This is a genomic window from Mycoplana sp. 10N416 (assembly GCF_056394765.1).
The window spans coordinates 1-111,807 of sequence record NZ_JBFTIM010000009.1 but is presented as its reverse complement, the minus strand read 5'-3'; the positions used below and the strand labels follow the sequence as shown (position 1 = coordinate 111,807).

General features: G+C 62.1%; 113 protein-coding genes, 1 tRNA gene and 1 pseudogene (1 of these 115 only partly in view). 87 read left to right on the top strand and 28 right to left on the bottom strand.

Annotated features, from left to right (window positions below):
- The 7 genes from cheB to visR form a co-directional block, all read left to right on the top strand.
- Positions 1-501: the 3' portion of a protein-glutamate O-methylesterase CheB gene (gene cheB, locus AC1DDS_RS18755; RefSeq protein ID WP_477480259.1), read on the top strand. Its footprint begins 552 nt before the window's first position; 501 of the gene's 1,053 nt are visible here — the last part of the coding sequence; its start codon lies beyond the left edge, outside the window; it ends in the stop codon at positions 499-501.
- A complete protein-coding gene (locus tag AC1DDS_RS18750; protein ID WP_310411129.1) occupies positions 501-890 on the top strand; it encodes a response regulator in 390 nt (129 codons plus the stop codon). The genes cheB and AC1DDS_RS18750 overlap by 1 nt, the downstream gene beginning before the upstream one ends.
- Complete coding sequence (cheD, locus tag AC1DDS_RS18745) at positions 887-1,441, top strand: chemoreceptor glutamine deamidase CheD (RefSeq protein WP_310411127.1); 555 nt, start codon at positions 887-889, stop codon at positions 1,439-1,441. The genes AC1DDS_RS18750 and cheD overlap by 4 nt, the downstream gene beginning before the upstream one ends.
- Positions 1,442-1,524: 83 nt before the next feature.
- Entirely contained in the window at positions 1,525-1,917 is a 393-nt protein-coding gene (locus tag AC1DDS_RS18740) for a hypothetical protein (protein WP_477480258.1), read from the top strand.
- Positions 1,918-2,258: 341 nt separating this feature from the next.
- Entirely contained in the window at positions 2,259-3,944 is a 1,686-nt protein-coding gene (gene fliF, locus AC1DDS_RS18735) for a flagellar basal-body MS-ring/collar protein FliF (RefSeq protein WP_310411121.1), read from the top strand.
- A gap of 618 nt (positions 3,945-4,562) precedes the next feature.
- Positions 4,563-5,303 (top strand): transcriptional regulator VisN, encoded by a 741-nt coding sequence (gene visN / locus AC1DDS_RS18730; RefSeq protein WP_477480257.1) that lies wholly within the window; start codon positions 4,563-4,565, stop codon positions 5,301-5,303.
- A gap of 11 nt (positions 5,304-5,314) precedes the next feature.
- Positions 5,315-6,049 (top strand): transcriptional regulator VisR, encoded by a 735-nt coding sequence (gene visR, locus AC1DDS_RS18725; protein WP_477480256.1) that lies wholly within the window; start codon positions 5,315-5,317, stop codon positions 6,047-6,049.
- Positions 6,050-6,073: 24 nt separating this feature from the next.
- On the opposite strand, the gene AC1DDS_RS18720 is transcribed toward visR, so the two are convergent.
- From AC1DDS_RS18720 to motA, 6 genes are all read right to left on the bottom strand, one after another.
- Entirely contained in the window at positions 6,074-6,529 is a 456-nt protein-coding gene (locus tag AC1DDS_RS18720; protein ID WP_477480255.1) for a hypothetical protein, read from the bottom strand.
- An 18-nt stretch (positions 6,530-6,547) separates the two neighbouring features.
- Complete coding sequence (gene flhB, locus AC1DDS_RS18715) at positions 6,548-7,615, bottom strand: flagellar biosynthesis protein FlhB (RefSeq protein WP_310411109.1); 1,068 nt, start codon at positions 7,613-7,615, stop codon at positions 6,548-6,550.
- Between the two features lie 145 nt (positions 7,616-7,760).
- Positions 7,761-8,798, bottom strand: a complete 1,038-nt coding sequence (gene fliG / locus AC1DDS_RS18710) for a flagellar motor switch protein FliG (protein WP_477480254.1) — start codon at positions 8,796-8,798, stop codon at positions 7,761-7,763.
- Between the two features lie 27 nt (positions 8,799-8,825).
- Positions 8,826-9,458, bottom strand: coding sequence for a flagellar motor switch protein FliN (gene fliN, locus AC1DDS_RS18705; protein WP_477480253.1), 633 nt, complete (start codon positions 9,456-9,458; stop codon positions 8,826-8,828).
- A gap of 52 nt (positions 9,459-9,510) precedes the next feature.
- Positions 9,511-10,461, bottom strand: a complete 951-nt coding sequence (locus AC1DDS_RS18700) for a FliM/FliN family flagellar motor switch protein (protein WP_310411101.1) — start codon at positions 10,459-10,461, stop codon at positions 9,511-9,513.
- Entirely contained in the window at positions 10,462-11,334 is an 873-nt protein-coding gene (gene motA, locus AC1DDS_RS18695; RefSeq protein ID WP_310411098.1) for a flagellar motor stator protein MotA, read from the bottom strand.
- Between the two features lie 185 nt (positions 11,335-11,519).
- On the opposite strand from motA, the gene AC1DDS_RS18690 reads away from it, so the two are divergent.
- The 37 genes from AC1DDS_RS18690 (at position 11,520) to AC1DDS_RS18510 (ending at position 44,557) form a co-directional block, all read left to right on the top strand.
- Positions 11,520-12,299 carry a DUF1217 domain-containing protein gene (locus AC1DDS_RS18690; RefSeq protein WP_477480252.1) on the top strand — a complete coding sequence of 260 codons (780 nt, stop codon included), beginning with the start codon at positions 11,520-11,522 and terminating at the stop codon, positions 12,297-12,299.
- Positions 12,299-13,024: a flagellar basal-body rod protein FlgF gene (flgF, locus tag AC1DDS_RS18685; RefSeq protein ID WP_477480251.1), complete on the top strand. Its 726-nt coding sequence runs from the start codon at positions 12,299-12,301 to the stop codon at positions 13,022-13,024. Before AC1DDS_RS18690 ends, flgF begins: the two co-directional genes overlap by 1 nt.
- Positions 13,025-13,030: 6 nt before the next feature.
- Complete coding sequence (gene fliI, locus AC1DDS_RS18680) at positions 13,031-14,452, top strand: flagellar protein export ATPase FliI (RefSeq protein WP_477480250.1); 1,422 nt, start codon at positions 13,031-13,033, stop codon at positions 14,450-14,452.
- A gap of 2 nt (positions 14,453-14,454) precedes the next feature.
- Entirely contained in the window at positions 14,455-15,009 is a 555-nt protein-coding gene (locus tag AC1DDS_RS18675; protein ID WP_477480249.1) for a flagellar protein, read from the top strand.
- Between the two features lie 175 nt (positions 15,010-15,184).
- The gene (flgB, locus tag AC1DDS_RS18670; RefSeq protein WP_310411086.1) at positions 15,185-15,565 is read left to right on the top strand and encodes a flagellar basal body rod protein FlgB; all 381 of its coding nucleotides are present in this window, start codon (positions 15,185-15,187) and stop codon (positions 15,563-15,565) included.
- Positions 15,566-15,567: 2 nt separating this feature from the next.
- A complete protein-coding gene (gene flgC, locus AC1DDS_RS18665) occupies positions 15,568-15,987 on the top strand; it encodes a flagellar basal body rod protein FlgC (protein WP_310411083.1) in 420 nt (139 codons plus the stop codon).
- A complete protein-coding gene (gene fliE / locus AC1DDS_RS18660) occupies positions 15,984-16,322 on the top strand; it encodes a flagellar hook-basal body complex protein FliE (protein WP_477480248.1) in 339 nt (112 codons plus the stop codon). Before flgC ends, fliE begins: the two co-directional genes overlap by 4 nt.
- A gap of 11 nt (positions 16,323-16,333) precedes the next feature.
- On the top strand, positions 16,334-17,116 hold the full coding sequence (gene flgG, locus AC1DDS_RS18655; RefSeq protein WP_477480247.1) for a flagellar basal-body rod protein FlgG: 783 nt from the start codon (positions 16,334-16,336) through the stop codon (positions 17,114-17,116).
- A gap of 20 nt (positions 17,117-17,136) precedes the next feature.
- Positions 17,137-17,655, top strand: coding sequence for a flagellar basal body P-ring formation chaperone FlgA (flgA, locus tag AC1DDS_RS18650; RefSeq protein ID WP_405030139.1), 519 nt, complete (start codon positions 17,137-17,139; stop codon positions 17,653-17,655).
- Positions 17,652-18,767, top strand: coding sequence for a flagellar basal body P-ring protein FlgI (locus tag AC1DDS_RS18645; RefSeq protein ID WP_477480246.1), 1,116 nt, complete (start codon positions 17,652-17,654; stop codon positions 18,765-18,767). Before flgA ends, AC1DDS_RS18645 begins: the two co-directional genes overlap by 4 nt.
- On the top strand, positions 18,764-19,306 hold the full coding sequence (locus AC1DDS_RS18640) for a MotE family protein (RefSeq protein WP_310411068.1): 543 nt from the start codon (positions 18,764-18,766) through the stop codon (positions 19,304-19,306). The genes AC1DDS_RS18645 and AC1DDS_RS18640 overlap by 4 nt, the downstream gene beginning before the upstream one ends.
- Entirely contained in the window at positions 19,303-20,013 is a 711-nt protein-coding gene (gene flgH / locus AC1DDS_RS18635; protein ID WP_310411065.1) for a flagellar basal body L-ring protein FlgH, read from the top strand. Before AC1DDS_RS18640 ends, flgH begins: the two co-directional genes overlap by 4 nt.
- 35 nt (positions 20,014-20,048) lie before the next feature.
- Positions 20,049-20,555: a flagellar basal body-associated FliL family protein gene (locus AC1DDS_RS18630; RefSeq protein WP_477480405.1), complete on the top strand. Its 507-nt coding sequence runs from the start codon at positions 20,049-20,051 to the stop codon at positions 20,553-20,555.
- Positions 20,552-21,292 carry a flagellar type III secretion system pore protein FliP gene (fliP, locus tag AC1DDS_RS18625; RefSeq protein WP_477480245.1) on the top strand — a complete coding sequence of 247 codons (741 nt, stop codon included), beginning with the start codon at positions 20,552-20,554 and terminating at the stop codon, positions 21,290-21,292. The genes AC1DDS_RS18630 and fliP overlap by 4 nt, the downstream gene beginning before the upstream one ends.
- Positions 21,293-21,645: 353 nt before the next feature.
- The gene (locus AC1DDS_RS18620; RefSeq protein ID WP_477480244.1) at positions 21,646-22,836 is read left to right on the top strand and encodes a flagellin N-terminal helical domain-containing protein; all 1,191 of its coding nucleotides are present in this window, start codon (positions 21,646-21,648) and stop codon (positions 22,834-22,836) included.
- A gap of 308 nt (positions 22,837-23,144) precedes the next feature.
- On the top strand, positions 23,145-24,335 hold the full coding sequence (locus tag AC1DDS_RS18615; RefSeq protein ID WP_477480243.1) for a flagellin N-terminal helical domain-containing protein: 1,191 nt from the start codon (positions 23,145-23,147) through the stop codon (positions 24,333-24,335).
- A 227-nt stretch (positions 24,336-24,562) separates the two neighbouring features.
- Positions 24,563-25,807 carry a flagellin N-terminal helical domain-containing protein gene (locus tag AC1DDS_RS18610; protein ID WP_477480242.1) on the top strand — a complete coding sequence of 415 codons (1,245 nt, stop codon included), beginning with the start codon at positions 24,563-24,565 and terminating at the stop codon, positions 25,805-25,807.
- Positions 25,808-26,160: 353 nt separating this feature from the next.
- On the top strand, positions 26,161-27,441 hold the full coding sequence (locus tag AC1DDS_RS18605; RefSeq protein ID WP_477480241.1) for a flagellin N-terminal helical domain-containing protein: 1,281 nt from the start codon (positions 26,161-26,163) through the stop codon (positions 27,439-27,441).
- Between the two features lie 351 nt (positions 27,442-27,792).
- Positions 27,793-28,446 (top strand): hypothetical protein, encoded by a 654-nt coding sequence (locus tag AC1DDS_RS18600; protein WP_477480240.1) that lies wholly within the window; start codon positions 27,793-27,795, stop codon positions 28,444-28,446.
- Positions 28,443-29,603: a flagellar motor protein MotB gene (locus AC1DDS_RS18595; protein ID WP_477480239.1), complete on the top strand. Its 1,161-nt coding sequence runs from the start codon at positions 28,443-28,445 to the stop codon at positions 29,601-29,603. Before AC1DDS_RS18600 ends, AC1DDS_RS18595 begins: the two co-directional genes overlap by 4 nt.
- Positions 29,604-29,607: 4 nt before the next feature.
- Complete coding sequence (gene motC, locus AC1DDS_RS18590) at positions 29,608-30,963, top strand: chemotaxis protein MotC (protein ID WP_477480238.1); 1,356 nt, start codon at positions 29,608-29,610, stop codon at positions 30,961-30,963.
- Positions 30,960-32,348, top strand: coding sequence for a flagellar hook-length control protein FliK (fliK, locus tag AC1DDS_RS18585; protein ID WP_477480237.1), 1,389 nt, complete (start codon positions 30,960-30,962; stop codon positions 32,346-32,348). Before motC ends, fliK begins: the two co-directional genes overlap by 4 nt.
- Positions 32,281-32,850 (top strand): transglycosylase SLT domain-containing protein, encoded by a 570-nt coding sequence (locus AC1DDS_RS18580; protein WP_477480236.1) that lies wholly within the window; start codon positions 32,281-32,283, stop codon positions 32,848-32,850. The genes fliK and AC1DDS_RS18580 overlap by 68 nt, the downstream gene beginning before the upstream one ends.
- 269 nt (positions 32,851-33,119) lie before the next feature.
- Complete coding sequence (gene rem / locus AC1DDS_RS18575) at positions 33,120-33,791, top strand: transcriptional activator Rem (protein ID WP_477480235.1); 672 nt, start codon at positions 33,120-33,122, stop codon at positions 33,789-33,791.
- A gap of 115 nt (positions 33,792-33,906) precedes the next feature.
- The gene (locus AC1DDS_RS18570) at positions 33,907-35,463 is read left to right on the top strand and encodes a flagellar hook protein FlgE (protein ID WP_477480234.1); all 1,557 of its coding nucleotides are present in this window, start codon (positions 33,907-33,909) and stop codon (positions 35,461-35,463) included.
- A gap of 38 nt (positions 35,464-35,501) precedes the next feature.
- On the top strand, positions 35,502-36,932 hold the full coding sequence (gene flgK / locus AC1DDS_RS18565) for a flagellar hook-associated protein FlgK (protein ID WP_477480233.1): 1,431 nt from the start codon (positions 35,502-35,504) through the stop codon (positions 36,930-36,932).
- A gap of 4 nt (positions 36,933-36,936) precedes the next feature.
- Positions 36,937-37,998: a flagellar hook-associated family protein gene (locus tag AC1DDS_RS18560; RefSeq protein WP_477480232.1), complete on the top strand. Its 1,062-nt coding sequence runs from the start codon at positions 36,937-36,939 to the stop codon at positions 37,996-37,998.
- A 38-nt stretch (positions 37,999-38,036) separates the two neighbouring features.
- Positions 38,037-38,384: a flagellar biosynthesis regulator FlaF gene (gene flaF / locus AC1DDS_RS18555; RefSeq protein WP_310411020.1), complete on the top strand. Its 348-nt coding sequence runs from the start codon at positions 38,037-38,039 to the stop codon at positions 38,382-38,384.
- Positions 38,381-38,827, top strand: coding sequence for a flagellar biosynthesis repressor FlbT (gene flbT, locus AC1DDS_RS18550; RefSeq protein ID WP_310411017.1), 447 nt, complete (start codon positions 38,381-38,383; stop codon positions 38,825-38,827). The genes flaF and flbT overlap by 4 nt, the downstream gene beginning before the upstream one ends.
- Entirely contained in the window at positions 38,821-39,234 is a 414-nt protein-coding gene (gene flgD / locus AC1DDS_RS18545; protein WP_477480231.1) for a flagellar hook assembly protein FlgD, read from the top strand. The genes flbT and flgD overlap by 7 nt, the downstream gene beginning before the upstream one ends.
- Positions 39,235-39,239: 5 nt before the next feature.
- Positions 39,240-39,506, top strand: a complete 267-nt coding sequence (gene fliQ / locus AC1DDS_RS18540; RefSeq protein WP_310411014.1) for a flagellar biosynthesis protein FliQ — start codon at positions 39,240-39,242, stop codon at positions 39,504-39,506.
- Between the two features lie 112 nt (positions 39,507-39,618).
- Positions 39,619-41,706, top strand: coding sequence for a flagellar biosynthesis protein FlhA (gene flhA, locus AC1DDS_RS18535; RefSeq protein WP_477480230.1), 2,088 nt, complete (start codon positions 39,619-39,621; stop codon positions 41,704-41,706).
- Positions 41,703-42,452, top strand: a complete 750-nt coding sequence (gene fliR, locus AC1DDS_RS18530) for a flagellar biosynthetic protein FliR (RefSeq protein ID WP_477480229.1) — start codon at positions 41,703-41,705, stop codon at positions 42,450-42,452. The genes flhA and fliR overlap by 4 nt, the downstream gene beginning before the upstream one ends.
- A 10-nt stretch (positions 42,453-42,462) precedes the next feature.
- On the top strand, positions 42,463-42,861 hold the full coding sequence (locus AC1DDS_RS18525; RefSeq protein ID WP_310411004.1) for a hypothetical protein: 399 nt from the start codon (positions 42,463-42,465) through the stop codon (positions 42,859-42,861).
- Positions 42,862-43,085: 224 nt separating this feature from the next.
- Positions 43,086-43,649: a rod-binding protein gene (locus tag AC1DDS_RS18520; protein ID WP_477480228.1), complete on the top strand. Its 564-nt coding sequence runs from the start codon at positions 43,086-43,088 to the stop codon at positions 43,647-43,649.
- A gap of 15 nt (positions 43,650-43,664) precedes the next feature.
- The gene (locus AC1DDS_RS18515; protein ID WP_310410999.1) at positions 43,665-44,033 is read left to right on the top strand and encodes a hypothetical protein; all 369 of its coding nucleotides are present in this window, start codon (positions 43,665-43,667) and stop codon (positions 44,031-44,033) included.
- Positions 44,030-44,557, top strand: coding sequence for a hypothetical protein (locus AC1DDS_RS18510; RefSeq protein ID WP_477480227.1), 528 nt, complete (start codon positions 44,030-44,032; stop codon positions 44,555-44,557). The genes AC1DDS_RS18515 and AC1DDS_RS18510 overlap by 4 nt, the downstream gene beginning before the upstream one ends.
- Before the next feature lie 122 nt (positions 44,558-44,679).
- On the opposite strand, the gene AC1DDS_RS18505 is transcribed toward AC1DDS_RS18510, so the two are convergent.
- Positions 44,680-45,573, bottom strand: coding sequence for a WecB/TagA/CpsF family glycosyltransferase (locus tag AC1DDS_RS18505; protein WP_477480226.1), 894 nt, complete (start codon positions 45,571-45,573; stop codon positions 44,680-44,682).
- Positions 45,574-45,869: 296 nt separating this feature from the next.
- Between AC1DDS_RS18505 and folD the strand changes: the two genes are divergently transcribed.
- Positions 45,870-46,769, top strand: a complete 900-nt coding sequence (gene folD, locus AC1DDS_RS18500; protein ID WP_477480225.1) for a bifunctional methylenetetrahydrofolate dehydrogenase/methenyltetrahydrofolate cyclohydrolase FolD — start codon at positions 45,870-45,872, stop codon at positions 46,767-46,769.
- 108 nt (positions 46,770-46,877) lie between these two features.
- On the opposite strand, the pseudogene AC1DDS_RS18495 reads toward folD, so the two are convergent.
- A pseudogene (locus AC1DDS_RS18495) lies at positions 46,878-47,021 on the bottom strand (transcriptional regulator); the annotation flags it as partial.
- Positions 47,022-47,149: 128 nt separating this feature from the next.
- On the opposite strand from AC1DDS_RS18495, the gene AC1DDS_RS18490 reads away from it, so the two are divergent.
- Positions 47,150-47,563, top strand: coding sequence for a hypothetical protein (locus AC1DDS_RS18490; RefSeq protein ID WP_310410985.1), 414 nt, complete (start codon positions 47,150-47,152; stop codon positions 47,561-47,563).
- A gap of 15 nt (positions 47,564-47,578) precedes the next feature.
- Here the strand turns inward: AC1DDS_RS18490 and edd are convergent, their stop codons facing one another.
- The 3 genes from edd to zwf form a co-directional block, all read right to left on the bottom strand.
- Complete coding sequence (edd, locus tag AC1DDS_RS18485) at positions 47,579-49,399, bottom strand: phosphogluconate dehydratase (protein WP_477480224.1); 1,821 nt, start codon at positions 49,397-49,399, stop codon at positions 47,579-47,581.
- Positions 49,400-49,553: 154 nt separating this feature from the next.
- A complete protein-coding gene (gene pgl, locus AC1DDS_RS18480) occupies positions 49,554-50,252 on the bottom strand; it encodes a 6-phosphogluconolactonase (RefSeq protein WP_477480223.1) in 699 nt (232 codons plus the stop codon).
- Positions 50,253-50,260: 8 nt separating this feature from the next.
- A complete protein-coding gene (gene zwf / locus AC1DDS_RS18475) occupies positions 50,261-51,733 on the bottom strand; it encodes a glucose-6-phosphate dehydrogenase (RefSeq protein WP_477480222.1) in 1,473 nt (490 codons plus the stop codon).
- 431 nt (positions 51,734-52,164) lie between these two features.
- On the opposite strand from zwf, the gene AC1DDS_RS18470 reads away from it, so the two are divergent.
- Entirely contained in the window at positions 52,165-53,127 is a 963-nt protein-coding gene (locus AC1DDS_RS18470; RefSeq protein ID WP_477480221.1) for a sterol desaturase family protein, read from the top strand.
- A gap of 265 nt (positions 53,128-53,392) precedes the next feature.
- Here AC1DDS_RS18470 and AC1DDS_RS18465 read toward each other — a convergent pair whose 3' ends face one another.
- Positions 53,393-54,679, bottom strand: coding sequence for an NAD(P)/FAD-dependent oxidoreductase (locus tag AC1DDS_RS18465; RefSeq protein ID WP_477480220.1), 1,287 nt, complete (start codon positions 54,677-54,679; stop codon positions 53,393-53,395).
- Between the two features lie 111 nt (positions 54,680-54,790).
- The gene (locus AC1DDS_RS18460) at positions 54,791-56,227 is read right to left on the bottom strand and encodes a glutamine synthetase family protein (protein ID WP_477480219.1); all 1,437 of its coding nucleotides are present in this window, start codon (positions 56,225-56,227) and stop codon (positions 54,791-54,793) included.
- A gap of 185 nt (positions 56,228-56,412) precedes the next feature.
- Here AC1DDS_RS18460 and AC1DDS_RS18455 point away from each other — a divergent pair, with 185 nt between their 5' ends.
- Both AC1DDS_RS18455 and AC1DDS_RS18450 read left to right on the top strand, forming a co-directional pair.
- Positions 56,413-57,594 carry a BaiN/RdsA family NAD(P)/FAD-dependent oxidoreductase gene (locus AC1DDS_RS18455; protein WP_477480218.1) on the top strand — a complete coding sequence of 394 codons (1,182 nt, stop codon included), beginning with the start codon at positions 56,413-56,415 and terminating at the stop codon, positions 57,592-57,594.
- A 226-nt stretch (positions 57,595-57,820) separates the two neighbouring features.
- On the top strand, positions 57,821-57,973 hold the full coding sequence (locus AC1DDS_RS18450) for a hypothetical protein (RefSeq protein ID WP_477480217.1): 153 nt from the start codon (positions 57,821-57,823) through the stop codon (positions 57,971-57,973).
- Positions 57,974-58,022: 49 nt separating this feature from the next.
- Here the strand turns inward: AC1DDS_RS18450 and AC1DDS_RS18445 are convergent, their stop codons facing one another.
- The 3 genes from AC1DDS_RS18445 to aceA form a co-directional block, all read right to left on the bottom strand.
- Positions 58,023-59,105, bottom strand: coding sequence for a helix-turn-helix transcriptional regulator (locus AC1DDS_RS18445; protein ID WP_477480216.1), 1,083 nt, complete (start codon positions 59,103-59,105; stop codon positions 58,023-58,025).
- 159 nt (positions 59,106-59,264) lie between these two features.
- Positions 59,265-59,504 carry an SMc00767 family acetate metabolism repressor gene (locus tag AC1DDS_RS18440; protein WP_310410953.1) on the bottom strand — a complete coding sequence of 80 codons (240 nt, stop codon included), beginning with the start codon at positions 59,502-59,504 and terminating at the stop codon, positions 59,265-59,267.
- Between the two features lie 159 nt (positions 59,505-59,663).
- A complete protein-coding gene (gene aceA, locus AC1DDS_RS18435; RefSeq protein WP_310410948.1) occupies positions 59,664-60,953 on the bottom strand; it encodes an isocitrate lyase in 1,290 nt (429 codons plus the stop codon).
- A 241-nt stretch (positions 60,954-61,194) separates the two neighbouring features.
- Between aceA and AC1DDS_RS18430 the strand changes: the two genes are divergently transcribed.
- The 5 genes from AC1DDS_RS18430 to AC1DDS_RS18410 all read left to right on the top strand — a co-directional run bounded on the left by AC1DDS_RS18430 (position 61,195) and on the right by AC1DDS_RS18410 (position 66,864).
- Positions 61,195-62,610, top strand: coding sequence for a helix-turn-helix domain-containing protein (locus AC1DDS_RS18430; RefSeq protein WP_477480215.1), 1,416 nt, complete (start codon positions 61,195-61,197; stop codon positions 62,608-62,610).
- Between the two features lie 177 nt (positions 62,611-62,787).
- Positions 62,788-63,894, top strand: a complete 1,107-nt coding sequence (locus AC1DDS_RS18425) for a polyamine ABC transporter substrate-binding protein (RefSeq protein WP_477480214.1) — start codon at positions 62,788-62,790, stop codon at positions 63,892-63,894.
- Positions 63,895-63,989: 95 nt separating this feature from the next.
- On the top strand, positions 63,990-65,129 hold the full coding sequence (locus AC1DDS_RS18420; RefSeq protein WP_477480213.1) for an ABC transporter ATP-binding protein: 1,140 nt from the start codon (positions 63,990-63,992) through the stop codon (positions 65,127-65,129).
- 2 nt (positions 65,130-65,131) lie between these two features.
- Positions 65,132-66,043, top strand: a complete 912-nt coding sequence (locus AC1DDS_RS18415; protein ID WP_477480212.1) for an ABC transporter permease subunit — start codon at positions 65,132-65,134, stop codon at positions 66,041-66,043.
- Between the two features lie 2 nt (positions 66,044-66,045).
- Positions 66,046-66,864, top strand: coding sequence for an ABC transporter permease (locus AC1DDS_RS18410; RefSeq protein ID WP_310410935.1), 819 nt, complete (start codon positions 66,046-66,048; stop codon positions 66,862-66,864).
- Positions 66,865-67,006: 142 nt separating this feature from the next.
- On the opposite strand, the gene AC1DDS_RS18405 is transcribed toward AC1DDS_RS18410, so the two are convergent.
- Complete coding sequence (locus AC1DDS_RS18405; protein WP_477480211.1) at positions 67,007-68,779, bottom strand: AsmA family protein; 1,773 nt, start codon at positions 68,777-68,779, stop codon at positions 67,007-67,009.
- Between the two features lie 232 nt (positions 68,780-69,011).
- Between AC1DDS_RS18405 and AC1DDS_RS18400 the strand changes: the two genes are divergently transcribed.
- A complete protein-coding gene (locus tag AC1DDS_RS18400; RefSeq protein ID WP_477480210.1) occupies positions 69,012-70,964 on the top strand; it encodes an acetoacetate--CoA ligase in 1,953 nt (650 codons plus the stop codon).
- A gap of 276 nt (positions 70,965-71,240) precedes the next feature.
- Here AC1DDS_RS18400 and AC1DDS_RS18395 read toward each other — a convergent pair whose 3' ends face one another.
- Positions 71,241-72,818, bottom strand: a complete 1,578-nt coding sequence (locus tag AC1DDS_RS18395; protein ID WP_477480404.1) for an ABC transporter permease — start codon at positions 72,816-72,818, stop codon at positions 71,241-71,243.
- Between the two features lie 266 nt (positions 72,819-73,084).
- On the bottom strand, positions 73,085-76,657 hold the full coding sequence (locus AC1DDS_RS18390; protein WP_477480209.1) for a PAS domain S-box protein: 3,573 nt from the start codon (positions 76,655-76,657) through the stop codon (positions 73,085-73,087).
- A gap of 234 nt (positions 76,658-76,891) precedes the next feature.
- On the opposite strand from AC1DDS_RS18390, the gene AC1DDS_RS18385 reads away from it, so the two are divergent.
- The 5 genes from AC1DDS_RS18385 (at position 76,892) to AC1DDS_RS18365 (ending at position 80,388) form a co-directional block, all read left to right on the top strand.
- Positions 76,892-77,341 carry a phasin gene (locus AC1DDS_RS18385; RefSeq protein WP_477480208.1) on the top strand — a complete coding sequence of 150 codons (450 nt, stop codon included), beginning with the start codon at positions 76,892-76,894 and terminating at the stop codon, positions 77,339-77,341.
- Positions 77,342-77,504: 163 nt separating this feature from the next.
- Positions 77,505-77,581: transfer RNA gene (locus tag AC1DDS_RS18380), tRNA-His, on the top strand.
- Between the two features lie 240 nt (positions 77,582-77,821).
- The gene (locus tag AC1DDS_RS18375) at positions 77,822-79,177 is read left to right on the top strand and encodes an FAD-containing oxidoreductase (RefSeq protein WP_477480207.1); all 1,356 of its coding nucleotides are present in this window, start codon (positions 77,822-77,824) and stop codon (positions 79,175-79,177) included.
- Positions 79,178-79,312: 135 nt separating this feature from the next.
- Positions 79,313-79,969, top strand: a complete 657-nt coding sequence (locus tag AC1DDS_RS18370) for a VOC family protein (protein WP_477480206.1) — start codon at positions 79,313-79,315, stop codon at positions 79,967-79,969.
- Positions 79,970-80,064: 95 nt separating this feature from the next.
- On the top strand, positions 80,065-80,388 hold the full coding sequence (locus tag AC1DDS_RS18365) for an ATPase inhibitor subunit zeta (protein WP_477480205.1): 324 nt from the start codon (positions 80,065-80,067) through the stop codon (positions 80,386-80,388).
- A gap of 597 nt (positions 80,389-80,985) precedes the next feature.
- On the opposite strand, the gene AC1DDS_RS18360 is transcribed toward AC1DDS_RS18365, so the two are convergent.
- Positions 80,986-81,867, bottom strand: a complete 882-nt coding sequence (locus tag AC1DDS_RS18360) for a LysR family transcriptional regulator (protein WP_477480204.1) — start codon at positions 81,865-81,867, stop codon at positions 80,986-80,988.
- 120 nt (positions 81,868-81,987) lie between these two features.
- Here AC1DDS_RS18360 and AC1DDS_RS18355 point away from each other — a divergent pair, with 120 nt between their 5' ends.
- Positions 81,988-83,484 (top strand): CoA-acylating methylmalonate-semialdehyde dehydrogenase, encoded by a 1,497-nt coding sequence (locus tag AC1DDS_RS18355; RefSeq protein WP_477480203.1) that lies wholly within the window; start codon positions 81,988-81,990, stop codon positions 83,482-83,484.
- A gap of 170 nt (positions 83,485-83,654) precedes the next feature.
- Here the strand turns inward: AC1DDS_RS18355 and AC1DDS_RS18350 are convergent, their stop codons facing one another.
- Positions 83,655-84,674 (bottom strand): DUF1254 domain-containing protein, encoded by a 1,020-nt coding sequence (locus AC1DDS_RS18350; RefSeq protein WP_477480202.1) that lies wholly within the window; start codon positions 84,672-84,674, stop codon positions 83,655-83,657.
- 247 nt (positions 84,675-84,921) lie between these two features.
- Positions 84,922-85,992: a Fe(3+) ABC transporter substrate-binding protein gene (locus AC1DDS_RS18345; RefSeq protein ID WP_477480201.1), complete on the bottom strand. Its 1,071-nt coding sequence runs from the start codon at positions 85,990-85,992 to the stop codon at positions 84,922-84,924.
- Between the two features lie 134 nt (positions 85,993-86,126).
- Between AC1DDS_RS18345 and rirA the strand changes: the two genes are divergently transcribed.
- Positions 86,127-86,591, top strand: coding sequence for an iron-responsive transcriptional regulator RirA (gene rirA, locus AC1DDS_RS18340; RefSeq protein ID WP_310410899.1), 465 nt, complete (start codon positions 86,127-86,129; stop codon positions 86,589-86,591).
- Positions 86,592-86,706: 115 nt separating this feature from the next.
- Here the strand turns inward: rirA and AC1DDS_RS18335 are convergent, their stop codons facing one another.
- A complete protein-coding gene (locus tag AC1DDS_RS18335) occupies positions 86,707-87,114 on the bottom strand; it encodes a response regulator (RefSeq protein WP_477480200.1) in 408 nt (135 codons plus the stop codon).
- A 192-nt stretch (positions 87,115-87,306) separates the two neighbouring features.
- Positions 87,307-88,020 carry a helix-turn-helix transcriptional regulator gene (locus AC1DDS_RS18330; protein ID WP_477480199.1) on the bottom strand — a complete coding sequence of 238 codons (714 nt, stop codon included), beginning with the start codon at positions 88,018-88,020 and terminating at the stop codon, positions 87,307-87,309.
- Positions 88,021-88,532: 512 nt separating this feature from the next.
- Here AC1DDS_RS18330 and AC1DDS_RS18325 point away from each other — a divergent pair.
- The 7 genes from AC1DDS_RS18325 (at position 88,533) to AC1DDS_RS18295 (ending at position 95,208) form a co-directional block, all read left to right on the top strand.
- Positions 88,533-90,128, top strand: a complete 1,596-nt coding sequence (locus AC1DDS_RS18325; RefSeq protein ID WP_477480198.1) for an ABC transporter substrate-binding protein — start codon at positions 88,533-88,535, stop codon at positions 90,126-90,128.
- A 94-nt stretch (positions 90,129-90,222) separates the two neighbouring features.
- Complete coding sequence (locus AC1DDS_RS18320; RefSeq protein ID WP_477480197.1) at positions 90,223-91,227, top strand: ABC transporter permease subunit; 1,005 nt, start codon at positions 90,223-90,225, stop codon at positions 91,225-91,227.
- Positions 91,228-91,238: 11 nt separating this feature from the next.
- Positions 91,239-92,162, top strand: coding sequence for an ABC transporter permease subunit (locus AC1DDS_RS18315; protein WP_477480196.1), 924 nt, complete (start codon positions 91,239-91,241; stop codon positions 92,160-92,162).
- 5 nt (positions 92,163-92,167) lie between these two features.
- Positions 92,168-93,181, top strand: coding sequence for an ABC transporter ATP-binding protein (locus tag AC1DDS_RS18310; protein WP_477480195.1), 1,014 nt, complete (start codon positions 92,168-92,170; stop codon positions 93,179-93,181).
- Positions 93,181-94,131, top strand: coding sequence for a peptide ABC transporter ATP-binding protein (locus tag AC1DDS_RS18305; protein WP_477480194.1), 951 nt, complete (start codon positions 93,181-93,183; stop codon positions 94,129-94,131). Before AC1DDS_RS18310 ends, AC1DDS_RS18305 begins: the two co-directional genes overlap by 1 nt.
- A gap of 3 nt (positions 94,132-94,134) precedes the next feature.
- Positions 94,135-94,695 (top strand): gluconokinase, encoded by a 561-nt coding sequence (locus tag AC1DDS_RS18300; protein WP_477480193.1) that lies wholly within the window; start codon positions 94,135-94,137, stop codon positions 94,693-94,695.
- 165 nt (positions 94,696-94,860) lie between these two features.
- Complete coding sequence (locus AC1DDS_RS18295; protein WP_310410876.1) at positions 94,861-95,208, top strand: RidA family protein; 348 nt, start codon at positions 94,861-94,863, stop codon at positions 95,206-95,208.
- 60 nt (positions 95,209-95,268) lie between these two features.
- Here AC1DDS_RS18295 and AC1DDS_RS18290 read toward each other — a convergent pair whose 3' ends face one another.
- Positions 95,269-96,072, bottom strand: a complete 804-nt coding sequence (locus tag AC1DDS_RS18290) for a response regulator (protein ID WP_477480192.1) — start codon at positions 96,070-96,072, stop codon at positions 95,269-95,271.
- Between the two features lie 149 nt (positions 96,073-96,221).
- Between AC1DDS_RS18290 and AC1DDS_RS18285 the strand changes: the two genes are divergently transcribed.
- A complete protein-coding gene (locus AC1DDS_RS18285) occupies positions 96,222-96,410 on the top strand; it encodes a NepR family anti-sigma factor (RefSeq protein ID WP_477480191.1) in 189 nt (62 codons plus the stop codon).
- A gap of 85 nt (positions 96,411-96,495) precedes the next feature.
- Here AC1DDS_RS18285 and AC1DDS_RS18280 read toward each other — a convergent pair whose 3' ends face one another.
- Positions 96,496-96,756, bottom strand: a complete 261-nt coding sequence (locus AC1DDS_RS18280; RefSeq protein WP_310410867.1) for a glycine zipper domain-containing protein — start codon at positions 96,754-96,756, stop codon at positions 96,496-96,498.
- 32 nt (positions 96,757-96,788) lie between these two features.
- Positions 96,789-96,944: a DUF3309 family protein gene (locus AC1DDS_RS18275; protein WP_310410864.1), complete on the bottom strand. Its 156-nt coding sequence runs from the start codon at positions 96,942-96,944 to the stop codon at positions 96,789-96,791.
- A 162-nt stretch (positions 96,945-97,106) separates the two neighbouring features.
- Here AC1DDS_RS18275 and AC1DDS_RS18270 point away from each other — a divergent pair, with 162 nt between their 5' ends.
- Both AC1DDS_RS18270 and AC1DDS_RS18265 read left to right on the top strand, forming a co-directional pair.
- Positions 97,107-97,304: a CsbD family protein gene (locus AC1DDS_RS18270; protein WP_477480190.1), complete on the top strand. Its 198-nt coding sequence runs from the start codon at positions 97,107-97,109 to the stop codon at positions 97,302-97,304.
- A 140-nt stretch (positions 97,305-97,444) separates the two neighbouring features.
- Positions 97,445-97,609, top strand: a complete 165-nt coding sequence (locus tag AC1DDS_RS18265; RefSeq protein WP_310410858.1) for a DUF1328 domain-containing protein — start codon at positions 97,445-97,447, stop codon at positions 97,607-97,609.
- A gap of 39 nt (positions 97,610-97,648) precedes the next feature.
- On the opposite strand, the gene phnF is transcribed toward AC1DDS_RS18265, so the two are convergent.
- Positions 97,649-98,380: a phosphonate metabolism transcriptional regulator PhnF gene (gene phnF / locus AC1DDS_RS18260; RefSeq protein WP_477480189.1), complete on the bottom strand. Its 732-nt coding sequence runs from the start codon at positions 98,378-98,380 to the stop codon at positions 97,649-97,651.
- 94 nt (positions 98,381-98,474) lie between these two features.
- Between phnF and phnG the strand changes: the two genes are divergently transcribed.
- The 15 genes from phnG (at position 98,475) to AC1DDS_RS18185 (ending at position 111,431) form a co-directional block, all read left to right on the top strand.
- Positions 98,475-98,948 (top strand): phosphonate C-P lyase system protein PhnG, encoded by a 474-nt coding sequence (gene phnG, locus AC1DDS_RS18255; RefSeq protein ID WP_477480188.1) that lies wholly within the window; start codon positions 98,475-98,477, stop codon positions 98,946-98,948.
- Positions 98,945-99,553, top strand: coding sequence for a phosphonate C-P lyase system protein PhnH (phnH, locus tag AC1DDS_RS18250; protein WP_477480403.1), 609 nt, complete (start codon positions 98,945-98,947; stop codon positions 99,551-99,553). Before phnG ends, phnH begins: the two co-directional genes overlap by 4 nt.
- Before the next feature lie 3 nt (positions 99,554-99,556).
- Complete coding sequence (locus tag AC1DDS_RS18245) at positions 99,557-100,663, top strand: carbon-phosphorus lyase complex subunit (protein ID WP_477480187.1); 1,107 nt, start codon at positions 99,557-99,559, stop codon at positions 100,661-100,663.
- Entirely contained in the window at positions 100,660-101,547 is an 888-nt protein-coding gene (locus tag AC1DDS_RS18240; RefSeq protein WP_477480186.1) for an alpha-D-ribose 1-methylphosphonate 5-phosphate C-P-lyase PhnJ, read from the top strand. Before AC1DDS_RS18245 ends, AC1DDS_RS18240 begins: the two co-directional genes overlap by 4 nt.
- A complete protein-coding gene (phnK, locus tag AC1DDS_RS18235) occupies positions 101,544-102,320 on the top strand; it encodes a phosphonate C-P lyase system protein PhnK (protein WP_477480185.1) in 777 nt (258 codons plus the stop codon). The genes AC1DDS_RS18240 and phnK overlap by 4 nt, the downstream gene beginning before the upstream one ends.
- A gap of 61 nt (positions 102,321-102,381) precedes the next feature.
- A complete protein-coding gene (gene phnL, locus AC1DDS_RS18230) occupies positions 102,382-103,089 on the top strand; it encodes a phosphonate C-P lyase system protein PhnL (RefSeq protein WP_477480184.1) in 708 nt (235 codons plus the stop codon).
- Positions 103,086-103,700, top strand: a complete 615-nt coding sequence (locus tag AC1DDS_RS18225) for a DapH/DapD/GlmU-related protein (protein WP_477480183.1) — start codon at positions 103,086-103,088, stop codon at positions 103,698-103,700. The genes phnL and AC1DDS_RS18225 overlap by 4 nt, the downstream gene beginning before the upstream one ends.
- A gap of 132 nt (positions 103,701-103,832) precedes the next feature.
- Positions 103,833-104,690 (top strand): phosphonate ABC transporter ATP-binding protein, encoded by an 858-nt coding sequence (gene phnC, locus AC1DDS_RS18220; protein ID WP_477480182.1) that lies wholly within the window; start codon positions 103,833-103,835, stop codon positions 104,688-104,690.
- 82 nt (positions 104,691-104,772) lie between these two features.
- On the top strand, positions 104,773-105,678 hold the full coding sequence (gene phnD, locus AC1DDS_RS18215) for a phosphonate ABC transporter substrate-binding protein (protein ID WP_477480181.1): 906 nt from the start codon (positions 104,773-104,775) through the stop codon (positions 105,676-105,678).
- Between the two features lie 102 nt (positions 105,679-105,780).
- Positions 105,781-106,743 (top strand): phosphonate ABC transporter, permease protein PhnE, encoded by a 963-nt coding sequence (gene phnE, locus AC1DDS_RS18210; RefSeq protein WP_477480180.1) that lies wholly within the window; start codon positions 105,781-105,783, stop codon positions 106,741-106,743.
- Positions 106,744-106,753: 10 nt separating this feature from the next.
- Positions 106,754-108,268, top strand: a complete 1,515-nt coding sequence (gene phnE, locus AC1DDS_RS18205) for a phosphonate ABC transporter, permease protein PhnE (RefSeq protein ID WP_477480179.1) — start codon at positions 106,754-106,756, stop codon at positions 108,266-108,268.
- A 119-nt stretch (positions 108,269-108,387) separates the two neighbouring features.
- Positions 108,388-109,095, top strand: a complete 708-nt coding sequence (locus tag AC1DDS_RS18200) for a DUF1045 domain-containing protein (RefSeq protein ID WP_477480178.1) — start codon at positions 108,388-108,390, stop codon at positions 109,093-109,095.
- 1 nt (position 109,096) lies between these two features.
- Positions 109,097-110,236, top strand: a complete 1,140-nt coding sequence (locus tag AC1DDS_RS18195; RefSeq protein WP_477480177.1) for an alpha-D-ribose 1-methylphosphonate 5-triphosphate diphosphatase — start codon at positions 109,097-109,099, stop codon at positions 110,234-110,236.
- Entirely contained in the window at positions 110,233-110,838 is a 606-nt protein-coding gene (gene phnN / locus AC1DDS_RS18190; protein ID WP_477480176.1) for a phosphonate metabolism protein/1,5-bisphosphokinase (PRPP-forming) PhnN, read from the top strand. The genes AC1DDS_RS18195 and phnN overlap by 4 nt, the downstream gene beginning before the upstream one ends.
- Before the next feature lie 86 nt (positions 110,839-110,924).
- A complete protein-coding gene (locus AC1DDS_RS18185; RefSeq protein ID WP_310410814.1) occupies positions 110,925-111,431 on the top strand; it encodes a TIGR00645 family protein in 507 nt (168 codons plus the stop codon).
- The last annotated feature ends 376 nt before the right edge of the window (positions 111,432-111,807 follow it).

The following is a 111,807-nucleotide window of genomic DNA, read 5'->3' as shown; positions in this document are numbered from 1 at the left end:
CCGACCGTCATTACCCAGCACATGCCGCCCTCCTTCACCAAGAGCTTTGCGGAGCGCCTCAACCGTCTGTGCGCGCCAAGGGTCGAGGAAGCGACGGATGGTGCTCGGCTGGAAATCGGCAAGATCTACCTGGCGCCGGGCGGCGACCGTCATCTTCAAGTCGTGAATGCGACGGCGCCCTGCTGCCGTCTTCTGGATCGCGATCCGGTCAATGGTCACCGACCTTCGGTCGATGTGCTGTTTGACTCGGTCGCCGAGCTTGCCGGCCGCAATGCCGTGGGCGTCATCCTGACCGGGATGGGGCGCGACGGGGCGGCGGGTCTACTGAAAATGCGTCATGCCGGTGCGCGAACCATCGGCCAGAACGAAAGAACATGCGTCGTATACGGGATGCCCAGAGTGGCATTCGAGCTGGGCGCAGTCGAACACCAGTTTCCGCTCACGTCCATCGGGGAGGAAATTCTGAAGATCACTGCGGCCCGTAGAGAAGGGAGCGAATAATGTCTATCGCTGAAAAAATTAAGGTCCTCATCGTCGACGATCAGGTGACCAGCCGCCTGCTGCTGGGAGACGCGCTCCAGCAGCTCGGCTTCAAGCAGATCACCGCGGCAGGGGATGGCGAGCAGGGCCTGAAGATCATGACCCAGCAGCCGCATCACCTGGTGATCTCCGACTTCAACATGCCGAAGATGGACGGTCTGGTTTTCCTACAGCACGTCCGCGCCAATCCGGCGACGAAGAAGGCGGCGTTCATCATCCTGACGGCCCAGGGCGATCGCGCACTGGTGCAGAAAGCTGCGGCCCTTGGCGCCAACAACGTGCTCGCCAAGCCCTTCACGATCGAGAAGATGAAGGCGGCCATCGAAGCCGTGTTCGGGGCACTAAAATGAGCACCGATGCCGGGACGCGCCGCGTCCACGTGATACAGGGCGAATACAAGGTGGTGAGCGAGCCGGACGTCGTGCTGACGACGATCCTGGGATCCTGCGTCGCCGCCTGCCTGCGCGACCCGGTGACCGGTGTCGGTGGCATGAACCATTTCCTCCTCCCCGGATCGGCGGAGGCGATGGCGTCCGGTGGCGATGCGACCCGTTACGGTGTGCACTTGATGGAACTGCTGATCAACGGTCTTCTGAAGCAAGGCGCCCGGCGCGACCGGCTGGAGGCGAAGATTTTTGGCGGGGCCAGGACGATGGCTCGCTTCTCCAACGTCGGCGAGCAGAACGCGCTCTTCGCCCGGCAGTTCTTGACGGACGAAGGCATCAGGATCGTTGGCGAAAGCACCGGTGGCGAGCATGGGCGAAAGCTCGAGTTCTGGCCGTCGACCGGGCGTGCCCGCCAGCACGCGCTCACCGGCGTCGAGACACAACGTGCCGTCGCTCTGGAACAGCGACCGGTAATGGTGCCGAAACCGGTCGAGAGCTCGATCGAATTCTTCTGAGGCCGCAAGCCGACCTTACGACGCAATGTACAGCCGCAAGATGCGCGCCACGGGCGCTGCCGCTGCGGGAAAGTGGAGACGCCATGAGCCAGTATACGAGCGAAGCACCCGTCATGGAGGAATCCCTCCCCGCGGTACTGATGCGCGTCGTATCCGAGTTGAATGAAGTTGCCGATCTGGTCGAGAGAATTGAACCACTGATCGGCGAGTTGCATCCGGAAGCGGGGCAGGACGACGTCGCGGAACGCATGATGGTGTTGCAGGGGATCGATCTGGCCGTGCAGAAAACGCGAGGCCTGGCCGAGTTCATAAGCCAGGTCACCGCCGGCATGCCCGGCGGGTGGGTGGTCGATGTGACGACTGCGCTTAATCTCGTCAAGCTTGCGGACATGCAGAAGGCGCTGGGCAGCGGTGCCGGGCGCCCTGCGCATGCGCAGCCACTCGCCAAGGCCTCCGGAGATTTCGAGGCCTTCTGATTCGCCCGCCCCGCATCAGGCTTGTGGCACCGCACGTTCCACGATGGCGTGCGGTGTCTTGCGTTTTGAAGCAAGATTCCCAGAAGCATCTGATTTCTAATAAAGATTTTGACTGCTGCTGATGTCGGTATTCCTGTCCGGACGCCGAAAACGGCCCTTTGCCGCGAAACGTTCGCGCAAGTTTCGCCATCTAGGTTGCGAAGCGGGTCCCTTTGGATCTGCGTAATTCTTGGGGCTGAAGGCGCCGTTGGCTAAGGCGCCTTACCGAGGGTGGGCAATTCAACTGAGCAGGTCTGCCTTCATGGCCGATGGCAACCTGGCAAAGTTCGTGCGGGAACAGAATGAATCTGTTGGAACAGCTTAAGAGTATTGGCAAGAATCTCGCGTCACTCGGGCAAACGAAGCTGGCGCTTCTGGCCGGCGCAGGCGTCGTTACCGTAGGGTTGGTGCTTGCAGCCGCATTCTTCGTCAACAAACCCGCCTTCGAGACCTTGTATGTCGGGCTGGAAAACTCGGACATCAATCAGATCAGCATCGCGCTGGCGGAAGCAAACATCAACTTCAAGGCAGGCACCGAAGCCGGGAGCCTCCAGGTGCCTGTCGGCGAGACGGGGAAGGCGCGGCTTTATCTCGCCGAGCGCGGCCTGCCGAACAGCTCGAACTCCGGCTACGAACTCTTCGACAATGTCGGCTCGCTGGGCCTGACCTCGTTCATGCAGGAAGTCACCCGCGTTCGTGCGCTTGAAGGCGAGATCGCCCGCACGATCCAGCAGATCAACGGGATCGCCGCCGCCCGCGTTCACATCGTCATGCCGGACCGCGGCAACTTCCGCAAGGCGGAGCAGGCGCCAACGGCCTCGGTCATGATCCGCGCCAGCGGCACCGCCGGCCGTAAGTCCGCCGCGTCCATCCGCCATCTCGTCGCTGCATCCGTTCCGGGGCTGGAAGCCGAGCATGTGACGATCCTCGACTCCGCCGGCCAGTTGCTCGCCTCCGGCGATGACGCGGAGGGTAACACGCTCAACCGCTCGCTCAACATCGTGCAGTCGGTGCAGGAAGACGTCGAGCGCAACATCGAGAAGGCGCTCGCCCCCTTCCTCGGCATGGACAATTTCCGTGCCAGCGTCATGGCGGCGCTCAATACCGATTCCCAGCAGACGCAAGAAACGGTCTATGACCCGGAGTCCCGCGTCGAGCGTTCCGTGCGCGTCACCCGGGAAAGCCAGAAATCCAACCAGAGCCAGTTGCAGAAGCCGGCGACGGTCGAGCAGAACATTCCCCAGGGCGGCCCCGACGAGGGCATTGGCCCGCAGTCGAGCGATCAGGCCGACAAGAAGGAAGAGCAGACCAACTACGAAATCAACAGCAAGACCGTTGCGACCGTTCGCAACAGCTTCCAGATCGAGCGGCTCTCCGTTGCCGTCGTCGTCAACCAGGGCCGCATCGCCGCGCTCGTCGGCGAGCCCGCCGACCAGGCGAAGGTGGATGCCTACCTGGCGGAGATGCAAAAGATCGTTTCGTCGGCGGCCGGCCTGAACGCCGATCGCGGCGACGTCGTCACGCTGACCGCCATGACCTTCCTGGACAACCAGCTTCTCGATGAGGCCGTGCCCGGCCCGGGCGTCATGGAAACGCTGGCGCGCAACCTGTCGACGATCATCAACGCGCTTGCCTTCGTCGCCGTCGCCTTCCTGGTCGTCTGGTTCGGCTTCCGTCCGGTCGTGCGCTCGGTCACGGGCGGCGCCGGTGCCACGGCGCTGGAAGCCGATTCGGCCGGCCTGGAACTGCCCGACTTCTCTCCGGCCGTCGGCGTCGGAGCGGGCGGCGGTGCGCTGATGGACGGCTTCGGTGCGGACTTCGGCTTCGACAGCACCGACGATCTCCTCAGCGCCGGAGACGATGGCGAGGGTGTCTTCAACCGGCGCGTCAAGGAAGGGCCGGAACGGCGGCTGGCCCGCATGGTCGAGATCAGCGAGGAACGCGCGGCCAAGATCCTGCGCAAATGGGCCGAGAACCAGGCCGCCTGATTCACCGCACAGACGAAACAACGAAAGTCCCGCCGCAAGGCGGGATCCTTTTTTCGGGCATGCCACGCGCCATCAAGGATTAGGCCTGGCCGGGTCGCGTCCACGAGCAACGGTGCAGAGAAGCCCGGCCTGCGTTCGGAACTTTTTGCGCAGGGTGTGACTCGAAAGTAACGATTTCCCGAAGCTGAGACCGAACTTCCCCTGCGTCAGTTCCGGCTGTCCCCGATTTTTCTCGCGCTCAAGAAAAAATGTTCCGCTCAAGCATGACGAACGTCAGGCCGAATTTGAGCACCGCAAGGTTGATAGCATCGGGTGCGAAAATGCGGTTGGAATGACGCCCGGTCCAAAAGTCTGATTGTTAACAAAAGTTTAAATCCAGAAATGGGGCCTGCGGCAACATGCCCCGCGCGGTCGACGCGAATCGATTCACGGCGCGGCGCAAAAGTAAACCCCGACCTGGGGGCTGTGGCTTTTGATTCGCGTCCCTGTACACTTTAGTCACTGATTCGTTTGGTGAATCCCGCCCCATGCGGCTTGATCGGGCGGCGCCGGGGGCTCTTGGCGCCGACACGAGGGGAAGGCGGGATGATCCGGCCGAATTCGGCAACGGGGGCTATTATGGAATCGATCAGAGCGGATGTAGCGCTCCGGGAACCCTATGGGTTTCCTGCGATCGCCGGTGAGCGTAAGAGTGCGCGTGAACTTCTGGTTCAGCAACTGAGGCGCTGTGCGGATCGCGCCAGCCTCCCGGCGGGATTGCGGGTGCTCACGCAGTATGTCAGCGCTTCCCATTATCTCCTCGTCCGCCATGACCTGTCGTTGAACGCCGACATCGATTTCGTTGTCGCTTCGGACTGGCCTTTCGATATGGTGCGCGGCCTTGCGAGCTCGATCGGAGCGAACCATGTTCGCATGAGCGAGTTCGAGCGATGCTGCAACCTGATGCAGCCAAGCTTTTCGCACCTTGCCGACGATGTCGCCGTGCCTGACGGCGTCGGCCGCGAGTATTGCGCCATCGCCTTCAATGTCGGGCGGGTGCGGATGGCGTTTCTCCTTCTTTTCCCCGAACACATCATCCTATCGCAGAGCAAGCTTCGCGATGTTGGACTTCTAGCCGGCTATCTCGCCAGCGTCTGTTGCCGACCGGCGATGCGGCTGGAGCGCGAATCCGACCTTACCGATCGCGAAATCGAGTGCCTCTATTGGATTGCCGAGGGCAAGACGAGTGATGAGATTGCGGTGATTCTCGGTATCTCGCGCAACACGATCAACAACTACATCGCCAGCGTGATGCGAAAGACCGCGACCAAGACGCGCTCCGAAGCGATCGCCTGGGCGGTGCGAAGCAATCTCGTCTGAAGGCAAGTACGATGGACATTCAGCTTCCCCCGGTCGCTGCGGAAATCCAGATCGGTAAACTTTCAAAGCCGCAACGCACCGGCGATGCTGTGGCCACGCTTCAGCATCTGCAGAAGGTGATCGGGGCGAGGAACTTCGCCGTCTTGCGCAGCCTCGGCCAGGGACTGCCTTCGGCCCGGCGTTTGACTTGCGCGCTCAGCAACTGGGCCGATCAAGCGGAGTACCGGACGCGCCTGCTGCTGGAGGCCTATGGCGAAGAGTTGATGGCCCACCTTGAGGTCTCCACTTTGCCGGTCGTTTGGGAAGGTGAGGAGGCCGACCGGATCACTGCGATGGAAATCGCTCCCTTTACCGAGCGCCTCACGTCGGGACGCCTCGCGTCCTCCGGGATCGCCTTGCCGGTTCGCCTCGGCTCGAACGGCAACGGTTTTGTCATCTTCACCGGTGAGGACCTCGACTTCGACAGCGAGATCGTGCTCGACATGCACATGCGCGCCAATCAGATCATGATCGATCTGTTGGGGGCAAACGAGAAGCGGATGCAGTCGGTCGAAACGCTGAATGACCGTGAGATTGTTTGCCTGCAAATGGCGGGTGACGGCTGCATCAGCGAAGCCATTGCTGAGAAGTTGGGCCTCTCGGTCCACACCGTCAACGCCTACCTCGGTACGGCCACGGGCAAGCTGGACGCCGTCAATCGCATTCAGGCCATCGCAAAGGCGATCCGCTTCGGCTACATCAGGTGAGCCGAAGCGGCGAGGCCGGAAGTCTTATGCCGCAGCGTCCATAGCGTCCAGAGGAGGCGACCCCATGCGCTTGAACTGCGCGTCCTTGAGGCTGGCGACCAGCAGTGCTGTGTTGTCGTCGGGATCGGCCGCGGGGTTGTCGAAGGCGACGTGGGTGATTTCCAGGCCGGCGCGCTCGTTGCCCAGTTGCAGCCGGGCATAGACGGTGACGCCTTGCGGGCGCAGTTCGAGGTCGAGCGTGACTTCGGGTTCGTCACCCCACTCGAGCTTGTAGTCCCCGCCGGCGCCGAAAACGACGGTGCCGGGCAGGAAGTAGAGCTCAGCAGCCGAAGCCACGAGATCGGCCAGATTTCCGTAGCACTCGAAGCGCAACAAGGACACGAGATCGGCTGCGTCGAGCAGCCGTAGTTCCGTAGCAACCGGGCCGATCGCCTCGGCCACAATCCTCTCGCGCTGGGCAGAATAGGAACATTTTCTCATCGGATCTCGCTTACCGTCTTATTTGGGCGAAGCTTGGTAGACCCGGTGAATCAGCTCCGCCACGGCTTTGTAAAACACCGGCGGAATGACACTATCGACCGAGACTTGCGCAAACATGGAGCGTGCGAGCGGCGGGTCCTCAAAAACCGGAATGCCGTTCTGCTCGGCCAATTCGCGGATCTTGAGGGCGACCAGATCCTGGCCCTTGGCAACCACGATGGGGGCCTCCTGCTCCTCGCGCACATAGCGCAGCGCCACGGCAAAGTGGGTCGGGTTGGCGATGACGAGGGTGGCGCGCGGCACGTCGGCGATCATCCGCTTGCGGGCGCGATCGCGCTGGATCGAGCGCAGGCGGCTCTTGACGATCGGGTCGCCCTGCGCCTGCTTGTGCTCCTCCTTGACCTCCTGCTTGGTCATGCGCAATTCGGAGTACCAATGGTGGCGCGTCCAGGCGAAGTCGAGCGCGGCGATCGCAGCCGTGGCAAACAGGATGATCACGAGGATCTTGTGGGCTTCCTTCGCCAGGATGGCGAACACCGCCGAAGGATCGGCGAACATGGCGTTCAGGGCGGCAAAGTAGTCATCCCAGAGCACGAAGACGACCACGACCGAAACAACCCCGACCTTGATGAAGGATTTGCCGAATTCGACGAGGCCCTGCTTGCCGAACATCCGGCCAAAGCCCTTGATGGGCGAGAGCCGCGACAACTGCGGGCGCACGCGCTCCAGCACCGGGCTCGGCAGGTTCTGCAGGATCGAAGCGGCGAGCCCGAAAGTCATCATCATGATGAGTGCCGGCAGCAGCAACGCGCCGGCCTCCCAAACGAGGTGGCGGAATAACGCAATGATGTCGCCGCTGGTCTCGAGATCCCAGGCCTCAGGTTGTTCGAAGAGGTCGCGCAGCGTTTCGGTGATTCGCGATATGCCACCCGGCAGGAAGAAGACCAGGAAGAGATAGATCGCGATCGAGGAGGCAAAGACGGGGATTTCGCGTGCAAACGGCGTGTTGCCCTTTTCCGCCGCGTCGCGGATTTTCTTCTCTGACGGGGCCTCTGTTTTGCTATCCTTGTCCTCGCCGTCGGCCATGGACAACTCTCCCGCAGCTCGCGTGACCGATCAGTTGTGATACGGCCGCGCTGCGCCGGCGCCGGCGCACAAAAAAGGACCCGATTCTCGTCGAGGATCGGGTCCGGGGAACGGTCAAGCCTGGAGCAAGGAGAGTCAAGCCGGATCAGGCCGCGGCTTGGGTCTCGTCCCGCTCTTTCAACTGAATCTGACCCGCTGCGGCCAGTCGGATTGCCTCCTGGGTGATCGAGCGGCGGGCGATCGCCACGTCGCGGGGGCGAACGCCCTGGTCGCCGGCGGCGAGGTCGGACTCGATCATGCGGCGCTGGCGCGCGCCGATCGAGGACAGGACGGCTTCGCGCAGGTCCATCGGCGTCCCCCGCAGCGCGGCCGTGATGATATCGCCGGCAACGTCGTTGAAGAGCGACACCCGGCTCGCCTGCGGCATGGAGAGCAGATCCTCGAACAGGAAGATCTTCGGCCGGACCTTCTTGACGGAAGCGGTGCTGATCGTCCCCAGCGAGGCGAGCAGTTCGTCGACCTGGTTCTTCTCCAATTCGTTCATCATCTCGGCAACCTTGTTCGAGCCGGGCGAGTTGCGCTCGGCCTCGAAGGCATCCATCATTTCAAGAACGCGGTTTTCGATAATGGCGGCGGCCTTGGGGCTGGCCTCCTTGAGGTTGACGGCGCGATTGATGATGTCGGCACGGCTTTCCTCCGGGACTTCGAGGAGAATCTTCGCGCCGAAGGCCGACGGCATCATCGAGAGGATATAGGCGATGGTTTGCGGATGTTCCTTCAGCAGATAACGGCTGATGAAGGCTGCGTCCGCATCCTGCAGGCGATCCCAGATGGTCGTCTCGTAGGCCTGGAAGGCGGTGCGGCGCCCGAGCAGGCCGTCGACCTCGTCCGGTGTCAGGCCTTCCTCGAGGATGCCTTCCATCATCTTGGCGTTGTCCATCAGACCCGCGCCTTCGGTGAACAGATCCTCGAACTCGTTGACCAGCTCGAGCAATTCCTGCGGCGGGATCGGGCGGAGGTTCTGCGCCGCGGCGATGATGCCCTGGAGCTCACCTTGTGTGAAGAACTTCAGAAGCTTGCCGGCGACCGGTTTGCCCATCGCCAGAAGAACCGCCGCTGCCTTGTCCACCGGTGAAAGCGGTGCGCCGACCGCGGTGCTGCCGAAATTGTCGAAATCCATCATGGATGCCTCCTGAAACCTTCACCGGTATCAGATCTTTGAAGTGCTCTTGACCTCGATGAGTTTCACCCCGAAACGGGTGTCATCGTTTTCGAGGACGGTGATTTCGCCGCGACCGATCGTCCGGCCGTTGACCATGATCTCGACGGGTTCGCCGATGCGGCGGTCCAGCGCGATCGTGGCACCTTCGGTGAGGTTCATAAGGCCGGAGACCGGCATCTGCGACGAGCCGAGGACAATCTGCAGGTCGATCGGGATGTCCATGATGAGGCCGAGATTAGCCTCCATGGCGCTTCCCAGCGGTTGGGTCGCCGACTCTCCGAGTTCAGGAATGCCAAAATCGCCGGGGAGCCCCGTATCGCTGAACGGCATTGTTTCGGCGGCCCCGAAGCCGTCGCCGAAGCCGGTGGCGGCCGTGTCGGCACCGAAGTCGCCGCCAAAACTGGTGTCGGTCGCACCGGAGCCGAAATCGCCACCAAAGGCGGCCAGTGGATCGCTTTCCGCAGCTTCCGGGAAGTCCATGCCGAAGTCGGTGACGGATGGGCCGGTTGCATCCTGTTTCAAGACGCCGCGCAGATCATCGATCGCCTGTTCGAGTTCGGCGTCGTTGGCGCTGATGGTTGACGCAAGGTCGTCCGCAAGGGGTGATTTTTTAGGTGCCATGTGATCACTGTTCCATCTTGAGCTTGCCCGAAGCGTGCTGCCTGGACTGGTGCTATCCCATAATGTGTTGCAGCAGCTCGTCCTCCGAGCCGTAGGTATCCTTTACGCGGACCGTATAGCGCGCACCGGAACGACCAAACTCGCAAACATAGAGCTTGTTGCCGTTGGCGCTGACGTCGACGCGGACGTCGGTCGTATCGTGGAACGGGATGATATCGCCTGCTTGCAGGCGGCTGATCGTGTCCAGGGTCTGGCTCTCCAGCCGGATCCGGGCCTGCAGCGTTACTTTCGAGCGGCGCACCTGCTCGCTGAGTTGCTCGCTCCACTCCCTGGGCGTCTTGATCTCATTGGCCGCCTTGGGGGCGGCGATCGCCGATTTCAACAGTGCGCGTTGCGGAACGACGAGATAGAAGTTCGACAACACTGGACCGATGCCGACGGACATCTGCACCATAGCGGCGAATGCTTCCTCCGAACCGTTCTCCGGCGTCTTGCGGCCCTCGACGTTGTAGGGGGGGCCGACGAGCGGCTCGTAGCTGTTGGTACGGCCGACGGCAATCTTGAGCACACCGGAGATCCGGTCGACGATCATCGCAGCGACATCGAGTTCGATGCGCGACAGCGGCCTGGGCTCCGGCTCCTCGATCGAGTCGCTGACGGCGCCAAGCATGTTCTCCACCAGGGTGACGATGAAGGGGCTGTCGCAAACGACGGCATACTGGCCGCTCCAGTCGCGAAGTTCGCAATCGGCCAGCGCCATGGCGCCGCCGAGCCCGGAAATCAGCTGCCCGTAGCGACCGACTTCATAGCCGGCGTAGGAAACGGCGATCTCGAAGCCGAATTCTCCGGCCAGCACGTCGGGCAGCAACTCGGCGAACACGTCGCCAAGGGCGGCGCAACGCTTCGAGATGGTTTCCCGATCGCCGAGCTGCCCGACAAGGCGGGCAAGCACGATCGGATCATGTTTGGGCTTTGGGGACGCGGTCATGTCGTTCCTGCTCATTTAGGCCGCCTTCGAGTCGCCGCGCGGGTTCATCATTTCCTGCTCGACGGCATCGATGGATGGCCGCTCATAGGAGGAAATGGTCTTGCGACCGTACTCGAGCGCGACTTGCGGAACCGACCCGTTCATGTAGGCAAGCAGTGTCTGCTTGACGATGATGTAGAGCCGGTTCTGTTTGGCGCGGACGGACTTGATGTTGGTCGCGATCGGCGAGACCACCGAATAGGAAAGGAACACGCCAAGCAGGGTTCCGACCAGGGCGGCTGCGATCTTGCCGCCCAGGATTTCCGGAGATTCGTTGATGGCGCCCATGGCCTTGACCACGCCCAGGACGGCCGCGACGATGCCGATCGCCGGCAACGCGTCGGCGACGGTGCTCATCGCCGTGTAGGGCTTCATCTTGTCGTTGCTGATGGTCTGGATTTCCTCGTCCATCAGCGCCTCGATCTCGTGCGAGCGAGCATTGCCGATGATGATCAGGCGGACGTAGTCGCAGATGAACGTGGTCAGTTCCTTGTTCTGCAGGACGGTCGGGGACGACTGGAAGATCGATGATTCTTCCGGATTGTCGATGTGGCTCTCGATCTCGTTGCGCGATTTCGTGCGCAGGTCCCGCATCAGGCTGTAGAGCACGCCGAGCGTGTCGAGATAGTGCCGTTCCTTCGGAACTGTATGCTTGAACGCCTCAAGGAGCGCCTTGCCTGTATCCTTCACCACCTTCATCGTGTTGGCGATGATGAAGCCACCGAGACCCGCGCCGCCGATGATCAGGAGTTCGTAGGGCTGGTTGAGCACCTCGAGATGCCCGCCCATGGCCATGTAGCCGCCAATGACGCAACCGAAGGTGACGATCAGACCGATGATGATGTTCATTGTAAGCCCACAAGCCCCGACATAATTCCGACCGTACCTGAATAGGATTCCAGCCTTGTGTGAGGCTGTACCTACGGGCCCCTTTTCAAGAAAGAACCGGTTACAGGTTCGCGCAAGCAAGGAAGGTCAGGTTGGCGCCGCGGGCGGCACTGTGCCCTGATGAACGGAAAAGGGCGGAAGCCATCGTGACGACCACCTACACGAGCTACAGACTGATCAGCGCCGATCTCGCAACCTCGCTCAAGCGGGTCGCCGAGCAGCCGGACGTGAAACGCGAGAGCGAATACTATCTGGCCAAGATCGGCTCGATCAAATCCATCGACGCGTTCTTCGCCGACAGCCGCCTTTACAACTATGCGATGAAGGCACACGGCCTGGAAGACATGGCCTATGCCAAAGCCTTCATGCGCAAGGTCCTGACCGAGGGTATCGACAGCAACGACGCATTCGCCAACAAGCTCTCGGACAGCCGCTACAAGGAATTGGCGGAATCGCTGAATTTTGCCCGGCACGGCGAGGCAGCCACCAGTTTCGATCGCGCCCAGAAGGGCGTCGTCGACAAGTACAGCCGCCAGACGCTCGAGGTGGATGCCGGCAACGAGAATACCGGTGTCCGGCTTGCGCTGTATTTCGAGCGGATGGCTTCCTCGATTTCCAGCGGCTATTCGATCATCGCCGATGACGCGATCTCGCAGGTCGTTCGGACCGCGCTTCAGCTTCCCATGGAGTTCGTCGGTACCGACGTCGACCGCCAGGCGGCCTACTACGAAGACGTTCTCGATCTTGCCGACTTCCAGGATCCGATGAAGGTCGGCAAGTTCCTCGAGCGCTTCACGGCGATGTGGGAGCTCGACAATCCGTCCGGTTCCTACGACCCGCTGATGGTGTTCCAGCCGACGAGCCTGACCGGGATCTCCACCGATCTTCTCATTTCCATCAACAACCTGAAACTCGGAGGCCGCTAATGGAGACCGGGCTTTATGTCTCGCTTTCGTCCCAGATCGCGCTCGATCGTCGCCTGACGACGCTTGCCGACAACGTCGCCAACGCCAACACGGTCGGCTTCCGTGCAACCGAGATCAAGTTCAACGACGTCGTCGCCAACAACGGCAAGGCCAGGATCGCCTTCGTGGACCAAGGCAACGAGTACCTGTCGACGCGCAATGGCGGCATGACCGAGACCAACGGCCCGCTGGATTTCGCGATCAAGGGTGAAGCCTGGTTTGCCGTCCAGACGCCGCTCGGCCAGACGCTGACACGCGACGGGCGCTTCACGCTGACGGAAAACGGCGATCTGGTGACGCTGAACGGTTATCCCGTGCTCGATGCCGGTGGCGCGCCGATCCAGATCGACGCCAATGCCGGCCCGATCAAACTGAGTGCCGATGGCCAGCTGAACCAGAACGGGCAACCCGTCGCAGCGCTCGGCCTGTTCGAGGCGGATCTTTCAGCCGGCTTCGCGCGCGCCGGCAACAGCGGCATCATTCCGACGCTGGCTCCCGAGCCGGTCGTCGACCGTATCGACGTCGGCGTGGCGCAGGGCTTCGTCGAGGAATCGAACGTCAATCCGATCTCCGAGATGACCCAACTCATCACCGTCACGCGTGCGTTCGAGAGCATCAACTCGCTGCTGCAGCAGAGCGAGTCTTCCATCGACAATGCGATCAAGACGCTCGGCGGCAGCCGGTAACACCCGATGAGCATTGTGACGGACAATCAACCAGGCAAGCCGGCGATCAGCGGCGGCGCCCGCAAGCTTAGTGCGCTTGCGGGGCTCGTGCGGCGCTATTCCAATCCGGAATTCTCCGTCGCGCATGGCGGTCACGTGCAGACCATCGCGGCGGGAAACTATACGGTCAGCGGCCTGTCGCGGCATGTGCGGCTGGGGGAGTTCGTTGCGCATCGCAGCCCCACCGGCATTCATCTCGGCGAAGTGGTTCGGGTCGAGCCGGATAGCGTGGTCGTCTGCCCGATTGAGCCGGGCGAACCGATCGGCATCCACGACACGGTCATCCGCAAGGGCGCGTTCCGCATTGCGCCAACGGCGGCATGGTGCGGCCGCACCATCAACGCGCTCGGAGAGCCGATCGATGGCCGCGGACCGATGACGCAGGGCGATGTTCGCCGATCGATCGCCAACACGGCGCCACCTTCGATGACGCGTCGCCGCGTCGAGCAGGGTTTTTCCACGGGTGTTCGTGCCGTTGATATCTTCGCGCCGCTTTGCCTCGGCCAGCGCCTGGGGATTTTCGCCGGATCAGGGGTCGGCAAGTCGACGCTGCTTTCGATGCTGGCCCGTGCCGATGCCTTCGACAAGGTCGTGATCGCCCTTGTCGGCGAGCGCGGCCGCGAGGTGCGCGAATTCATCGAAGACACGCTTGGCGACAATCTGTCGAAGTCGGTGGCGGTGGTTGCGACCAGCGACGAGAGCCCGATGCTCCGCAAGATGGCGCCGCTGACGGCGGTAACGATCGCCGAACACTTTCGCGACCAGGGCGACAACGTGCTGCTGATCGTCGACAGCGTCACGCGCTTCGCGCATGCGATCCGTGAAGTGGCGACCGCATCCGGCGAGCCGCCGATCGCGCGTGGCTATCCGGCGTCGGTGTTCACCGAACTGCCGCGGCTGCTGGAACGGGCCGGTCCCGGCGCGGAAGGGACGGGGACGATCACCGCGATCATCTCGATCCTGGTGGATGGCGACAACCACAACGACCCGATCGCCGATTCGACGCGCGGCATCCTCGATGGTCACATCGTGTTGGAACGCAGCCTGGCCGACGAGGGGCGCTACCCGCCGATCAATCCGCTCTCCTCGATCTCGCGCCTGGCCCGCAAGGCCTGGACCGCTGATCAGGAAAAGCTGGTGGCGCGGCTGAAAGCGTTGATCCACCGCTACGAGGAAACGCGTGACCTGCGCCTGATCGGCGGCTATCGCCCCGGCAGCGATGCCGACCTCGACATGGCGATCAGGCAGGTTCCGATCATCTATGACGTGCTGCGTCAGACACCAGGCGACAAGCCGGCCTCCGATTCCTTTGCCGATCTGGCGACAGCGTTGCGCAACGCGCCGGCAAATCAGCCGAACGGGGCCGGCAATGCGAGGGCAAGGGGGTGAACATGACGGACTATGAAGCGGACAAGACGATCCCCCCGATGAAGCGACCGGAGACGGGCGGCAGCTTCGGTGATCGGCTGCTCGTCACCGCGGGCGTGACGCTGGCTGCCCTGGCTGCCTTCTTCCCCTGGTATGTCTTCCTCAACCCGCAGGAATTCTCTGTTCCGCCGCTGTGGCAAGGCAACACCCGCGATCTGCCGGAAACGCCGGCTCGCGAAGTGATGAGCGTCTCGCCAGCGGCAATGGTTGATGACGACGATGCGGATAAGGCGGGCGACGTCGACCCGGTCAAAACCGCCACGGTGCCAAATCTCGGACTTGAGAAGAAAACGGGTGCCACGCCGGAGAAGTCGCTGGATCAGCCGCTTCCCGCGCCGACCGGCTTCCGGCTGATGCATGTCGCAAACGGTCGCGCCCTGATCGAGGATGCTTCGGGACTTTACATCGTGCGGGTCGGTTCGATTCTGCCCGACAGCAGCCGGCTTGCGACGCTGGAACAGCGTGACGGAGAATGGGTGATCGTCACCTCCAACGGCGATATCTACAAGCGCAACTGATTCACTGGTCCACAGGAACAGCCTGACACCGACCGCCGGCCGCCCCGCCGGCGATTGCTGCTTTTTTAGTCCCACCCCCACGGCTTCAGGCTCAAACGGAAGCACAAACTCCCGGCAAGTCCCACGCAAGTTTAACGCCGTAGGTTCCGTGGCACCAACGATGGAGTTTGCCGTCATGCAACCAATTCAATTCTTCGAGCTGGCTTCCAGGCAGGCCGAGTGGCTTTCCGTTCGCCAGTCCGTGGTCGCAGGCAACATCGCCAACGCCAATACCCCCGGTTACCGGGCCAAGGATGTGAGCGCCTTCCAGTCGGTGCTCGAAAACACCGGCATCCGCATGGCGGCCACCAATCCGATGCATTTCGCCGAGGCGAGCCTGAGCAGCGAGATTACCGAGATCGAGCCGAACAAGGATGTCGGCGAGCAGATTTCGGGCAACACCGTCGGTCTTGCCGAGGAACTGATGAAGCAAGGTCAGGTCAAGCGTGAGTTCGAGCTCAATGCCGGCCTCGTCAAGGCGTATCATCGCATGATGCTGATGACTGTCAGGAAATAATGATGGATCCCCTACTCGCCTCAATGAAAGTCGCCGCCTCCGGTCTGGAAGCGCAGTCCACCCGTATTCGCATCGTTTCGGAAAACCTGGCGAACGCCCGCTCGACCGGCGACACGCCTGGAGCGGACCCGTATCGACGCAAGACCATCACCTTCGTGTCCGAGCTCGACCGCGTAAGCGGTGCTTCGCTCGTCGAGGTCGACCGTCTGGCGGAGGATGAAAGCGACTTTGCGGCGGAGTTCGATCCGGGCAATCCGGCCGCCGACGAGAAGGGCATGGTGAAGATCCCGAACGTCAATGTGCTGGTCGAAATGGCGGACATGCGCGAGGCCAACCGCTCGTATGAAGCCAATCTGCAAAGCATCAAGCAGTCGCGCGATCTCATCAGCGCGACCATCGACCTCCTGAGGGCATCGCAATGATCGAATCAATCCAGAGCGTCCGGTCGTTCTCCACCTCCGCCCTGACCGGAACGGCGACGGAAAACACTGTCGCCGGCAGTGCGGTCCAGTCGCCGCTGGCTCCGAGTGTGCCGCAGCCGATGAGCTTCTCCCAGGTGCTGGGCGACATGGCAACCGACGCGGTCAACTCGTTGAAGCTCAGCGAAACGAAGTCCTTCGAGGCGGTTCAAGGCAAGGCGAGCACCCGCGAGGTCGTTGACGCCGTGATGAACGCCGAGCAGGCGCTGCAGACGGCGATCTCGATCCGCGACAAGGTCGTCACCGCCTACCTCGAAGTCGCCCGCATGCAGATCTGAAGGACAGTGCCATGAAAGCTCTCGCCATCGCCGCAACCGGCATGAACGCGCAACAGACCAATCTCGAGGTCATCGCGAACAACATCGCCAACATCAACACAACGGGTTACAAGCGCGCGCGCGCCGAGTTCTCCGACCTGCTCTACCAGACCGAGCGCGCCCAGGGCGTACCAAACCGCGCCAATGCGGCCATCGTCCCGGAAGGTGCGATCATCGGTCTCGGCGTCAAGACAGCGGCCGTCCGCAACCTGCATCTGCAGGGTGGTCTGACTCAGACCGGCAACTCCTTCGACATCGCGCTTGTCGGCCGTGGCTGGTTCCAGATCGAAGCGCCGGACGGAACGACGCTCTACACGCGCTCGGGTGCCTTCAACACCAACGCCGACGGACAGCTCGTCACGCTCGACGGCTACACCGTTTCGCCGGGCATCACCGTGCCGCAGGAGGCAACCGCAGTCACGGTCAACCGCTCCGGCCAGGTCTTTGCGACCGTCAACGGCGAGGAACAGGATCTCGGTCAGATCACCCTCGCGAACTTCATCAACGAGGCCGGTCTCGAGCCGCTCGGCGAAAACCTGTTCCGCGAGACCGATGCATCGGGCGATGCGATCGTCGGCACACCGGACGAGAACGGCTTTGCCTACATGCAGCAGAACTATCTCGAGGCGTCGAACGTCGATCCGGTCAAGGAAATCACCGACCTGATTTCGGCCCAGCGCGCCTATGAAATGAACTCCAAGATCATCCAGGCGGCAGACGAAATGGCGGCCGTCGTGAGCAAGAACCTCCGGTAACCGCAACAGACGAGGGGAACATGATGTTTCGCCTGTTACAATCGCGTCAAAAGAAGGCTCGAGCAGATCGGGCGAGAGGGCTGTTCGTTGTCCTCGTCCTGGCGCTCGCGGGCCTCACGGGCGGGCTGGGCACGGCACAAGCCTCCGGCGAAGCGCGTTTCGCGGTTGTTCCCAAGCGAACCATCTATCCCGGCGAACAGCTCGACGCGGCGCAGCTCGAGGAGGTCGAGGTCACCAATCCCAACATCGCGCCCGGTTACGCCGAAGAGATCGCAGCCGTCAACGGGTTGATCACCAAGAAGACGCTCCTTGCCGGCCGGATCATTCCCGTCTCCTCGCTGCGCGAGCCCTTCGCGGTCTCGCGGGGCAAGACCGTCCGGCTCGTCTTCCAGAACGGCCCGCTCATCATCTCGGCGTCCGGCACGCCATTGGAAGATGCCTCGGTCGGCGACCTCATCAAGGTCCGCAACATGGATTCCGGCGTCATCGTCTCCGGGACCGTCATGGGCGACCATTCAGTGCACGTGGTGGCAAAATGATCAGACCGTTCCTGTCCCGCCTTTTGAGTGTCCTTGTGGGGCTTGCGCTTTCGGTCGCGCCGGCCCACTCGGCCGCGCGCGTCAAGGACGTAGCGTCGCTGCAGGCGGGGCGAGACAACCAGTTGATCGGCTACGGCCTTGTCGTCGGCCTGCAGGGCACCGGCGACAGCCTGCGCTCGTCTCCGTTCACGGAACAGGCGCTGCAGTCGATGCTGCAGAACCTCGGCATCAACACGCAGGGCGAGCGCTCGCGGGCAAAGAACGTCGCGGCGGTACTGGTCACGGCCACGCTTCCGCCGTTCGCAAGCCCCGGCAGCCGCATCGACGTGACCGTCGGGTCGCTCGGCGACGCCACGTCGCTGCGCGGCGGCTCGCTGGTGATGACCTCGCTCACCGGCGCGGACGGTCTGATCTATGCCGTGGCGCAGGGCTCCGTCGTCGTCACCGGCTTCAATGCGCAAGGCGATGCCGCCTCGATCCAGCAGGGCGTTACGACCGCGGGCCGCGTGCCGAACGGCGCGATCATCGAGCGGGAGCTTCCGGCCCGGTTCAAGGACAGCTCCGACCTGGTGCTGCAGCTCCGCAACCCGGACTTTTCGACCGCGGTCGGCATGGCCGATGCCATCAACCGCTACGCCACGGCGCAGTACGGCGGCAAGATTGCCGAAGCGCGTGATTCGCAGTCCGTCTACGTCGCCAAGCCGAAGCGCGCCGATCTCGCCCGCCTGATGGCCGAAGTCGAAAATCTCGTGATCGAGACGGACGTGCCTGCCCGCGTCGTCATCAACGAGCGCACCGGCACGATCGTGATCGGCCAGGACGTGCGCATTTCGGAGGTGGCCGTGAGCTACGGCACGCTGACAGTGCAGGTGACCGAAATGCCGCAGGTCGTGCAGCCCGAGCCCTTTTCCAGAGGTGTTACCGCGGTCGAGCCGAACACCGACATCGTCGCCCAACAGGATGGCGGCACCGTTGCCATCCTTCACGGTCCGAACCTTCGCACGCTCGTCTCCGGGCTCAACAGCATCGGCGTGAAGCCCGACGGGATCATTTCGATCCTGCAGGGCATCAAGTCCGCCGGCGCGCTTCAGGCAGAATTGGTGCTGCAATGACGGACGGGCCACACGACACATCCCTTCTCGGTGGCCTTCGCGGCCTGCTGCTGCCCGCCCTCGGCGCGCTCATGCTGGTGGTACCCGGAGCGCTCGCCGAGGAGCGTCCGGTGATTGTCACCAGCAAGGCGACGGCGGACGAGATCCGGGAATTCTGCACCAACATCGCCGACAAGGCGCGCGACCAGCGCTACCTGCTGCAGAAGCAGGAACTCGAAGCCCTGCAGAAGGACGTCGACAGCCGCATCGCCACACTGGAAGCGCGGCGGGCGGAATACGAAGACTGGCTGCGGAGGCGCAATGAATTCCTGCAGGTGGCAGAAGCCGGTCTCATCGAGATCTACAAGAAGATGAAGCCGGACGCCGCCGCCGCGCAGCTTCAGGAGATCGACCCGGAGATCGCTTCGGCGATCGTCATGAAGCTCAATCCGCGCATGTCGAGCCTGATCATGAGCGAGATGGAGGCCGGTAAGGCTGCCGTGCTCGCCCGCATCATCGCCAGCGCCTCTGACCCGAATACCTCGAAGGACCCGTCATGAAGAAGCTCGCACTCGCCATGATGGCCACAGCGCTTTTGTCAGGCTGCGCAAACCAGGCGATCAGGGAGATCGGCCAGGCGCCGTCGATGAGCCCGATCGGCAGCGGCCTGCAATATGCGCAGACGCCGCAAATGGCGCTCTATCCCAAGCAGCCGCAAACCAGGATGGCCGGCTACTCCACCTGGAGCGATCAGCAGTCGAACCTGTTCAAGGATTCGCGGGCGATCAACGTCGGCGACCTGCTGACGGTGAAGATCCGCCTGAACGACGAGGCGACCTTCGACAACAAGACCGACCGCAGCCGCGTCAACAAGAGCGGCATGAACTTCGGCATTGGCGGAGAGGGTGAAAACTTCAGCCTCGACACGAAAGCTGACCTCAACTACGGCTCGTCGACGAGCACCAAGGGCAACGGCAAGACCGAGCGCTCAGAACGGCTCAGCCTGTTGGTTGCCGCCGTCGTCACCGGCGTGCTTGAAAACGGCAACCTGCTGATCAGCGGCTCGCAGGAAGTGCGCGTGAACCAGGAACTGCGCATCCTCAACGTTGCCGGCATCGTCCGACCGCAGGATGTCGATTCGGATAACCGCATCTCCTACGAGAAGATTGCCGAGGCACGCATCTCCTACGGCGGCCGCGGCCGCCTGATGGAAGTGCAGCAGCCGCCATGGGGACAGCAGGCCGTCGATCTCTTGTCGCCGATCTGATCGCACGCGCACGGAATCAGCTAATGAAAATGGACATGTCGGACGAAGACCAGGGCGACGAAGGCAAGAAGAAGACTTCGCCTGTCGTGACGATCGCGATCATCGCGGGACTCAGCGTCCTCGCAGGTGGCGGCGGCTGGCTCGTCGGCAATCTTCTGGCGCCGGCGGCGCCGGTCGAGCCGGTCGCGGCCGAGGCGGCCGGGGAACAGGGCGCGAAGCAAGACAAGGACGGCGAACTTCCGCGTCTTGCAACGGAAGCCAACGGCATCGTTGCCCTGGAGGCCTTCACCAGCAATCTGGCCTATCCTGCCGACAATCTCGTGCGGATGGAAGTGGCGCTCGCTTTCAAGGACACGCCCGACCCGGTGCTCGCCGAGGCGATTCATCAGGACATCATGGCCTATATGCGCACGGTGTCGCTGCAGCAGATCCAGGGGCCGCGCGGGTTTCAATATCTGCGGGACGACCTGAAGGAGCGGGTTGACCTGCGCTCCGAAGGGCGCGTAACGAACATCATGTTCCGGACCTTTGTGATCGAATGATTCGATTTTTCACGACGACCTTTATTGCCATGATGGCAATGACCACCATGGCGTTTGCCCAGCAGACGCCCGCGCAGATTCTCAACACGCCCATCGACGGATCAGTCGCGTCCTGGATCATCCGGACGTTCGGTCTTTTGACCGTGCTTTCGGTCGCGCCGGGCATCCTGATCATGGTGACGAGCTTTCCGCGCTTCGTCATCGCGTTCGCGATCCTGCGATCCGGGATGGGACTTGCGACGACGCCGTCGAACATGATCCTGGTCAGCCTGGCGCTGTTCATGACCTTCTATGTGATGATACCGACCTTCGACCGCGCCTGGGAGACCGGCGTCGAACCGCTGCTCGCCAACCAGATCGACGAGACGGAGGCGGCCAAACGCGTCGCCGAGCCCTTCCGCGAGTTCATGACCGCCAATACCCGTGAAAAAGACATGAACCTTTTCATCTCGCTCGCCGAGGAGCGGGGGCAGACGGTGGTCGAGGACGGCAAGGTCGATCTGCGCGCCGTCGTTCCCGCCTTCATGATCTCGGAAATCCGGCGCGGCTTCGAGATCGGCTTCCTCGTCGTGCTGCCCTTCCTTGTCATCGACCTGGTCGTCGCCACCATCACCATGGCGATGGGCATGATGATGCTGCCGCCGACCTCGATCTCGTTGCCGTTCAAGATCCTCTTCTTCGTGCTGATCGACGGCTGGAACCTGCTGGTCGGCAGTCTGGTCAGATCTTTCCACTGATTTTTCGGCTATCCGATCGCCCGCTGCCCTCGCGGGATTTGTTCACCTGCGGATCGAGGTCGCGGCGTGCTGCTCGACCATGTCCGGGACGCTCCTCGCTCCGTGGTTAATTTGCCTGTTTCAGAATTTGACACAGGTTTGGTTTCGTTAACCACGGTCTCTGCTTCGCTCGAAAGCCACCGCCGCAATTAAGAACCTGGCAAGACTCGGCGCCTAGTTTCATCCGCACACGACAGGTTTGGTTTTCACGGTAAGTGAACCAAGTGGCATGATGCCTATCTGTAGTAACCGGTAATAATTCATAAGTCCGGTATGTCCCAATCGGTAGTATTCAGTAAAAAGGGACAACTCCTATGACCAGCATTCTGACCAATGGCAACGCCATGGCAGCGCTTTCGACGCTGCGCTCCATCTCCTCGAACATGGAAGACACCCAGAACCGGATTTCGTCCGGTCTGCGCGTCGGTTCCGCTTCGGACAACGCCGCCTACTGGTCGATCGCCACCACCATGCGTTCGGACAACATGGCTCTTTCCGCCGTGCAGGACGCCCTGGGCCTCGGCGCCGCGAAGGTCGACACCGCCTATGCCGGTATGGAATCGGCGATCGAAGTCGTCAAGGAAATCAAGGCCAAGCTCGTCGCCGCCACCGAAGACGGTGTCGACAAGGGTAAGATCCAGGAAGAGATCAACCAGCTGAAGGACCAGCTGACCTCGATCGCTTCCGCCGCTTCGTTCTCCGGCGAAAACTGGCTGCAGGCAAATGCCAACGGCTCCGTCACCAAGTCCGTCGTCGCCTCCTTCGTTCGCGACGACAAGGGCAATGTCTCCGTCAAGAAGGTCGACTACGCCCTGAACGGCGGCAACGTCCTGTTCGACACGTCGGGCGGCAACCTGGGTATCCTCGACAAGACCTACAACGTGTCGCAGAAGAGCGTCACCGTATCGGTCAACACCGACGGCGTCGCCTCCGAGCACACCGTTGCTGCTTACTCGGTCGATGACCTGATTGCGCAGAACGCCACCTTCACGACCAACACGGTCGCGGGCAAGACGACGCAGCTCGCTGATGTCGGCGGTACCTTCTACGTCAAGATCGACGAGAACAACTGGGTCGAAGCGATGGACGTAACGGGCTCCGGCCAGGAAGCGGTCCACGACGAGGGCGGCACCTACTACGGTGTCGACACCGGCGCTGGCCCGGCCACCGCCGTTGCCGCTCCGAGCTCGATCGCCAACATCAATATCGTTGGCATGTCGAGCACTGCCCTCGACGCCCTGATCTCCGGCGTTGACGCGGCCCTCACCGACATGACGAGTGCTGCCGCCGACCTCGGTTCGATCGGCATGCGCATCGACATGCAGGAAGAGTTCGTCAAGAAGCTCAGCGAATCGATCGACAAGGGTATCGGACGTCTCGTCGACGCCGACATGAACGAGGAATCGACCCGCCTGAAGGCTCTGCAGACGCAGCAGCAGCTGGCCATCCAGGCTCTGTCGATCGCCAACTCCGACTCGCAGAACGTTCTGTCGCTGTTCCGTTAATCGGATCTCGCGTCCACAACTCGATAGTTCGAGGAGGCCGCACCTGGAAACGGGTGCGGCTTCAACCATTTCTTAAGCATGCACTGCTACGCGCGCGCACACGTCAGAGCTGCAAAATAAAATCTGCGGCTGTATCGCTTTACCTGTTTCATTTAGCTCTTCGTTAACCAAACAAGCGTTAGCTAGCCTCATTGAGACGGCGAGTTAACCTGAATTGTTAACGGGTTAGCAAGCATGACGCTGTGCGCCGGCTCCCGGTAGTCCGGAATGTCCCTTCACACATCAGCCATTCAAGGGGCACCCATCATATGACCAGCATCTTGACTAACGTCGCAGCCATGGCTGCGCTCTCGACCCTGCGCGGAATCGCCTCCGGCATGGAAGAGACCCAGGCTCGCGTATCGTCCGGTCTGCGCGTCGGCACTGCTTCGGACAACGCCGCCTATTGGTCGATCGCGACCACCATGCGTTCGGACAACATGGCGCTTTCCGCCGTGCAGGACGCCCTCGGCCTCGGCGCCGCGAAGGTCGACACCGCCTATGCCGGTATGGAATCGGCGATCGAAGTCGTCAAGGAAATCAAGGCCAAGCTCGTTGCCGCCACCGAAGACGGTGTCGACAAGGCCAAGATCCAGGAAGAAATCGACCAGCTCAAGGATCAGCTGACCTCGATCGCTTCTGCCGCTTCGTTCTCCGGCGAAAACTGGTTGCAGTCCGACCTGAGCGTTGCAACCACCAAGTCCGTCGTCGCCTCCTTCGTTCGCGATGACAAGGGCAATGTCTCCGTCAAGAAGGTCGACTACCCCCTTACGGGCAGCAACGTCCTGTTCGACACTAAGAACAACACCGGTATCCTCGACAAGATCTACAACGTGTCGCAGAAGAGCGTCACCGTGTCGGTCAACACCGATGGCGTTGCCTCCGAGCACACCGTTGCCGCGTACTCGGTCGATGAACTGATTGCGATGAACGCCACCTTCACGACCAACACGGTCAGTGGCAAGACGACCCAGCTCGCTGACGCCGGTGGTGGCAACTTCTACGTCAAGATCGACGACACCAACTGGGTCGCAGCTGTCGACGTGACGGGCCAAGGCCAGGAAGCGGTCCACGACGAGGGCGGCACCTACTATGGTATCGACACCACCGCTGTTCCGGCCACCAACATTGCCGCTCCTCAGTCGATCGCCGACATTGACATCAAAGGTATGTTGAACCCTGCGCTCGACGCTCTGATCTCCGGCGTTGACGCGGCCCTCACCGACATGACGAGTGCAGCCGCCGACCTCGGTTCGATCGGCATGCGCATCGACATGCAGGAAGAGTTCGTCAAGAAGCTGAGCGAATCCATCGACTCCGGCATCGGCCGCCTGGTCGACGCCGACATGAACGAGGAGTCGACTCGTCTCAAGGCTCTGCAGACGCAGCAGCAGCTCGGCATCCAGGCGCTGTCGATCGCCAACTCCGCTTCGGAAAGCATTCTGACGCTCTTCCGTTAATCCTGAGATATTTCAGCAGCTTAAAGGCCGTCCCCTGGGGCGGCCTTTTCGCTTGGGTGAACTTCGTGAATTCTGTTTAAGATTTGTTAACCATGGCCGGCTTAACTGCGCTCATCGTAACGATGGGTTAACCAAGACGAAGAAGCGGTTAACGGCATCAGGCCACACCATCGTTCCCGGCGCTTCCGGGATGTCCCTCATCTAGCCAATCCAGGGGCAAAATCATCATGACCAGCATTCTCACCAACGTCGCAGCGATGGCTGCACTACAGACCCTCCGCTCCCTCGACGCGAAAATGGAGGAAACCCAGTCGCGGGTCTCCACCGGTCATCGGGTCGGCACCGCCTCCGACAACGCTGCCTACTGGTCGATCGCGACCACCATGCGCTCTGACAACATGGCCTTGTCCGCCGTTCAGGACGCACTCGGGCTGGGCGCCGCCAAGGTCGACACCGCCTATGCCGCCATGGAAACAGCTGTCGAAGTTGTCAAGGAAATCAAAGCCAAACTGGTCGCCGCGACGGAAGAAGGTGTCGATCGCTCCAAGATCCAGGAAGAAATCGAACAGTTGCAGGAACAACTGCGGACGGTCGCCTCAGCGGCAAGTTTCTCCGGGGAAAATTGGCTTCAGGCTGACATAACCACGCCTACGACAGTCGTGACGAAAAACGTCGTCGGTTCTTTCGTGCGCGCCGAAGATGGCAGCGTTTCTGTCAAGAAGATCAACTACAATCTCGGTAGGGACACCGTTCTCTTCGACACGTCCGGAAATAAAAACGGCATCGTCGACAGGGTTTTCAATGTTTCGCAGAATGCTGTCACGCTAACCGTAAATACAAGCGGTGTCGGAGCAGAGCACACCGTAGCGGCATATACGATCGACCAACTGATCGCAGCGGGAGCAACCTTCACTACCAACTCGGTTGGAACGACGACGACGCAACTTGCTGAGGCGACAGCGGACCTGATCGTGGGCGGGGTTACCGTCATCGCGAACGGAGACTTCTTTGTTCAGGTGAGCGCCAACACCTGGGCCCTGGCGTCCGACGTGACCGGCACGGGGCAGGAAGCGCTCCATTACGACGGCGTGGGCACCTACTACGGCGTTGACACGACCAATGGCCCCGACACCAACATTCCGGCACCAGAGTCGATTGACACCGTAGACATCACCCTTCTGACCAATGATGAACTCGACGTCATGGTCAGCGCCGTTGACAAGGCTCTCGAGGCACTCATCAGCGCCAGCGCCGATCTTGGCTCGCTCGCCATGCGCATCGAGATGCAGGAAAACTTCGTGGCAAGCCTCACGGACTCCATCGATTCCGGCATCGGCCGCCTCGTTGATGCGGACATGAACGAAGAGTCGACGCGTCTCAAGGCGCTGCAGACGCAGCAGCAACTGGCCATCCAGTCGCTGTCGATCGCCAACACCAGTTCGGAGAATATTCTCCAACTCTTCCGTCAGTAAGCGGCGCCCGGCTAGGGGCGACTTCGTCCCGCTCTGAAGGAAAAACCGCGGCTCCGCAAGGAGCCGCGGTTTTCGCGTGTTTGGCCCTTACGAACGGTACCACCTCGCCTCTGGCGCGGCGCTGCAGAGCTTGCGCCAGGCTTGCCGGATTGTCGAATGTTTACGAAATCTTCATAATTCCTAACGGCTTCCGGGTGGCGTTAACCATTTGTTAACCTATTTTTCATTAACTTTTCGTTAAGAATGACGGACTGTCGCCCAGGGCAAACGGTTGGCGACAGCGCGCATGACGCGGTCCGCCGTTACCGGTGTTCACTCCGGCCTGCCTCACTTTTTCAGACAAGGCAACAACGATGGCCAGCATCCTGACCAACGCCGCCGCCATGGCGGCCCTCCAGACCCTGCGCTCGATTGATCGGGATCTCGAAACCACGCAGGCGCGTGTTTCCTCCGGTATGCGCGTCGAGACCGCCGCGGACAACGCGGCATACTGGTCGATTGCAACCACCATGCGCTCGGACAACCGTGCGCTTTCCACCGTGCAGGATGCGCTTGGACTTGGTGCGGCAAAGGTCGACACCGCCTACGCCGCCATGGAAAGCGCCATCGAGGTGGTCAAGGAAATCAAGGCGAAGCTGGTTGCCGCCTATGCCGTCGGCACCGACCGCGCCAAGATCCAGGAGGAAATCGCCCAGTTGCAGGAGCAACTGCGCAGTATTGCCGAATCGGCCTCCTTCTCAGGCGAGAACTGGCTGCAGGGTGTCATCAGCGATGGCGGCACGCCTGCCGTCGAGAAGCCTATTCTGAAGCAGGTTGTCGCTTCCTTCATCCGCAGTTCCTCCGGCCAGGTTGCGGTGACGACGGTGGACTACCCGATGAATTCCACTTCCGTGCTCTTCGACCAGGGCGGCGGCAAGCTCGGCATCCTCGACCGGGAAGTCGATTTTCTGAAAAAGAACGAGACCACCGTCAGCGTCGAGGTCGACGATGGGGTGGACAAAATCACCACGAGTTACGCTGTCCGAAACTACACCGACGCCGAACTGACTGCGCTCGGCCCCAATGCCAGCAGCGATCCACGGATCTATGAAGTGGGCGCCGGCCCGACCCTCTATCTGAAGGTCGCCGAAGGGAGCTGGGTGGAGGTCACAACAGCCGATCCGGCCGCCCCAGACACCACGACGCCGGCTTACAACGACGGCACCAACGATTATTACGTGGTTCTTAGCGGCGCCAGCGACATGGCCACCCGCAATCTCGGCCTTTCCGTCGCCACACTCGACATCAACAAGCTGCTCGACCTCGCCACCACGATGAACGGCATGACCGGCGGCGGCTATACGGAAGTCGACGTGCTCGACGTCATGACGCAGTTTGTCGACCAGCAACTGCTTGCCATGACCAGCGCGGCCTCCGGCCTCGGATCGATCCAGAGCCGCATTCAGATGCAGGAGAGCTTTGTCGCTAGTCTGGTCGACGTGATCGACAAGGGCGTCGGCCGTCTCGTCGATGCCGATATGAACGAGGAGTCGACACGCCTCAAGGCCCTGCAGACCCAGCAGCAACTCGGGATCCAGTCGCTGTCCATCGCCAACACCAACTCGGAAAACATCCTGCAGCTCTTCCGGCAGTAGTCCGTCCTGAGCGCCGCCCCTGTCGAAGGACGGTTTGGCCGATGGGGGCGTGCGTAAGAAAACCGGTGTGTCGTGGCCATCGCCACACCGGCATGCTTGGGCCGCGCGGTTTGCCCTGGCGCGGCCCAAGACCTTCATCTTCGCACAAGTTTGAACTTCTAGTCTTGCAAGCTGCAGTCAAGCAGATTGGGCGTCGTGCCGGCCAGATCCGGCGAGGCGATACGTCCGAGGAGACGGGACAACAGTGTCGAAGTGTAAGAAGGTATCGATGCACGAACCACGGTGGGGTGACTTGCGATGCGTTTGCGCGGCCTGGGAGCAGGCGGCCGGCCATGCGACTGGAGCAACGTCATGAGCGTGCATCTTGCCAGATACCTGAAGGATTTCAGCGCGCCGCGGCAGTCGCCATCGGCTTTCCCGCGTGACGGTGCGTCCGAACAGGCAGGCAGCGCGATCGAGCAGGTCGTCTTCGAGATCCCCGCGCCGGAGCCGCAGGTCGACATCGAGGCAGAGCGCGCCCAGGCGTTTGCCGCCGGTCGTGCCGAGGCGACAGCTGAACTTGAACGCCGCCACCAGGCCGAAGTCGAGGCGTTGCGCAGCGCACATACGGAAGAACTTGAGGCGTTGCGCGCCAAATACGAGCAGCAGGCCGCGGTCATGGTCGCCGAACGCTTTACGCAAATGGCCGAAACGGTCGCCGACCTTATCGCCGACCAGGCGGCCACTGTCCTGGCGCCGGTGCTCGATGAAACATTGTCTCGCAAGGCGCTCGCCGACATGGCCTCTATGATCCGGGCCGGCCTTTCCGACGGCGAGGGAGTTACCGTGACGGTCAAGGGATCGTCACATCTGTTTGAACAGTTGAAGTCGCATTTCGAGGGCGAGATTCCGGTGTTCCGGCATCAGCAAGCCGACGATCTCGATCTTGCGGTGGAATTTGGGGAAACGGTCCTGGTCACCCGCATGACGGCCTGGGCTGATACGGTCCGCAAGGTGCTGGCATGAGCGACGGCGACAACAATCATCACGGCAAGAACGAAGTCATCATCATCAAGCGTCAATCCGGCCAGGAGGGCGAGCATCACGGATCGGCGTGGAAGATCGCCTATGCCGACTTCATGACGGCGATGATGGCGTTCTTCCTCGTCATGTGGCTGGTAAACGCAGCCAACGAGGAGACGAAGGCTTCCGTCGCGTCCTACTTCAATCCGATCAAGCTCACCGACGACAAGCCGGCCGACAAATCGCTGAAGAAGCCCGGAAAGCAGGCCGAGGGCGAGGATACCCAGGAAAAATCGAGGAGCGAGGGCGATAAGCCGTCGCAATCGAACGGCGCCGAAAAGGGCAAGGACCAGAGCACGACCGCCGGCGATGAAGCCCAGTACTCGCAGGCCGACTTTTTCGAAAACCCCTATTCCGTGCTGTCGGAGATCGCCCAGGAAGTCGGCCAGCAGGCCAATGTCAGCGCCAAGGGCGACGGCGGCGCGGCCGACTCGGGTCCGGCGACGGGCGCCGCTGGCGGCGAGGCCTATCGCGACCCGTTCGATCCCGATTTCTGGACCCAGCAGGTCGAAATCAGCCAGGCCACCAGTGCCGGCACCGAGAACGTATCCAAACCTGGCCTGAACAAGGAAGCCGACATCGCCGCCGAAAAGCCCGAAGACGGAGCGAAGAAGGACGATGCGGATGCCGCGGCAAAGGCAGCCGGCGAGGCGGAGAAGTTGCAGAAGGAGATTGCTGAGAACATCGGCACGCTTGGTAAGCTCGCGGACGGCCTGACCGTTACTCCGGCAGAAGGCGGCCTGCTCGTCAGCCTGACGGACCAGATGAACTCGGCGATGTTCAATGTCGGTTCGGCTCTTCCGAAGAAGGATCTCGTGGTTGCCATGGAGAAGATCGGCAAGATCCTTGCCGAACGGAAGGGGGCGATCACCATTCGTGGCCACACCGATGCGCGCCCCTTCAAGGGCAACGGCGACAACTGGCAATTGTCGACGGCGCGCGCGCAGAGTGCCTACTATATGCTGGTGCGCGGCGGATTGGACGAGAACCGCGTCAACCAGGTCAGCGGCTTTGCCGATCGGCGGCCGAAGGTGCCCGAAGATCCACTGGCAGACGTCAATCGCCGCATCGAAATCCTGATCCAGGCGACCGAGGGCTAGCACTATGCCGGCAAGGCTGCGGGTGGCATCGATGGGAATGGCGCTTGCTGCGGGCCTCGGGCTCGCAGCCTCTGCGCACGCGCAGGGCCAGGACAACCTTGCGCCCTACAAGATGATCCGCTCCCTGCAATACGTGCAGGACACGGTCGTTCTGGGCGATCATTCCGCCATGGAGATGCAACGCTTCCTGCTGTCGACGATCGACGAGCGGTTGCGCACGGCCGATCCCTCTCTATTCAGAGACCCGCGCAATGTCGACGCGGCGCTCATCTATGCCATGAGTGGGGGTAACCCGGAGACGCTCGAGTTTTTGACCAAGCAGGACGTGGCCGGTCACTTTGATCCGCGCATCACGGATGCGGTGCGCAATTATCTCGACGGTCGCGGCTCGGCCAATACGAAGACGTTGGCCGAGATATTTCCCGAATACAAAGGCCTTCAGATCGGACCGTACCTGGCGCTCGTTTCCGCCAACTCCGTTCTGCGCAAGGATCCGAAGCTCGCGCTCGGCTATTTCGATTGGGCGCGGTTGACCGCGCCGGGCACGATCGTGGAGGAGGCGGCGCTACGGCGGTCGATCTACGTCGCCGAACAGAACGGCATGGTTGACAGGGGAGTTGCCTATTCGAGCCGCTATGCCCGACGCTTTCTGCATTCGCCCTACGCCAGCCAGTTCGCCGACCTGTTCGTCAAGCTGGCTACGGACAATTTCGAGAACGTCGGCGAGGATAACATCCAGGAAATCCTGTCCTTCATGGATATACCGCGTCAGCGCGAGGTCTATCTGCGCATGGCGCGTCTTGCCGCGATCTCCGGTAAGGAACGGCTGGCGACAATGGCCGCGGACCGGGCGCAGGCGCTGTCGGGCGACGGCGAGCAGGTACCCAAGACCCTTGCCGACCTGTACTCCGGACTTGCGTCGATCTCGTCTGCCGATGTCAGTCAGGCAGCAGAGAAGCTGATCGCCATTCCCGATTCAGATCTTTCGGCAAAGGATCGTGCACTCAAAGAGGCCGCGCGCGTCCTGGCGGAGGAGGTGCTGCGCCCGCCGATGATGACAGACATGCCGGACCTGGCCGCATCGCCGGACTTGCCAGGGGCGATGCCATCGGCCGCGACCGATACGCCGACCGCAGGAGCTAGCGACCTCGACGGCACGAGCCCGAAAGTCGTGACGGAAGTCGACGGGGCGCAAGGCTCTCCGGCCGCCGCAGGGGGACCGGGCGCAGCGACCGAGTCGGCGGAGAAAAAGACCAGCGAACAGGAAGGGGCGAGCGATCCCGCGTTCGACAACTACGTCGCGACGGGTCGTGAGAAATTGAACGACATCGACAAACTTCTGGAGGGAGACGGCAGTTGACCACTATCGACACCAGCGCACTGAACCAAGTCGCCCCCAAGCCGGGTGCAGGGAAAGACAAGGCGCAGACCGATGGCGACGGCAAGGGCCACGGCAAGTTTGCAGATGCATACGCAAACGTTGCGACCGGGGGTGCAGGCTCCGGTGCGGCGGACCAACAGCCGATCGCAAACAGGGCTTTGGACGTCGAGGCGGCCGCCTCCGAGGGTGGGCGTTCGACTAGGTCGATCGGGCATAAACCGGCAGCGTCATATCGCTCCGGTGGATTTCCCGCGTTGGCCGATGCCGCAAGGTCGCTCGACGCGGCCGAGGCAGGCAGAGCCGACGGGCCCGGACACGCCATGAAGGACTATGGCATCGGAACGGGTCGGGCCGGGCGGCAATCTGCATCGGGCGCGGGCGATGCCGAAGGTGCGGAAGCCGGCGAATTGAACGAAGCCACCGGCACCGATGGACTTGGCAATCTGCTGTCGATGCTGACCAGCACAACCGCTTCCGAGACCGATCCGTCGAACGGTGCGGTGTCCACCGCGTCGCTCGGTGCCGCCGTTGCCGCCCTGGTACAGGACGGTCAAGGCGGGAAGGGCCGATCGGATGATACCGCAAGGCGGGTTTCGGGTGTGGGCGCTGACGGTGCGGCTGCGACACCGGCTGCAGAAGGTCTGGGCGACATGGATGTCTCCGACGCAAACTCCGATGCGGATCAGGTCTTCCGGCTGGTCCGTGCCGATGGCAGGGGCAAGGCGGTTGAAATCGCGATTTCCGGCAATGGCGAGGCTTCGTCCGTCAAGGACCAGGCCGGCGCCAAGGTCGAGGCCGTCACCATCCTTGATTCGCGTCGATACATCGGACTGGCGCAGGCCGGTAATTCAGCGGCGGTGACAGCGGCGATCGCGCAGGATCCCTCCTGGGCTGCCGCCCTGGAGACAGCCGACAAAGCACCCGATCTGACCGGCAAGGTCGTCAACACACTCAAGATCCAGCTGCATCCGATCGATCTTGGCACCGTCACAGCGACACTTCGCCTGCAAGGCGACGCCCTTGTGGTCGACCTGAAGGTCGAGACCGGTAAGGCCTACCGGAATCTCAGCGAGGATCAGGATGCGATCGTGAAGGCCTTGCGCGGACACGGCTTCAGCGTCGACCAGATCAGCGTGCAGCTGACGTCATCGTCCGATCGCAGCGGCGGGGCAGGGCAGGGAGACACGCAGGCTCAATTTTCCGGCCAGCAGCAGCAGGCGCGCGAAGGCGGCGGTCGCCAGAGCGGCGGGGAGACGCGTTTTGCGGCCTCCATGGATCCAAACGAGGGATCGACACATGATTACGGGCAAACGGACATTTCTGCCGCTGATCAGCGTCGCGGCGTTGGCGGCGTCTATCTGTAACGCCAAAGCCTCCGCGGGGAGCTGTGAGCGTGAGATCCTGGCCGCTGCCTCGAAATACCGCGTCCCGGCCGGCATCCTCTATTCCGTTGGCCTGACGGAGACCGGCCGCAAAGGATCGCTGCAGCCCTATGCGCTGAACATCGAAGGGAAGGCCTATTTTGCCGCCGACCAGCGTGAGGCGCTCATGCGCTTCCAGCAGGCGCGGGCGAGTGGTGCCAAGCTGATCGATCTGGGCTGCATGCAGATCAATCACCATTTCCATGGTTCGGCGTTCTCCTCTCCGGCGGAAATGCTCAATCCGCGTCGCAATGTCGAGTATGCCGCGCGGTTCCTGGCAGAACTGCACGCGCGGCACGAGACCTGGACGATGGCTGTTGCGCGCTACCATGCCGGCCCCAACAACGATCCGGCCCAGAAGCGATATGTCTGCCGCGTGATCGCCAACCTGGTGGCGACCGGTTACGGCAGTTGGACGGACAACGCCCGCACCTTCTGCAAATAATGCAATTTAAGATTGAATAACGCTGCGAGCGTGAATTGTGGCGTTAATGCGTGCGCTTTGTGGTCCGCAAGCGATTGCTGATATTGCGTTAACCTTTTCCACTGCAAAATAGTCGCATTCGCACCGCTACCCACTAGATGTAGATCAAATCACTACGAAGTGGTTAATCAATTATTAAAAAATTCAGATGATTTTATCTAATTGCCGCTGATTCGCTCGATTCGTACCACTCTTCCAACGAAGCACCACACTGATTCGGAGGCGGACGAATGATCGTAGTGGTTGATGAGCGCGAGCTCGTTAAGGACGGCTATACTTCTCTATTTGGGCGCGAGGGCGTGCCCTCGACTGGATTTGACCCGAAGGAATTCGGCGAATGGGTCATTTCGGCGGCGGATACCGATCTCGATGCGGTAGAAGCCTTTCTAATTGGGCAGGGACAGCAAATGCTGGATCTGCCGCGGGCGATCCGTGACCGTTCCCAGGCGCCGGTGATCGCGGTCAGCGACAGTCCTTCGCTGGAGACCACGTTGGCCTTCTTCGACTGCGGTGTGGACGATGTCGTGCGCAAGCCGGTCCATCCCCGTGAAATCCTGGCGCGTGCCGCGGCAATCCGGCGGCGCCTGAAGGCGATCGCGAACTTCACCGACATCGGCCCGATCCGTGTCTTTTCGGACGGTCGCGATCCGGAGATCAACGGCGCCGTGTTCCCCCTGCCGCGCCGCGAGCGTCGCATCCTCGAATACCTGGTCGCAAACCGTGGCCGACGCCTGTCCAAGACGCAGATCTTCAACGCCATCTACGGCATCTTCGATGAGGACGTCGAAGAAAACGTCGTGGAGAGCCACATCAGCAAGCTGCGCAAGAAGCTGCGCAAGAAGCTTGGCTTCGATCCGATCGATTCGAAGCGCTTCCTCGGCTACTGCATCGACTGGAGCTGATTTTGGCCGGGCCGGTTTCCGGCCCGCATTGTGATTTCCATCACAAGCCACAGACAGCCTCACGCAAGGCCCGCACAATACTTTCAGCGACAATTCGAAATAGCGAGGAATCAGTATGAGCCTCTACGGAACCATGAGAACCGGCGTCTCCGGCATGAATGCCCAGGCAAACCGCCTGAGCACGGTTGCTGACAACATCGCAAACGCCAATACCACGGGCTACAAGAAGGCTTCGACGCAGTTTTCCTCGCTGATCCTGCCTACCACCGGCGGCGCCTACAATTCGGGCGGCGTCACCACGGACGTGCGCTACTCGATCTCGCAGCAGGGGACCTTCACCTACACGACGTCGGCCACCGACCTTGCCATTAACGGCCAGGGGTTCTTCATCGTGACCGGTGCCGACGGCGTCGAATACCTGACCCGCGCCGGCGCCTTCACCGTCATGGACGACGGTTCGATGGTCAATTCGGCCGGCTTCAAGCTGATGGGCTATGAGTATTCCTCGACCGACGATCCGACGATCGTCGTCAACGGTTTCGACGGACTGAAGGAGATCAATCTCGCTTCGGGATCGCTGACCGCAACGGGATCCACCGCAGGAGCTCTTGACGCCAACCTGCCCTCGAACGCGCCGGTCGGCTACTCTAAGACCACCTCGCTGGTCGCTTATGACAGCCAGGGCAACACCCGTCTGCTCGACTACGTCTACACCAAGGCGGCCGACAACACCTGGACGGTGGACGTCAAGTACAATGGCGTCTCCGTGATGAACCAGCCGATGCAGGCTTCGACAAGATCGAGCGTGCTCGGGAACCTGGATCCAGCCAGCGCGAGCTTCACGCATACCGCGACCGCCTACGACAGCACCGGCGCCGCCCGTACGCTGACGTACAACTACACCAATACCGGACCAGGAACCTGGGACGTCGAAGTCTTCGACGGAGCGACCTCCCTCGGCGCTCCCGTCAACCTGACGTTCGATGCGGCCGGCAAACTGACGTCCGGCGGCCCCATGGTGACGACGGCAGCTCCCCCGCTCGGCGCGCTCAGCATCGATTTCAGCTCCCTCACGCAGGAGACCGGTGCCTCGTCGGCATCCGCCATCGTCAACGGCAACGCCGCGAATGCCAGCGGTCCTGTCACCCTGACCTTCGACGCGGCAGGCAAGTTGCTCAATCCTTCGTCGCTGCGGACGCAGGGGCTGACGATCAACGGCGCAACGCTTGCGCCGCTCGACATCAGCATCGGCGGCACGACGCAGCTCGCCTCCGACTTCAACGTCTCCAACGGCAAGATCAACGGCAACTCGGCCAGCAAGGTGATCGGCTACGAGATCAGCGCCGACGGCGTCGTCTCGCTGAAGTACAACAATGGCGAACTGGAGCCGAAGTACCGCATCGCCATGGCGAACGTGCAGAGCCCGGACAACCTGAAGCCGCTGCCCGGCAACGTCTACTCGCAGAGCAACGATTCCGGCGTCATCGTCATGGGGTATGCCGGCAACAGCAGCTACGGCTCGATCCTCTCTGGCGCGCTCGAAGACTCCAACGTCGATATTGCCGAGGAACTGACCAGCATGATCGAGGCGCAGCGCAACTACACTGCCAACTCGAAGGTCTTCCAGACCGGTTCCGAACTGATGGACGTCCTCGTCAACCTCAAGCGTTGACGAGAACGGGTGCTGCAATAGAACGTTAGGTTGATACGATGTCGCTTTCAACGGCAATCAAGATTGCCCAGTCCAGCTTTTCGAATACCGCGATCCAAACCGCCGTGGCATCGAAAAACGTTGCGAACGCAAGCAACCCCGCATACAGCCGACGTGCCGCAATTCTCGCCTCGTCGGCCAACGGCTCGACGGTCGTCCAGACCTTCCGCGCGCAGAACGAAGCACTCCAGAAGCAAAATCTGCTGAGCATCTCTAAGTCCGCCGCGCAGGACACGACGCTGGCCGGTCTCGAGCGCATGAAGATGATGCTCGGCGGCGACTACGAGCTGTCGGCCGCCAATCTGATGTCGGTCCTGCGCAACAACCTTCAGGCGTTCGCGGACAAGCCGAGCGAGCGGTCCCTGGCGGAGACGGTCGTTGCGAACGCGACCGACGTCGCCAACTCGCTGAATTCTTCCAGCCAGGCCATCCAGAAGATGCGCGCGGAAGCGGATGCGGACATCGGGACTGCCGTCAACGAACTGAACCGCCTGCTTGCCGAGTTCAAGACCTATAACGATCAGGTCAAGGCTGGCACGGCCGCCGGTACCGACGTGAACGACGCGCTCGATCAGCGCGACAGGCTTCTGACGCAGATCTCCGAGATCGTCGGGGTCAGCACGCTGGTCCGTACCAACAACGACATGGCCCTTTATACCAGCGACGGAACGGTCCTGTTCGAGACGTATCCGCGCTCGGTCACGTTCGTCCCAACCGCGACGTTCACGGCCGGACTGGCGGGCAACAAGGTCTACATCGAGGGCGTCGCAGTGCCGGCGGGCCAAGGCGGCAACACCAGCGCCCAAGGGACACTGGCGGCACTGCTGCAACTGCGTGACGACATCACCCCCACGTTCCAGACGCAGCTCGACGAACTCGCGCGTGGGCTCATCTCGATGTTCCAGGACGCTGGTCAGCCCGGCCTCTTCGCCTGGATGAACGGTACCACGCAGTCAACTGTCGTTCCGGGTGCGCTGCAGGATGGATTGGCAGCTTCGATCATCGTCAACCCTTTGGTGATTACGGCGAAGGGTGGCAACCCGCTGGCGCTTCGCGACGGCGTGAACGTGAGCCAGAACACCGCCAACGACGCGAGCTTCTCGACATTGCTGGAAGGCTACGCCGCTGCCTTCGAGACGGACATGACGTTTGACGTCTCGACCGGTGTCAATCCGACGGCGAACATTCTGAACTTCTCGACCGCTTCGATCGGCTGGGTAGAGCAGTTGCGCAGTGCGGCGGTAACGGCCAACGACGACAAGTCCGCACTTCTGTCGCGGACACAGGATGCACTGAAGAGTGTGACGGCCGTCAGCCTCGACGAGGAACTGGCGCTGCTGCTCGATCTCGAACAGTCCTACAAGGCTTCGGCGAAACTGGTCGCGGCAGTCGACGAGATGATGACCGCGCTCCTCCAGGCAGCAGGCTAAGCACATGAAGACGTCGTTCGTATCCAACATGACCATGCAGAGCACTCTGCTTCGGACCATCGCCGAGGCGCAGACGGAGCTCATGCAGAAGCAGAAGGAGACGGTCACCGGCCGGCATGCCGACGTCGGCGCCGTTCTGGGCGCCAAGACCGCCCGCACGCTCAATCTCCACCGCGACCTGCAGCGCCTTGAGTCGCTGCTAAGTACGAACTCGCTGACAAAGCAGCGCCTCAGCGCCTCGCAGCTGGCGCTTGGAAACATCTCCGAAGCGGCAAAGCAGGTGCAGGAAACGCTGATCACGTTTGCCGGCACGGAAACGCAAACCCAGCTCAACCAGACCAAGGAGAGCTTCGCCGGTGCGCTGACGCTCTTCACCAATGCCGCCAACACATCCTTCAGCGGTGAGTATCTTTTTGCCGGCATCAATACCGATGTCATGCCGGTGAACAATTACCTCGCCGCCGGTTCTACGGCGAAAACAGCCTTCGACAGTGCTTTCTCCGCTTTCTTCAGCTTTCCGCCATCGGATCCGCAAACGGCAAACATCACCGATCTGCAGATGTCGGCGTTCATCGACGACCTCGAGACCAGGTTCATGGACACTTCGCCTGCAGGAACCTGGGCAACCGACTGGTCGAATGCGTCCAGCCAGAACATGGCAAGCCGGATCAGCACCTCCGAGGTCATCCAGAGTTCGACCAATGCCAATACCGACGGCATGCGCAAGTTCGCGCTCGGTGCGGTGATCGGCTACGAGCTCTTGAACCTGAATATCAGCACGGCGGTCCGCAAGACGGTCAGCGACAAGTCGCTGGAGTTCATCGGCTCCGCTATCACGGGCATCGACGGCGAGCGCACCACGCTCGGTGTATCGGAGGCACGCGTCAAGCAAGCGAACATCTCGCTCGAGGCGCAAACCAAGATCATGACGACGAGCATCAACAATCTCGAAAAGGTCGATACCAACGAGACCGCAACCCGCATCACGACTCTCGAAAACCAGCTGTCGCTGGCCTACACGCTGACGGGCCGATTGCAGAACATGAGCCTGGTGAACTACCTCTGATGATCAGAGGTGCGACGACAAACATGAAGGGTGTCTGAATGTACCAGTTCTCATACGTTGAGATCATGGAGGATGGCGTTGAAACCTCCAGAAGCCGGGAGCGGCAGGTTCTCGATCGCTCAATCGATCTCCTGCGGCGGGCGCAGCAAAGCGAAAGCTACGGCAGGGATGCCATTGAGGCGGTCTACTATACGCGCCGCGTCTGGATCCGCTTCGTGGAGGATCTCGGGGACCCGGAGAACCAGCTCGACCAGGAGCTGCGTGCCAATCTAATTTCAATAGCCCTCTGGATCTTGGGGGAGGTCGAACGCATCCGTAAGCGCGAGTCGGCCAATTTCCAGGGGATCATCGACATAACAACCATCATCAGGGATGGCATTAAATGAAAAGCACATTGCGGATCTCACTGAAGTCGGGCGAGCGTATCTTCGTGAACGGGGCGGTCCTGCGGGTTGACCGCAAGGTTGCGCTCGAGTTCCTGAACGATGTCACCTTCCTGTTGGAAAACCACGTCCTCCAGCCCGAGCAGGCGACGACGCCGCTGCGCCAGCTCTATTTCATCGCGCAGATGATCCTGATCAATCCGGAAGGCGCCGAGCAGTCGACGACGATCTTCCGCAAGTCGGTGATCATGCTCCTCAACTGCTTCAAAAACGAGGAAGTGCTGGCGGAGCTGAAGCGGATCGACGGTCTGGTCACGCAGGGGCGTGCCTTTGAAGCGCTGAAGGCCATCCGCGCTCTCTATCCGATCGAGGATCGCATCCTCAACAACCAGGAAATGACGCCGGCGACGATCGAGCATATCCGCAAGGAGATCGCCATATGGTGACGCCGGTCGGAGCCGCAGGAAACGGTTACACGCCGACCGTATCGGGCATGGAGTCCGGGTCGGACTCCAACAAGGCCACGCTCAACTACGAGAGCTTTCTGAAGCTGCTTGTCGCCCAGCTGAAGAACCAGGATCCGACGGAGCCGATGGATCCGACCCAGCAGATGGCGCAGCTCGCGACCTTCTCGCAGGTCGAGCAGACGATCAAGACGAACAAGAACCTCGAGAGTATGCTGCAGCGCACGGCTCTCCAGGAGGCCAATTCTGTGATCGGACGGACCGTGACCAGCGACGACGGCCAGATTTCTGGTGTCGTCAAGGAAGTGACGTTGTATACCGACGGCATCGTTGCGACGCTTGAGTCGGGCAAGAAGCTTGTCATCGGCCCCGGCGTGAAAGTGAGCTGACCGAAATGAATGAGGCCGACGCCCTCGATATCGCCCAAGCCGCCATCTGGACCGTGATCGTCGCGTCCGGTCCTGCGGTTCTGGCGGCCATGGTCGTCGGCGTCAGCATCGCTTTCATCCAGGCGTTGACGCAGGTCCAGGAAGTAACCCTGACCTTCGTCCCAAAGATTCTTGCGGTCTTCGTGACGGTCGCGCTCTCGGCGCCCTTCATCGGGGCGCAGATCTCCATCTTCAGCGATGTCATCTTCTCCCGGATCGAATCCGGCTTCTGAGCTTTTAGACTTCGTCCCCCGCTGCCACCCTCGCGCAAGTTTCGCGCGCTACCACTGCGGGCAGCATGGCGGCTCCTGCGGGCTGCGCCTCTCATGACGAGACGGGACGAATATGGCACAGGTACCATCACTCTCCATTCCCAAGGTGAATCCGAGCGGTCGGGACGTCGCGTTTGCGATGGGCATCGTCGCCATTCTCTCGATCCTGTTCCTGCCGATACCGGTGTTCCTGATCGATATGGGGCTGGCGTTCTCGATCGCCTTTTCCGTTCTGATCCTGATGGTTTCGCTCTGGATCCAGCGACCTCTCGACTTCTCGTCCTTTCCAACGATCCTTCTGATCGCGACGATGATCCGGCTGGCGCTCAACATCGCCACCACCCGCGTGATCCTCTCGCACGGCCACCAGGGTCACGATGCGGCCGGCGGCGTCATCGCCGGTTTTGCCAACCTCGTCATGTCGGGCGATTTCGTCATCGGACTGATCGTCTTCCTGATCCTGATCACGGTGAACTTCATCGTCATCACCAAGGGTGCGACCCGCATCGCCGAAGTCGGCGCCCGCTTCACCCTCGATGCCATCCCCGGCAAGCAGATGTCGATCGACGCGGACTTGTCCGCCGGACTGATCGATGAGAAGCAGGCACAGCATCGCCGGCGCGAGCTGGAGGACGAAAGCTCCTTCTTCGGCTCGATGGACGGTGCGTCCAAGTTCGTTCGCGGCGATGCGATCGCCGGCCTTATCATCACGGCCATCAATATCTTCGGCGGGATCATCATCGGCTATTTCCGCCACGGCATGGAAGTTGGCGAGGCGGCCGATGTTTTCGTCAAGCTGTCGGTCGGCGACGGCGTCGTGTCGCAGATCCCCGCCCTGATCGTGTCGCTCGCGGCCGGCCTGCTCGTTTCGCGTGGAAGTGCGCCGGGCTCGACGGACAAGGCCGTTGTCGACCAACTGAGCGGCTACCCGCGCGCCCTGCTCGTCGCTGCCGGTCTGATGATGCTTCTGGCGGTCATGCCTGGGCTGCCCTTCTTTCCGTTCATGGTGCTCGGCGGCGTCATGGCGTTCGGCGGTTGGATCATTCCGCGCCGGCAGGAGGAGGAGAACAGGCTGCGGCGCGAGCAGGAGGCAACCAATGCCGTGCAGGCAAAGGACGCCGACAAGGACTCGGTCAAGTCGGCGCTAAAGACCGCCGAGATCGAACTCCTGCTCGGCAAGCAGGTTTCGACACGCCTCCTCGGAGCCCACCAGGAATTGGCGTTCCGCGTCGGAAAGATGCGCAAGAAATTCGCCACGCAATACGGGTTCGTCGTCCCGGAGATCAAGGTCTCCGACGACATTTCGATTGCCGACAAGTCGTATCATATCCGCATCCATGGAACGACCGTCGCCTCCAACCTCGTGCGCGTCGGTGAGGTTATGGTGGTCACCGGCGGTGGCCGCAAGCCAAGCGTTCCGGGCGACGATATCCGTGAGCCCGCCTTCGGCATGCCCGCGGTTTCGGTCCTGGAGACCTTCATCGAGGATCTCCGCCGCGAGGGTTTCCATCCGATCGACAACGTTTCGGTCGTCCTCACCCATCTTTCCGAGGTCATCCGGAACAATCTGCCGCAACTGCTGTCCTATAAGGACGTCAAGATCCTGATCGAGCGGCTTGATCCGGAGTATCGCAAGCTGGCCGACGAGATCTGCTCGTCGCATATGTCCTACTCCGGCCTGCAGGCGGTGTTGAAGCTGCTGCTTGCCGAACGGGTGTCGATCCGCAATCTGCATCTCATTCTTGAAGCCGTCGCGGAACTCGCGCCTCACGTGCGCAAGACTGAGCAGATCGTCGAGCACGTCCGCATTCGCATGGCCCAGCAGATCTGCGGGGATCTGGCCGAAAACGGCGTTCTGCCGGTTCTGCGCCTCGGAAACCGCTGGGACATGGTGTTTCACCAGGCACTCAAGCGCGATGCCAAGGGTGAAGTCGTGGAGTTCGACATCGACCCGCGCCAGCTGGAAGAATTCAGCGAGCAGGCAACGAAAGTTATCCGTGAATTTCTTGATCGCGGCACGCCCTTCGTACTTGTCACCTCGCCCGAATCCCGGACTTATGTGCGCATGATCATCGAACGCCTGTTTGCCACGTTGCCGGTCCTCTCGCATGTCGAGCTTGCCAAGGGCATCGAGATCAAGATTCTCGGCTCGATCTCATGATCACCGATCCGCAGGGCACGGTGCTGGCGCTGTTCGCTGCCTTCTGCCGTGTCGGCGGCTGTTTCATGCTACTTCCGGGTATTTCCTCGGCCCGCATCGCCATGCAGATCCGACTGTTCCTGGCGGTCGCCGTTTCGATGGCAGTTCTGCCGATTCTCTGGGACACGATCTATCCGAAGACACAAGGGGCGACTGTCAGCTATGTCGAGGTGATCCTGTTCGAGACGCTGACCGGCGCCGTGATCGGATTGATCACCCGCTACTATGTGCTGGGCCTCCAGTTCGCAGGCACGTCGCTGACGATGATGATCGGATTCAACTCACCGCCGTCGCCAGACATTCTTGAGGACGCGTCGGAAAACCAGCTGACCAACCTCATCAGCTTCGCCGGGCTCATGGTGCTGTTCACTTTGAATTTTCACCACATCGTTTTCCGGGCACTGGTCGATTCCTACACGGCGATCCCGATGGGGGGCTTCAACCCGCAAAGCGCGCTGATCACCCTGACCGACACACTGGCGCAGACCTTCAGCATCATGCTGCGGTTGGCCAGCCCCTTCATCATCTACGGATTGCTGTTCAACGTCACCGTCGGTCTGATCAACAAGCTTGCACCGCAGATGCCGATCTATTTCATCTCGCTGCCCTACATCATCCTGGGCGGTCTGTTTCTGCTCTACTTCGGCGTCTCCTCGCTGCTGGAGATTTTTGCCAGCGGCTTCATCCCGGTGTTCGAAGGCCGCTGAGGGAGGTGACATGAAGAACCGTTCCGACAAACTCAAGCGCCTGGTCACGGTTCAGCGTCATCTCGAGCAGATGGCGGAAATGGATCTGGCGATGACGACGCAGCAACGGCAGGAAGTGGCCGACACCATGGATGCGGTCGCCGGGGCGATCAATTCGCTCAATCCAGTCCACCGCGGGTTCTCCGGCATCTATGCCGCGCAGATCGGCAAGCTGCGCCATAAGGACACGATGCTGGCCGGCGTGCAGCAGATGCATGAGATGCGGATTGTGCGCGAACGCACAAAAGGCGACCGCTTGGAAGAGCGCATGCACGAAGCTCGCGACCTCGAGACGCGCGAGGCCGACGACGATGCCATCTACGATCTCATCGACCAGCGCATCGCCTATGGTGATGAGGGCGGACGTTAGTCGAGGAGCCGCTCTCCGATTGGCGCGAGCGCATGACCAGCCTCCCGTAAGGTTGGGCGGCGATAGTCGAATCCAGGACGAAGGATGAAACCCGCGGGCGTTGGCATGCAAACCGGAACGATGGCGTTCCGTTGGCGGTCAGTGTCGCGGTCTTCGCTGCGAATAGGTCGGCGGTCTGCCATGACGGTGGGTGCGGCTTCCTCACATCCGAGAGGCAAAGAGACGTGGCAATTTCACCCCCCAGCGATCTGGTGCTTGACGTTGTGCGAGCCGCCGACCCTGCATCGGTGCAGGAAGCGCAGGCGCAGCTGAGATCGAACCGCGCAAGTTTCGAGGCGACCAGCCTCGCCGATGCCGGCGGCGGCTTCGGTGCCGCCGTCAGTATTTTGAACCGCAATTCCGCCGGATCCGCCATGCCGACAGCCGTGAGTGGCGGGGACAAGGCGATCCCGGAGACGTACCGCAAGTTCGAAGCCATGGTGCTGCAGAACTTCGTGAAGTCCATGCTGCCAGCCGAAAGCGAAGAGATCTACGGCAAGGGTACCGCCGGTGAAATCTGGCGCGGCATGATGGCCGAGCAGATCGGCGACGTGATTTCCAAGGGTGGCGGCATCGGCATCGCCGAAAGCCTCATGAAGGACAATGAAAAGAAGCGAGTCACGGAGGATATCGCCGTGATCGACCCGAATGCCCAGCGCGTTTCCACCGCCATGGTTCAGGAGTTGCAGCGCAACACATTCGCTGAGCTGACACCGGGTGAAACGAAGAACGACAAAAAGACATCCTGATCGGAGGAAACAACAATGGACATGGCAACGAACGATCTCCGTATCCGTACCGTACTGAACCGGCTTGAAAACATCGTCGACGCGGAAAACGACGGCATCGGCGTCGACCCCGACTTCGATCTGCAGACCTCGAATGCGCACAAGAGCCGCTGCCTGTATGAGCTCGCCATGCTCTCGCGCGACGTCCAGCCAGACGAAATGCCGACGTCCTTCGGTCCGCAGCTGAAGAACCTGAGAGAGAAGCTCGCCGTCAACGCCCAACGCGTGTCGGCCCACCTCGAGGCCGTTCGTGCCGTCGTGCAACTGCTGAAGGATGCGGTGCGTGAGCAGGAAGAGGACGGCACTTACTCGCAGGAGCAGTTCCGTCTGGGGTACCAACTGTGATCAAGCTCGTCCTCACCGGCATCTGGATCTGCGCCATCACGCTGGCGTCGGTCTATTTCTCCATGCAGATGGCGGCCGCACCCAGGGTCGATGAGGAGGCTGCCGCGCGCGCGGCGGCACTGGAGCTTGTCAAGGGCGGTCAGGCGACCATTCCCGTGATTTCCGATGGCGCCGTCAAGGGATATTTCCTCACCCGCCTGTCCTATGCTGCCAACACGCAGCTCGCGGCAAAACAGGTGATACCGATGAACGAAGCAATCACCGACGAGCTCTTTACGCTGCTCGTCGGACAGCGGATGATCGATATCGAGAAGCTGGATCATTTCGACATCGACACCTTTCGCGCTGCGGTAAAGGACGGCCTGAACAAGCGTTTCGGTGAAGCGGTCATCGACCAGGTGATCATCGAGCAGATCGACTACATCGCCAACGTGGAGGTGAACTCGAAACCTGCGCGAAAAGGCACCAACATCGTCAAGGGCGATGCTGCAACGGGTGCGGCTGCTCAATCCCCGACAAACTGAGGCCACGACCGGTCAAACAACGGCGTCGCGTTGCCGGTTAACGCGCGCCGTTTGTCGTTATGTTGACCGCTGATTGAAGGCGCCGGATGCACCGTCGATTACCCGGCACCGCATTGGGTGTCTCATGCGCTTTCGCCGCGCTGACGGCTGAACAGGCTGCGAAGCTTGTAGCGAGCGACATGATGCAGGAACCGCGGGTACCCGACGATATAGCGATACCAGCCCAGCCGCGGCTCCTTGATCAGACGGAACAGCCACGCGAACCTGAGATGATGCACGCGTGCCGGGGTTTTCTCCGTTTCGCCGGCGATCGCGTCAAGCAGGTTGTTGACGCTGATCACGAGCCGCACATGGCCGGGCGCCACATGCCGGTCGATCCATTTTTCCTGCAAGGGGCTCCCCATGGCGACGAGCAGGATGTCCGGGGACAATTTCCGCACCTTCTCCATGATGGCTGCAGATTCGCTGCGATCGAAGAAAGCGTCGGAGACGGCGTGAAACTCGTGCCAGGGCGCATGTTCCCGCAGATTTTCGGCCGCCTGCAGCAGGACTGGCCACTCGGCGCCGATCAGTGCGACGCGCTTCGGCGCCTCCATATAGGTCAGCAGGGCCGGCACGAAGTCCTTGCCGTTGAGATTGGCCGGGAAGGAACGGCCGTGGATCACCTGCGATGCCACGTCCACGCCTTGGCCGTCCGGCAGGACGATCTGCCGTTCGAGCGCATCCCGGTATTCGGGATCATTCAGCATCAGGTTCGCGCCATCGGCGTTCAGGAAGGCGATCGTCGTCTGCCCGATCGGCATTTCGGCCAGGCGCGCCACGAAGTCGAAGGCGTCGGCCCAGTCCAGGTCGCATACCGGAAGGCCCAGGATGTCGCGCTGCGACGCCTTTAGCGCGGTTGCCGTCCGAGGTGTCAGGCGAGGTTCGGCCGAAGGCGAGGCTCCCTTTCGCGGCAAGGCGGAGCGGTGGGCCGGATCGGCGGACATCGTCCGGTCATCGGCGAACAGATCGGTCATCGGGCGTGTCCTTCAGGCTTCCCACTGCGTGTACCAGTTTCGCCTCAAGGCAGACTTAAGTTGCTCGCTAAAGAGCGATGCTTTGCATTCAAGAATCATTTGCCATAGCGCGAGATCCGCGCCGGGTAGAGCCCGATGCTCCCGCCCGCTTGCCGGACGCTGGCGGTGCAATGCGCCACTTGGTCGCCGGTTGGTGCGCTTGCATTATCCGTTTTTTGACAACATAGGGCGTGAAGGGGCTATTGCCGGTGCTCAGAAGCCTTTAGATTTTCGCGCAGTTCGCGAGGGAGAAGAACGTGACCACCATTATCGATGGCAAGCAGGTTGCCGCTTCCGTAATTGACGCCGTCAAGGCTGCGGCCCGCAATCTCGAGCAGGAGACCGGAGTTAAGACAGGCCTGGCGGTGGTTATCGTCGGCGACGATCCGGCAAGCCATGCCTACGTGTCCTCCAAGAGCCGGATGGCCAAGGAGTGTGGCTTCACCTCCATCCAGCACACGCTGCCCGAGGAGACGACCCAGGAGGAATTGGCCGCACTGGTGGGGACGCTGAACGCCGACGAAACGGTGCATGGCATCCTCGTGCAGCTGCCGCTGCCGAAACATCTGAATTCCGAGCCGATCATCCAGTCGATCCTGCCGGAAAAGGACGTCGACGGACTGCATGTGGTCAATGCCGGCAAGCTCGCAACCGGCGATCTCGACGGTGGGCTGATCTCCTGCACGCCGGCCGGCGCGATGGTGCTGGTGCGCGGCATCCACGGGGAAGACCTGTCCGGATTGAACGCCGTCGTCATCGGCCGCTCCAATCTGTTCGGCAAGCCGATGGGCGCGCTCCTTCTCAACGCCAACGCCACCGTGACGATGGCCCACTCGCGCACCAAGGATCTCGCATCCGTATGCCGCAACGCCGACATCCTTGTCGCCGCGGTCGGACGCCCGCAGATGGTCAAGGCGGATTGGGTCAAGCGCGGAGCCACCGTCATCGACGTCGGCATCAACCGGGTGCCGGCACCAGACAAGGGCGAGGGCAAGTCGCGCCTCGTCGGTGATGTGGCGTACGAGGAATGCGCGGAGATTGCCGGCGCGATCACGCCGGTTCCGGGTGGCGTCGGCCCCATGACCATCGCCATGCTGATGGCCAACACCGTCATTGCCGCCTATCGCAAGTCCGGGCGCAAAGCACCGAAGTTCTGAACTGCTGACGGGCGCGGGGAGGGTCGGCCGCCTCGCGCACTGGCCGGTCAAGTGGTCGTGATGGCCGGGCTACCGTGGCGCCGGCCCGGTCGATCCGCGGACGATCATCTATAGCTCCTGATCCGGCCGCACTTCCAGGTTGAGGATGCGGGAGATCAGCGGTTTGGCGATCCGCGATCCGGCGGCGCGCAGCGACGAGCGCGTCGTTGTCAGCGGCACGCTGAAGTCTTCCGGTTTCAGCATCGGCAAGACGGCCGCAAAAAGCTGCCGCATCCTATGACATTGCAGAACGGCTGGCCGTCTTTTAGCGGAACACTCAATCTGATTTTAAAGTTTTCCCGGCTAACGTTTCACCGCAAGCAAGGCATGGGAATACCGCAATGAGCACGCCTCCTTCTCCTCAACGTTCGATCTACCTGAACAAGGAAGAATCCTTCATGTACGATCGGGAAAAGACCTTCCCGATGGAGGACACTTGCAACGAGGCCCGCATCGAGTTCACCGAGAACGGCGGTATCGTCAACCTTGCATCCCGCCGCTGCCAGATCATCAGGCTCTCGCGCAGCGGGGCATTGCTGAAGATTTCGACCCGGTTCAAGCTGCCGAAAAACTTCTATCTCGACATCGTCAGCGCCCGGGTTCCGATGATCGGCTGCCTCGCGCTCCGCGTTCATGCCAATGATACCGTCGAGGCGCGCTTCCTGCGGTTGATTGCCGAAAAGGACATGAACCGCATCTTCGTTTACAGCACCCATCCGAACCATCGGGACCGGACGCTGGATATCTATAGCTGACGTCTGCCGAGCAGCTTACGCAAACAGCACGCTTGCGCCGTGATCGGCGGGCCCTGCGATGGCGCGGAAGGCAGCGAAAAGCTCCCGGCCCATGCCGAATTCGTTGCCGGAAAGGTCGGCCGATGCCGGCGTTCTTGCAGCAAACTCGCCTGCGTCGACCAGCACGTCGAACGTCCCATTGATCGCGTCGACCCGGATCACATCGCCCTCGCGAATGCGGGCGATCGGCCCGCCGTCGGCGGCTTCGGGGGTGACGTGGATCGCCGCGGGAACCTTGCCCGAGGCGCCCGACATCCGCCCGTCCGTCAAGAGTGCAACCTTCTGGCCGCGATCCTGCAGGATGCCGAGCACTGTGGTCAGCTTGTGCAGTTCCGGCATGCCGTTCGCCTTCGGTCCCTGGAAGCGGACCACGGCGACGAAATCGCCTTCGAGCTGTCCAGCCTTGAAGGCGGCGTTCAATTCGGCCTGGTCGTGAAACACCTTCGCAGGCGCCTCGATCACGTGGCGTTCGGGCTTGACCGCGGAGATCTTGATGACGGCGCTGCCGAGATTGCCCGAGAGCATCTTCAGCCCGCCGCTATGCTGGAAGGGGTGTTCGACACTGGCGAGCACCTTCGGGTCGTGGCTGACCATCGGTGCCGGCTCGCGCCGCACCGTGCCGCCGTCGGAAAGCCGGGGCTCGATCGTATAGGCATGCATGCCCTGGCCAGAGACGGTGCGAACATCATCGTGCAGGTAGCCGGCCTTCAGGAGTTCCTTGATCAGGAAGCCCATGCCGCCGGCCGCATGAAAGTGGTTCACGTCGGCCAGTCCGTTCGGATAGACGCGGGCGAGCAGCGGCACGATGTCGGAAAGGTCGGAAATGTCCTTCCAGGTGAGGATGATGCCGGCCGCGCGCGCCATCGCGATCAGATGCATCGTGTGGTTGGTCGAGCCGCCGGTGGCATGCAGTCCGACCACGCCGTTGACGATCGAACGCTCGTCGATCATCTCGCCGGCCGGCGTGAACTCGTTGCCCTGCGCGGTAATCGCAAGCGCCCGCTTCGCCGCCTCCTTCGTCAGCGCATCGCGCAGCGGTGTGCCCGGATTGATGAAGGACGCGCCGGGCAGGTGGAAGCCCATGATCTCCATCAGCATCTGGTTTGAGTTCGCGGTGCCGTAGAAGGTGCAAGTGCCGGGGCCGTGATAGGATTTCGATTCCGCCTCCAGCAGTTCGTCGCGCCCCACCTTGCCCTCGGCGAAGAGCTGGCGCACGTGTGCCTTCTCGTCGTTCGGCAGCCCGGAGGTCATCGGGCCGGCGGGAACGAAAACCGCCGGCAGATGGCCGAAGGTCAAGGCCGCGATCGTGAGCCCCGGAACGATCTTGTCGCAGACGCCGAGATAGACGACGGCGTCGAACATGTTGTGCGACAGGCCGACGCCGGCCGCCATGGCGATCAGGTCGCGCGAGAACAGCGACAGTTCCATGCCCGGCTGGCCCTGTGTGACGCCGTCGCACATCGCCGGGACCCCGCCGGCCACCTGCGCCACCCCACCGGCTTCGCGCGCGGCCTGCCGGATCAGCGCCGGATAGGTCTCGAACGGCTGGTGGGCCGAGAGCATGTCGTTGTAGGAGGTGATGATGCCGAGGTTGGGGACGCGGTCGCCGGCAAGGGCCGCCTTCTCGGCAGGCGAGCAGACGGCGAAGCCATGCGCGAGGTTGCCGCAACCGAGGACCGATCGGTGCACGCCCTGGGATGCTGCGGCACGCACCCGGTCGAGATAGGGTTCACGGAGGGGCTTCGAGCGTTCGACAATGCGAGCTGTTATGGCTTCAATGCGGGAATCGGCGGACATGGGAGCTATCCTGATTTCTCTCTGCAGTGGTTTCGCGGGAGCCATTGAGTGGCTTCTGCGGTTTTCCGGCGGCGACCGTTGCGGCCGACCCTGGCGCGAAATCCCGTGCCAGGGCGCCCTGTCCTGCACGATGGCGCTCTGACGGTTCGGTCGGCTACTGCGCCCAGAAGATGTCGACCGGCGTCGCCGCGCGCCGGAAGATTGCGCGCACCGGCATGTCGTTCTCGCCGCCGTCGCCAAGGGCCTTTTCCAGCGTCTCCTTCTTGGCCTGGCCTTCGATGTGGAGCACCAGAAGCCGCGCATCCTGAAGACTTGAGAAGGTGAGCGTGAGGCGGGCTTCGCCGGCACCGTCGGCTTCCATGGTTATCACACCGCGGGGTGTCGCTGCGGACAGCGCCTCCGCCAGGTGGTCTCCGCCCGGGAAGAACGAAGCCGTGTGGCCGTCATTGCCCATGCCGAGGACCACCACGTCGAATGGATCCGCGAGCTTGGCCAGTTCCCCACCGGCCAGCCTGGCAGCTTCCTCCGCGCTATTCGCCTTACGGTAGAGGGGCAAGAAACCTGCTTCGGCGGCGGCGCCTTGCAGCAGGTTTTCAGCGACCAGAAGATGGTTGGACCGCGGGTTGTCGGCCGGAACGAAGCGCTCGTCCACCAGCGTGACCGTCACCTTCGGCCAATCGATCGCTCGTGTCGAAAGCGCCTTGAAAAACTGCTTCGGCGTTGAGCCGCCGGAGACCGCGATCGTCGCCTTGCCGCGTTCGGCAATCGCCGTCCGCAGCGCTGTGGCAACCGTATCCGCTAACCCTTCAGCCAATGCAGTGGCGTCGGCAAACTCATGAAACTTCGTCACCATGGCTTGCCTCAGCTTTCGTGCCATGTGCGGCCATCGCGCTCGATCAGGGCGATCGCCTGGCTTGGACCCCACGTGCCGGCCGTGTAGCCCTGCGCCTGCTGGCTGGTCACGTCCCAAGCCTTCAGGATCGGGTCGACCCAGCGCCATGCGGCTTCGACCTCGTCGCGGCGCATGAAGAGGGTCTGGTTGGAGCGGATGACGTCGAGCAGCAGCCGCTCATAGGCGTCCGCATTGCGGGAGTCGAAGGCCTGGGCGAAGGTCATGTCGAGAGGCACGCTGCGAAGCCGCATGCCACCCGGTCCGGGGTCCTTGATCATCAGCCATTGCTTGACGCCTTCGCCGGGCTGCAGGCGAATGATGAGTTGGTTGGCCTCGATGCGGCCTGCGGCCGGCTCGAAGATCGAATGTGGAATCGGCTTGAAGGTGATGACGATCTCGGAGACGCGGGTCGCCATGCGCTTGCCGGTGCGGATGTAGAAGGGCACGCCGGCCCAGCGCCAGTTGCCGATCTCGGCCTTGATGGCGACGAAGGTTTCTGTGTTGGAGACACCGCCTTCGAGCTCCTCGAGATAGCCTTTCACCGGCCCGCCGGCCGAGGCGCCGGCGCGGTACTGGCCGCGTACCGTCAACCGCTCGACGTTGTACTCGTCGATCGGCTTGAGCGCCCGCAGCACCTTCAGCTTCTCGTCGCGGACAGCTTCCGCATCCATCGAGGAGGGAACCTCCATCGCCACCAGACAGACAAGCTGCAAGATATGGTTCTGCACCATGTCGCGCAGTGCGCCCGCCTTGTCGTAGTAGCCGGCGCGGCTCTCGAGGCCGACGGATTCGGCCACCGTGATCTGCACGTGATCGATATGGGCGGAGTTCCAGAGCGGCTCGTAAAGCGCATTGGCAAAGCGCAGCACCATGAGGTTCTGCACCGTCTCCTTGCCGAGATAGTGATCGATGCGGAAGATCTGGTCTTCGCGAAACACCTTGCCGATCGTGTTGTTGAGTTCCGTGGCCGAGGCGAGATCGCGACCGATGGGCTTCTCGACCACGATACGCGTCTGCTTGGTGATCAGCTTGTGATCGCGGATCTTCTCGGCGATCTCGCCGAAGATTGCCGGTGCGACGGCGAGATAGAAGGCGCGCACGCGCTCCTTGCCGTCGTCGAGAATCTCCTTGAGCTTGTCCCAACCCTGTTCCGACTTCGCATCGACCGAAACGTAGAAGAGGCGCTCGGTAAAAGCCTTGAGCTGTCCGTCGTCTAGCTCACCGGGTTTCAGGTGTTCGCGCAGCGCCTTGGTCGCGAAATCGCGGTACGCCTCGTCGGTCATCGCCGCCCGCGACGCACCGATGATGCGCGTCGGCTCGGAGAACTGGCCCGCGATCTGGCGGTGGTACAAGGCCGGCAGTAGCTTGCGCTCCGCCAGGTCGCCGGTACCGCCAAAGACGACGTAGTCGAACGGCTCGACCGGAATGAATTGGCTGCTCATTGCAATTCTCGATTTGGTTCGCGTTGGCGCCGTTATATTCTAATCGATTTAAAATGACCAGAGCGGCTACGACAAAATCGCCGTATTAGGTGGCAAATGACCACCAACGGCCGCTTCTGGCCCATTGCGGACGTTCGGCTGTGCGGTCATTTTGCACGAGGACAGAGCGTCCACTTCCGTCACGCAAAGAAGCTTGACAGACTCTCCAAGCTCGTCGGCAGCAGAAGTAACAATGCTATTTCCACCATCATTGTCGGCCGGCATACTGCAGCGCAATCCGATCACCAAACGGCGAACTTGGGCTATCACGATCTAATGTTCAGCCGCCGCCGGTAATACATCAAAAGGATGATCCTATCGTCCTTGAGCAATCTGGCAAGAGCGCATCGTCAGGACTAACCTGTACGGGTTCATGTTTTGGAGGCAGTGGCATGGATCTGGTCGAATACTGCCTGCACAAACTTGGAAGCTTTTTCTACAATACTTATTATCTGAATGGTAAGGCAACGGCGCTCAGTTTCGCCATTTCCATTGGCTTGGTGCTGACGGTTTTCGCGGTGGAACTCACCTATGTGGGGTACGGCAATTCCGGGTTCCGTCGGGTTTTCTTCGAACGCAGCAAATCCACAATCACCGACATCGTCTATTTCGTCCTTCAGGCGACGGGAATGATTACACTATTCGCGGCGCTTGCATCATTTGGTCTGTCCTATGCGATCACCCGCGCGGCTCAGGATGCCCCCCACCTGGACCTTGCCGGGAGGCTGCCAGGCTGGGCACATGTTCTCTTGTTCCTACTGCTGTCAGACTTCTTGAGCTACTGGCAGCATCGTTTGATGCACCGGCTGCCCGTGCTATGGCGGCTGCACGAATTTCACCACGCAGCCGAAGAGTTCAACGCGCTGACTTCGACGCGGGAGCATCCGCTGGAGAAAGCCATAAACATGGCCATCATGGTCGTTCCGGCGCTGCTAATCGGCCTGCCAACGGCCTATTTCGCCCTCGTGACCATCACCTTTGGCACCATTGGTCTGATCAAGCACAGTGCCATTCCCTGGCATGGCTGGTTTGGCAAATACGTGATCCAGTCACCACGCGACCACTTCATCCATCACTCCCGGGAGCGGGAACATCGCGACAAGAATTTCGCCAACTATTTCCCGATCTGGGATCATTTGTTCGGCACCTATTACGAGGGCGATGCAGACGGTGCAAAGCTCGGTCTGGACTGCGACTACTTCAACCAAACCGATCCGTTGCGCGAAACCATCGCCACAGAAATCCGTTTCTTCCAACGCGCGGGGCAAGCTGCCAAGGCCAAGTGTGGCATAAGCCCCATAACCGGAAACCCTGCCTCGCCGCAGGGGCTGTCGGGTCCGGAGAAGCGCCGGTAGCGCGAAGCTGGTATCGCTCTGTTGTGATAAGCGGCACCTTTCGGGAATCCACGAACTAGCTGCGAAATGACAGAAATGGGTCGGGAGCTGCCTGCCTCTGATTGGTTGATGAAGCCGCTATCGCAGTTTGGGCCTTGAAAGCGGATAGACCGCTCCCGGCACCAAGGCGGCCATTCATGTCTCCCATTGGCGCAAAGCGGTCGGCGCACGACCGCCGACCGGTGGCATTTGCTGCATAATTCCGCAAAATCGAGACGGATTGCTCCTAAAGCTTGTCGCGGAGCGCGTACCAGGTCATCGCTAGGAAAAGCAACGGCGAACGGAATCGCGGCCCGCCGGGGAATGCAGGGATCTTGAACGCCTTCAGCATGTCGAGTTCCGCGCTGCCGCCCGCAACCTCCTCGGCATAAAGCTTGCCGCAATAGTTCGCCAGCATGACGCCATGGCCGGAGTAGCCGCCAATCGAGGTGATGCCGGGCATCACCTCGCGCACGTACGGCTTGCGCGGCATGGTGATTCCGACCGAGCCGCCCCAGGCGTGCGGGATGTCGACCTTCGAAAGCTCCGGATAGATCTCGGAGATCTGACGGCGTATATGCTGCGTGATATCGCTCGGGTTGTCGGCGGTGTAGGCCTCGCGTCCCCCGAACAGCAAGCGACCGTCGCGGCTCTTGCGGAAGTAGCGCACGACGAAACGCGAATCGGCGACGGATTCGCCGCCGGGCAAGATCTTCGGAAATTTGTCCAGCACCGGCGTCGCGCCGATGAAGGAGCGGATCGGCATAACGTGCGCTGCCGTCTTCGGCTCGAGATTGCCGATATAGGCATTGCAGGCGATCAGCGCCCTGTCCGCCGTGATCGTGCCGGTTGGCGTGGTGATGACTGCCTTGCCGCCGACGCGGTCGACCTTGATGGCAGGCGTCTTTTCGTGGAGGACCGCACCCGCAGCCTTGGCGGCCTTCCCGATCCCGACCAGCAGCTTCATCGGATGAAGGTGGCCGGTGCCGGCATCCCGCACACCGAAGATGTAGCGGGTCGAGCCGAGCCGCTCCTGCGTTTCGGCCTTGTCCATGAAAGTCGAGTGCGTGTAGCCGTAGCGCGCCGCCGCAATCTCAGCATTGGCGCGGTAGTCCTTCTCGAGATTAGGTTTGTGGGACACATTCAGTTGCCCCGCCACGTACTCGATGTCGAGGTTCTCGGAGGCGGCAAAGTCGTGGATGTACTGCTTGGCATGTTCCGCAAGATCGAAGAGGCCCTTCGAGCGTTCGTAGCCGAGTTCTTCCTCCAGCTCTTCCGGCCAGGCGCGCTGACCGGTGCCCAACTGACCGCCGTTGCGGCCGGAAGCGCCGTCGCCGAGGCGGTGAGCCTCGATCAAAATGACGCGGACGCCCTTGCTGGCGAGATTGTAGGCGGCCTGCAGACCGGTGAAGCCGCCGCCGATGATTGCGACGTTGGTCTCATAGGAGCCGGACATTGGCGGGTATTCGGGTCGTTCGCCAATCGTTGTTTCGTACCAGGAGACGCCAGGTGAAATCGGGCTTTGCCAGGACATGGAAAATTCTTTCGATCGCAACAGTTTGAGCAGCCGACGCGACCGGAACGCCGACTGCCGGAGCCTCGATGTGCTACCGCTTTGGCGTTCCGGCGCAGCCGGAAACGGAAATCAGACGTTGAGCAGCAGGAACTCTCGTTCCCACGGGCTGATCACCTGCATGAAGGTCTCGAACTCGCCCCGCTTGACGCCGGCGTAGAGCCCGATGAATTCCGGATCCAGGACCTTCGCCAGTTCCACATCGGATTCGAGCAGCGCGACGGCTTCGAGGAGGCCGCGGGGCAGATCGATCGATCCTTCGTTGGCCGCTTCATCGGTCGGCGGCGACGGCTCGCTGGCATTCATGATGCCGAGCAGGCCACAGCCCAGCGAGGCGGCGAGCGCCAGGTACGGGTTGGCGTCGGAGCTTGGCAGCCGGTTTTCGACGCGACGGGAATTCGCGTCCGACACGGGGATGCGGAACGCCGTCGTCCGGTTGTCATAGCCCCAGGCATTGTTGACCGGCGCCGACATTTCCGGGGTCAGGCGGCGATAGGAGTTCACGTAGGGCGCCATCATCACCAGCGTCTTCGGAACGTAGGCCTGCATGCCGCCGATGAAATGGAAGAACTCCTTCGAGGGCGAGCCATCCGGGTTGGAGAAGACGTTCTTGCCGGTCTTGATGTCGACCACCGACTGGTGGATGTGCATGGCCGAACCGGCCTGGCCCTGCATCGGCTTGGCCATGAAAGTGGCGTAGATGCCGTGCTTCAGCGCTGCCTCACGGATCGTGCGCTTGAACATGAACACCTGGTCGGCAAGCTCGATCGGGTCGCCGTGGCGAAGGTTGATCTCGAGCTGTGCGGGGCCTTCCTCGTGGATCAGGGTATCGATCTCGAGGCCCTGCTTCTCGGAGAAGTGGTAGATGTCGTCGATCAGTTCGTCGAATTCGTTGATGCCGGCAATCGAGTACCCCTGGCCGCCGAGAATGGTGCGACCTGAGCGGCCTTTCGGCGGGTGCAACGGATAGTCCGGGTCGTCGTTCATGGCGACCAGATAGAACTCGATCTCCGGCGCCACGACGGGGCGCCAGCCGCGCTCGGCATACATGTCCACCACGTTCTTCAGGACGTTGCGCGGTGCATAAGCCACGTTTTCACCGGTTGAACCGACGACGTCACAGATCAGTTGCGCGGTGGGGTCGGATTCCCACGGTACGACGCTCAGCGTGGACAGATCGGGAACGAGCTTGAGATCGCTGTCGCGCGGCTCATAGCGGAATTGTCCGGTCTCCTCCGGATACTCGCCCGAAATGGTGTGGCGGTAGACGGCGGAGGGAAGGGCAAGCGAAGTGTTGGAGGTGAACTTCGACGACGGCATCATCTTGCCGCGCGGTACCCCGGCAAGGTCCGGGGTGATGCACTCAATGTCTTCGATGCCTCGGAACTTGAGCCAGTCGACTGCCTCTCTCCAGGTCTTGACGCCGCGCGGAGCGGTGAGGGCGGAAGGGATTTTGGAGGAGCGGCTGACTTTCTGAACTGTAGTGGCAACGGTCTTTTTTGAGGGCATGTTACACCGGGTTTGGTTTCGGATGCGCCATCATAGCCGGAGTTTAGGCATTGGCTAGGGGGGCGAATTGCCGAAAAACAAGCCCCTACGCGCAAAATTCGCATTCGATCCGCACTGAGACGAAGGGCCGGATTGACTTTCATCAACGGGAGCGGAATTGGAGGGCCGAACGAGGAATTTGCGGCGTGATGGATAAAAGAGATGTGGTCATCATCGGTGCCGGTGCCGCCGGCATGATGTGTGCGATCGAGGCGGGCAAGCGCGGACGGCGCGTGGTCGTGATCGACCACGCGAAGGCGCCGGGCGAAAAGATCCGTATCTCGGGAGGCGGGCGCTGCAATTTCACCAACATCGACGCCGGCCCGAAGAATTTCCTCTCGCAGAACCCGCATTTCTGCAAGTCGGCATTGGCCCGCTACACGCCGAAAGACTTTCTCGGCATGGTGGAGAGCCACGGCATCGCCTGGCATGAGAAGACACTCGGCCAGCTCTTCTGCGATCACTCGGCGAAGGACATCATCGCCATGCTTCTGAAGGAGATGCGCGCGGTCGGGGCGGAACTGCGGTTGGCGACCGACGTGTCTTCCGTCCAGCGGTCACAGTCCGGTTTCCGGGTAGTGACGAGCGATGGTCCCGTTGAAGCCGGATCGCTGGTCATCGCCACGGGTGGAAAGTCGATCCCGAAGATGGGCGCGACTGGTTTTGCCTATCGCATCGCCGAACAATTCGGGTTGCGGATCGTCGAAACCCGGCCGGCGCTCGTACCGCTGACGCTCGATCCGCAGGCGCTGGCAGAACACGACGGTATGCCGGGCGTTTCGGCCGAGGTGGTGGCCACCCATGGAAAGGCGGAGTTCCGCGAGGCCATGCTGTTCACGCATCGCGGCTTGAGCGGGCCGGCGATCCTGCAGATCTCCTCTTTCTGGCGGGAGGGCGAGGACATAACGCTGCATCTTCAGCCCGGGCTGGACGTCGCCGAAGTGTTTTCCGCGGCGCGCAAGGCCAATGGCCGACAGTCTGCGCAGACCGTGCTCGCCGAGCATATGCCGCGCAAGTTGGCGCAACTGCTCGTCCGGCAGGTTGGCATCGAGGGAACCTTGGCGGAACTCTCGGGACACAAGATCGAGGCACTTGCGCAGCACATTCGCCGCTGGCGCGTCCGGCCGGCCGGGTCCGAGGGCTACCGCACGGCCGAGGTCACCCTCGGCGGGGTCGATACCGACGACCTTGATTCACGCAGCATGGCGGCGAAATCCGTTCCCGGTCTCTATTTCATCGGAGAGGCCGCCGACGTTACCGGCTGGCTCGGCGGCTATAACTTCCAATGGGCGTGGGCTTCGGGCTATGCCGCGGGCCAGGTCGCCTGATCAGTCACTGGCGACGATCAGGCCAGCCATGCGAAAGTAGGACTGGCATTGCGGCCGTCCGGCCTTTACTCTTCATTAAGAGTTACGGGCCGATCCTGTTTTCACAGTCGGCGTTTCGACCGCCCCGGCTTGAATGATCAATCACGGGGGCCGGTAGGGACAGCATGATGTGGGCCGGCTGGCCGGATTATCCGGGTGTCCCGTATCTCGTAAACGGAGTCACGCCATGCCTGCAGACCACCGCCGTCCCGTTGCCCGCGCCATTGCCATCGCCGCCGCCGAAAATAGTCGTCGCCGCGCGATCGGGCTCGCCGTTAATTGCGCTGCGGCAGCGCTGCTTCTGGCCGTGTTGGCCGCTACGGCCATCGCTGTAATTTAGTCTGCGGCGACCCCGTGGGCGCCCGACGCATCTTGGTCGGGCCCGAACCTCATCGCATCAGCATCGCGACAAGCCCCGCCTGTGAGTTCACATGCAGTTTCGCGTAAATGCTCTTCAGGTGTGTGCGGATCGTTTCGTAACTGACGCCGTCGGCCAAGGCCATGTCCTTCGGCGACAGACCCGACAATAGGCCGGAAGCAATCCGAGCCTCTTTGGGGGTCAGTTTAAAGGTCTCCATCAGGCGTTCATGACGAACATCGGGGCGTCCTGTAGTCATCGGCTCCACGATGATGGCCACCGTCGGTCCGTTCAGAAGTTCCAGGAAGAGATCGGATGTCATGCGGATCAGCGTCAGCCGATAGAGGACGTCGTCACTGCCCTTGATCATCGAGACATGCGGCTCGGAGTGGACTCCATGGCGCGAAGCCAGTTGATCAAGCTTCTCCGCCGTTTGCGGCAATTGAAAGCTCAGGCGACCGTCTGCCGCCAGACGAAGTGGCGCGCCGTTCGCAAGCATCCGTTCCGCACTACCGTTCAAGGAACGGACAACTCGATTTTCCGAGACGTAGATCAGGCCGACGCCAATCGCGTCTAATAATGTCTGTCCAGCCTGTCCGGGTTCCAGCGTTATGTGTGCCTTACGCAATAAATCGACCATACGTTTGAGGTGCGGGGAGAGCGCCGTGTAAAGATCGGCGGCCCGCCTGTTGACCGCGGCGTCGAGTGACGAGGTGCAGGTGACGAGAAACAAAGTGTGTGTTGGCTCGCGGATCATCGTGATGCCGACAGCGGTTTCGCAGCCTGCCTGGCGTTTGAGCCAATCGTTGTAGAATTCCGTTCTGATCAGTTGATCACGCGGCACAAGGTCCTCGCCGGTCACGCCCTGGCCCACAGGGGCCTGCATGTTCCCGGGGAGCCAGGGGTTCACCGACGCAAAATGCTTCGAGAACTGATCGATTTCCGCATCGCTGAAGCCGGACGTATAGGGCAGATGAGCAGCCGGTGAGGTGACATCATGATAGTGAAGCGCCGTCTTGCCGCCGGGCAGGGTTTCTGCAAGTCGATCCAGAAATGCCTGCCAACTGCTTTTGCCGAAAAGACAGCCATACACGAGGCCTGTCAATTCGGCCAATTCCGCCGTCCCACTGTGCAGCACGATCCCACCTGCCGTTACGTGAGGCGGACTATGGCACAACCAACGCGATAAGCAAGGGGTGCCAAGGGAGCGTCAAACAAAGAAGGCCGGTGCGAGCCGGCCTTCTGTTCCAATGCAACTGCGGTGCCGCGGCTGTCAGCCTCTGCCCTGGGTGACGATGACCGGGATCAGCAGATCGCCCCAATTGCCGCCCCCGCCGTGATGGCGGGCGGAGCGAACGAGTTCGACTGAGACGCCAGCCTCGACCGCCTTCATCACCGCCTGATTCAGCCTGTGAAGATCGTTTGCCACCATGCGGATCGCCGCCTGCTGGTCGGGCGTCATTGCCGAGGATTGCTCTTCTGCGCGTTCCTTGACGCGGGTTTGGACAGTCATGGCATTTCTCCTCTTATGGGGTTCTTGAACTGAGGTCTTCTCCGCCCCATCCGTTTCGCCGACCTTGGACCCAAAGCAGGGTGGACGGCATCAGCGAGGCGTTGGGGACTGGCCTCTCCCCGCTTCCGGAGAGAGGCAACGTCTAGGATCGTTCGACGATCACTCCGCAGCCGGGCGGAACTGGTCGGTCTCGGTCGATTCCTTCATGGCTGTGGTCGTCGACTGACCGCCGGAGATTGCGACGGACACGGCGTCGAAGTAGCCGGTGCCGACTTCGCGCTGGTGCTTGGTCGCGGTGTAGCCGTTGACCTCGGCGGCAAACTCAGCCTGCTGCAGCTCGGAGTAGGCGGCCATCTGGCGATCCTTGTAGCCCCGCGCCAGTTCGAACATGCCGTAGTTCAGTTGATGGAAGCCGGCCAGCGTGATGAACTGGAACTTGTAGCCCATCGCCCCCAGCTCCTTCTGGTACTTGGCGATCGTCGCGTCATCCAGGTTCTTCTTCCAGTTGAACGACGGCGAGCAGTTGTAGGCCAGCTTCTTGCCGGGGTGGGCCTTGTGCACGGCCTCTGCGAACCTGCGGGCCTGCTCAAGGTCGGGCTTGGAGGTTTCCATCCAGATCAGATCGCAATAGGGAGCGTAGGCGATCGCACGAGCGATGCAGGGTTCGATCCCGTTGCGCACCTGGTAGAAGCCTTCGACCGTACGGCCGGCATCGTAGTCGACAAACGGCCGGTCGCGCTCATCGATGTCGGAGGTCAGCAGCTTTGCCGCTTCCGCATCGGTGCGGGCGATGATCAGCGTCGGCGTGCCCATAACGTCCGCAGCAAGGCGGGCAGCCGTCAGGTTGCGGATATGGGCTGCGGTCGGGATCAGGACCTTGCCGCCGAGATGGCCGCACTTCTTTTCCGACGCCAGTTGGTCCTCGAAATGCACGCCGGCCGCGCCAGCCTCGATAAAGGCCTTCATGATCTCGAAAGCGTTGAGGGGACCGCCGAAACCCGCTTCGGCGTCGGCGACGATCGGCGCGAACCAGGTGTCGACCGAAAGGCCCTTGCCTTCCTGGGTCTCGATCTGGTCGGCGCGCTGCAGCGTACGGTTGATGCGCTTGGCAAGCTCGGGCGCGGCATTGGCCGGGTAGAGCGACTGGTCCGGATACATGGCGGAGGCGGTGTTTGCATCAGCGGCAACCTGCCAGCCGGACAGATAGATCGCCTTCAGGCCGGCGCGAACCATCTGCATGGCCTGGTTGCCGGAAAGGGCGCCGAGCGCGTTGACGAAGTCTTCCTCGTGGATCAGCTTCCACAGGCGGTTGGCGCCCATTTCGGCCAGCGTGTACTTGATCTGGACGGAGCCGCGCAGACGCTTCACGTCGTCCGCCGTATAGGGCCGCTTGATGCCGTCGAAGCGGCCCTGCGGTGCGGTCGGAACGAAATTGTAAAAATCAGTCATTATAGTCTGCCCTCCATCGGATCTGTCATCGGTCATTACGCCGTTGTTCGTAGTGTGTGCCGCATTTCGATGTGGAAATATTTACACCGCGACGCACAAATCCGCGAGGATTATTGAGGAAATCCGCCAGAGAAACGAGTTATCATGTGTTGCTCTTCACAATCCGCTCGTGTAAATTTGTCAAAAAGTAAAAGCCACTTTGGCGGCGATCGCAGTTTCATTCTGTCAATGGATTGACAAAATGGCCGAAAACAAAATCTTCGCGGGCCCGAAGGTCCGTCGCATACGCAACACGCTCGGCCTGACGCAGACTGCGATGGCGCAAGCCCTTTCCATTTCGCCGTCCTATCTCAATCTGATCGAGCGCAACCAGCGTCCGTTGACGGTGCAGTTGCTGTTGCGCCTCGCCTCCGTCTACAAGGTTGACTTGGAAGATCTGCAGGGCGAGGCGAGCGGTAGTGCCCGGCAACTGCGGGAAGTCTTCGCCGATCCGCTGCTTGCCGGCGAGTTGCCCGGCGATCAGGAACTGGTCGAGGTCGTCGAGGCCGCGCCGAACGTCGCCGGCGGTATTCTGAAGCTCTACCGGGCCTATCGCGAGCAGGCGCTGCGGCTTTCCGATCTCGCGGAACTTCTATCCCGCGAGGGGCGGGCGACTTCGCTTGCCGGCGCGCGTCTGCCCATGGACGAGGTACGCGAGAAGCTAGAGCAGCGGCCCAACTATTTCGATGGGATCGATGTGGCGGCGGAGCGCTTCCACGAGACGCTTGCTCCCGGAGACGATCTCATGGGGGCGTTGAAGGGGTGGCTGAAGCGGGAGCACGGCGTCGTCGTGCGTCTCCTGCCGATCCATGCCATGCCGACGCTGCGCCGGCGCTTCGACCGGCACTCCATGCGGCTTTTCCTCTCCGAGCGGCTGTCGATGCATGACCAGTTGCGGGAGGTCGCCATGGAGGCCGTTCAGATCGTCCTGCAGGACGAGATTGCGGCGGAACTCGACCAACTCGGCCTGTCAGGCGGCGAGGCGCGCCGCATCGCTCGCTTCGAACTGGCGCGCTATGCGGCGCATGCGTTGATGATGCCGTACGAGAGCTTTTGTGCGACCGCGCAACGGGTGCGCTTCGACATCGATGCCCTTCGGTCGCGTTTTTCCGTTTCCTATGAGCAGGCGGCGAACAGATTGACGATGCTGCAGAGGCCCGGGCGGTCGGCACTTCCGTTCTTCTCGCTGGAGATAGATGTTGCCGGGCATCGTCTGCGTAGGGCCGGGGCGCAGGGCTTTCCGCAAGCGCGCTTCGGTGGCGGCTGCCCGAAGCTGAATATCCATGCCGCCTTTGCCCAGCCCGGGCAGATCATCGTCGATGATGTGGAAATGCCGGACGGCGCGGCTTTCCTCCTCGTCTCCAGGACGCTCGAAGGGCCGCAGGCGACTTTCGGCGAGCGGGTTCGCCGCACGGCTCTGCTGATCGGCTGCGACGCCGACATGGCCGCAGAGACGGTTTACGGGGAGGCGATCGGGCAACGTGCTCCGATCCAAGTCGGAACCGCATGCCGCCTGTGCGAACGGCAGGGGTGCCTGGCGCGCGCAGAGCCGCCCGTGACGCGCCCGCTCGGGCTGGATGAGATGGTTGCGGGCGTCAGCCTTTTTGACTTCCAGTAAGATTCCGCTTGCATTCCGCGGCGGAAGCGATTTCAAATATGATAGGAAAGGTCGAAATGTGATACCAATGTTGCGATGAATTCTTCGTCTGAGAATGATGCTTGTCGCGCATCGGAAAAAAAACATAATTGACAATCGACCGCCCTCGGGAACCGACAACTATGAAAACTGGGAGCCATGTTTATGAAAAGACGTAACCTTTTGGCGACTGTCGCAATCGCGGCCCTGTCTGGCATTGCCGGCCTTCCGGCCACGGCGCAGGAACGGGTCGTGAATGTCTACAACTGGTCCGACTACATCGACGACTCGATCCTTTCCGATTTCACCAAGGAGACGGGGATCAAGGTCGTCTATGACGTCTTCGATGCCAACGAAACGCTGGAAGCGAAGCTGCTGACGGGCGGCACCGGTTACGATGTCGTCGTGCCGACCAACACCTTCCTGCAGCGCCAGATCGCGGCCGGCGTCTATCAGAAGCTCGACAAGTCGAAGCTGCCGAACCTGAAGAACATGTGGGACATGATCAGCGAGCGCATGGAGCCGTTCGATCCCGGCAATGAGTACTCGATCAACTACATGTGGGGCACGGTTGGCATCGGCTATAACAAGGCCAAGGTCAAGGAAGCCCTCGGCACCGACGAAATCGACAGTTGGAAGGTGATCTTCGATCCGGCGAATGCCGAAAAGCTCAAGGATTGCGGCATCAACATGCTCGATTCGCCGACCGACATCATCCCGGTCACGCTGGCCTATCTCGGCGAGAATCCCGACAGCCATGACCCGGCCGATGTCGCCAAGGCCGAGGAAGCGCTGGTGAAGGTCCGGCCGTTCGTGCGCAAGTTCCATTCGTCCGAGTTCATCAACGGCCTTGCAAACGGTGACATCTGCATCGCTATCGGCTGGTCGGGCGACATCTTCCAGAGCCGCGACCGGGCTGTAGAAGCCGGCAATGGCGTCGACGTCGGTTACGTCATCCCGAAGGAAGGCACGCAGATGTGGTTTGACCAGATGGCCATTCCGGCAGACGCGCCGCATGTCGAGGAAGCGCACGAGTTCCTGAACTACATGATGCGTCCGGAAGTGATTGCCAAGGCTTCGACCTACATTCACTACGCCAATGGCAACAAGGCCTCGCAGGCCGTACTCGATCCGGAGATCGTTAACGACCCGACGATCTATCCCGACGAGGCCACGCTGAAGAAGCTGTTCACCAACACGACGCTGGACGCCAAGACGCAGCGTCTGTTCACCCGAACCTGGACCAAGATCGTGACCGGTCAATAACCGGCACTGGCCAAATTGCCCGGAAGCATCGTCCTCCGGGCAATTTTCATTTCGACCGCCAAAAAATCTGCCAAGAAACGAGATGGGGACAGGCAATGAGGTCTCTCGGTAATATCCGTCGCGCTTTCACGCCGTGGACGGATCCGAATGAAAAGCCGTTCATAACGTTCCGCAATATCACGAAGAAGTTCGGCGATTTCATTGCCGTCGACAATCTCACGCTGAACATCTACAACCGCGAGTTCTTTGCGCTGCTCGGAGCCTCCGGTTGTGGCAAGTCGACCCTTCTGCGTATGCTTGCGGGCTTCGAGCGGCCGACCTCGGGCGAGATCATCCTGGACGGCCAGAACATTGCGGCGATTCCGCCCTACAAGCGGCCGGTCAACATGATGTTCCAATCCTATGCGCTGTTTCCGCATATGACGGTGGAAAGCAACATTGCCTTCGGCCTCAGGCAGGACGGCATGCCCAAGCCTGAGATTGCCGCCCGCGTTGCGCAGATGCTGAAGCTGGTCAAGCTCGAGCAGTTCGCGAAACGAAAACCCCAGCAGCTGTCCGGCGGCCAGCGCCAACGCGTTGCGCTGGCCCGGTCGCTTGCGAAGCGACCGAAGGTTCTGCTGCTCGACGAGCCGCTCGGCGCGCTCGACAAGAAGCTGCGGGAAGAAACGCAGTTCGAACTGATGGACCTGCAGCAGGAGCTTGGCCTGACCTTCGTCGTCGTCACCCACGACCAGGAAGAGGCGATGACCATGGCCGACCGGATCGCGGTGATGAGCCACGGCAAGGTCATCCAGGTGGCAACGCCCGCAGAAATCTACGAAGCGCCGAATTCGCGCTTCGTCGCGGACTTCATCGGCGACGTCAACATTCTGGAGGGCAAGGTCAAGAGCGTCGGGAATGGCAGGATCGAGATCGCCGGCGACGATTTCACCGTGCGCGCACTGAGCGATTCAGCGCCCGCACCCGGGGCCAACGCCGCTTTTGCCGTTCGCCCGGAAAAGCTCAAGATCAGCCGCTCGGCCCCCGCCGATCCGACCGTCAACACCTCCGAGGGCGAGGTCTGGGACATTGGTTACCTGGGCGACATGACCGTGCTGCGCATCAAGCTGCCGAGCGGCAAGGTGATCAAGACCTCGATGCTCAATGCCCAGCGCGAGGTGGAAAATCCGATCGGCTATGACGAGAAGGTCTGGGTCTCCTTCGCCGAGACTGCCGGCGTCATTCTGAGGGATTGAAAATGACCAAGCTCGGCTCCGCTATCTTCCGCCGCCTGGTCATCATCATTCCCTATGCCTGGCTGCTGTTCTTCTTCCTGGTCCCGTTCGCGATTGTTTTCCGGATCTCGCTGTCGACCACCGCGGTCGCCCAGCCTCCCTACGTACCGGTCTTTTCACTGTCCGATGGCCTCGCCGGAATCTGGGCGAGCCTCCAGCAACTGAGCTTCGACAACTTCATCTGGCTGACGGAAGACGCGCTCTATATGAACGCTTATCTGTCGAGCCTGAGGATCGCGATCATATCGACGTTCCTGACGCTGCTGATCGCCTACCCGATCGCCTACGGCATGGCGCAGGCGCCACGCACCTGGCGTCCGACGCTGCTGATGCTCGTCATCCTGCCGTTTTGGACCAGCTTCCTGATCCGCGTCTACGCCTGGATCGCGATCCTTAAACCCGAGGGGCTGCTCAACCAGTTCCTGCTGGCGACCGGCGTGATTGATGATCCGCTGATCATCCTGAACACGAACACGGCCGTCTATATCGGCATCGTCTATTCGTATCTGCCCTTCATGGTTTTGCCGATCTACTCGGCCCTGGAGAAGATGGACCATTCGCTGATCGAGGCCGCGCAGGATCTCGGCTGCCCGCCCACCACGGCCTTCTGGAAGGTGACGTTCCCGTTGTCGCTTGCGGGCGTCGTGGCAGGCTGCATGCTTGTCTTCATCCCGGCCGTGGGCGAGTTCGTCATCCCCGACCTGCTTGGCGGATCGCAGACGCTGATGATCGGCAAGACGCTGTGGACCGAGTTCAACGCCAACCGTGACTGGCCGGTTTCGGCGGCGGTGGCAACGGTGCTCCTGCTGATCCTCGTCGTTCCGATCGTCTTCTTCCAGAACATCCAGGCCAAGACCGAAGAGCAGGGGAGATAAGCATGACTAGGTGGTCTCGCTTCAACATTGCCTCTGTCGTCCTCGGCTTCGCCTTCCTGTATCTGCCGATCATTCTGCTGGTCGTCTATTCCTTCAACGAGTCGAAGCTTGTCACCGTCTGGGCCGGGTTTTCGACGAAGTGGTATGTGGCGCTGTTCCAAAACCAGGGCCTCCTCGATGCGGCCTGGGTGACGATTCGCGTCAGCCTCATGTCCGCGACCGTCGCGACCGTGCTCGGCACGATGGCGGCCCTCGCGCTGGTACGCTACACCCGGTTTCGCGGGCGGCTTCTGTTCTCGGGCATGGTTTACGCCCCGCTGGTCATGCCGGAGGTCATCACCGGCCTGTCATTGCTGCTGCTGTTCGTTGCGATCGGCTTCGATCGTGGTTTCTGGACGCTGACGCTCGCGCACATCACCTTCACGATGTGCTTCGTGGCCGTGGTCGTACAGTCCCGCCTGCTGTCGTTCGACCGTTCGATCGAGGAGGCGGCGCTCGATCTGGGGGCGACGCCCTTGCGGACCTTTTTCGAGGTGACCCTGCCGATCATCGCACCGGCGGTGTTCTCGGGCTGGGTACTCGCCTTCACCCTGTCTCTCGACGACCTGGTGATTTCGAGCTTCACGACGGGTCCGGGCGCGACGACGTTGCCGATGAAGATCTACAGCCAGGTGCGCCTGGGTGTCACGCCGGAGATCAATGCCGCCTGTACGATTCTGATCGGCTTCGTAACGGTTGGTGTGATCATCGCATCGATCACGACGAAGCGCCGTGAACTGCAGCGCCAACGCGACGAGCAGGCGGCTTTCGCCGGGCGCTGACGCATATCTCCCGTGGTGGTTTCGGGACCAAGATAAAACGATCTGACGAACTGTCGCCCAAGCCTCCCAGGTCTTGGGCGACATGCTATCTGAAAGCTGCGAGGACGGGCGGCGGAGCCGTGTGGCAGCGGGGCTCCTGCGCTCAGTTCGCCGGGCTTTCCAACAGCACTGCCATGGGCGAGATGACCGGCGTTGGCCACGAACCGCTGACGAGGAAGTTGATGGCGGGCTTGACGACCGCCGAGTCCGGCGGGGTACGCTCGACAAGCGAGCCTGCAAGCGCAACGCTGCCATTGCGGTAAGGAACCGATCCCGAAACCGCGAGTGTTTTTTTCGGCGTCTCGAAGGACGCCCTCGTTAATTCCAGGATGCCGCCATCCAGGTGGCCCTCGATGCTGGCCGTCGCGAATTCGAACGACCCGTCGGACGCTTCCTCCATGTTGAAGAGGGTGTTGCCTTGAGCCAGCCGCTCGAAAACAGGGTGGTCGAAATTCGTGATGGCACCCTGGTCGAAGCTGAGTTTGAAGGTGCCGGTGACGTCGACGGCCTTGTCCAGCGGCTGCAGCTGTTCGGTGAAGAGGTCGACTTCGGCGGATCCCCGCCCTGTCGGCAGTGGCCCCGAGAGACCCGACAGACCGATAATTTCACCGAGATCGACGTTTCTCAGCGACAGCCGGACCTCACCGCCTTGCATCAACTGCGGGCCGCTGACGGCGAGCCGGCCGTTGATGCTTCCGCCCAACAGGGTTCCTTCGCCGATGTCGAGCGACGCCTGGCCGTCCGCGGCGCGGATTCCGGCGGCGAGATCCGTCAGCATCAGCGGCTCGAACGCGGCCTGCCTTGAGGAAAGGCGGAAGTCCAGGTCAATCGGGTCAATCGCCGTTGCTGAAGGCGGAGATGGCGGCTTTTCATCGCCAACCGCAGATGGCGCGTAAGCGGCGATCAAGGACCGCAGGTCGATCCGGTCGAACGCCAGCGTTCCACCGATCCTCGGGGCTTCCAGCGGTGGGAGGCTGATGTCGAGAACACCGGTCGCATTCGAATCCTGTATGGCCAGCAAGAGATTGTCCAGCCGAGCCGTATAGCCGCTGGTCTTCACCGTGCCCTCCAGGGAAACGTGGCCGAGTTGCCGCGCGGGCGGGAAGTTCGTCCCGCGCCAGGCAAGGAGATTTTCAACCGACGGCGCTTCAAGCTTGAACCGGCCAGTGGCGAACGCACCTCCAGAGAGATTCGCCGTGCCGTCGAAATCGAGCGTCAGGAAATCTGAGATGAGCGACGTTCGCATCGACGCACTCTGCCCGTCGAGCAATTTTGCGGGGTCGTCTGCGTTGAGTGTCCAACTGATGATCTGGTCATTGAGGATGCCGCGCAGCCTGATATCTAGATCCGAGGTGAGGGTCGGCCACTCGACCTTCCCCTCGACGTTCGCAATGCGGTAGTGCGCGGCCCTTGTTAGGTCGTCGACGACGATCGTGGCGTCGTGGACGATTATGGTCCCGAAGTCGGGCGCACTGCCCGTGTCGGCCCCCTTCCGGCCCGCGCTGGCGATCCCGTTGCCCTGGTGCCAGTTCAGATTGCCGCTTTCGTCTCGGTGGAAATGAAAGGTCGGTCGAACGAGCTCGATGTCGCCAAGGTCGGGTTTGCCGAACAGGGAACCGACCAGACTGAAGTCGACGGAGATGCGCTCCGCGCTCAGCAGATCCGACCCAGTGCTGCCGTCCATGGCGGCGCTGCGCAGTCGCGCATCGCTGAAACCCACCTGGGGATGAGGCCAGAAGGTAAGGCTCGGTGTGCCGGAGAAGCTCAAGTGGGCACCTGTCCAGGCGGAAAGCTTGGCTTCGATTTCGCGCTCCACCCGATCGACCGAGACAAGGGTCGGCCCCGCCAGACGCAAAACCAGTGCAAGCGTCGCCATTGCCAGGAAGAGCCGCAGCAGGTTTTTTGGAAGGAGCGGGTTGAAGCGAGTCATCTCATCGACTGTTGATTGTCTATCGGGACGCGCCCGTCCGCTGAGGGGATAGGCCTTCGGTGGCAGGAAATCAAATGCGGATGGAAATGAAGATGCCGCTTTTCCACGCGCTCGAGGCGTTGCCGTCTTTATATTGCGGGGCAACATGCTACAGACGTCATTGGAGTGGGAGGAAGCAATGAACCAGGAAAAGCCGCTTTGGGAGCCGTCGCGCGAGGTGCTGGAGAAGAGTCCGATGGCACTCTTCATGAAGGCCTGCGGGGCGCGGGCCGGCCGCAAATTTGACGGATACGACGCATTTCATGCATGGTCGGTTGATGACCGGGCCGCGTTCTGGTCGGCCGTCTGGGACGATTGCCATGTCATTGGCGATCGCGGCGAGCGCGCGCTTGTCGGTGATGAGCGGATGCTCGATGCCCGTTTCTTCCCCGATGCCACCTTGAACTTTGCGGAAAACCTGCTTCGCAACACCGGCCACGACGATGCGTTGATTTTCCGCGGCGAGGACAAGGTCTCCTATCGCTGGAGTTGGGACGAGTTGCATGCGCAGGTCTCGCGGCTGCAGCAGGCCTTTGCTGCAATGGGAATCGGGGCGGGCGACCGCATTGCGGCGATGATGCCGAACATGCCTGAAACCATTGCCTGCATGCTGGCCGCCGCCTCGATCGGTGCCATCTGGTCCTCCTGCTCCCCCGATTTCGGCGAGCAGGGCGTTCTCGACCGTTTCGGCCAGATCGCGCCGAAGCTCTTCATCGCCTGCGACGGCTACTGGTACAACGGCAAGCTCCAGGATGTCGACGCCAAGATCAAGGCCGTGTCCGCAAAGCTGGGCGTACCGGTTCTCGTCATCCCCTACGCAGGCGATGCCGTTGCCGCCGCGGCTTCGGTGGAGAACGGCAAGACGCTGGCCGATTTTATCGCCCCCTATGCCGCAGCGCCGGTGAACTTCCTCCGCCTGCCGTTCGGCCACCCCCTCTACATCCTCTTTTCCTCCGGAACGACGGGCGTGCCCAAGTGCATCGTCCACTCGGCCGGCGGCACCCTGTTGCAGCACCTGAAGGAGCACCGCTACCACTGTGGCCTGACGGACGGCGAACGGCTCTTCTACTTCACCACCTGCGGTTGGATGATGTGGAACTGGCTGGTCTCCGGACTTGCGGTCGGCGCCACGCTCTGCCTCTTCGACGGTTCGCCATTCTATCCCGACGGCAACATTTTGTTCGACTATGCCGCAGACGAGGGCTTTGCGGTGTTCGGCACGTCGGCCAAATACATCGATGCCGTGCGGAAGGCGGGCCTGACGCCACGATCCAGCCATGATCTTTCGAGGTTGCGCCTGTTGACGTCGACCGGTTCCCCGCTGTCGCCGGAGGGCTTCAGCTTCGTCTACGAAGGCATCAAGCCGGACGTCCAACTCGCCTCGATTTCCGGCGGAACAGACATCGTTTCCTGCTTTGTGCTCGGCGTGCCGCTGAAGCCGGTCTGGCGCGGCGAGATTCAGGGGCCGGGTCTCGGGCTTGCCATCGACGTCTGGGACGAGAACGGGCAGCCGGTTCGCCAGGAGAAGGGTGAACTCGTCTGCACCAAGGCCTTCCCCTCCATGCCGATGATGTTCTGGAACGATCCGGATGGCGCGAAATACCGCGCGGCCTATTTCGAGCGCTTCGACAACGTCTGGTGCCACGGCGATTTCGCCGAATGGACCGCTCACAGCGGCATCATCATTCACGGTCGTTCCGATGCGACCCTGAACCCCGGCGGCGTTCGCATCGGCACGGCTGAAATCTACAACCAGGTCGAGCAAATGGAAGAGGTGCTCGAGGCCTTGTGCATCGGCCAGGACTGGGACGACGATGTGCGTGTCGTCCTGTTCGTCAGGCTGGCGCCCGGTATCGTGCTCGATGAGGCGCTGGAGAAGGCGATCAAGACCCGCATCCGCACCGGCGCCTCGCCGCGCCACGTGCCGGCGAAGATCATCGCCGTGGCCGACATACCGCGAACGAAATCGGGCAAGATCGTCGAACTCGCCGTGCGGGAGGTCGTTCACGGGCGTCCGGTCAAGAACAAGGAGGCGCTGGCCAATCCGGAGGCCTTGGAGCTCTTTGCCAACCTTGCCACGCTCAAGGAGTGAAGAATTTTGGGGCGCACAAGCCTCTGGCGGCGTTAACGATTTCGAGCCGGCCGGATTAACCAACTTCAACAAGATGTGAACGCGGCCGGCGGCTTGCAGGTGGGGAAGTAAGGATTTGTTAAGGCCCGGACGGCCATGGTCAACCGGACTTGAGCACGTCCAATGTGAGGACGGTTTCGGCGGCCCGGCCGCCCTCATGGCATGACGTCGTTTCCTGACGCTTTAGTTGGACAGCATCAAATTGTTGCGGGCGGCCGAAAGGTCGCCCTCTTTTTGTCAGCGATTGGTGGAGTTCAACGAACGCGACACCAGGAACACCGGCACAAGCCCCGCGGCAACGATAATGATGGCCGCAACCGACGCATCCTCCACCTTCGCCCGCGACGCATCCTCGTAGACGAGTGTCGCCAGCGTATTGAAGTTGAAGGGGCGCAGCATGATGGTCGCCGACAGTTCCTTCATCGCTTCGATGAAGACGAGCAGCGCAGCCGTCAGCGTTGCCGGCCGCATCATTGGCAGCAGAACGGTTCGCAATGTCTGGGCGCTTGTTCGTCCCAGGGTGCGCGCAGCCATGTCGAGGTGCGGCGACAGCTTGTGAAAGCCTGCATCGATCGTACCCTCGGCCATGGTGAGGAAGCGAACGGTGCAGGCGTAGATGATGGCAAAGCCGCTGCCGGAAAGAAGGAGCCCCGTCGAGAAACCGAACCAGTCGCGCGTCAGTCCGGCGACACCGTTGTCAAACCGGGCAAGCGGAATGAGCACCCCCATAGCCAGTACGGTTCCGGGCACGCCATAGCCAAAGGAGGCGAGGCGTCCGGCGACCGTGGTGAGCGGAGATCGGGCCGCGCGCGTCGCATAGGCGAGCAGGAAGGCGAGGACGACAGCGGCGCAGGCGGTCGAAAACGAGATCAACACGCTGTGCCAGAGCGCCGACAAGAGGCGCAGCGAAAGAAACTGATCCAATCGCTTCAGCGCATAGGAGCCGAGTACGAGGACGGGGATGGCAAAGCCGAAGAGCGGTGGAAGCAGGCACGCGACCGTTGCGACCCATCGCTTCCAACCCCTCAAGGGGAGACGGACCTGGTCGGCGACCGCCGCCGTCGTCTTGCTGCTGGTGAAGCGTTGCCTGCGACGGGCGGCGCGCTCGACGAAGAGCAGGGCGACAACGAAGAGGAGCATGACGCAGGCGATCTGCGCCGCACCGGCCAGGCTGCCGCGGTTCAGCCAGGTGTCGAATATCGAGAATGTCAGCGTCTGCACGCCGAGGTATTCGACGGCGCCGATGTCGTTGAGCGTTTCCATGGCGACCAGCGTCAGGCCGACCATGATCGCCGGCCGTGCCATCGGGATCTGCACCTTGGCGAAGACCGCAAGCGGACCGGCCCCGAGCGTGCGCGCCACATCGGCGGCGGCGCGTCCCTGCATCAGAAACATCGCTCGCGCGGCCAGGTAGATGTAGGGGTAGAGCACGCTCCCCAACACCAGCACGGCGCCGCCGGTCGTGCGGATCTCCGGGAACCAGTAGTCCCGGCGGCTCGTAAAACCGAAGATGGCACGCAAGGTCGTCTGCACTGGACCGGTGTAGTCGAGGAATTCGCCGAACGCGTAGGCCGAGAGATAGGAAGGGATGGCCAGTGGCAGAACGAGCAGCACCGAGAGCAACCGGCGCAGCGGAAATTCGCAGCTCGCCGTCAGCCAGGCGGTGATCACGCCAGTGATCGCCGTCGCAGCCGCAACGCCGGCGAGGAGCAGCAGCGTGCGCAGCGTCGCGCGAGGCAGGACGTTATTGAAGAGATGCGGCCAGTCGCTTCCCGATCCGCTGGCCGCGATCACGACGATCGCGACGATCGGCATGAGCACGATGAGGGACGTGAAGAGGGCGGCGCCGACCAGCGTGCGATGTGCATTTGCACCTGGCCTGTTGCGATCCCTTCCCAGGGTGAGACGAGCAAATACTTGCAACGCTGATCTTCCTCGTGTGCGGCCTTCTGCGAAGGGGCAATCAAGTCACGCGGGGGCGGCTGGCCCTCGGCATCGGTTGGCCCGGAGCACTGCCTTGTTCAGCGTTTCCTATAGAGGATCGGCTTGCCCCGTGCGTATGCCGAAGTAGCGCAATTGTCTCAAACTGCCAACACGCGCGGCGAGGGAAAGGTGACTTCGACGAGCGTGCCCTCGTTGGGGCTGGAACTGATGGCGAAGCTCGCGCGGTTCGCGTCCACCATGGCCTTGGTCAGCGGCAGGCCAAGGCCCGTGCCGTCGCCGCGCTTGCGAGCGCCCGTCGTCACCTGCCGGAACGGCTTCATGGCCTGCTCCAGCTCGCTCCGCGTCATGCCGGCGCCGGTGTCGCGGATGCGAAGCACGACGCTGCCGTTGGCCTCGTAGGACGTCGACACGACGATCTGCCCTCCGGACGGCGTGAAGCGGATGGCGTTCGACAGGATGTTGAGAGCAATCTGCTTGATCGAGCGCAGGTCGGCTACGACCGGGGGGACGGCCGTCGACAGCGACGTGCGAATGATGACACGCTGGCTGTTCGCCTGGGGCTGCACCAGTGATACCGCTTCCGATATGGTTTCGTTCAGGCCGACGGCGGTGAAGTCGAGCTCCATCTCGCCGGCTTCGATCTTGGAGATGTCGAGCAGATCATTGACGATGTCGAGCACATATCGACCGGACCGGCCGATATCGTTGGCGTATTCGATGTAGCGCGGGTGGCCGATCGGACCAAAGCGCTCGCTCGCCATCATGTCGGAGAAGCCGATGATCGCGTTCAGGGGCGTGCGGATTTCGTGGCTGACCCGGGCCAGAAAATCGCTCTTGTGGGCGTTGGCGGTTTCAGCCGCCCGCTTGGCGTTGCGCAGCTCTTCCTCGGTGCGCTTCCACTGTGTGATATCGCGAATGACGGCGCAGTAGCCGCTCTTCGAGGAAAGCCGCCCCATCGTCATGAAAAGAGGAATGAAGCCGCCGGAGGATTCGCGGCCGATAACCTCCCGCCCGTCATTCAGCACGCTCGCCACCCCGTGGCCGGAAAGGCCCGCGAGATAGTCGAGCACCGCCCGTTGACTCTCGTGCGCGAAGAGCGCGGCGAAAGGTTTTTCGCGGATTTCCTCTTCGTCGTAGTTGAAGAGCGCACTGGCCGAACGGTTGATCGAGCGGATTTCGCCCTCGTGGCCGACAATGACGACCCCATCCGTTGCGGTTTCAAGGATCGAGCGCAGCTCGGTTGCCTCGTCGCGCAGCGCCTCCAGCTCCTCTTGGTCGAGCATTTGCGCCGACAATTCCGCCGCCTCGGCCGTGACAGCGTGCCCGGTGGTTACCATAGGCGCGGTCGGCAGGATCGCCATCATCAATGCCGTGCCGCTCTCCCAGCGCACGGATTGCAGCCGGGCATTGACGGTCACGGTGTTCTCGCCGTCGGCGTGACGGAGCAGCATTGTTCCCGAGTGTTCCCGATCGTCGGCTTCCGGCTGGTCAAGCAGGACGTCCAGGCCGCCCGCCTCCTCCAGCTCGGCCAACGATCCGAAGCCGGTGAGGCTCATGAACTCCGGGTTCGCGTGAATCAGCCTGTCGCCGGCATGGATCAGCAGCGCGACGGGGAGCGCATCGACGATTGCGGCGGTCAGGCCATGGTCCATCGCGGTGCGCGGCGGCGCTATCGGCGCGCTTCTTGCGGGAACATCATTGGCGTGCTCGCCGACCTCAAGGCCCGGGATCTCATCCTGGTCGTCGACAGGAGCATCATCCGGGGCCAGAGATGCCGCTTCGCTGTTACGCGTGGCGCGCATGTCCTGCGCTTCTTCGGCCCCGTCCGTGGTGGGCGTGGCCGGCTGCATATCGGGGCGGCCGGCGACCGGCATATCCTCAGGCTTGCGCTTGCCGAAGGTTTCCCCGAGCTGCCGGGCGATCTCCCGGAAAGCAGCCTGCTCGCCACTTGAAAGCGCACCAGCACGGCCGCGCCGGTCGTCCAACTGGACGATCTTTTCCGATTGGCGCGGCGCGGGCGCTTCTACCAGTCGCAGCGCCGGCCGTTCGCCTTGAAAATCGTCCTCCGGCGCACCCGATGCATCGCTGGCCGGCTGCCCCGTCGGTGTCTCCGGTGTGTCGGAGGGTTCGTCTTCGAGTTCTTCTGCCAGCAACTCATCCAGCACGGACGGCGCAGGCGCAGGTGGGCGATCATAATCGTCCGGTTCTGCAGATTCCGGTAAAACTTCGCCGTCGCCTGGCGGCGTCTCCACCGGCTCGACACTTGCGAGATCGGTTTCGAGTGCCTGTTCTGTCACCTCGACGGCGCCCGAGAGCCGGAGGCCGTGCGAAGCCGGATCCTCAATGGCATCCGTGGTCCGCACGATGCCAAAGCCGCGGAAACCATCGAACTCACGTTCGCGCGAATAGGTCGGAAGCGCCGCGAGGTCGACCGGCACAACCAGGCTCGTGCCTTCGACCGGCCAGTGAATGGTCTTGCCCGACCACGTGTCGCGACGGCGCAGCAGTTCGGCAATGGTGCCGTCTGCGTCGAAGTCGAAGCGGCGCGCTACGTCGACAAAGGCTTGGCCGACCACATCGGCGGAACGCGGTCCGACCGCCTGGGCAAACTCGTCGGAGATCTCGCTGAACTTGCCTTCGGCATCGATCTTCCAGACGAAGCGGGCGGGGCGGGCCGCGGGATTGAAGAGAAACGATGCTTCCTCTGGCGCTGCCGGTTCAGGCGCCGGCGACACGTCCACCTTGTCATCCGCGGCAACGATCTCGGTGTCGCTGTCTGCTGCCGCCAGCCTGGCTTCCGCCGGCGCGCCGATTCCAGTCTCCGCTTCAGCCTCGGTGCCAGCGGGCGGCGCGTCGCTTGCCGGCGACTCTGATCGTGTGGCGGTCGCGCCGGTCGTCAAGGTCTCATCGCGGCGTTCGGAGACCGTCGGCGCGTCCTCGGCCGGGGCCACTGCCGCCGCTTGTGCCTGTGTCCCGTCGCTTGCGTCGTTGTCCTTTGAACTCACCGGGGCTGCGGGAGTTGCATCATGCTCGGCATCGAGGTGCCCAAGGATCGTCTCAACCGCAAACAGCAGGTTGAGGGTGGGGTCGAGCGAGACACGGCCGAGCGCTGCCGGCAGCAGACCCTTGCCGGTGGGGATTGGCCGCTTCACCAACCCGTCGCCCTCGCGGCGCGCGGCCTCGATCATCCGGCGACGCGCGTCCTCGCTGATGCCGAGCGCTTCAAAGCCGGGGGAGGCGGCGACAATGGCGCCATCGCCGTCGAGCACCGCCATATGGGTGTCGGGATCATCGAAGCCCGCAAGCATGGATGCCGCGCGAGCGGTCGCCGGCTCGTCCTTCGACGCAACCGGCGTGCTGAACAGGATCGCGTCTTGCCACGGAGTGAGAGCAATCCGTTCGACATGGGCATTGACAGGCAGGCCGCGAAAGCCGGAGCCGATGCGAAGCAGCAGGTTTCGACCGAGTCCCCTATGGGAAAGCTGTCGCGCGGCTGCGGCAAGCTGCCGGAAGACGACATCAGTGGGGGAGGGTGCATCGAGGAAATCATAGATTGAAGCATAGCCAAACAGGGCAGCTCCACGCCCGTTCGCCCACAGCACGGCCTTCATGTCGATCGAAAACAGCACCACCGCTTCGCCGCGGGCAAACGGCAGGCGCACCCGCTCGTGCACGGCGACATCGATAAAGGGGTACTGATGAGCGGACATCGGCAGCCTGTCATGGGTTCGCGGCGGCAGCTACCGCCGCACGCTTAACGCTTTATTAATAGCGACCCGGTTTCGGCCGGTCCAGCGTCGCCCCCTGTGCCCCCTGCTGTTTTGGCAGGCAGGGTTAACATTGTGCGTCGCACAATTATGTTGCAATGCACAATAAGATCCGCTATAACGCTGCCATCACGCAATTCGGTACCTCGTACGAGGGCCACATCAAGGATGATTGAAATGGCTGCCAAGAAGACCGATGACGTATTTTCCATTGCCGCTTTCGACCCGGCAAAAGTATCCGAGAGCTTCCGCGAGTTCGCTGAAAAGGGCGCTTCGCAATCGAAGGACGCCTATGCCAAGCTGAAGACCGCCGCAGAAGACGCGACGAAGGTCGTCGAGGCGACGTTCGAGAATGCCCAGGCCGGCACCGTCGAACTCGGCCTTACCGCCATCGAGGCGCTGCGCACCAATGCTGAAAGCTCGCTTTCGCACATGGAAGCGCTGCTCGGCGTGAAGTCCGTCTCCGAGCTGTTCGAACTCCAGACGGCCTTCCTGCGCAAGCAGGCCGAGGTGGTCGTCGAGCAGGCCAAGAGCATGCAGGAAGCCACCAAGAAGGTTGCCGAAAAGGTTGTCGAGCCGGGCAAGTCGGCCGCTGAAAAGGCGCTGAAGACCTTCAAGGCCGCCTGACCACTGTCGTTCCCATACCTGCGCCCGTTCGATCGAGCGGGCCGCTGGACCAAAAAGGGCTGGACGCATCGTCCGGCCCTTTTTAGTATGAACGACCAATAAGGGGCTTGCAATCCGGGCGGCGTGCCCGTATGTGAGCCACCAAGCGCGAAGCGCTTCCAGTGCGGTTGTAGCTCAGTTGGTTAGAGCGCAGGTTTGTGGCACCTGAGGTCGTAGGTTCGATTCCCACCAACCGTACCATTTTCCCCATTTGATAATCTAGGCGCGATGGTTGGTGCGTGGCCACCGGTCAATGCGCTACGCTACTGCGCGCGCTACCAATCGAAGTGATGAGGCGCGGTTCCGGCGGGAAAAACTCCGCCCGGTGCATCGGCGGTGCGCTCAGTCCCTCCAGTATGCTATGTTGACCGGTGTGAATGCGGGGATGGTGCGGGACGCCCCATCGTGACCATCGCCCGGAGGTCGTTTCGGAGCGGTCTGATGCGACAGTTCGATGCGATTTTTGTCGGCGCCGGCCAGGCGGCCCCCTTCCTTGCTGCGCGGATGGCCGAGCGCGGCATGAAGGTTGCGCTGATCGAACGAAAATTCCTCGGCGGAACCTGCGTGAACGCCGGTTGCATGCCAACCAAGACGCTGGTGGCCAGTGCCCGAGCGGCGCATGTCAGCCGCCGCGCAGCTGACTGGGGCGTGAGGATCGCGAGTGAAGTCGCGGTCGACATGCAAGCCGTACGTCGCCGCGCACACCAGGTGACCATGGACGCCCGCAATGGGCTGGCGGACTGGCTCGGCGGCATGGATGGCGTGTCCATCATTTTTGGCCACGCGCGTTTCGTTGCGGCCGACAGGGTCACGGTCAACGGCGACACCCTGACTGCCCCGCGGATATTCCTCAATGTCGGCGCCCGTCCGGTGATCCCCGACTTCCCCGGTATCGAAGACATCGACTACCTGACCAGCACCTCGATCCTCGAACTCGACACGCTGCCCCGCCACCTTGTGATCATCGGCGGCAGCTATATCGCCTTGGAGTTCGCCCAGATGTATCGGCGCTTCGGAGCAAACGTCACCGTGATCGAGCGTGGCGCGCGGATCGCCTCGCGCGAGGACGATGACATTTCCAGTGCGATCCGCGACATCCTCGAGGCGGAGGATATCGACGTCCGCACGGAGGCGGAGCACATTGGGTTTTCCCGGGCCGGGCACGGGATCCATGTGTCCCTGAACGGAGGCGGCATCGATGCCAGCCACGTACTCGTTGCGACCGGCCGCAAGCCGAACACGGATGATCTGGATCTCGACGCCGCCGGCGTTGCCGTCGATCCCCGCGGCTACATTGCCGTCGATGACGGGCTCGAAACCAACGTATCGGGTATCTGGGCGCTCGGCGATTGCAATGGGCGCGGAGCCTTCACCCACACGTCCTATAACGATTTCGAGATCGTTGCTGTAAATCTTCTCGACGGTGAGGACCGCAAGGTGTCGAGCCGGATCCCGGCCTACGCCCTCTATATCGATCCGCCGCTCGGCCGGGTCGGAATGACCGAGAGGGAGGCCGCCTCATCGGGCCGCAAGGTTCTTGTTTCCCGGCGGCCGATGGAACTGGTCGGGCGAGCAAAGGAGCGCGCCGAGACAAGAGGTTTCATGAAGGTAATCGCCGATGCCGACACCGGGGAAATACTTGGTGCCGCGATCTTGGGCATTGAGGGTGACGAAGCCATTCATGGCATCATCGATGCCATGAATGCCGGAACGCGCTACACCGAGCTGCAATGGGCAGTGCCGATCCATCCGACGGTCTCGGAGGTCATCCCGACGCTCCTGCGGGGGCTTGGCTGAAGCGACGCCGCCAGGGAGCGATCCGCCCCCGGGCCGATGCATCGGTGTACGCATCGGTTGCGCAGCGCGCGATGGCGATTGCGATCGACGACGGACCCACGATACCCGCCAGCCAACTGACAGGAAGGAACGACGATGTCTCAATCGGCAAAAACCAGTGATGCAGCAGTCGCGCCCCAGAAGGCTGTTAACGGCGACACGAAGCTTGAGGTGGTCGTCATTCCTGTTTCGGATGTTGATCGCGCCAAGGATTTTTACGGCGATCTGGGTTGGCGGCTCGATGCGGATTTCGCTGTTGGCGACGCTTTTCGGGTCGTGCAGTTCACGCCGCCGGGGTCGCCCTGTTCGATCCACTTCGGCAGGGGGATCACGGAGGCTGCCCCCGGTTCGGCAAGCGGAACCTATCTCGTCGTCTCGGACATCGAGGCCGCCCGCGCCGACCTCGTTGCTCGCGGCGTCGATGTGGGCGAGGTGTTTCACCGTGCCGGTCCGGGGAAGCCGCCGGTCAAGGGCCGGGATCCGGAGCGTCGCAGTTACGGTTCCTACGCCACTTTCAGCGACCCAGACGGCAACAGTTGGCTGCTGCAGGAAATCACAGCGCGTCTGCCCGGGCGTGTTGAGGCGACAAGCACGGCTTTCACGTCGCCGAGCGAACTTGCGGCAGCGCTTCGCCGGGCGGAAGCCGCGCATGGCGAGCATGAGAAGCGGACAGGTCAGCGTGATGCAGACTGGCCGGCCTGGTACGCCGAGTACATCGTGCAGGAACAGGCAGGGGGGCCGCTGCCGCAATGAGTGAAGCAGCGACGGGCAGGTGGGCGGCTATTAAACTATACTGCTCACAGCGCGTTGCCAGGACTGTCCCGGACTAGCGGCATTGGAGATTGTCAATGAATAGCCTTCACGCGGACATCCTGAGAATGGCACGGCGCAACAGGCTGGTTGGCATGTGGGCGGCGGAAAAATTGGGTCTCGTCGGCGAAAGCGCCAAGGCCTATGCGAATGACCTCGCCAGGGGCGCGCTCGATATCGAACGCAATGACGTGCTTGCCATCCTTCGCAAGGACTTCGATCGTGCCGGCGTGGTTCAATCCGATGAGCAGATTCTGAACATAATGAGCCAGTCCTGGCTGGAGGCCGGAAGAGGGACGAAGGGCACCGATTCCAGCGACGCCGCGCTGGTGCAGATTGTGCGCAATCTGCAGTCGAGGTGATGGATTTTGCGCACAAAGAACGCTGGCGCAGGCCTCACGCGTGCGGTCTGAAGGCCGATCTGTGGCTGCTATCAGCCGCCGAACCGCTCTGCTCGGAGCCGAAGTCGGTCACAAACAATGTCCGAGCATTGCCCCATCCTGCGCCGGGCTTAGTGCAGCCCCGCTTCCCACCGACAACGCGTCTCTACCGTTCATGTCCTTCGCTGCGGGAGCGAGTCGACCGGCAATTCTCCCCGGCGATAGCCGGGCAGCCGACCCGCCGGAAGGATCGTCAGAACAGCCAGTCCTGCCATGATGAGCAGCCCGATCTTCAAAGCGCGCAGGCGCGCCTCGGTATTGACGCGCACCGCCTCCGCCACTTGCTCCGGCGTCGCATCGGTGCCGGCAAGAACGGTCTCCAGCCGGTCGTTGCTGACGAAGTTGATATTGTCGAGGTCTACCTGCGCCTGCAGTTCGGGCGTGAGTTCCGGGCTCGCGGCAATTCTCGCAACCAGCGCCAGCAGCGGTGCCCGCCCTGTTTCCTGGCGCCTGCGCGTTCACATCAGAAACGCCTGGCCGAGCACGACGCCCACAACGATGAAAATTGTCGCACTCGTCTCAAAGGAATATCCGCTGCTCCTGCTCCACCAACTCCTGCACGTACGCCGTAACGGTGCGAACGCGGGCGAGGTCGCGGGCGCTTTCGTGATAGGTGGTCCAGTAGGCGCGGCGGATCGTCGTTTCGGACAGGATGCGCACGAGGTCCGGGTCCTGGCGGGCGATATAGTTGTGCAGGATGCCGATGCCGGCGCCAGAACGCACCGCCTCGGTCTGTCCCGTCGCGCTGGAGATCTCGAAGGCGGCATTCCAACTGCGCATGATCTCGCCGGTGAAGTCGAGCGAGGCGGTGAAGATCAGGTCCTCGACGTAGCCGATGCGGCGGTGCGCCTTCAAGGCTTCCACGTCGATCGGCTCGCCGTGAGCGGCGATGTAGCTGCGGCTCGCATAGAGGCCGAGCGTGTAGTCCGTCAGCTTGGAGGACACCAGGCGCCCCTGTTCGGGACGCTCCAGCGTGATGGCGATGTCGGCCTCGCGCTGGGAGAGCGAGAAGGAGCGCGGCACCGGCACGAGCTGGATCTTCAGCTCGGGATGGCGCGCCGTCAGTCGGCCGAGGCGCGGGGCGAGGAAGGACACGCCAAAACCGTCCGGGGCGCCGATCCGAACGGTGCCGGCGACCGCCGCATCGATGCGGCCGATCTTCGCCTGCGCCGCCAGCATCTCCGTTTCCATCCGCTCGGCGGCATGGAAAAAGACTTCGCCCTCGGCCGTCAGGTCGCAGCCGTTGGTTCGCCGCACCAGCAGACGCGTCTTCATCTCCTGTTCCAGCGCGCTGATGCGACGGCTTAGCGTGGCGTGGTTGACGCCGAGCCGGCGCGAAGCCGCGAGCAACTGACCGGTGCGCGCCACCGCGAGAAACATGCGAACGTCGTCCCAGTTCATTTCTTGGCCTTCGCTACGGTCGAGGACTATAATTTCTGCACAACGGTTGCTTATCGGAAGCGATTGAGTTGAGCAAATTGTAGTGCGATCATGCTCTCCATAACATCTGGAGGATATCCCATGCGTGAGATCGGACATTTCATCGGCGGCAAGCACGTGGCCGGCAAGAGCGGCCGCACGGCCGACGTCTACAATCCGGCGACCGGCGAGGTCCAGGCTAAGGTAGCGCTGGCAAGCGAAGCCGAAATGGCCGCCGCCGTCGAGGTCGCCAAGGCCGCTCAGCCCGCCTGGGCTGCCACCAACCCGCAGCGCCGCGCCCGCGTCTTCATGAAGTTCGTCCAGCTCTTGAACGACAACATGAACGAACTGGCCGAGATGCTCTCCAGGGAGCACGGCAAGACGATCGAGGATTCCAAGGGCGACATCATTCGCGGCCTGGAAGTTTGCGAGTTCGTCATCGGCATCCCGCATCTCTCCAAGAGCGAGTTCACCGAAGGCGCCGGCCCGAACATCGACATGTATTCGATCCGCCAGCCGGTCGGCATCGGTGCGGGCATCACGCCGTTCAACTTCCCGGGCATGATCCCGATGTGGATGTTCGCGCCGGCGATCGCCTGCGGCAATGCCTTCATCCTGAAGCCCTCCGAGCGCGATCCGTCCCTTCCGATCCGCCTTGCCGAACTGATGATCGAGGCCGGCCTGCCGGCGGGCATCCTCAACGTCGTCAATGGCGACAAGGGTGCGGTCGACGCGATCCTGACGCACCCGGACATTGGCGCCGTTTCCTTCGTTGGCTCCACGCCGATCGCCCGCTACGTCTACGGAACGGCGGCGATGAACGGCAAGCGCGCCCAGTGCTTCGGCGGTGCCAAGAACCACATGATCATCATGCCCGATGCCGACCTCGACCAGGCCGCCAACGCCCTGATTGGCGCCGGCTACGGCTCGGCCGGCGAGCGCTGCATGGCGATCTCGGTTGCCGTCCCCGTCGGCGAGGACACCGCCAACCGCCTGATCGACAAGCTGGTGCCGATGGTCGAGAGCCTGCGCATCGGTCCGTATTCCGACGAGAAGGCCGATCTCGGCCCGGTCGTCACCAAGGAAGCCCAGGCCCGCATCAAGGGTCTGATCGACAGCGGTATCGAGCAGGGCGCCAAGCTCCTCGTCGACGGCCGGAACTTCAAGCTGCAGGGCTATGAGGACGGCTATTTCGTCGGCGGCTGCCTGTTCGACCACGTCACGCCGGACATGGACATCTACAAGACCGAGATCTTCGGGCCGGTCCTGTCGGTCGTCCGCGCCAAGAACTACGAGGAAGCGCTTTCCCTGCCGATGAAGCACGAATACGGCAACGGCGTCGCGATCTACACCCGCGACGGCGACGCGGCCCGCGACTTCACCTCGCGCATCAACATAGGCATGGTCGGCGTCAACGTTCCGATCCCGGTTCCGCTCGCCTACCACTCGTTCGGCGGCTGGAAGGCCTCGTCCTTCGGCGACCTCAACCAGCACGGCACGGACTCGATCAAGTTCTGGACCCGCACCAAGACGGTGACGAGCCGCTGGCCCTCGGGCATCAAGGACGGTGCCGAGTTCGTCATTCCGACGATGAAGTGATCAGTTCAGAAGTAAAGAAACAGGCCCCCGCGAGGGGCCTGTTTTTTCATGCGCGCCGAAAGCGTGTATCGCGAGCATCGACAGGACAATCTGCAGGCGGCCGCCAGGCTCCAATCGCGACCGACTTGTTGTGGCGCCGTGAATTCGACGCGATGGGCCCAGATCCAGCTTCAGCCTGCCGGCTCGGGATTGGGAAATTTCCACTCGCCATTAAGGATTTCTGCACGTGGCCGATAGAGCCGCACCGTATAGTTCCAGCCGGGCATGATCGGCAGGCAATTTGAAATTTTTCCGTCGCAGCCTCCGAATTGTACGGTGACAGCGCCGCCCGGGTCTTTCTTCGCGGTAAGATCGTTAAGTGAATAGGCGTTGTAGGGATTCTTCTCGAAATAGCCGGCGGCATTGTAGACGCTGATTGACCAGAAGGCGTCCACCGGGACGTCTGCCACACGGAGCTTGTAGACGGTCTTTCCGTCATTGTTCGGCACCTGCGTTCCGATATAGGTCGCGTCCTTGTCCGGATTGCCGCCCCATCCTGCCGCGGTGCCGATCAGGTGCTTGATCGGGTCGACTTGCTCCTTGGTGCCGAAGGCGTGCTTGAAGCCGTCGGTGTGCTCGGCAAGCATCAGCAGAGCATTGCGGATCTCCGTCAGGCTTTTCGGGTCCCAGTTCGGCAATTCGAGCTTCCCGGGGCTTTCCTGGCTGACCTTGATCGCGTCCTGCAGCTTGTGAACCTCGTCGAGGTCGCCTGGCTGATTGGGATCGACCAAGGTGCGGATTGCGACCGTTACGTAACGGGTCCCGACGTCCTTCTCGGTGAGCGTGTGCGGCTTCTGGTCGTAGGCAACGAAAGGGACGTAATGGTCTTCGTTGACGATTTGCATCGACATGAAACGCTTGCCGGCGTCGGGGAGCGTAATCGTCACTGGCGCGGCTGCGAGATCGAAAACGCCGAAGGAATAGAGCGTGTCGCGGTTCAAGCGGATGACAGTCTGGTCGTCGATCGAAGCGGGCTCACGATTGTGGTGCAGCTTGCCAAGGCCGGCCTTCGCATTGGCAGCCATGTAATTGTCGGACTCGGCACGTGCAAAGTTGTCGACTGTGACCGGCGTTGTGATGCCGGTCGAAGATTGCGCGAAAGCCAGTGGAGCTAAAACGAGGAATGGGAATGCACTAATCATTCTCTTCATGGAGTATCTCCTCGGGTGCATGCGCAAACAATCTATGCGAGCAATGTGACATGTCAATTTCGAGGTCATGCGCGAGTGCATCGAGTCGGGCGGGGGCGGCCAGATAACGTCCGCCGTGTTGCTGCCGGCGTGTCGCCGCGAGATACACCAATGGGGGCACGGGCCGTCAGGGGGAACAAAAAACCCCGCCGTTGGCGGGGTTTTGTATTGAGGCAACCTGCGACTGCCGTAGCCGCAGCGGAGCCAGTTAGTTCGTCGGTCCGTCGTTGAAGCCGACCTTGTCGACCAGTTCGGAGGCCTTCTTGCGGTTGGCCGCGATGTCGGCGAGCGGAAGCGTGTCCGGCTTGATCGTGCCGAAGGACTTCACGACGTCAGAGGGCTCCTTGCCTGGCATCACCGGATACTCGTACACCTGCTCGGCATAGATTTCCTGAGCTTCGCCGGAAGCGAGGAAGTCGATCAGCTTCTGGGCATTTTCCTTGTTCGGTGCATACTTGGCCATTGCCACGCCGGAAACATTGACGTGGGTGCCGCGGTCATTGGCGTTCGGGAACAGCACCTTGATCGAGCTGGCCCATTCCTTCTGTTCCGGCTCCTTCTCGTTCGTCAGCATCAGGCCGACATAGTAGGAGTTGCCGAGCGCCAGGTCGCATTCGCCGGCGAAGATCGCCTTGGCCTGGTCGCGGTCGCCACCATCGGGCTTGCGCGCGAGGTTGTTCTTCAGTCCAGTGAGCCACTTTTCGGTCTCGGCTTCGCCATGGTGGGCGATCATCGAGGCGAAGAGGCCGATGTTGTAGGAGTGCTGACCGTCGCGGGTGCAGATCTTGCCCTTCCACTTCGGGTCGGCCAGTTCCTCGTAGGTGATGTCGTTCTGGGCGACGCGATCCTTCGATGCGTAGACGACCCGTCCGCGGGTGGTGAGGCCAACCCATGCGCCGTCCGGATCGCGATACTGGGCGGGAATGTCGGTGTCGATGATCGCGCTCTTGATCGGCTGCGTGATGCCGGCATCCTTGGCCTCGGTGAGGCGGCTGATGTCGACGGTGAGGATGACGTCGGCGGGGGAGTTCTCGCCTTCGGCCTGAATGCGCTCGACGAGGCCCTTGTCGAGGAACAGGACATTGGTCGCGATCCCGGTCTCGGCCTTGAAGCGGTCGAGCAGCGGCTGGATCAGGTCGGGCTGGCGATAGGAATAGATGTTGACCTCGCCATCCGCCAGCGCGGGAATGGCGGTGCTGGCGGTGAGCGACAATGCGATCGCGAGCTTCTTGAGATTGGCCAAGGGTCTGTTCTCCGTATACTTAACTCTGCGGCTCATCTTTTAGAACCTGTTCTCGAACAGTCAACTGGGGTATTCAAAATAACATGAAAGTGATTATCCGGTTTTTTGGAATTGTTCCAAAGTTCGATACAGCCTATATGTAGGACCACAGATCGAATTCGGAGCTTGAGATGCGCCTGACGAAACAGACGAACTATGCCGTACGGCTGTTGATGTATTGCGCGGCAAACGGAGAGAAGCTGAGCCGCATCCCGGAAATTGCCAAGGCGTATGGGGTGTCCGAGCTCTTTCTCTTCAAGATTCTGCAGCCGCTGACGCGCGCGGGTCTGGTCGAGACCGTACGGGGCCGCAACGGCGGCGTGCGGTTGCCAAGGGCCGCTTCCGAAATCACTCTTTTCGACGTCGTGCGGGTGACCGAGGATTCCTTCGCAATGGCGGAGTGTTTCGAGGCGGGCGAAATCGAGTGTCCGCTCGTCGACAGCTGCGGGCTGAACGCAGCGCTGCGCAAGGCGCTCAATGCCTTCTTCGAGGTCCTTCAGCAGTACACGATCGATGATCTCGTCAAGGCCCGTCCGCAGATCAGCTTCCTGCTTGGCATCGAAAACGCGCGCGTCGAGCGCCAACCGGCCGCCTAAGACAAACACCCATCACAATTTTCGGCGACCTGGCTGTGCCTGAGCGGGTCGCCGGGTCAGGAATCGCGCCTGCTGGCTGGTCGTCGCACATTCAGCCGTCGCTCGCGGCTCGGAGCTATCTGTCCGATCGGTTTTCCCGTTCGATATACTCCTGGATGATGAAGCCGATGGCGGTCGAATCGAGTTCGGTCTTGTCGATCCGGAAGTCCACCCCGTAATCCTCGATCGTCTGAAAATAGGGGTCGGTGATCGAGGACGAGATCACGCCGATCGGGCCGATATAGCCGTTCTGGCGCAGTTCCGGCACCGTCTCGCGGAAGTCGACTTGCGGCTGAAGCCGGTTGTCGATCAGGATCATGTCGAGAGCCGGTTCGCCGCTGCGGATGAACGCCAGGGCGGCTTCTATTGTCTCGACGTAGTGTAGCTTGATCTCTACGTTCGCCACCTTGCGCATCAACGCCCGCATGATGACGTTCTCCGCGGGATCGTCATCGACGAGCAGGATGTTCACTGTGACGGTCATGGCTATCTCGGGCTGATCGAATTCAGGGATGCATCGGCCGGATGGCGGTCGGGCAACCTTGACGTCCGCCTGCTGGCAAAAACCTGCCGTTCCCATCCGAGTACCACTCTGGTTCAGGCGGTAACGTTTCACAATCCCTCCGGGTGCGGATATGGCCGCCAACGCGACGTTGGCCAACGAAACGGCCGCCTTCTACAGGATGATCTGTTCGCGAATTGCCTTCGCCACCATCTGCGTACGATTGACCACGTCCAGCTTCTTCAGGATTGTCGCCGTGTGCGAGTTCACGGTGTGCTCGGAAACCGATACGATAAGGGCGATTTCGCTCGCCGTCTTGCCGTAGGAAATCCACCGCAGGATCTCGGTTTCGCGCGGGGTCAAGCCCATCCCGGTCTTGGCCGAAAGGACAATCCGGTAGAAGTAGTCGAAGACGCAGCCGCTCTCGTAGCAGAGTTGCATGTGCTGTTGCCGGCCGATGTCCTCGATGTCGCCCAGATAGAGGACGGCGTAGCGCGCGCCCGTGGGCGCATGAACGGGCACGCACACCGCCAGGTCAAACCCGAGCTGGCCGAGCAGTTCGTTCTCCACTCCCTCGGGACTCGGAGTTTGGGCATGCCACACCGTCGAGATTGTGGAACTGTGCAGGCTCTGGAAGACGTCGGATTCGCTGAAGCGGTGGCGCTGGTCATAGGTTTCGGCAAGCCCGGCCGGCAGATCGTGCAGCGCCAGCTTGCCGGAGAGATTGCTGCCCTCCTGTTCGGCGGCAAGCTGCAGCACGCCGAAGTGCTCGAAACCGTAGCGCAGGGCGATGCCGTGAAACAATCGAAAGAAGTCGACGCGATTGAGAGCCTTCTCCAAATCGCTTTCCAGGTCGTACCTGCGATGATGCTGCGAAAGTGCGGCCACCGGGTCTCCCAACCATCGAGCGATGAAATGAGTCTAGCGCCCCGAACGCCGGGAGCAAGGGGCAATCCGCAATCGCGTCAGCGTTTCGCGTATGCGAGCGTTTTGCGGATGTGACATTGTTCTGGATCGGAGTCTAGGTTTGAAGCTGGTAGAGCTGCATCCTTGTTGCGGTACGCCTTGCCGCCAGCACGGCGTGCCAGAATGCAGCTCTCCTGCCTCACGCCATGCGTTTGCCACAGGGCTTACCGGGGAGGCTATCGTTCAACGTCAGGATTGACAGCCGATTTGCAGTGGTTTTGCGATTCTCCACGCGGCCTGCCGAGACACGTGAGAAAGTCCCAAAAATGCCTCCTGAGGGCGATTATTCCCTAGTGTTCTCCATTTGGATAAATTTATTCGCGGACTTATTGCATTCCCGCGGCAAATATCGTTCCATCCGCGCAAGGCCGGGGCCCCTAATAGCGCCCGCGTCCGGACACGAGAGAACAAAAAGCAAACCTGGGAAGCTCGCTATGAAAAAGCTGACTACTCTCCTCGCGGCGACCGCACTCGCCTCCATGATGGGCTCGGCCGCCTGGTCGAAGACGCTGGTATACTGCTCGGAAGGATCGCCGGAAGGCTTCGATCCCGGCATGTACACCGCTGGAACCACCTTCGACGCGTCCTCGCGCACCGTCTACAGCCGTCTCGTCGAATTCAAGCACGGCGGCACCGAAATCGAACCGGGCCTCGCCGAGAGCTGGGAAGTTTCCGACGACGGCACGGTCTACACCTTCAAGCTCCGCCCGGGCGTGAAGTTCCAGACCACCGAATACTTCACCCCGACCCGTGAACTGACCGCCGACGACGTGATCTTCTCGTTTGAGCGTCAGTACAAGGAAGACAACAAGTGGAACAAGTATGTCGCGGGCGCGTCCTGGGAATACTTCGCCGGCATGGGCTTCCCGGAACTGATCAAGTCGATCGAGAAGGTTGACGACCTGACCGTGAAGTTCACGCTCAACCGTCCGGAAGCACCGTTCCTGGCCAACCTCGGCATGGACTTCGCGTCGATCATGTCGAAGGAATATGCCGACAAGCTCGAAGCCGACGGCAAGATGGAACTGATGAACCAGCAGCCGCTGGGCACTGGCCCCTACACGTTCGTCGCCTACCAGCCCGATGCTGCGATCCGCTACAAGGCCAACCCGGACTACTACGCCGGCCAGCAGAAGATCGACGACCTCGTGTTCGCGATCACGACCGATGCGGCTGTTCGCGCGCAGAAGCTGAAGGCCGGCGAATGCCACATCATGCCTTACCCGAATGCCGCGGACGTTGAAGGCCTCAAGGCCGATTCGAACCTGACGGTGATGGACCAGGCTGGCCTGAACGTCGCTTACCTGGCCTACAACACGCTGGTCGCTCCGTTCGACAAGCCGGAAGTGCGCAAGGCGCTCAACATGGCCGTCAACAAGCAGGCCATCGTCGATGCGGTCTTCCAGGGCGCAGCCACGGTTGCCAAGAACCCGATCCCGCCGACCATGTGGTCGTACAATGACGCCGTCGAGGACGACAAGTACGATCCGGAAGCCGCCAAGAAGATGCTGGCCGACGCGGGCGTCTCCGGCCTGAAGATGAAGATCTGGGCCATGCCGGTTGCCCGTCCGTACATGCTCAACGCGCGCCGCGCCGCCGAGCTGATGCAGGCGGACCTGGCAAAGGTCGGGGTCGAGGTCGAGATCGTTTCCTACGAGTGGGCCGAGTACCTGAAGCTCTCCTCCGACAAGGCCCGCGACGGCGCGGTCATCCTCGGCTGGACGGGTGACAACGGCGATCCGGACAACTTCATGGACACGCTGCTCGGCTGCGATGCTGTCGGCGGCAACAACCGCGCACAGTGGTGCAACCAGGAATTCGACGACCTGATGACGAAGGCGAAGGTCACCGCCGACGTCGCAGAGCGTACGAAGTACTACGAGGAAGCCCAGGTGATCTTCAAGAAGGAAGCCCCCTGGAACACGCTCGACCACTCGCTAGTCGTCGTCCCGATGAGCAAGAAGGTCTCGGGCTTCATGATGGACCCGCTCGGCATTCACCGTTTTGACGGTGTCGACATCGCCGAGTAAAATGACAAACAGAACAGCACGCCCTTAAGAGCGTGTATGGCCGGCGGTCCGAAGATATTCGGGCCGCCGGTTTTCCAATAAGGGATTGGCTCCCATGCTACGTTTCATCTTCGGCCGCCTGGCCGTTCTGATACCCACCTTCATCGGGGTATCGATCATCGCTTTCTCCTTCATCCGGCTTCTTCCCGGCGACCCGGTCATGCTGATGTCCGGCGAGCGCGTGATGTCGCCCGCGCGCCACGCCGAGCTGATGAACCAGCTCGGGCTCGACCGGCCACTCTACATCCAGTACTTCGACTATCTGGGTGGCCTGCTGACGGGCGACTTCGGCAGCTCGATCGTCACCAAGCGTCCGGTTCTCGAAGACTTCCTGCAACTGTTCCCGGCAACGCTCGAGCTGTCGCTCTGTGCCATCATCGTCGCGATCTGTCTCGGCATCCCGGCCGGCGTGCTGGCGGCGGTCAAGCGCGGCTCATGGCTCGATCAGACCATCATGGGCGCCGCCCTCGTCGGCTATTCCATGCCGATCTTCTGGTGGGGCCTGCTGCTCATCATCTTCTTCTCCGGCTATCTCGGCTGGACACCGGTGTCGGGCCGCATCTCGCTGATGTATTTCTTCCCGCCGGTGACCGGCTTCATGCTGATAGACAGCCTGTTGTCTGGACAGTCCGGCGCTTTCAAATCGGCTGTCAGCTACCTGATCTTGCCGACCGTCGTTCTCGCGACGATCCCGCTTGCGGTGATTGCGCGCCAGACGCGCTCGGCGATGCTCGAGGTGCTGGGCGAGGACTATGTCCGTACGGCCCGCTCCAAGGGCCTGTCTCCGTTCAGGATCGTCGGCGTGCACGCACTGCGCAACGCGATGATCCCGGTCATCACCACGATCGGCCTGCAGGTCGGCGTGCTGCTGGCCGGCGCCATCCTCACCGAGACGATCTTCTCCTGGCCGGGCATCGGCAAGTGGATGGTCGATTCGGTCTTCAAGCGTGACTATGCCGTGGTGCAGGGTGGGCTGATGCTGATCGCCGGCGTGATCATGCTGGTCAACCTGCTCGTCGACCTCACCTACGGGTTCATCAACCCGCGCATCCGGCACTAGGAGGTGGCGCAATGACCGCAATTGACACCAAAGCCGCCGACTCCAAGGCCGTGGAAACCAAGGCCGCGGCACACCCCTCCGCCCTGTCGGAGTTCTGGTTCTACTTTTCCCGCAACAAGGGCGCGGTGATCGGCCTCGTCATCTTCCTGGCGATCCTGTTTGTGGCGATCTTTGCGCCGTTCGTGGCGCCGCACAGCCCAAGCATCCAGAATCGCGAAATGCTGCTCGTGCCGCCGGTGTGGCAAGAGAGCGGAAGTTGGGGACATATCCTTGGCACCGATGCCGTCGGCCGCGATATTCTCTCGCGCCTGATTTACGGCGCACGCTTCTCGCTCTTCATCGGTCTCGTCGTCGTGACCCTGTCGGTGATTTCGGGCGTGCTGATCGGTCTCGTCGCCGGCTATTTCCGCGGCACGGTCGACACCTTCATCATGCGCATCATGGACATCATCCTGGCGTTCCCGTCGCTGCTTCTGGCGCTCGTGCTGGTGGCTGTCCTGGGACCGGGCCTGCTGAACGCCATGATCGCGATTTCGCTCGTCAATCAGCCGCATTTCGTCCGTCTGACGCGTGCCTCGGTCATGACCGAGCGCACAAAGGATTATGTAATCGGCTCGCAGGTGGCGGGAGCCGGCACGCTGCGTTTGATGTTCAAGACGATCCTGCCGAACTGTCTGGCGCCGTTGATCGTTCAGGCGACGCTGGCCTTCTCGGCGGCGATCCTGGATGCTGCGGCACTGGGCTTCCTCGGCATGGGCGCCCAGCCGCCGACGCCGGAGTGGGGCACGATGCTGGCCGAAGCGCGTGAGTTCATCCAGCGCGCCTGGTGGGTCGTGACCTTCCCCGGACTTGCCATCCTCATCACCGTGCTCGCCATCAACCTGATGGGTGACGGCCTGCGCGATGCCCTCGACCCCAAGCTGAAGAGGTCGTGATCGCCATGTCCCTTCTTGAAATCAAGAACCTCACCGTCGAGTTCGAGACTTCCACCGGCCTGTTCCGGGCCGTGGACGGCGTTTCGCTCTCCTGCGACAAGGGTGAAATCCTCTCGATCGTCGGCGAGTCCGGCTCGGGCAAGTCCGTTTCCATGCTGGCCGTGATGGGGCTGTTGCCGTGGACGGCGAAGATCACCGCGGACCGCATGACCTTCGACGGCAAGGACCTGCTGAAGATGTCGGCCCGCGAGCGGCGCAAGATCATCGGCAAGGATATTGCAATGATCTTCCAGGAGCCGATGTCGAGCCTGAACCCGTGCTTCACGGTCGGCTACCAGCTCGGCGAGACGCTGCGTTTCCACATGGGGCTCGGCCGCGCCGCGCGCCGGCAGCGCTCGATCGAGCTTCTGCGCCTCGTCGGCATTCCGGCACCGGAGGACCGGCTGTCGAACTACCCGCACCAGATGTCGGGCGGCATGAGCCAGCGCGTTATGATCGCCATGGCGCTGGCCTGCAATCCGAAGCTGCTCATCGCCGACGAGCCGACCACGGCGCTCGACGTGACGATCCAGGCGCAGATCCTCGATCTGCTGGTGCGCCTGCAGAAGGAGCACGGCATGGCGCTGGTGCTGATCACGCACGACATGGGCGTGGTCGCTGAAACTGCTGAGCGCGTGCAGGTGCAGTATGCCGGCCAGAAGGTGGAAGAGCAGCCGGTCAAGGAACTGTTCCGGGATCCGCATCATCCCTATACGGCCGCACTTCTGTCGTCGCTGCCGGAGCGCGCCATCGTCGGCGGCCGCCTGCCGTCGATCCGGGGCGTGGTTCCTGGCCAGCACGACCGACCGACGGGCTGCCTGTTCTCGCCGCGCTGTTCGTTTGTAACGGACCAGTGCCGCAAGTCGGTGACGCTGCAGCCGCCATCGTTTGGCAATGCACTGTGCAACTATCCGCTCGTAAGCGGCGTCCCGCAAAACCATCCCGGCAAGATTGCCGAACTGGCCGAGGAGCGTGCCTGATGAGCCAGCCTGTTCTTCAGGGGAAGGACCTTTCCCGTTTCTATGCCGTCAAGCGCGGCATGTTCAAACCGGAGGCGACCGTCAAGGCGCTGAACGGCGTCACCTTTGAGTTGCACTCCGGCAAGACGCTCGCCGTCGTCGGCGAGTCGGGCTGTGGCAAGTCCACGCTCGCCCGCCTCGTCACCATGATCGAGGATCCGACCGAGGGCACGCTGCTGATCGAAGGCAAGCCAGCCCATGTCGGCGACATGTCGCTGCGCAGCCTCGTGCAGATCGTGTTCCAGAACCCTTACGGCTCGCTCAATCCGCGCCAGAAGGTCGGAACGATTCTCGAGGAGCCGCTCGTCATCAACACCAAGGACGATGCGGCCACCCGGCGCGGCAAGGTCGAGGAAATGATGACCAAGGTGGGCCTGCGGCCGGAACACTATGACCGCTATCCGCACATGTTCTCCGGTGGCCAGCGCCAGCGCATCGCCATTGCCCGCGCGCTGATGCTGAGGCCGAAGGTGCTGGTGCTCGACGAGCCGGTTTCGGCCCTCGATCTGTCGATCCAGGCGCAGGTGCTGAACCTGCTGATGGATCTGCAGAAGGAGATGGGGCTCGCCTATCTCTTCATCTCGCACGGCCTGTCCGTCGTTCGCCATATCGCCGACGAGGTGATGGTGATGTACCTGGGACGGCCGGTGGAGACCGGAACGGCGGAGCGCGTCTTCGCTCATCCAACGCATCCCTACACGGCCGCTCTTCTCTCCGCGACTCCGGTCGCCAATCCGGAAGGCAAGCGCGAACGGATCCAGCTTCAAGGCGAGTTGCCCTCTCCGCTGAAGCCGCCGACCGGCTGCCCGTTCAACCCGCGCTGCTGGCGGGCGACCGACGAGTGCCGGAAGGCGATGCCGCCGGTCGAAGGAGACGCACACCACAGCTACGCCTGCTACCATCCGCTCTGAGCGATGACCGCGGCGACCAGGCATCAGGGCGACGCGGCGGCAAAGCCGCGTTGCTTGATCGTTGTCATGGGCGTCAGCGGTTCCGGGAAGACATCCGTCGCCAAGGCGCTTGCTGATCGGCTGTCGCTGCCCTTCCTGGAAGGCGACCAACTGCACCCGCCTGCTAATGTCGAGAAAATGTCGAGGGGGATACCCCTGACCGACGCCGATCGCTGGCCCTGGCTCGACCGCATCGGTGACGGCCTCCATGCGGCAGCCGCAGCTGGGGAGGGGGTCGTCGTGTCCTGCTCGGCGCTCAAACGTGCCTATCGTGACCGGCTGCGGGCGGCGGCCGGCGGCGATCTCAATTTTGTCTTTCTCGACGGCAGCCGCGATGTACTGCTTGCCCGATTGCAGGCACGGCGGAACCATTTCATGCCGGCAAACCTGCTCGACAGCCAGTTGTCGACGCTGGAGGACCCGACCGGCGAGCCAGGTGTGGTCACAGTCAGCGTCGACGCGCCCCTCGAAGCCATCATCGAGGACGGTCTCCAGAAGCTTAAACTGGCGTGCTTGAGACTATAAAGCTGATGTGGCGCCTTCCCGTCGGTGCCTCCACAATCCGCACTGGCAAAGCGATCGGCGCAATCGTATAGACGTACGCCGCACCAGATGCCCGCTGGCGGGTGGTTGCTGTGTCTGATGGACGCCGGCCACGGGGCTTGACCAGAAAACGACAGGAACGAACCCATGACCATTACTCGCATTGAAACCGGCGCGCGCATGAGCCAGGCCGTCATCCACAACGGCACTGTCTACCTCGCGGGTCAGGTTGGTGAAGCCGGCGCGGACGTTGCCACCCAGACGAAGCAGGTGCTGGAGCAGATCGACCGCCTCCTGGCGCTCGCCGGCACCGACAAGACGAAGGTCCTCTCTGCCCAGGTCTGGATGGCAGACATGGCCGACTTCCAGAAGATGAATGCCGTTTGGGACGCCTGGGTTGCCCCGGGCCATGCTCCGGCGCGTGCAACGGGCGAGTCGAAGCTGGCGACCTCGGAATACCTCGTCGAGATCATCGTCACGGCCGCCCTGGCCTGAACCTGATCGCAGCAAAAGCGGGCGGGCCACCATAGTAGGCCCGCCTTCAGTGTTCGGCGCTCAGGCGCTTTTCGCCAGCCGCGCCTGCTCGCCGAAGAAGAGCGCCTGGCTGATCAGTGCCTTGACCATGTCCGGATTGAACGGCTTGGTCACCAGGAAGGCCGGCTCCGGGCGTTCCCCGGTCAAAAGCCTTTCCGGAAACGCGGTGATGAAGATCACCGGAACGCTGCTGCTTTCGAGCATGTCGTTGACGGCGTCGATGCCCGAACTGCCATCGGCCAGCTGGATGTCCGCCAGCACCATCCCCGGAGGCGAGCGCCGGAAGAGCTCGTTTGCCTCGCTGCGGGTTCGGGCGATACCGGTGATCCGGTGGCCGAGGCCAGCGACCATGTCCTCGATGTCCATGGCGATGAGTGGCTCGTCCTCGATGATCAGGATGTCCGTCGTGACCTGTTGGGAAATCTCCGTGGCGGCCTGATCCAGGAACTCGCCGACCTGCGCCTCGCCCACGTCGAGGATGTAGGCGCACTCGGCAATGTCGAAGCCCTCCACGGCCACAAGCAGGAAGGCTTTGCGGGCGAGGGGCGCGACATGGTCGAGATTGGCCGCCGCCTGCCGTTCCCAACCGAAAGGTGATTGGGAGGCCTCAGAGATCGTCACCTGCATCGAGTCGAACAGCGAGCAGTAGAGCCTGAACAGGCTGATGCGGTCGTCCTTCCCTGCCGGATAAAGGGAAATGTCGTCGATCAATGCTTCAAGCATCGCGGCCACATATGCGTCACCGGAGGTTTGGGAACCCGTCACCGCGCGGGAAAAACGCCGCAACAACGGCAGGTGGGGGGCGATTCGGGTGGATAGCGACATTAACTTCTCCCTCGACACGTTTCGAATTCAGCTCGTTTCCTGTAGATTCAGATGACGAAAACGATGGTGGCGCGAACTCGAACTCCATTGGATAGGCGGGATCTGCGGCGAAATGAGGATGGTTCACCGGCGGCAAGGAGCACATGGCTATGAACAAGCCGGCTGTCAGCCATAGCAAGCGCGGGCGGACCCGGAACACGTTGGATCCCAACAGCGTGGTGGGCCGAAGGCTGCGATCCTTCTACGACACGATCGAAGCGGAGCCGCTTCCGCAAGAGTTGCTCGATCTTCTCGAAAAGCTGGACGAGGCGGAGCGGAAGGCGAAGACGCCGCGGTAAACCGTGTCCTGCACGCAAGCACGAGACGAAACCGCACGAGAAGAGACGCGCCGATTGCGCGCCTCTTCTCTCGCGTGTGTCGTGCTTATCGGCAGGGGGCTTCATAGCGACGCCCATAGCGGTCGCGATAAATGCATCGGCCAGGCTCGCTAGCATTGCCGATGAGAGCTCCGATCGCGCCGCCGGCCACGGCTCCGACCGCGGCACCGCCGACCTTGTTCGTCACGGCGCCGCCGATGATGGCGCCCGATGCCGCGCCGATCGTCGCACCCTTTTCCGTTTGGGTGCAGGATGTGGCCGCGAGTGCCGACAGGGCGATTGTCACTGCAACGATGAGCTGTTTCATTCCGTCTCCTTTTCAAATGAAATATGCGAAGGTCAGATGCGCCCCATCAGGACCAGAATAAGCAGAATGACGATGAGAAGTCCAAGGCCGCCCGACGGCCCGTATCCCCAATTACCGCTGTAGCCCCAACGCGGCAGAGCGCCGATCAACAGCAGGATCAAAACGATAAGCAGAATTGTGCCTAACATCGTGCACTCCCGAAAAGGTTGCGACCGAAGTGCTAACGCGCTTGCTACGCTTTTGTTCCTGTTGGGTATCCCTCTGCCCGGAGGGATCGGAGGCGGAACGATCTGGCACCGCAGACGTTCCACCGTCGCAATGCACGTTGCAAAGCAAAGGAAGGATTCGCCATGAATTGGGATATCATCGAGGGCAAGTGGACAGAGTACAAGGGTAAGGCCAAGGCACAATGGGGCAAGCTGACGGACGATGACCTCGACGTGATCGACGGTCGCCGCATCGAACTCGCCGGCAAGATCCAGCAGCGCTATGGAATTGCCAAGGAGGAAGCCGAACGTCAGATCGACGAATGGCAAGGCCGTCACTGAGGTCCATTGATAGTTCTAGCGCCGCCACGACATTGCTCGCGGCGGCGCTTATCTTTATCCAGCGCTACCCGCGTTTTCGAACGGGAACTTTCTACGCAACTCCTCGTTTTTCCTCTCGATGACAAAAGAGGAGTTCCACAATGCTCTATTACGCGCTTGTATTTCTCGTCATTGCGCTGATCGCCGGCGTTCTTGGTTTCGGCGGCATCGCAGGCGCATCGGCGGGCATCGCCCAGATCCTGTTCTTCGTGTTCCTGGCGCTGCTCGTCATTTCGCTGCTCTTCGGATGGTCAAGACGGGTTTGAGTGCGGCGGACGATAGGGGCGGCCAGAGTGCCGCTCCTTTCACGTTTCGACGAAGAACTTCACCCGGTCCGCCGCGAAGCGCGACCGGGAATACTGGATCGGCCGGCCATCGGTGTCGGCATTGATCGCCGTCGTTACCAGCAGGATGGCTCCTGGAGACAGTTTCAGCAGCCGCAGGTCGATGCCTTCGGCATGGAACGCTGAAATTTCCGTCGAGCACCTGACATAGTCGTCGATCCCCAGTTCGGCGAGCGCCTTGGTTATCGAGCCTGTGCGCTCGTACACGTCGCCGATCGTCGAAAACCGATCGGCGGGGAAGTAACTGGTCGCAGCGGAGATCGGCTTTCCGTCGGCAATTCCCACCGTTTCGAGGCGGATGCAGCCGGCTCCAGCCGCCAGGTTCAACGCCTTGGCGACGACCGGCGAGGGCGGTTCGGTCGTCTGCTGAACCAGCCGCCCCTCCAACTCTTTCGCCTGGCCGCCGAGACCCTGTGAAAAACGCGTCCGGCGCGAGATCGGGAACGTCAGGCGGTCACGCCGCTCGATCAGCGTTCCGATCCCTTGCACGGCACGCACCATGCCCTCATCGGCAAGCGAAGCCAGCGCGCTGCGCACCGTGTGGCGATTAACGCCGAACGTCTCTGCCAGCGTCGCTTCCGACGGCATCATGCCGGTGTCGTCATAGTCCCCATTGTTGATCGCAAGCCGCATCCGGTCGGCAATCTGCCGCCAGAGAGCCACGCCGGATCTGCGCTCGATCGTTTTTCTCATCCCGTCACAAGCCTGTCACCTTGCTTGATTATGACCAGAGCATAAGATGTCTAGTTGTCTAGATCAATAGACGACTGAGCGAGTGGAGATGAAAATGGCAGCACTGCGAAACCAGCCGTCGCCCGGCCCGGAGCCGGATGCGCGCAAGCGGGCGATGGGCCTCCTCGCCAAGGCGACGCGCGCCGAACTCGAGAAGGCCTGGGGGGCGCTGGAAGCCAAGCCCGCGGTTGCTCCGGTCCGCGGCCCCGAGACCGGGCTCGTCATGGTGCGCGGCCGGATCGGCGGTGGCGGCGCGCCGTTCAATCTCGGCGAGGTGACGGCGACACGCGCCAGCGTGCGTCTCGAGAGCGGTGTGGTCGGGCACGGCCAGACCCTTGGAGCCGATGGAGAAAAGGCGCGATTGGCCGCCGTGTTCGATGCCCTTCTCCAGGGCTCCGAGCACGATGCGGCTGTCCGGCGTCTGCTCGACGAGGTTTCCGCCCGCATCGAGGCCGACGACGCGAAGAAGGCTCGCCAGACCGCCGCCACCCGCGTCGACTTCTTCACCATGGTTCGCGGAGACGACTGATGACCGACACCCAGATCTTTTCCGGTGGGTTCCCCGAGCCGGTGTTTGCCGCGCAGGCAGTCTTTCGGGTCGTCATGGACTGCATGGCCCGCCCAGGCACGATCGGCCGAATTCCGGCAGGCGCAAGGCCGCCCCAGCCGCTTGAAGCAGCCGCCGGCGCGGTGGCGCTGACGCTCTGCGATCACGACACGTCCGTCTGGCTGACGCCGCAACTCGCCAAGTCGAAGCTGCCCGGTTGGCTGTCGTTCCATACCGGCGCGACGGTGACGAGCGAGAAGCAGGATGCCAGCTTCGCCTTCATCGAGAAGGGGGGCGTGGTGCCGGGCTTAGGCGTGTTCTCGCAAGGGACGCAGGAATATCCGGACCGCTCGACGACGATCGTGATCGAGATCGACAGCTTCGAGGGCGGCAGGCCGCTGGTCCTGACCGGGCCGGGAATCCGGAACGAGGTGCGGATTGCGCCGAAGGGGCTTCCGGAAGCCTTCCTGTCGCTGGCGCAGGCCAATCGCGCACTCTTCCCCCGCGGCGTGGACCTGATCCTCGTGGCCGGCGACGCCGTCGTCTGCCTGCCGCGCACCACAATCATTCGAAACGGAGAGGCCTGAGCCATGTATGTTGCCGTCAAGGGTGGCGAGGCCGCCATTGCCAACGCCCATCGCCTGCTTGCCGATCGCCGTCGCGGCGACCGCAACCTGCCGTCCATCACCATCGAGCAGATCGTCGCGCAACTCGGCCTCGGCGTCGATCGCGTGATGGCGGAAGCTTCGCTTTACGACCGTACTCTTGCGGCACTCGCCATCCGGCAAGCCCGTGGCGACATGATCGAGGCGATCTTCATCCTGCGCGCCTATCGCACCACGTTGCCGCGGTTCGGCTACTCGTTGCCGGTCGAGACTGCGGAAATGGTTGTCGAGCGCCGCGTATCTGCAACCTACAAGGACCTGCCGGGCGGCCAGTTGCTCGGGCCGACCTTCGACTATACGCACCGCCTGCTGGACCCGTCGCTTTTGACCGACGAAGCGGTGGAGGCACCACTGGAGCGCGACGAAGCCGGCGAGCCGATCATGCGCGTCTCCGACATTCTCGCCGGTGAAGGTCTCGTCGAGGATGACGGCAGCCTGCCGGACGGCCATGTCGCAGGCGACCTGACGCGCGAGCCGCTGGAGTTTCCGATGGCGCGGGACCTGCGCCTGCAGGCGCTCGCCCGTGGCGACGAGGGCTTTTTGCTGGCGCTCGGTTACTCCACCCAGCGTGGCTATGCCCGCACCCACCCCTTCGTAGGCGAAGTGCGCATCGGCGAGGTCGAGGTGGAACTGGACATGCCGGAGCTCGGCTTCTGCGTCTCGCTCGGCCGTATCCAGGTCACCGAATGCCAGATGATCGCCCAGTTCAAGGGCTCTGCGAAAAACCCGCCGCAGTTCACCCGCGGCTACGGTCTCGTCTTCGGCCAGAGCGAGCGCAAGGCGATGGCCATGTCGCTGGTCGACCGGGCCTTGCGTGCGGAGGAATTCGGCGAGGACATCGTCGCGCCTGCGCAGGACGAGGAATTCGTCATTTCGCACTCGGACAACGTGCAGGCGACCGGCTTCGTCGAGCACCTGAAACTCCCGCATTACGTGGATTTCCAGGCCGAACTCGACCTCGTGCGCCGCATGCGGCGCGAATACGAAGCCGCGCAAAACTTGGGCAACGACCTTGCGGAGGCCGCAGAATGACGACGGCAGAACTGGCGACCTACAATTTCGCCTACCTCGACGAACAGACGAAGCGAATGATCCGCCGCGCCATCCTGAAGGCGATCGCCATTCCCGGCTATCAGGTGCCCTTCGCCTCCCGCGAAATGCCGATGCCCTATGGCTGGGGCACTGGCGGCGTGCAGGTGACGGCGGCGATCCTCGGGCCCGAGGATGTGCTGAAGGTCATCGACCAGGGGGCGGACGACACGACGAACGCCGTCTCCATCCGCGCCTTCTTCCAGAAGGTCGCCAACGTGGCGGTCACGACCAAGACGCGCGAGGCGACGATCATCCAGACGCGCCACCGCATTCCCGAGGAGAAGCTGACGGCCGGCCAGACGCTGGTCTACCAGGTGCCGATCCCCGAACCCCTACGCTTCCTCGAGCCGCGCGAGACCGAGACGCGCAAGATGCATGCGCTCGAAGAATACGGCCTGATGCATGTAAAGCTCTACGAGGACATTGCCAGGAACGGCCATATCGCCACGACCTACGCCTATCCGGTGAAGGTGGAGGGGCGCTACGTCATGGACCCGTCGCCGACGCCGAAGTTCGACAATCCGAAGATGCACATGTCGGAGGCGCTCCAGCTCTTCGGCGCAGGGCGCGAGAAGCGCATCTATGCCGTGCCGCCCTACACCGACGTCGTCAGCCTCGATTTCGAGGACCATCCGTTCGAAATCCAGAAGTTCGATCGTCCCTGCGCGCTCTGCGGCGCGGAAAATGTCTACCTCGACGAAGTCGTGCTCGATGACAAGGGCGGACGGATGTTCGTCTGCTCCGACACCGATCACTGCGAAGACCGCCGCGAACACGGCCATTGCGGCACCATGCTCGCCTACGACAAGGAAGCTGCACGATGAGCGATGAACCCCTTCTCAAAGTCCGCGACATCTCGAAATTCTATGGCGCGCGCATCGGCTGCCGCAACGTCTCCTTCGAGCTCTGGCCGGGCGAGGTCCTGGCGATCGTCGGCGAATCCGGCTCGGGCAAGACGACGCTGCTCAATTGCCTCGCCACCCGCCTGCCGGCGACCTCCGGCATGATCGAATATCGGATGCGCGATGGACAGATGCGCGACCTCGCCCACATGGGAGAGGCCGAACGCCGCTACCTGATGCGCACCGACTGGGGCTTCGTGCACCAGAACCCGGCCGACGGCCTGCGCATGACGGTCTCCGCCGGCGCCAATGTCGGCGAGCGGTTGATGGCAGTCGGGGAGCGCCACTACGGCAACATCCGCGACACCGCCGGCGACTGGCTGCGGCGCGTCGAGATCGGCACCGATCGCATCGATGACCAGCCGCGCGCCTTCTCCGGCGGCATGCGCCAGCGCTTGCAGATCGCCCGCAACCTCGTCACGTCGCCCCGCCTCGTCTTCATGGACGAGCCGACCGGTGGTCTCGACGTTTCGGTGCAGGCACGTCTGCTCGACCTGGTCCGCGGTCTCGTGCACGACCTCGGGCTTTCGGCGATCATCGTCACCCACGATCTCGCCGTCGCACGCCTCCTGTCGCACCGGATGATGGTGATGAAGGACGGTCACGTGATCGAACAGGGTCTGACCGACCGTGTCCTCGACGACCCGCGCGAGGCTTACACCCAGCTTCTCGTCTCCTCCATCCTGCAGGTTTGATCCGACCGCCGCGTGCCGGCTTCACGCCCGGCTGTGCCCGGTCCAGCAAAAGGACATCACCATGGCGACCCCACTCGTCGTATCCGAAGTCGCAAAGAGCTTCATCATGCACCTTCGAGACGGCATCCGCCTGCCGGTCGTCTCGGACGTCAATTTTTCCGTCAAGGCTGGCGAATGCGTCGTCCTCGGCGGACCGTCCGGCATCGGCAAGAGCTCGCTCCTGAAGATGGTCTACGGCAACTATGGCGTCGACGGCGGGCAGATCCTCGTCGAGCATGAAGGCAGGGTGATTGACCTTGCAAGCGCCGACCCGCGCACCGTTCTTGCCGTCCGCCGCGTGACACTCGGCTATGTCAGCCAGTTCCTGCGCGTCGTGCCGCGCGTCGCTGCGGTCGATGTCGTTGCCGAGCCGCTTGTCGCGGGCGGCGAGAATCCTGCGGTCGCGCGCGAAAGGGCGGAGGAAATGCTGTCGCGGCTGAACCTGCCGCGCGAACTCTGGCAACTGCCGCCCGCCACATTCTCCGGCGGTGAGCAGCAGCGCGTCAACATCGCTCGCGGCTTCATCACCGAGCACCGCATCCTTCTGCTCGACGAACCGACCGCCTCGCTCGATGCAAGGAACCGCGAGATCGTCGTCGGGATGATCGAGGAGAAGAAGCGGGCAGGGGTGGCGCTTCTCGGCATCTTCCACGATGACGACGTGCGCACGGAGGTGGCCGACCGGATCATAGACGTTTCCGCTTTCTCGCCCAGAAAGGCCGCCGCGTGACAAAGCTTTCCGAAACGCCGCTGATCGACCCGACCGCAAAAGTGACCGACTGCACGCTCGGCCGCTACACCGAAATCGCCGAGCGGTCCCGCATCAGCGAGACCGAGCTCGGCGACTATTCCTACATCATGGAGGACTGCTCGGTCTGGTGCGCCACGATCGGCAAGTTCGCCAACATCGCCTCGTCGGTGCGGATCAACGCCACGAACCACCCGACCTGGCGCGCGACGCTGCACCACTTCACCTATCGCGCTGCCGACTACTGGCCGGATGCCGACAAGGAAGCGGATTTCTTCGCCTGGCGGCGGGCGCACCGCGTGACGATCGGACATGACGTCTGGATCGGCCACGGTGCGACGATCCTGCCGGGGGTCAACGTCGGCAACGGCGCCGTCATCGGCTCCGGGGCCGTCGTCACCAAGGACGTAGCACCCTACACGATCGTCGGCGGGGTGCCGGCGAAACTGATCCGCGAGCGTTTTCCAAGGCAACTTGTCGAACGCTTCGAACGACTTGCCTGGTGGGACTGGGATCATGCCCGGTTGCGTTCTGCACTTGATGACTTCCGCGCGCTCGACGCGGAAAACTTCCTCGACCGCTACGAGGCCTGAACAAGCGCGAAGCCCGGGAAAACCGGGCTTTGTGGATTGTTACCGAACAGACATGAAACTGACATCCGGCCTTCATTGAGCACCTTTAAAGCCCCCTACAACGTCAATGAATGAACCCTCGAAAGGGATGCCATGTTTCGCCTGATGAACGTCACGCGCCGGTTTGGCGGGAACGCCGCGGTCAACGCGGTCAACATCGACATCCCGCAGGGCCAGATGGTGGGTGTCATCGGTCGCTCCGGTGCGGGCAAGTCCACCTTGCTTCGCATGATCAACCGGCTTGTCGAGCCGACCGAAGGGGCAATCCGCTTTGGCGATGTCGAGGTTTCCGCGTTGCGAGGCGCTGCCCTGCGCAACTGGCAGCGCGACTGCGCGATGATCTTCCAGCAGTTCAACCTGGTGCCGCGCCTCGATGTGCTGACCAACGTGCTGCTCGGCCGTCTCAACCATCGCTCGACGGCGCTCAGCATCCTCAACATGTTCACCCGCGAGGAGCGCATCATGGCGATCGCCGCCCTCGAGCGCCTCGGCATCGAGCAGACGGCACTGCAGATGGCGGGCACGCTGTCCGGCGGCCAGCAGCAACGTGTGGCGATCGCGCGTGCGCTGATGCAGCAGCCGAAGATGATCCTTGCCGACGAACCGATCGCCTCGCTCGATCCGCTCAACGCCAAGGTCGTGATGGACGCGCTGCGCGACATCAACGAGCACGAGGGCATCACCGTCATCACCAATCTCCACACGCTCGACACCGCCCGCAACTACTGCGAGCGCATTATCGGCATGTCCGCCGGCAAGGTCGTCTTCGACGGCGCGCCGCGGGACCTCGACGCCGAAGCGGTGCGGTCGATCTATGGCGCGGGGGCCGATGGTGCGGAGATCGATGAGACCATGACATCGACGAGTATTCGGCGCCAGCCTGCCGCGCTCGTGCAGGACAACATCAAGGAATCCGCCAGCGTGAAACCGTTGGCACTGGCCGGCATCTGACCGCGGCCAGGATCGAGTGGCCCACGTCAAGGGTCAAAGCCATTCTCAAAGCCGGCGTGGCCGGTCAAACAGGAGAGAAATCATGCTGAAGAAAGCTCTTTTCGGCGCCGTCGCCCTTTTGGCGCTGGTCGGCCACGCCCAGGCTGAAGAACTGAAGGAATTCCGCGTTGGCATCATCGGCGGCGAAAACGAAGCCGATCGCCTGCGCAACTACCAGTGCCTCGGCGACAAGCTGAAGGCCGAGTTCGGTTTCGAGAAGGTCTCCTTCTTCCCGGCTGCCGACTATGACGGTGTGATCCAGGGCCTGCTCGGCGGTACGCTCGACTACGCCGAACTCGGCGCCTCCGGCTTCGCCAAAATCTATCTCGCCGACCCCAAGGCCGTCGAGCCAATCCTGACGACGGTCCAGACCGACGGCTCCACCGGCTACTATTCGATCATGGTCGCCCGCAAGGACAGCGGTATCACCAAGGTCGAAGACCTGAAGGGCAAGAAGCTCGGCTTTGCCGATCCGGATTCCACCTCCGGCTACCTCGTCCCGCTCGTTACGCTTCCGGAATCGATCGGCGCGCCCGTCAAGGAATTCTTCGGCGAGACCGGCTTCGGCGGCGGCCATGAAAACCTCGTCCTCGAAGTGCTGAAGGGCAACTTCGATGCCGGCACGACCTTCGGCTCGGGCGTCGGCGAATTCAAGGACGGCTACACCTCCGGCAACCTGCACAAGATGGTCGAGAAGGGCGTTCTCGACATGAACGACCTGGTCGAGCTGTGGCGCTCGCCGCTGATCCCGAACGGCCCGATCGTCGTGCGCTCCTCGATGGCTGACGACATGAAGGCGAAGTTCAAGCAGTTCATGCTCGACCTGCCGAAGGCCGACGCGGCCTGCTTCTCGGCCATCATGGGCGGTGATTTCACCAACTTCACCGAAGTCAACACCGACTTCTACAAGCCGATCATCGACGCCCGCAAGGCAACGATCGGCGGCTGAGCCGACTGGGAAATCTGACGGCGTCGGCCGGTTTTGCTGGCTGACGCCATTTTTGAAGGAAGCCTCTTCCATCAGCGTAGAGGCGCAGACGCGGAAAGCGCCATGGCCCTCAACACCCTTCCGAAAGAGTTCAGCGAAAGCGGCGCGCTCATCGAGCGTCACTGGCAGGAGCTCGCCGCCAAGCGCCGGCTTTACTCCTGGGTCGGCTTTGGAATTCTCCTGTTCGCGCTGGGTGGTTCGATGTGGTTTGCCAACGCAACCAATGCCGGCAAGTTCTTCGACCGTCTCCCGCATCTCTTCGATTTCGTCGGCGGCATGATCCCGCGCGACGGCTTCGAGGTGTTCCGCGCTCTATTCGATCTGCCGTCTCCGTATGACGACGGCAGCTTCAAGTACAACTATCCGGAAGGCCGGCTCTACCTGACGGAGAGCTTCTATGTCCCGGAATATTTCTACAAGATGCTGGAGACACTCAACATCGCGATCTTCTCCACCATCCTCGGCGCGTTCTTCGGCTTTATCCTCTGCTTTCTGGCGGCGCGAACGCTGATGCCGAACCGCTTCGTGCGCGGCATCGTTCGTCGTCTGATGGAGATCCTGCGCGCCTTTCCGGAGGTGGTGCTGGCGGGCTTCTTCCTTGCGATCTTCTCGCTCGGTCCGCTGCCGGCAGTGATCGCGGTGTCGATTCACACGGTCGGCGCCTTGGGCAAACTCTTCTTCGAGGTGGTCGAAAATGCCGACATGAAGGCGGAGGAGGGGCTTCGCGCGGCCGGCGGCAACTGGATCGAGCGGGTCTGGTTCGGCATCGTCCCGCAGGTCATGCCGAATTTCATCAGCTACTTCCTCCTGCGCCTCGAGATCAACGTGCGCGCCTCCACCATCATCGGCGCCGTCGGCGGCGGCGGCATCGGCGAATTGCTGCGCCTCTCGATCGGCCAGAACCACCAGGCCAAGACGCTGGCGATCATCCTTCTGCTCTTCCTAACGATCGTCGCCGTCGATCAATTATCTGCCTGGGCAAGACGCCGTTTCGTCGGCGACCAGGCCTTCCAACTCGCACAGTAAGGACCGAACGATGGCCAAGCTTCACATGTCCGAGATGGAACAGGTCGCCGCCCGGCATCCGGAGATTTTCGCGCGTTCCTTCTGGTCTCGCTTACGCACGCCACTGGTTGTGCTGGCCGCGGTGCTCTATGGCCTCTATTGTTGGTGGTTTTTCGCCGTCGGCACGGTGCTCCACAATGCGAATTGGTCTCTCGCCGGCACCTATCTCGCCGACTGGGTGTCCTATGAAGTACGCCCGGAGTTCCGCATGGCCCCGGACGGAACCATGCAGATCCGATACCCGCGCTATTCACCGCTCGGCGACAATCCCAATCCTGACTGGCTGACCGCAACCCGTGAAACGGTGACGCGCACTGTCGAACTGCCGGCGGCCGCAGCGTCGTCGCAGCCCGCCGTGAAGAAATCCGCGACAAGCTTCATGGCGCCGGGGGCGGCGCTCGGCGGCTCTGCCACGCAGGCAGCGCCGCCAGCCGAAGCAAAGACCGTAACCCGCACCGAGGAGGTCGTGACCCGCGCCGAGGTTCTGATGGGACGCTCGACCCGTATCGAAGTCCTTCCCGGCAACGCGGTCGTCCAGCACGGTGACGAAACGCTGCACGTAGCCATGGACGGCAAGACCGTCTCGGCTGACAGCGATCCGCTGCCGCAGTGGGCCACCCAGAAGCGCCCCGGCGAGAAGATCGTCCTCTCCTTCGGCCTTGCGGGTTGGGCCGAGATCGAGGCGGACGAGGTCAGTATCCGCAAGCGCTTACTGGGCTGGGCCAATTTCATCTTCGATACCCAGTCGCCCTTCTTCGGCAAACCGGCGGCCGACGTGTTCTCCCTGATCGCCTGGGGCGAGCGCATCGATCCGTCGCGCTCGAACCTGTCGCTCGCCTGGAACAACATCCTCTACAACAGCGAATGGCAGCACCTCGACGTCTGGACCAAGCTGCTGCAGACGATCGTGATGGCGTTCGTCGGCACGGTGCTGGCGACGCTCGTTGCCTTCCCGCTCGCCTTCGTCGCGGCCCGCAACATCACCCGCAACTGGATCTCGAACCAGTTGACCAAACGCCTGTTCGATTTCCTCCGCTCGGTCGACATGCTGATCTGGGCGCTGTTCTTCACCCGCGCCTTCGGCCCCGGGCCGCTGGCCGGCATGTCGGCGATCTTCTTCACCGACACCGGCACGCTCGGAAAGCTCTACTCCGAGGCACTGGAAAACATCGACGACAAGCAACGCGAGGGGGTCAAATCCGTCGGAGCACCCAACGTCGCCGTTCAGCGCTTTGGCGTCGTGCCGCAGGTACTCCCGGTCTTCGCTTCCCAGGCGCTCTACTTCTGGGAATCCAATACGCGATCGGCGACCATCATCGGTGCCGTGGGCGCCGGCGGCATCGGCCTGAAGCTCTGGGAAGCGATGGCCACCAATTCGGACTGGGAGAACGTCGCCTACATGGTGGTTCTCATCCTGATCGTTGTCTTCGTATTCGACGGCATTTCAAATGCACTGCGCTCCCGGTTGATGGGACGCAGCCGTTGAGAGGAATGGAAATCGCCGGAGGTCATGGCATGATGCCGCCGCACGATTCCCCGTTGCGCCTGCACCGCGCGCAGCCATCTCCGCGAACCGCGACCCCGAATTGAACAGGAAGATCGAATTTGCGTTACGCCCTCTATTTCACGCCCGTCGCCCGCGATGAACTTGCGCTTGCCGCTGCCCGCTGGCTCGGCCGCGACGCATTCAGCGGCGCCACCGTCGCACAACCGACGGTTCCCGAGTTTTCATCGGCGGCGCTGGCGGCCCTGACGGCGGATCCGCGCCGCTACGGTTTCCACGCAACCTTGAAGGCGCCGTTTGCACTGGCCGACGGCTGCACCGAGGCCAAACTTGTCGCCGAAATCGCCGAATTCACCGCCGAGATGGAGGCGTTCGACCTTCCAGAGGTCGTGATCGGACGGCTGGAATCCTTTTTCGCCCTTGTCCCTGCGGACGAACACGAACCGCTGCAATCCTTTGCCGGCGAGGTGGTACGCCGCTTCGATCGCTTCCGCGCCCCGCTCTCTTCTGCCGATATCGCAAGGCGCAAGCCGGAGGAACTGTCGAGCGAGGAACGGCAGAACCTCGTTCAGTGGGGTTATCCTTACGTCTTCGATACTTTCCGTTTCCACATGACGCTGACGGGAAGAGTGCCGGCGGAGGACGCACCTGCGATGGAGCAGGCTCTTGCCCGCCATTTTGGCGCTTTCCACGGCCAACCGCTTTCCATCACGGGCCTCGCCCTTTTCTGCGAACCTTCCCGCGGCGCCGACTTCACCGTACACTCGCTGTTCCCGCTCGGCGGCACGGCCAACAGAAAGATTGCCTGACATGTCGACCGAACTGACGCTCACCAATGCCCGCATCGTGCTCGAGGACGATGTCATCCACGGTGCGGTGCTGATCCGCGACGGCCTCATTGCCGACATTTCCGACCGGTCGACCGCAACGGGAGAGGACATGGACGGGGACTATCTGCTTCCCGGCCTTGTCGAATTGCACACCGACCATCTGGAGGCCCACTATTCGCCGCGGCCGGGCGTGCGCTGGGACAAGACGGCGGCGATCCAGGCCCACGATGCCCAGGTCGTCACCTCCGGCATCACGACGGTGTTCGACTGCCTTCGCATGGGGGCCGACGAGGATGGCGGCTTCGAGAAGGGCGAGATGCGGGCGATGGCCGACGCGCTCGCCCAGGCAGAACGCGACGATCGCCTGCGCGCCGAGCACCTGATCCACCTGCGCTGTGAGGTCTCGACCGATAACGTGCTCGACCATTTCGAGGAGTTCGAGGATGATCCGAAGGTGCGGCTTGTTTCGCTGATGGATCATGCGCCGGGGCAACGGCAGTTCCAGAGCATGGATCAGTATACGCTCTACTACAAGACCAAGCGCGGTTTGACGGACGAGGCCTTCGCCGAGTTCTGCGAGCGGCAGCAGGCGCTCTCCGCCCGCTACGCCAAGCCGCATCGGGATGCGATCGCCGCTCGCTGCGCCGCGCGCGCCATTACCATTGCAAGCCACGATGATGCGACGCTCGAGCACGTCGAGGAGTCGATCGGCTACGGCACCCGGCTCGCCGAATTCCCGACCAGCCTGAACGCGGCCAAGGCCTCGCACGGCGCCGGCTTGAGCGTCCTGATGGGCGCCCCCAACATCGTCCGCGGCAAGTCGCACTCCGGCAACATCGCCGCGCGCGATCTCGCCGACATCGGCGTGCTCGACGTGCTTTCTTCCGATTACGTCCCCTTCAGCCTCATGCACGCGCCTTTCATCCTCGCCGACGAGATCGCGGCGATCAGCCTGCCCCAGGCGGTCGCAATGGTCTCTGCGACACCGGCCAGAACGGTCGGCCTCGACGATCGCGGCCGGATCGCGGCCGGCCTTCGCGCCGACCTTGTGCGTGTGCGTCGTCCGAACGGCGTTCCGGTTGTCCGCTCCGTCTGGCGCGAGGGCCGGCGGGTGGCATGACTGGGCCTGCGACGATGTTCACACTCGATACCGAACCAGCCGGTTGTGCTGACCACGGCATGGCGATCGTCGTTGTCGGTCCCAGTGGGGCCGGCAAGGACAGCGTGATGGATTTTGCCGCCCGGCACTTCGCCGGAAACGACCGGGTCGTCTTCGCGCGGCGCGTCATCACGCGGCCGGCGGATGCCGGCAGCGAGGCGCACATCGGCGTCGATGCGGCCACGTTTTCGCGCTTGAAGCAGGAGGGTGCCTTTTGCGTCTCTTGGGACGCGCACGGGCTCTCCTACGGGATCAGGACGGAAATGCTGGATGCGGTGGGGCAGGGGGCAGTCGTGATCGTCAACGGCAGCCGTCAGGCCTTGCCCGATTTCGTCGCGGCCTTTCCGCGACTGAAGATCGTCACGATCACCGCCCACGCCGAAGTGCGGGCCGAGCGACTGGCAAAGCGCGGCCGTGAAGGTGCCGGCGCAATTGCCGCCCGCCTCGACCGCCAACCGCGCGTTGCGGCTGCCGGTCTCGACACCGTCACCATCGACAACAGCGGTCCCCTCGATGTTGCCGGCGACGCTTTCGTCTATCTGTTGCAGTCAACCCTGGATTGACTTCAGCAATCGGCGCTTGCCGGAAAAAGGGCCCTTGGTTAATCAAGGCGCGATAAACAGTAGATTCTGATGGAGCGCCATCCCCCATGAAATCCCTCGAAATCCTGGTCGAACGGATCATTCTTTCCAGCCGCTGGATCCTTGTCGCCTTCTATCTCGGGCTGGTCGCGGCACTTGCCGTCTACGCCGTCTCGTTCGCCTACAAATTCCTCAAGGTGGCAAAGAACGTCTTCGCGCTGGACGATGCCGAGATGATCCTCGCCATGCTGGGGCTGATCGATGCGGCGCTGGTGGCGAGCCTGATCCTGATGGTCATGATCTCCGGCTACGAAAACTTCGTCAGCCGCTTCGACCAGGCCGAGAGCGATGTCTCCTTCCTCGGCAAGCTCGATTCCGGCAGCCTGAAGATCAAGGTCGCTTCCTCGATCGTGGCGATCTCGTCGATCCACCTGCTGCAGGTGTTCCTGAACGCCCAGCAGTACACCACCACGCAGCTGATGTGGCTGACCTTCATGCATCTCGCCTTCGTGATCTCGGCCGTGCTGCTCGGCTATCTCGAGAAGATCATGGCGCAGTTGAAGATCAAGGCCTGAGCGATCCAGACCATCGTTGCGAGCGAAGTGGCGCCGCGGAGTTTCCGCCGGCGCCTTTTTCATGCTCCGGGCAGGCGCTCGCGGCCCAGGACTGGTCCCGTCAGAGCGCCAATGGGCCGCCGCGCCACGGTGCTAAGGCCCGTGAAGATTTTTTCCAGCCCGTAAGCGCTGGGAACTCAGGGTTTCCCCATGGGACGGCCGACAATTTTCGCAAAACCGTCATTTTTGCTGTTGACTTGGTTTGGGGTTGGGCCTAGAAACCGCCTCACCAACGAGGGCGGCGGCGCTGCTAGCGACTGACCAACTCGCTCTGAAGTTCTTCTTGGAGATGCTGGCAACTGAGGCCGACGAGATCGGCTGACGGCTTTGCGCTTCG

Excerpts from the sequence above, each read along its gene's own strand:
- AC1DDS_RS18750 (WP_310411129.1), top strand. The coding sequence starts at position 501 with ATGTCTATCGCTGAAAAAATTAAGGTCCTCATCGTCGACGATCAGGTG.
- cheD (WP_310411127.1), top strand. The coding sequence starts at position 887 with ATGAGCACCGATGCCGGGACGCGCCGCGTCCACGTGATACAGGGCGAA.
- AC1DDS_RS18740 (WP_477480258.1), top strand. The coding sequence starts at position 1,525 with ATGAGCCAGTATACGAGCGAAGCACCCGTCATGGAGGAATCCCTCCCC.
- fliF (WP_310411121.1), top strand. The coding sequence starts at position 2,259 with ATGAATCTGTTGGAACAGCTTAAGAGTATTGGCAAGAATCTCGCGTCA.
- visN (WP_477480257.1), top strand. The coding sequence starts at position 4,563 with ATGGAATCGATCAGAGCGGATGTAGCGCTCCGGGAACCCTATGGGTTT.
- visR (WP_477480256.1), top strand. The coding sequence starts at position 5,315 with ATGGACATTCAGCTTCCCCCGGTCGCTGCGGAAATCCAGATCGGTAAA.
- AC1DDS_RS18720 (WP_477480255.1), bottom strand. The coding sequence starts at position 6,529 with ATGAGAAAATGTTCCTATTCTGCCCAGCGCGAGAGGATTGTGGCCGAG.
- flhB (WP_310411109.1), bottom strand. The coding sequence starts at position 7,615 with ATGGCCGACGGCGAGGACAAGGATAGCAAAACAGAGGCCCCGTCAGAG.
- fliG (WP_477480254.1), bottom strand. The coding sequence starts at position 8,798 with ATGATGGATTTCGACAATTTCGGCAGCACCGCGGTCGGCGCACCGCTT.
- fliN (WP_477480253.1), bottom strand. The coding sequence starts at position 9,458 with ATGGCACCTAAAAAATCACCCCTTGCGGACGACCTTGCGTCAACCATC.
- AC1DDS_RS18700 (WP_310411101.1), bottom strand. The coding sequence starts at position 10,461 with ATGAGCAGGAACGACATGACCGCGTCCCCAAAGCCCAAACATGATCCG.
- motA (WP_310411098.1), bottom strand. The coding sequence starts at position 11,334 with ATGAACATCATCATCGGTCTGATCGTCACCTTCGGTTGCGTCATTGGC.
- flgF (WP_477480251.1), top strand. The coding sequence starts at position 12,299 with ATGGAGACCGGGCTTTATGTCTCGCTTTCGTCCCAGATCGCGCTCGAT.
- fliI (WP_477480250.1), top strand. The coding sequence starts at position 13,031 with ATGAGCATTGTGACGGACAATCAACCAGGCAAGCCGGCGATCAGCGGC.
- AC1DDS_RS18675 (WP_477480249.1), top strand. The coding sequence starts at position 14,455 with ATGACGGACTATGAAGCGGACAAGACGATCCCCCCGATGAAGCGACCG.
- flgB (WP_310411086.1), top strand. The coding sequence starts at position 15,185 with ATGCAACCAATTCAATTCTTCGAGCTGGCTTCCAGGCAGGCCGAGTGG.
- flgC (WP_310411083.1), top strand. The coding sequence starts at position 15,568 with ATGGATCCCCTACTCGCCTCAATGAAAGTCGCCGCCTCCGGTCTGGAA.
- fliE (WP_477480248.1), top strand. The coding sequence starts at position 15,984 with ATGATCGAATCAATCCAGAGCGTCCGGTCGTTCTCCACCTCCGCCCTG.
- flgG (WP_477480247.1), top strand. The coding sequence starts at position 16,334 with ATGAAAGCTCTCGCCATCGCCGCAACCGGCATGAACGCGCAACAGACC.
- flgA (WP_405030139.1), top strand. The coding sequence starts at position 17,137 with ATGATGTTTCGCCTGTTACAATCGCGTCAAAAGAAGGCTCGAGCAGAT.
- AC1DDS_RS18645 (WP_477480246.1), top strand. The coding sequence starts at position 17,652 with ATGATCAGACCGTTCCTGTCCCGCCTTTTGAGTGTCCTTGTGGGGCTT.
- AC1DDS_RS18640 (WP_310411068.1), top strand. The coding sequence starts at position 18,764 with ATGACGGACGGGCCACACGACACATCCCTTCTCGGTGGCCTTCGCGGC.
- flgH (WP_310411065.1), top strand. The coding sequence starts at position 19,303 with ATGAAGAAGCTCGCACTCGCCATGATGGCCACAGCGCTTTTGTCAGGC.
- AC1DDS_RS18630 (WP_477480405.1), top strand. The coding sequence starts at position 20,049 with ATGTCGGACGAAGACCAGGGCGACGAAGGCAAGAAGAAGACTTCGCCT.
- fliP (WP_477480245.1), top strand. The coding sequence starts at position 20,552 with ATGATTCGATTTTTCACGACGACCTTTATTGCCATGATGGCAATGACC.
- AC1DDS_RS18620 (WP_477480244.1), top strand. The coding sequence starts at position 21,646 with ATGACCAGCATTCTGACCAATGGCAACGCCATGGCAGCGCTTTCGACG.
- AC1DDS_RS18615 (WP_477480243.1), top strand. The coding sequence starts at position 23,145 with ATGACCAGCATCTTGACTAACGTCGCAGCCATGGCTGCGCTCTCGACC.
- AC1DDS_RS18610 (WP_477480242.1), top strand. The coding sequence starts at position 24,563 with ATGACCAGCATTCTCACCAACGTCGCAGCGATGGCTGCACTACAGACC.
- AC1DDS_RS18605 (WP_477480241.1), top strand. The coding sequence starts at position 26,161 with ATGGCCAGCATCCTGACCAACGCCGCCGCCATGGCGGCCCTCCAGACC.
- AC1DDS_RS18600 (WP_477480240.1), top strand. The coding sequence starts at position 27,793 with ATGAGCGTGCATCTTGCCAGATACCTGAAGGATTTCAGCGCGCCGCGG.
- AC1DDS_RS18595 (WP_477480239.1), top strand. The coding sequence starts at position 28,443 with ATGAGCGACGGCGACAACAATCATCACGGCAAGAACGAAGTCATCATC.
- motC (WP_477480238.1), top strand. The coding sequence starts at position 29,608 with ATGCCGGCAAGGCTGCGGGTGGCATCGATGGGAATGGCGCTTGCTGCG.
- AC1DDS_RS18580 (WP_477480236.1), top strand. The coding sequence starts at position 32,281 with ATGATTACGGGCAAACGGACATTTCTGCCGCTGATCAGCGTCGCGGCG.
- rem (WP_477480235.1), top strand. The coding sequence starts at position 33,120 with ATGATCGTAGTGGTTGATGAGCGCGAGCTCGTTAAGGACGGCTATACT.
- AC1DDS_RS18570 (WP_477480234.1), top strand. The coding sequence starts at position 33,907 with ATGAGCCTCTACGGAACCATGAGAACCGGCGTCTCCGGCATGAATGCC.
- flgK (WP_477480233.1), top strand. The coding sequence starts at position 35,502 with ATGTCGCTTTCAACGGCAATCAAGATTGCCCAGTCCAGCTTTTCGAAT.
- AC1DDS_RS18560 (WP_477480232.1), top strand. The coding sequence starts at position 36,937 with ATGAAGACGTCGTTCGTATCCAACATGACCATGCAGAGCACTCTGCTT.
- flaF (WP_310411020.1), top strand. The coding sequence starts at position 38,037 with ATGTACCAGTTCTCATACGTTGAGATCATGGAGGATGGCGTTGAAACC.
- flbT (WP_310411017.1), top strand. The coding sequence starts at position 38,381 with ATGAAAAGCACATTGCGGATCTCACTGAAGTCGGGCGAGCGTATCTTC.
- flgD (WP_477480231.1), top strand. The coding sequence starts at position 38,821 with ATGGTGACGCCGGTCGGAGCCGCAGGAAACGGTTACACGCCGACCGTA.
- fliQ (WP_310411014.1), top strand. The coding sequence starts at position 39,240 with ATGAATGAGGCCGACGCCCTCGATATCGCCCAAGCCGCCATCTGGACC.
- flhA (WP_477480230.1), top strand. The coding sequence starts at position 39,619 with ATGGCACAGGTACCATCACTCTCCATTCCCAAGGTGAATCCGAGCGGT.
- fliR (WP_477480229.1), top strand. The coding sequence starts at position 41,703 with ATGATCACCGATCCGCAGGGCACGGTGCTGGCGCTGTTCGCTGCCTTC.
- AC1DDS_RS18525 (WP_310411004.1), top strand. The coding sequence starts at position 42,463 with ATGAAGAACCGTTCCGACAAACTCAAGCGCCTGGTCACGGTTCAGCGT.
- AC1DDS_RS18515 (WP_310410999.1), top strand. The coding sequence starts at position 43,665 with ATGGACATGGCAACGAACGATCTCCGTATCCGTACCGTACTGAACCGG.
- AC1DDS_RS18505 (WP_477480226.1), bottom strand. The coding sequence starts at position 45,573 with ATGACCGATCTGTTCGCCGATGACCGGACGATGTCCGCCGATCCGGCC.
- AC1DDS_RS18490 (WP_310410985.1), top strand. The coding sequence starts at position 47,150 with ATGAGCACGCCTCCTTCTCCTCAACGTTCGATCTACCTGAACAAGGAA.
- edd (WP_477480224.1), bottom strand. The coding sequence starts at position 49,399 with ATGTCCGCCGATTCCCGCATTGAAGCCATAACAGCTCGCATTGTCGAA.
- pgl (WP_477480223.1), bottom strand. The coding sequence starts at position 50,252 with ATGGTGACGAAGTTTCATGAGTTTGCCGACGCCACTGCATTGGCTGAA.
- zwf (WP_477480222.1), bottom strand. The coding sequence starts at position 51,733 with ATGAGCAGCCAATTCATTCCGGTCGAGCCGTTCGACTACGTCGTCTTT.
- AC1DDS_RS18470 (WP_477480221.1), top strand. The coding sequence starts at position 52,165 with ATGGATCTGGTCGAATACTGCCTGCACAAACTTGGAAGCTTTTTCTAC.
- AC1DDS_RS18465 (WP_477480220.1), bottom strand. The coding sequence starts at position 54,679 with ATGTCCTGGCAAAGCCCGATTTCACCTGGCGTCTCCTGGTACGAAACA.
- AC1DDS_RS18460 (WP_477480219.1), bottom strand. The coding sequence starts at position 56,227 with ATGCCCTCAAAAAAGACCGTTGCCACTACAGTTCAGAAAGTCAGCCGC.
- AC1DDS_RS18450 (WP_477480217.1), top strand. The coding sequence starts at position 57,821 with ATGCCTGCAGACCACCGCCGTCCCGTTGCCCGCGCCATTGCCATCGCC.
- AC1DDS_RS18440 (WP_310410953.1), bottom strand. The coding sequence starts at position 59,504 with ATGACTGTCCAAACCCGCGTCAAGGAACGCGCAGAAGAGCAATCCTCG.
- aceA (WP_310410948.1), bottom strand. The coding sequence starts at position 60,953 with ATGACTGATTTTTACAATTTCGTTCCGACCGCACCGCAGGGCCGCTTC.
- AC1DDS_RS18430 (WP_477480215.1), top strand. The coding sequence starts at position 61,195 with ATGGCCGAAAACAAAATCTTCGCGGGCCCGAAGGTCCGTCGCATACGC.
- AC1DDS_RS18425 (WP_477480214.1), top strand. The coding sequence starts at position 62,788 with ATGTTTATGAAAAGACGTAACCTTTTGGCGACTGTCGCAATCGCGGCC.
- AC1DDS_RS18420 (WP_477480213.1), top strand. The coding sequence starts at position 63,990 with ATGAGGTCTCTCGGTAATATCCGTCGCGCTTTCACGCCGTGGACGGAT.
- AC1DDS_RS18415 (WP_477480212.1), top strand. The coding sequence starts at position 65,132 with ATGACCAAGCTCGGCTCCGCTATCTTCCGCCGCCTGGTCATCATCATT.
- AC1DDS_RS18410 (WP_310410935.1), top strand. The coding sequence starts at position 66,046 with ATGACTAGGTGGTCTCGCTTCAACATTGCCTCTGTCGTCCTCGGCTTC.
- AC1DDS_RS18405 (WP_477480211.1), bottom strand. The coding sequence starts at position 68,779 with ATGGCGACGCTTGCACTGGTTTTGCGTCTGGCGGGGCCGACCCTTGTC.
- AC1DDS_RS18400 (WP_477480210.1), top strand. The coding sequence starts at position 69,012 with ATGAACCAGGAAAAGCCGCTTTGGGAGCCGTCGCGCGAGGTGCTGGAG.
- AC1DDS_RS18395 (WP_477480404.1), bottom strand. The coding sequence starts at position 72,818 with ATGCCGATCGTCGCGATCGTCGTGATCGCGGCCAGCGGATCGGGAAGC.
- AC1DDS_RS18390 (WP_477480209.1), bottom strand. The coding sequence starts at position 76,657 with ATGTCCGCTCATCAGTACCCCTTTATCGATGTCGCCGTGCACGAGCGG.
- AC1DDS_RS18385 (WP_477480208.1), top strand. The coding sequence starts at position 76,892 with ATGGCTGCCAAGAAGACCGATGACGTATTTTCCATTGCCGCTTTCGAC.
- AC1DDS_RS18375 (WP_477480207.1), top strand. The coding sequence starts at position 77,822 with ATGCGACAGTTCGATGCGATTTTTGTCGGCGCCGGCCAGGCGGCCCCC.
- AC1DDS_RS18370 (WP_477480206.1), top strand. The coding sequence starts at position 79,313 with ATGTCTCAATCGGCAAAAACCAGTGATGCAGCAGTCGCGCCCCAGAAG.
- AC1DDS_RS18365 (WP_477480205.1), top strand. The coding sequence starts at position 80,065 with ATGAATAGCCTTCACGCGGACATCCTGAGAATGGCACGGCGCAACAGG.
- AC1DDS_RS18360 (WP_477480204.1), bottom strand. The coding sequence starts at position 81,867 with ATGAACTGGGACGACGTTCGCATGTTTCTCGCGGTGGCGCGCACCGGT.
- AC1DDS_RS18355 (WP_477480203.1), top strand. The coding sequence starts at position 81,988 with ATGCGTGAGATCGGACATTTCATCGGCGGCAAGCACGTGGCCGGCAAG.
- AC1DDS_RS18350 (WP_477480202.1), bottom strand. The coding sequence starts at position 84,674 with ATGAAGAGAATGATTAGTGCATTCCCATTCCTCGTTTTAGCTCCACTG.
- AC1DDS_RS18345 (WP_477480201.1), bottom strand. The coding sequence starts at position 85,992 with ATGAGCCGCAGAGTTAAGTATACGGAGAACAGACCCTTGGCCAATCTC.
- rirA (WP_310410899.1), top strand. The coding sequence starts at position 86,127 with ATGCGCCTGACGAAACAGACGAACTATGCCGTACGGCTGTTGATGTAT.
- AC1DDS_RS18335 (WP_477480200.1), bottom strand. The coding sequence starts at position 87,114 with ATGACCGTCACAGTGAACATCCTGCTCGTCGATGACGATCCCGCGGAG.
- AC1DDS_RS18325 (WP_477480198.1), top strand. The coding sequence starts at position 88,533 with ATGAAAAAGCTGACTACTCTCCTCGCGGCGACCGCACTCGCCTCCATG.
- AC1DDS_RS18320 (WP_477480197.1), top strand. The coding sequence starts at position 90,223 with ATGCTACGTTTCATCTTCGGCCGCCTGGCCGTTCTGATACCCACCTTC.
- AC1DDS_RS18315 (WP_477480196.1), top strand. The coding sequence starts at position 91,239 with ATGACCGCAATTGACACCAAAGCCGCCGACTCCAAGGCCGTGGAAACC.
- AC1DDS_RS18310 (WP_477480195.1), top strand. The coding sequence starts at position 92,168 with ATGTCCCTTCTTGAAATCAAGAACCTCACCGTCGAGTTCGAGACTTCC.
- AC1DDS_RS18305 (WP_477480194.1), top strand. The coding sequence starts at position 93,181 with ATGAGCCAGCCTGTTCTTCAGGGGAAGGACCTTTCCCGTTTCTATGCC.
- AC1DDS_RS18300 (WP_477480193.1), top strand. The coding sequence starts at position 94,135 with ATGACCGCGGCGACCAGGCATCAGGGCGACGCGGCGGCAAAGCCGCGT.
- AC1DDS_RS18295 (WP_310410876.1), top strand. The coding sequence starts at position 94,861 with ATGACCATTACTCGCATTGAAACCGGCGCGCGCATGAGCCAGGCCGTC.
- AC1DDS_RS18290 (WP_477480192.1), bottom strand. The coding sequence starts at position 96,072 with ATGTCGCTATCCACCCGAATCGCCCCCCACCTGCCGTTGTTGCGGCGT.
- AC1DDS_RS18285 (WP_477480191.1), top strand. The coding sequence starts at position 96,222 with ATGAACAAGCCGGCTGTCAGCCATAGCAAGCGCGGGCGGACCCGGAAC.
- AC1DDS_RS18280 (WP_310410867.1), bottom strand. The coding sequence starts at position 96,756 with ATGAAACAGCTCATCGTTGCAGTGACAATCGCCCTGTCGGCACTCGCG.
- AC1DDS_RS18275 (WP_310410864.1), bottom strand. The coding sequence starts at position 96,944 with ATGTTAGGCACAATTCTGCTTATCGTTTTGATCCTGCTGTTGATCGGC.
- AC1DDS_RS18270 (WP_477480190.1), top strand. The coding sequence starts at position 97,107 with ATGAATTGGGATATCATCGAGGGCAAGTGGACAGAGTACAAGGGTAAG.
- AC1DDS_RS18265 (WP_310410858.1), top strand. The coding sequence starts at position 97,445 with ATGCTCTATTACGCGCTTGTATTTCTCGTCATTGCGCTGATCGCCGGC.
- phnF (WP_477480189.1), bottom strand. The coding sequence starts at position 98,380 with ATGAGAAAAACGATCGAGCGCAGATCCGGCGTGGCTCTCTGGCGGCAG.
- phnG (WP_477480188.1), top strand. The coding sequence starts at position 98,475 with ATGGCAGCACTGCGAAACCAGCCGTCGCCCGGCCCGGAGCCGGATGCG.
- AC1DDS_RS18245 (WP_477480187.1), top strand. The coding sequence starts at position 99,557 with ATGTATGTTGCCGTCAAGGGTGGCGAGGCCGCCATTGCCAACGCCCAT.
- AC1DDS_RS18240 (WP_477480186.1), top strand. The coding sequence starts at position 100,660 with ATGACGACGGCAGAACTGGCGACCTACAATTTCGCCTACCTCGACGAA.
- phnK (WP_477480185.1), top strand. The coding sequence starts at position 101,544 with ATGAGCGATGAACCCCTTCTCAAAGTCCGCGACATCTCGAAATTCTAT.
- phnL (WP_477480184.1), top strand. The coding sequence starts at position 102,382 with ATGGCGACCCCACTCGTCGTATCCGAAGTCGCAAAGAGCTTCATCATG.
- phnC (WP_477480182.1), top strand. The coding sequence starts at position 103,833 with ATGTTTCGCCTGATGAACGTCACGCGCCGGTTTGGCGGGAACGCCGCG.
- phnD (WP_477480181.1), top strand. The coding sequence starts at position 104,773 with ATGCTGAAGAAAGCTCTTTTCGGCGCCGTCGCCCTTTTGGCGCTGGTC.
- phnE (WP_477480180.1), top strand. The coding sequence starts at position 105,781 with ATGGCCCTCAACACCCTTCCGAAAGAGTTCAGCGAAAGCGGCGCGCTC.
- phnE (WP_477480179.1), top strand. The coding sequence starts at position 106,754 with ATGGCCAAGCTTCACATGTCCGAGATGGAACAGGTCGCCGCCCGGCAT.
- AC1DDS_RS18195 (WP_477480177.1), top strand. The coding sequence starts at position 109,097 with ATGTCGACCGAACTGACGCTCACCAATGCCCGCATCGTGCTCGAGGAC.
- phnN (WP_477480176.1), top strand. The coding sequence starts at position 110,233 with ATGACTGGGCCTGCGACGATGTTCACACTCGATACCGAACCAGCCGGT.
- AC1DDS_RS18185 (WP_310410814.1), top strand. The coding sequence starts at position 110,925 with ATGAAATCCCTCGAAATCCTGGTCGAACGGATCATTCTTTCCAGCCGC.